Here is a 110020-nt window from a genome sequence, read left to right as displayed (position 1 = left end):
GGTGAAGACGCCGATGAAAATGGCTGTCTGCCACGCGCGGCTCACCCTAACAGCCTTTCATTGACGACCTTGCCGCCTTGCGTCAGCCGCACGGCATTGCCGATCTCCTCATCCAGCACCGGCCGGCCGGCTTCCTTGTCCCAGAAGGCGGAAAGGAAGTTGTAGAGGTTGCGGGCAAACAGCGCCGAGGCATCGGCCGGGAGTTTGGCCGGGGTGTTGGCATAGCCGAGGATCTTGACCCCGTGGCGGACCACAACTTCGTCCGGCTTGCTGCCTTCAACGTTCCCGCCCTGCGCCACGGCAAGGTCAAAAATGACCGATCCCGGCTTCATGCTGGCGATCTGGGCATCGGAAATCAAACGGGGCGCAGACCGGCCCGGGATCAGCGCCGTGGTGATGACGATGTCCTGCTTGGCAATGTGGCTGGAAACCAGCTCGGCCTGGGCCTTCTGGTATTCTTCTGACATTTCGGTGGCATAGCCGCCCGCGCCCTCGCCCTCGATCCCCGCAACGCTTTCGACGAAGATCGGCTTGGCACCCAGCGAGAGAATCTGTTCCTTGGTGGCCGAGCGGACGTCGGTTGCCGAAACCTGCGCACCCAGCCGGCGGGCCGTGGCAATCGCCTGAAGCCCGGCAACGCCCACGCCCATGACAAAGCACTTGGCGGCGGAAATCGTGCCCGCCGCCGTCATCATCATCGGGAAAGCGCGACCATAGAGGTTGGCCGCTTCGATCACCGCCTTGTAACCCGCCAGGTTTGATTGGCTGGAGAGGATATCCATCGACTGCGCGCGGGTAATGCGCGGCATGAATTCCATCGCCAGCGCTTCAAACCCGCCCTTGGCGTAATCTTCGACGCGCGCGCGCTGTCCGAATGGATCGAGCCCGGCCACGATCCACGCGCCGGCGTTCGCGCCCTTCAGCGCCTTGGGATCGGGGCCCTGGACGCCCAGGACAATGTCCGCACCCTTGGCTGCATCCTTGATCACTTCCGCGCCTGCGGCGGCATAGTCGGCATCGGCAATCGAAGCCGTTTCACCAGCCCCGGCTTCGACTGCGACAGTCGCGCCCAGGGCAATGAACTTCTTTACCGTTTCCGGCGTGGCCGAGACCCGGGTTTCCCCGCTCGCGCGTTCCTTGAGGACGGCGATCCGCAGGCTGGCGCTCACCGCGTTAGCGCGTGATCAGCGCGATGACGATGGCGGCAACAACGACCACCACGACGCTGCCGTACTTCACCAGACCGATAAAACCACCGTAGGTTTCGTTGGCCGCCTTCATATCGTTACCTGAAGCCATAATCCCGTTCCTGATTGGCAAGTTGTTGTTTCGTGGCCCCGTCTATCGCCGCCCACGCCCACACTCAAGAGGAACAGCCCCGAAACTTGGGCCAATTCGCAGGCTTAATCGCCTCTTTACTCCCTTGCGCTATCCAACCGCCAAGCAAATTGGGGAAGAATCACAAAGTCATGGCGGATTTCGAACAGCAAACACTGATGCTGATCGACGATGAGCCGGCGCAGAGCCGGCTGATCACCGCATTGGCCGGGCGCGAAGGCTGGCGGACGCTGGTCGTGCGCGATTCAGAAACTGCCATTGCCACGCTTGGTACCCGTCAGGGCATGCAACTGGGCGCGATCATACTGGACCAATGGGTCCCGGGCGACGAAGCCTGCACCTTGATAGCCGAGCTCAAGGCCCGGCGGCCCGCCTTACCGATTCTGATGCTGACCGCTTCCGCTTCACCCTTGCTGGCCGTTGAGGCGATGCGCGCGGGGGCCACCGACTATCTGGTCAAGCCGGTCTCACCCGAACGGCTGATGCAGGCTCTGCGTATGGCAACGACGCGCGAAGCCCCGCGTGATGAACTGATGCCGCTGACCGAAAAGCTGCCGTCGAAGCCCGATTTTGATGCGATGATCGGCGCTTCGCCCACTTTTCGCAGCGCCCTGGCCATCGCCGCCAAGGCCGCGCGCGGGCATGGTCCGGTCTTGATCGAGGGTGAAAGCGGTACCGGCAAGGAAATGCTGATCCGGGCCATGCAGGCCGCTAGCCCGCGGGCCAAGGCTCCATTCCGGCTCATCAACATTGGCGCCATTCCCTCCAATTCGGTCGAATCTGCGCTGTTCGGGCACGAAAAGGGCGCCTTCCCGGGGGCATTCGATCGCCATATCGGGGCGCTCCAGCACGCCGATGGCGGCACCCTGGCGCTGGATGAGATCGATCGCCTACCCCCAGCCGTGCAGCAACGTCTGCTCGAATCGCTCCAGCTCGGCCAGGTCCGCCCAATCGGCGCCCGCCACTCGTTCCGGATCGATGTTCGGCTGATCTCGGCCAGCAACCTGCCGTTGAAGGACATGGTAGCCGAAGGACATTTCCTGCCAGAATTGCACCAGGCGATTTCAGGAATTGCGGTCCAGCTGCCGGCTCTGCGCGATCGTCTGGGCGATATTCCGGCATTGGCCCGCCATTTTCTGGCCCGGATCGGCGAGCAACCGGGCCTGCGCGGGATCGGCATTACGGATAGTGCCTTGGCGCTGCTGAGCGCTTACGACTGGCCGGGCAATGTCCGTCAGCTTCAGGCCGTGCTGTTCCGCGCGGCCGTGTTATGCGATGGCGATGCACTGACGGCTGATGATTTTCCGCAATTGGCCAACCTGCTGGGCGAACCGGCTAATGGCAGCCTGCACCATCACGAGGCAATCGGCGTCACGCTTTACACGCCGGATGGCAACCTGCGCCCACTGGAAGAGATCGAGGCCGACGTCATCCGCCTGGCCATCGGCCACTATCGCGGCCGAATGACTGAAGTCGCGCGGCGGCTGGGGATTGGCCGTTCTACGCTTTACCGAAAGCTTTCCGATCTCGGGATCGAAAACGTCGCCTAATTGGCAAGCTGGCTGAAGTCGGTCAGCGCCGCATCGCGCAGCCCCCGCCAAACTCGCAAGGCCTGAACGGTTTCCGCCACATCGTGGACGCGGAGCAACTGGACCCCGGCCTCCAGCGCCTTGGCCGCCAGCATGATCGAGCCTCCAAGCCGCTGATGCGCTGGCGCTTCACCCGAAAGCGCACCGATCATCCGCTTGCGGCTTGCGCCAACCAGCAATGGTTGGCCCAGCGCATGGAACAGCGGCAGCGCGTTAAGCAGCGCAAGGTTGTCCGCCACCGACTTGCCAAAGCCGATGCCCGGATCGAGCACGATCTTGGCCCGCGGTATACCGGCCGCAATGGCGGCATCGCGCCGCGCGGCGAGCCAGTCGAACACGTCGAGCACCACATCGCGGTAAGTGCCATCACCGTGAAGGTCATCGCCCGCACCCGGCGCGTGCATCAGCACGACCGGTGCGCCAGAGCGAGCGGCAAAGTCCAGGCTGCGCGGGTCATGGCGCATGGCGGAAACGTCGTTGAGGATATGCGCGCCTGCGGCCAGCGCAGCTTCCATCACTGCGGGACGGCGGCTATCGACGGAAATGGCGGCACCCGATCCGGCCAGCCGCTCGATCATCGGCACAACGCGCTTCAGCTCATCGCCTTCCCAGACCGCGGCCGCGCCGGGACGGGTGCTTTCCCCACCGATATCAATGATCGCCGCCCCCGCTTCCAGCATGGACGAGGCATGGGCTGCGGCGATTTCCGGATCGTCCATGAACTGGCCGCCATCGGAAAAGCTGTCAGGCGTGATGTTGAGAATCCCCATGACCTGCGGCTGGTCAAGCCGAATGGTCCGCGCCCCGCATTCCAGTGGCGCATGGTTGCGTTGGAGGTTCTCGAACTGCGTCTGAAGTTCAGGCGACAAATCGGACAGGACTGCGCGCAGTTCCGCCGCTGAATAGAGCTCTCGCTCAGTGATCCTGCCGCCTTCGCGGGCAATCACGGCGAACCGGCTGGCATAGGTCAGGCCGCCGGCCAGGCGGATGGCCCCGCCCTCCTCGCTCTGCGGCGATTCCGCGAGGGCGATGGGGCGGAGATAATGCCTGGTGGTCAATCTTCCGTCGCCAACAAGTAAAGCTGCCGGATCGCATCGAGCGGCTTCAATTCGCCTTCATGCTCGATGTGCCAGAAGGTCCAGCCATTGCAGCTGGGCGCGCCCTGCAGTTTGGCGCCCAGGCCGTGGATCGAACCGGTTTCGGCGTCTGAAACCAGCGAGCCATCGGCACGCACCGTGGCGGTAAGCTTGCGCTTCTTGTCGAAAATCTTGGTACCGGCGGCAATGAAGCCGGTTTCCACCAAGGTGCCAAAGGCCACCTTCGGCGCGGCCTTGGGGCTTTGCATCGTGGTGATCGCGGATTCGTCGAGCGGCAAGGCCAGCTCGATCCGTTCCAGCGCCGCCTCGCGGTAGTCGCTCTCGCGCTCACAACCGATCCATTCGCGGCCAAGGCGCTTGGCCACGGCGCCAGTCGTGCCGGTGCCGAAGAAGGGATCGAGCACGACGTCACCCTTGTTGGTTGTCGCCAGCATGACGCGATAGAGCAGCGCTTCGGGCTTCTGCGTCGGGTGGACCTTGTGCCCCCCCTTCTTAAGCCGTTCCTGTCCGCCACAGATCGGCAGAACCCAGTCAGAACGCATCTGCAGCTCGTCATTCAGGGTCTTCATCGCGCGATAGTTGAAGGTGTACTTCGCCTTTTCCCCCATCGAGCACCAGATCAGCGTCTCGTGCGCGTTGGTAAAGCGGGTTCCCTTAAAGTTCGGCATCGGGTTGGCCTTGCGCCAGACGATGTCGTTGAGGATCCAGAAGCCCATGTCCTGCAGCATCGCGCCCAGGCGGAAGATGTTGTGGTAGGAACCGATCACCCACAGCGAACCATTGGGCTTGAGCAGCCGGCGCGCCTCGGTCAGCCATTCACGGCTGAACTTGTCATAAGCGGCAAAGCTGTCGAACTGGTCCCAGTGATCGGTCACGGCATCGACGTGGCTGCCATCGGGGCGCGACAGGTCCCCGCCCAGCTGCAGGTTATAGGGCGGATCGGCAAAGATCATGTCGATCGAGGCATCGGGCAGGCTGCGCATCGCCTCGATGCAATCGCCATCGAGGATCCGACCGACCGGAAGGTCCGGCCGAACCACCTCGCGCACGGCCTTCAACCGCGCCTTTTCACCCACCAGCATCTGGCCCATGACATTCCCTGAAAACTGCAAAACTTATCCACAGGGTGAGTCATCCGGAGTCCCGCGTCAAGGGGCGACTCCGCAGGAATCCTTTCGATTCAGCGTGATTCCAAGACGGAACACAACGAGTCCGGCACAGCATCTAGAGTCTCGCGATTCACCCGGGACTCAATATCTGGTGGGTGTGTCCCTGCGGACTCGCCCCAAAATTTTTATGCTCAGAGCAGTACCAACTGGGCCACCGGGGCAAAACTGCGCCGATGGAGCGGACTTGGGCCATGTTCGCGCAGCGCGGCAAGATGCTGGACCGTGCCATAGCCCATGTTGGACTCCCACCCGTAATGCGGGTGCGCCCGGGCATATTCGCGCATCAATCGGTCTCGGTGCTCCTTGGCCAGGATCGAGGCCGCCGAAATGCAAGGCTCCAGACCATCTCCGCCAACAATCGCGCGGGCCGGCCAGCGCCAATCGGGATGGCGCCCTGCCGGGGTCATGTTGCCGTCGATCAGTACTTCATCCGGTTCCAGAGCCAGGGCCGCGACGGCGCGGGTCATGGCCAGCATGGTTGCGGCGAAGATATTGATCCGGTCAATCTCCTCAGCATCAACCACGCCCAGCGCCCAGTGGCAGCTGGCCTTGATCTGCGGCTCCAGCACAGCCCGTCGCTTGGCCGATAGCTTTTTGGAATCGTCGAGCCCGCCGGGGGCATCGGGCCCCAGGACGCAGGCCGCCGCCACGACCGGCCCGGCCAAAGGACCGCGCCCGGCCTCGTCCACGCCGATCACCACCCGGCCTTTGGTCCCCTTGGCAAAGAGCAACGCCGCTTCCATCTATCCAGCTATGACCAGAACCATCATCCGCACCTTTTTCCCCCTCGCCGTCTTCCTCGCAAGCTGCAGCCCGTCGGTTGCTGGGGATACCCCCAAGCCAATGGCCGCCGAGACCAAGGGCACCCTTACCGTTACCCCGCTGGCGACCCTCGACGCGCCCTGGGCGATTGCCGTGTTGCCACGCGGCGGCGTGCTGGTGACCGAAAAGGCCGGCAAGCTCAAACTGATTGACGGCTCAATCAAGGAAGTTGCGGGCGTTCCCACCGTTGATTTTGGTGGTCAGGGCGGACTTGGCGATGTCGTCCTTGGCCCCGATTACGCCAAGACCGGCATGATCTACCTGTCCTGGGCCGAAGCCGGTGAAAACGACACTCGCGGCGCGGCGATTGGCCGGGCGAAGCTGGTGCTGGGCGATAGCCCGCGGCTGGAAGGGCTGGAGGTGATCTGGCGCCAGAGCCCCAAAGTTACCGGACGCGGCCATTATTCCCACCGCATTGCCTTCTCGCCCGATGGCAAGCTGATGTTCGTCGCTTCGGGTGAGCGGCAAAAGATGGACCCGGCGCAGGACCTTTCGGTCAACCTGGGCAAGGTTCTGCGGCTGCTGCCCGATGGCACGCCGGCGCCGGGCAATCCCTTTGCCGAAAAGGGCGGTGTCAGTACCCAGATCTGGTCCTATGGCCACCGCAACATCCTGGGGCTGGCCTTCGATCCGCAAGGCCGGCTGTGGGACCTTGAGCATGGCCCCGCCGGAGGCGATGAACTCAATCTGGTCGAACCCGGCAAGAACTATGGCTGGCCGATCGTGTCCGAAGGCGATCACTATGATGGCCGCGACATTCCGCCGCACAGCACCCGTCCAGAATTGACGCCCCCCAGCATCAGCTGGACGCCAGTGATCGCGCCGGGCGACATGCTGTTTTATCGCGGCAAGGCCTTCCGCGACTGGCGTGGGCAATTGCTTATCGCGGGATTGGCTTCGAAGGGCCTGGTGCGGGTGACGATTGATGGCACCAAGGTGACCGAAGCCGGGCGCTATCCGCTCGACAAGCGCATCCGGGACGTGGCCGAAGCCAACGATGGCAGCCTGTTGGTGATCGAGGACGGCAAGGAAGGCCGTCTGCTCAGGCTGACGCCAGCCAAATAGGACTAGACCCGAATTCCATCGACAAGCGCGCGTCTGCGCCTTAGGGGCGCGCGCCTATGGCAGACGGTCCCACCCTAATCCCGCTCGATAACGTTGATCCCGCGCTGGTCGAGGGTCTGCTTGACCGCGCCTTTGAACCGGGCCGGCACAAACGCACCGCTTACCAGGTGCGCGAAGGCACCGATTGGCTGCCGGGCCTGTCCTTTGCGGCGATTGATGCCGATGAACACCTGGTGGGTACGATCCAGTGCTGGCCGGTTGCGCTGACTGCCCCTGACGGGCGCCGCCACCCGATGATCATGGTCGGGCCAGTTGCGGTCGAACCCAGCGTTCAGGGCCTTGGCTATGGCCAGGCGCTGATGACCGCGAGCATTGCCGCGCTTTCCCCGCAGGCCCCCTTGCCGCAGGTGATGATCGGTGATCCCGAATATTATGGCCGGTTCTGGGGCTTTACCAACGCCCATACCGGCGGGTGGGACCTGCCGGGTCCGTTTGAGCGGCATCGCCTGCTCGCCCGTTGCGATAATCCGGCAGTCCTCCCCGCCGAAGGCATGCTGGGCCCTTGGCGCGGGTAAGCTGATCTGGCATCCCAGCGCCGATGCCCTACGAACCCCTGCCCGACCTTGCGACCCTGAGCCTGGCTGAAATCGCCACGCTCAATGCCGAGCGCAAGCTGCCGCCGGTCACGCAGTGGAACCCCCAAGCCAGCAGCGACAGCCTGATGACCATCAAGGCCGATGGCCGCTGGTTCCACGATGGCGGAGAAATCCGCCGCCCGGCGATGATCCGCGCCTTTGCCGGATTGTTGCGGCGCGAGGAGGACGGCAGTTATTGGCTGGTCACCCCGGTCGAAAAGCAAGCGATCAAGGTTGAGGACGCCGCCTTCATCGCCACCGACGTCGTCGCCCAGGATGGATCGCTGGCCTTTCGGCTGAACACCGATGAGATCGTAATTGCCGGGACAGACCATCCCCTCATTGCCCGCGGCGATGCAGAGCTTCCGGCGATCTACCTTGCCGTGCGCAACGGCTGCGAGGCGCGGATCAACCGCAGCACCTGGCTGCAGCTAGTCGATCTCGCCGATCACGACCTTTGCGTGGCCAGCCAGGGTAAGCACTTTTCGCTGGTGCCGGCATGAGCGAACTGGTGGCGCGGCTGCGCCGGTTGCACGCAGACGGCCATGCCCAGGCAATGGACAACCTGCTCTCTGACGAGCGACACGACGGCGCATTTCGTCCGGCAGCGGTCCTTGCCGCGATCACCGAACGCGAACGCCCCGGCTTCCTGCTGATCCACCGTCCGTCGAACATGCGTTCGCATCCTGGGCAGATCGCCTTTCCGGGCGGCAAGATCGATCCCGGAGAAACTCCGGTCGAGGCGGCCTTGCGCGAAGCCTGGGAGGAACTGGGCATCCATGAGCGTGACGTGACCGTGATCGGCACGAGCGACACCTATCGCACCGGCACCGGCTATGAAGTGACCCCGGTGATCGCAGTTGTCCCGGCCGACCTTGAACTCAATCCCAGTCCGACCGAAGTCGCCCAGTGGTTCGAGGCACCGGTCGATTTCGTGTTCAACCAAAGCAACCAGGTCGAGCAATCGGCATTTTGGCAAGGCGCGGAAAGGCGCTACATCGAAATCATGTGGCAGCAGCATCGGATCTGGGGCGTGACAGCGGCGATCATCCATAACCTTTCACGGCGGATCGCCTGGTGAGCACCACCCTGCCCCTGACCGACTGGACCCGGCGCGATGACCTTGCCAGGCTGGTGGCGGCACTTGGCGCCGGCAATGCCCGCTATGTCGGCGGCGCAGTGCGTGACACCCTGCTGGCCATTCCGGTCAAGGATGTGGACATCGCCACCCCGCTTGAACCGCAGGCGGTGATGCAGCGGATGAAGGACGCCGGTATCCAGGCCGTTCCCACCGGGATCGAACACGGCACGGTTACCGCCGTTCTCCCGCTCGGCCCGGTCGAGATCACCACCCTGCGTCATGACGTCAGCACCGATGGCCGCCGCGCGACTGTAGCCTTCGCCAGCGATTGGCAGGATGATGCCGCGCGGCGCGATTTCACGATCAACGCGCTCTATGCCGATCCGGCGAATGGCGAGATTTTCGATTGGTTCGGCGGGCTTGATGACCTTGCCGCCCGGCGGGTTCGCTTCATTGGCGATCCACACCAGCGCATCCGCGAGGATCACTTGCGAATCCTGCGCTATTTCCGCTTCCAGGCGCGTTTTGGTTCAGTGCCCGCCGATGCCCCCTCGGAAAGCGCCTGCGCCGAACTGGCGGCAACGCTGAAGGGCCTCTCGCGTGAGCGGGTTGGCATGGAAATGATGAACCTCCTCTCGCTGGCCGATCCCGCTCCAACCGTGGCTCGAATGGCCGAACTTGGTGTGCTGGAAGTGGTCCTGCCCGAGGCTGACGTCGCCGCGCTGGCCGCGCTCGTTGCCGAGGAATCGCGCCAGCAGATCGCCCCCGATGCCCTGCGCCGCCTGGCGGCACTGCTTCCGGCTGATGTCCAGCTGGCCGAGGCCGTGGCCAGCCGGTTCCGCCTGTCCGGCGCCCAGAAAAAGCGGCTGGCGCTGGCCGCGGCCCGCGATGGGGCCGAGCGCGATGCCCGCCCGCTGGCCTATCGACTGGGCCGTGATTGCGCGCTTGACCGGCTGCTGATTGCCGGAGCCGATGCCGCAGCGCTGGACGGCTGGGTCATTCCCGAATTCCCGCTGAAGGGTGGCGAGATTGTCGCCCGCGGGATCAAGGCCGGACCCGAAGTGGCGCGGGTGCTGCGTCAGGTAGAAAGCGGCTGGATTGCCGCCGGATTTGCCGATGCCGTGATCCCTGCCCTGCTCGATGCGGAGCTTAGCGAACGGGCGTAAAGCCTGGCCCGGCCTGGTCAGGCCGGATCAGAACTTGTTATCGCGCGGGAACCCGTTGGGTGGCAGCCGCCCGGCCGCGCCGCGTGCAACCTTCCACAGGCGCATGTCGCTTTCGGTGCGGGTCCGCCCGGTATCGCCGCCCATCCGCCAGGACAGGCCTTCGTCCAGCTTTAGCGTGGTTGCATCGGCCAGCCCGCCATCGCGATAGCGTTGCAGGGTAACGCCCTGCCCCTTGGCAAGAATCGGCAGTTCCTCGAGGCTGAAGATCACCAGTTTGCGGTTATCGCCAACGACGGCAATATGATCGTGCTCCGGCGGGATTTCGCGCACCACCGTCAGCTTGACGCCCGGCTTGGTGTTCATCACCCCGCGGCCCTTGCGGGTTTCGGCCAGCAGTTCATCGGCCTCTGCCGCAAAGCCGCGGCCGGCATTGCTGGCCAGCAGCAGCTGCGCCTTGGGCTTGTAGACCAGCAGTCCCACGATTTCCGCCCCGGCATCGATATCGATCATCGTGCGGATCGGTTCGCCAAAGCCGCGCGCCGAAGGCAGCTTGTCGCAACCCAGCGTATAGAACCGGCCGTTGTCACAGGCTACCAGCAGCTTGTCGGTGGTCTGGGCGTGGATCGCAAAGGCCGGGCCATCGCCTTCCTTGAACTTGAATTCCTTATCGAGCGCCTCGTGTCCGCTGGCGCCGCGGATCCAGCCCTTGGCCGACAGGATCACCGTGACCGGCGCCTTCTCGATCATCGCATCCATCGAGAATTCAACTGTCGGCGCGGCTTCGGCAACGGTGGTCCGGCGGCGGCCAAGCACCGTGTCCTCGGCATAGTCCTTGCGCAGGGTGGCAAGGTCACGCTTCAGCCGGGTGCGCTGGCGAGCAGGACTTTCGAGCAGCTTTTCCAGCTCATCCTTTTCAGCCAGCAGGTCATCCCGCTCGCGCCGCAGCTCCATTTCCTCAAGCTTGCGCAAGCTGCGCAGCCGCATGTTGAGGATCGCCTCAGCCTGGCGGTCGGTCAGCTGGAATTCGGCAATCATGACCGGCTTGGGTTCATCCTCGGTGCGGATGATCTCGATGATCCGGTCAAGGTTGAGGTAGGCGATGATATAGCCATCGAGCAGCTCAAGCCGGTCGGCAATCTTGGCCAGTCGGTGCTCGCTGCGGCGAACCAGGATATCAATCTGGCTCTTGACCCATTCCTGCAGCACCAGCTTCAGGCTGAGCACGCCCGGCGTGCGGCTGGCGTCCAGAACGTTCAGGTTCAGGCCAAACCGGGTTTCCAGATCGGTCAGCTTGAACAGCGATTCCTTAAGCAGTTCGGGGTCGACGTTGCGGCTCTTGGGCACGAAGACTAGCCGGATCTGCTCATCCGATTCATCGCGGATGTCTTCGAGTATTGGCAACTTCTTGTCGGCGATCAGCTGGGCAACCTGCTCGATCAGCTTGCCCTTCTGGAGCATGTACGGAATTTCGGTAACAACCAGCTGCCAGGCGCCGCCGCCCAGCTTTTCGATCCCGGTTTCTTCCCACGATCCATCCGCAGCCCGGCCGGTCGAGAACCGCCCGCGCACGCGCAAGGCTCCGCGGCCGGTTTCGTAGGCCTTCGAGATAACCTCGCGGCTTTCGGCAACGATTCCGCCAGTAGCGAAGTCCGGCCCCTGGAACAGGTCCATCAGCTGGGCGTGTTCCGCATGGGGATTGTCGATCAACAGCAGCGTGGCGTCGATGATTTCCGCAACGTTGTGGCTGGGAATGTTGGTCGCCATGCCCACCGCGATCCCACTCGATCCGTTCGCCAGCAGGTTGGGGAACAGGCCGGGGAAAATCTCGGGCTCTTCTTCTTCCCCGTTGTAGGTCGGGATGAAGTTGACCGTGCCTTCGTCCAGCCCCGCCATCAGCTGGATCGCAGTCTTGGTCAGCCGGGCCTCGGTATAACGATAGGCGGCGGCATTATCGCCATCGATGTTGCCGAAGTTGCCCTGGCCATCGACCAGCGGATAACGCAGCGAGAAATCCTGCGCGAGCCGGACCATCGCATCATAGACCGACTGGTCACCATGCGGGTGATACTTACCGATCACGTCACCGACGACACGGGCTGATTTCTTGTAGGCGTCGTTCGGATTGAGCTTGAGCTGGCGCATCGCCCACAGCAGGCGGCGATGGACCGGCTTCAGCCCGTCGCGCAGATCGGGCAGTGACCGCGCGGTAATCGTGGACAGCGCATAGACGAGATAACGCTCGCTGAGCGCGGCATCGAACGGCGCGTCAACAATAGCGTCAAACGGATCGGGTTCGGTCGTATCGGTCGTCATTGATCCAGCGCCCTAGCAGGCGCGCAAATCCACCGCCAAGGGTCAGCGGCGTTGCATGTTGCGGCTTTCCCCCGGAATCCGCACCTCAAGCCCATCCAGTGCTGCTGTCAGGGTGATCTGGCAGGCCAGCCGGCTGGTGCGGGTCACCCCAGCGGCCAAATCGAGCATGTCTTCTTCGTCATCGCTGGCGGGGGGCAGCTTGTCGAACCAGTCCTTGCCAACAATCACGTGGCAGGTGGAACAAGCCATCTGCCCCTCGCAGGTGCCCTCCAGCGGCATGTCCGCGATTTGCGCCACATCGAGCAAGCTATCGCCATCAGCCGCTTCGGCGGCGATGCGCTCGCCATTGGCGGTGATAAAGGTGATCCTGAGCACGTCTAAACTCCCTGGGCCGCGGCGGCGGCTTCGAGCGCCCGGCAAGCCGTTTCCACTTCTTGGTGCGTGGTATAGCGGCCAAAGCCAAGCCGGATCGAATTGCGCGCCTGGACCGGCTCCAGCCCGATTGCGGTAAGCACCCGGCTGGGGGCACCGGTGCCGCTGCCGCAGGCCGAGCCTGCGGAAAAGGCAAGATCGCGGCAATCGCTGAGCAGGCGCGGAAAATTCAGCCCATCCAGCCGGAGGTTGAGATTGCCGGGCCAGCGTGCAGCCTCACTCCCGTTCACCGTCCAGCGGGACAGCGTCGACCGGGCGAGCGCAGCCAGCCCGGAAAGGTGCTGGAAATCCTGCTCCATCCGCGCCAGGGCTAGCGCCGCGGCCGCCCCGAAACCAGCGCAGAGCGCGGGGCTAAGCGTGCCGGAACGCAAGCCGCTCTCCTGCCCGCCGCCCGCGATCAGGGGGCCGATCTTGACCCCGTCACGCACCCACAAGGCGCCGATGCCCTTGGGTCCGTAAAGCTTGTGCGCGGTGATTGCGATCAGGTCTGCACCTTGCGGCGGCGCCAATTTGCCCGCCCCCTGCACCGCATCGCACAGGAACAGCGCCCCGGCCTCGTGCGCCCGCTCGGCCAGGCGCTCGACGGGCTGGATCGTGCCAATCTCGTTGTTGACCTGCATGACTGCGACCAGACCGAGCCCTTCGGGCAGCGCGACCTCCGGATCGAGCAGGCCTTCCGCGCTGACCGGCAGCTCGTGGACTGGCTCTCCGCTGGCGATCGCGGCGTTCACAACGGCCGAATGCTCAATGGCCGAATAGGCGATCGGACCGCGCGGAACCGAGCGCAATGCCTGATTCAGAGCCTCGGTCGCCCCGCTGGTAAAAATGACCCGCCCACCCTTGGGCAGCAGTTCTGCCACCTGTTCGCGCGCCAGCTCAACCGCCGCGGCAGCAGCTCGTCCGGCCCGGTGCATCGAGTGCGGATTGGCAAAGCCCATGCTGTCCGGACCGGACAGCCACGGCAGCATGGCCTCCAGGGCCTCTGGAGCGAGCGGCGTGGTGGCCTGGTGGTCAAGATAGATGGTTTTGCCAGTCATGGTTCGGAAAAGTTGCTTTTCGAAGGTCCGTTTCTATATAGCGCCTCTCTCCCGATCATAGCCCCATCTGGTCCGGTGCGCCGTTTTCTCCGGCGATCGCAGGTGGCGCCAGGCAGAAGCAGGTGCAGTTCCATGCCGTCAGTCATCTTCCCCGGCCCCGAAGGGCGCCTTGAAGGCCGTTTCCAGCCCGCCACCCGCCCGCGCGCTCCGGTCGCCATGATCCTGCATCCGCATCCGCAGGCTGGCGGGACAATGAACGATCGCATCACCATGGCGATGTACAAGACGTTTCAGGCGCGCGGTTTTGCCACCCTGCGCTTCAACTTCCGCGGCGTTGGCCGCAGTCAGGGCAGCTTTGACAACGGCATTGGCGAATTGAGCGATGCCGCCGCCGCGCTTGACTGGGTGCAGTCGATCCATCCCGAAGCCAGCACCACCTGGATCGCGGGTTACAGCTTTGGCGCGCTGATCGGCATGCAACTGCTGATGCGCCGTCCGGAAATCCGCGGCTTCATTTCGGTCGCCCCGCCGGCCAACATGTATGATTTCAGCTTCCTGGCTCCCTGCCCGGCATCGGGTATCATCATCCAGGGCGCGCAGGACACGGTGGTAACGCCGGGCGCGGTGCAGAAACTGGTCGACAAGCTGCGCACCCAGAAGCACATCACGATCCATCACGACGAAGTGCCGCGGGCCAACCATTTCTTTGAAAATGAGCTCGACGACATGATGCGCGCGGTCGACAATTACCTCGACATGCGCCTCGCGCCGGATTGCCCGATCCGCTGATTGGTCAGGCGGGCGTTTGGTCCGAGCGAACGACCGGCGCTTCGCCGTTGTCGTAAGGCACCGTCCAGATGGCAACGTTGATCCCGGCTACCAATGCCAGGATTACGAGCAACACCGCCTTGCGGCGCTCGCCGCGCCGCCATTGCAGTACGGCCCCAGCCAGCATCAACAGGACAGCGAGCGTCAGCAGCGAAAGTACGGTCGTGATCATGCCGCGTTGCTCGGCGATTCAAACCACAGCGTCAAGCGGGTTGCTCTCTTCATCCAGGCCAAGCAGTCGCCCCAGTTCGGCCAGCCACTCAGGCGAGGAGAGCCGCCCGCCGCGGGCTGCCAAATAGCCGGCGGCAAGCGTAGCCAGCAACGGCACGGTCTGCGCCACGATATCCCGATCGACCCCGCTCTGGTTGGCCGCCGCAGCAATGGCTTGCTTGGCCCCCGCCTCAGAGCCGAAAAGCGCCGCGACCAGCTCCGTTCCAGCAGATCGGTCTGTTGCCGATGGCACGAAATCGTCTTGCAATAGACGACCCGCCAGTGGTGCTGCGTCCAGCAATTCCAGCATCTTGTGCAGGTCCGCCACACCGGCGCCAAAATCCCGGGCCTGTTCAACCCTGCGTCGGAAACCGCCCCGCACCAGAGGCATCAATGCGGTGGCCACCCCAAGTGCAACGCTGGGCGCGACGGCCAGTTGACGTGAAATCGCCACCAATCCGCCGCTGCGGCGCAACACGTCGAGCAGACCCTGATCAGGCATCGCAAGCTCTCCTTGGCATCGTTGTTTTGCACCAGGCTGCGCCCCAGGGTGCGCGCAGGCTAACCGTGTTTCAAAGCGGCCGCCAGCCGTTACGCGTAATCCACGATATAATTCGGCCGGATTTGACACGGCAATCGCGGCAAAGCACCATTATGCCATGCAAACTCTCTCGTTTTCGCGCCGCCACGCTCTTGGCCTGCTTGGCGCCACCGCCGCTGCTTCAACCCTGCCTGGGTGCGCCAACCGCCTCGCCGCGGCCGCCACTCCGAACAGCGCGGCAGCACTGCTGGAATCGCTGGCCTGGGAATTGATTGAGCAGAACCCGGAAGCGGCCACCTCGCTTGGCATCGATACGGGCGATCATGCCAACCTGCGCGGCAAGCTGGGCGATCGTTCCGTCGCTGGCCAGAAAGCCATGGCAGACGTTCTCAAGCGCGGTTTGGCGAAAGCAGAGGCGATCAATGCCGAAGCACTTGATCCCGATACCCGCACCAGCCTGGCGGTCGTGCGCTCTGCCTTCCGCACCTCGCTCAGGGGCTTGGCCCTGCCCTATGGCGATGTTGCCGTTGGCGGCTGGCGCAACACGCCATACGTCGTGATCCAGAACGTCGGGGGCTATCTCGACATCCCGCGCTTCCTCGACAGCGACCACCCGGTCCGCAATTCGACCGACGCCGAGGCCTATCTTGCGCGCCTGGGAGCATTTCCGGCGGTGCTCGAAGGTGAACTGGACCGGATCCAGGCGGCCCGCGGCATGGGCCTGGTCCCGCCCTCGTTCCTACTCGACAAGGCCATTCGGCAAATGGAAACGCAGCTGGCCAGCCTGCGCGACGGCGGCGACCTGACCCGTTCGCTGGCACGGCGCACAGCGACCATTCCCGGCAGCTGGGAAGCCCGGGCGAAAGCATTGTCGACAGGCCCGGTCGCTGCAGCGCTTGAGCGCCAGCTGGCCGAACTGAAACTGCAGCGCACCATGGCAACCAGCGACGCCGGCCTGTGGGCCCGTCCACATGGCGACGAATGGTATGCCTGGGGCCTTTCCGCCAGCACGACGACCAGCCGCTCCCCCGCGGAAGTGCACCAGATCGGGCTCGAACAGCTTGCCCTGCTCCACGGCCGGATGGATCCAATCCTGCGCTCGCTGGGCTATACCAATGGCACCGTGGGTGAACGGATGACCGCCTTGGGCAAGGATCCGCGCTTCACTTTCCCTGACGATGACAAGGGCCGCGCCGAAATCATCGCGCTGATGCAGTCCAAGGTGGATTACATGCGTGCCCAGGCGCCGCGTGCCTTCGGCCACCCAGTCAAAGGCAATCTGGAAATCCGCCGCCTGCCCCCCGCCGAGGAAGCTGGCGCACCGGGCGCCTATGGCGGCGCGGGCTCAATCGATGGATCGATTCCCGGCAAGATCTGGATCAACCTTCGCACGACCGAACTGCACAACCGCTACAGCCTGCCAACCCTGGCCTTCCACGAAGGGATCTTTGGGCATGTCTGGCAGGGTGAATATGCCAACCGCCTGCCGCTGATCCGAACGCTGCTGGCCTTCAACGCCTATTCCGAAGGCTGGGCGCTTTATGCCGAAACGCTGGGCGACGAACTGGGCGCCTATGAGGGCGATCCGGTGGGCCAGCTGGGCTACCTGCAATCCATCGCCTTCCGCGCCTGCCGGCTGGTGGTCGATACCGGCTTGCACGCCAAGCGCTGGACCCGCGAACAGGCGATAGACTGGTTCGCAACCACCAACGGCTCCGGCCGGGCGGAAGTTACAAGCGAAGTTGATCGCTATTGCTCATGGCCGGGCCAGGCCTGTGGCTACAAGATCGGTCACAGCGAGATCCTGAACCAGCGCGAGCGGGCGAAAGCCGCACTTGGCGCCCAATATGATCTGCGCGATTACAATGATGCCGTGGTTGGGGGTGGAAATGTCCCGCTCGATGTTCTGGCCCAGAATGTCGACCGCTACATTGCCACCAAGCAAGGCTAAGTTCTGCCAAAGAGCTTTCCGACAGCCCCCATCAAGTCGTCCATCGGATTACCATCGCCATCCTCATCGAGCCACTTGAACACGCCAGATAGCTGCGGGTTGTTCTGCAGCGCCTGGGCATATTGATCAAGCGCGCCAGCGCCGCCGATCTGCTCGACAACCTGGCTGAGCATTCCAGCGTCGAACCCGGTCTTGGCTGCCGCCGCGGAAATCGTATCCCCGGCTTCGGCGTGGCTTTGGCCCAGGGCGGCGATCGCCTTTTCGGCCAGCTCCGGCGGAACGCCCAGCTTGCCGGCAAGATCGCCGATATCGGCATGGCCTGCCTGGGCAAGAATTGTGTCGAATATTCCCATGTTTGCGACTCCACAGGTGAAGACCACATGATGAAGCCAACCACCTGAATCGCAAGTATAAGTTAATCGTGCGAAGATAGGTCAGGATCAACCCAGGCGCGGCGCGCGCCAACCGAGAATAGCACCGCACGGCTGTAGAACCGCAGCGGCCAGTCGCGGGCCCCGACTGGACCGGATAGCAAGGCGTTAACCCGCTCAACCAGACCTTCCTCGGCACAATCAGCCAGGAACTGGCGCACACCGCGAATGTAAAGCTGGGTCAGCGTTTCATGATAGCCCTGGCTATCATCATTCACGCCGCCGACGGCCTCATTAAAACTGCGAATAATAGCGGGGAGATCACGCTCTGGCAGCACGTCGGGCCGTTCGGTCAGCAGCCACACACAGGCCGCCAAATGGGCCTCATGCGTCCATTCGGCGCGCGGCAGGCTTTGCTCAAGCAGGCCGGTACCGATGCGGCGGACCTGCGCAGCATCGGTGAACAGGCGGACGGGGTAATCAGGCATCGAGAACTCCGGGTCTTGTTCACAAGGCCCGGAGGTTCCAGGCCGGATCAGGCCGCGGTGGGAGCTGCCTGACGCACACTTTCATCGACATAATCAACAAATTGCGCAAAATTGTCGATGAACTTGCGGACCAGTTCTTGCGCGGTCTTGTCGTATTCCGTGGCGTTAGCCCAGGCTCCGCGCGGATCAAGCAGCTTGCTGTCGACGCCCGGCACGGCCACCGGCACTTCAAAGCCGAAGTTCGGGTCCTTCTTGAACTCGGCATTGTTCAGGCTGCCGTCGAGCGCGGCGTTCAGCAGCGCGCGGGTCGCCTTGATCGGCATGCGCTTGATGCCCGGGTCGGTCGCCCGCCCGCCGGACCAGCCGGTGTTGACCAGCCAGCACTGCGCCCCGCCTTCGGCAATGCGCTTCTTCAGCAAATTGCCGTAGACGCTGGGGTGGCGCGGCATGAAAGCGGCGCCGAAGCAGGTGCTGAAGGTTGCCTGCGGCTCGGTCACGCCAATCTCGGTACCGGCGACCTTAGCGGTATAGCCCGACAGGAAGTGATACATCGCCTGCTCGGGCGTCAGCCGTGCAATCGGAGGAAGCACGCCAAAGGCATCGGCAGTCAAGAAAATGATGTTCGACGGCGGCGGGCCGAGGTTCTTCTCGCTGGTGTTGGGGATGAACTCGATCGGATAGGCACCGCGGGTGTTCTCGGTCTTGCTTGAATCCGTGAAATCAAGCTCGCGCGTTTCCGGGTCCATCGCCACGTTTTCCAGGATCGTGCCGAACATCTTGGTCGTGGCGTAGATTTCCGGTTCGCCCTCGGCCGAAAGGTCGATCATCTTGGCATAGCAGCCGCCTTCAAAGTTGAAGACCGCCTGATCCGACCAGCCATGTTCGTCATCGCCGATCAGCGTGCGGCTGGCATCTGCGGACAGCGTGGTCTTGCCGGTGCCCGACAGGCCGAAGAAGATCGCGCTGGTGCCATCGGCGCCGATGTTGGCCGAACAGTGCATCGGCATCACGCCCTGCGCGGGAAGGAGGAAGTTGAGCAGGCCGAACACGCCCTTCTTCATCTCGCCCGAATACTCGGTATTGCCGATCAGGATCAGCTTCTCGGTGAAATTGACCGCGATCACCGTGTCACTGCGGCAGCCGTGCCGCTCGGGATCAGCTTTGAAGCTTGGCAGGTTGATGATCGTGTATTCCGGCACGAAGCCGGCCAGCTCATCTGCCTTGGGACGGACCAGCAGGGTGCGCACGAACAGGCTGTGCCAGGCCATCTGGGTGATGACCCGCACGTTGACGCGATATTCGGGCTGGCTACCACCAAACAGGTCGGCAACGAACAGTTCGTCCTGCCCCTGCACCGCTGCCAGGAAATCGGCCTTGAGGTTCGCCCAGTGCTCGGTCGACATCGGCTGGTTGATGGCGCCCCAGTTGATCGTGGTTTCGGTGGTGGCATCGCGGACGACATACTTGTCCTTCACGCTGCGGCCCGTGAACTTGCCGGTATCAACCAGCAACGCACCATCCTTGGTCAGTTGCCCCTCGCCGCGCTTCAGCGCGTGCTCCACCAGCGGAGCCGTACCAAGGTTGGCAAAGATCGTGGCGTCGGTAGCAATACCCTGGTTGGCGAGCGGGTAGGACAGCGCAGAGGTCAAGGTCATCTCCGTGGGTTTGGCATCGTGCCGCAGCACTTCACCGTGGGGCTTTGCATTCGTATGCAGGGATTCGTCCCGGCGCATAGCGGTGCCGACCCATGCCGTCAAACCACCGCGCGCCTAACCTGATCCAAATCCCGGTGAAAATTGAATGCGGGGGCAATCCGCAGGGCAAGATTGTCACCGAGCGGCGAAGGCGGTAACCGGATCAACCCGAACCGGATGCTTGAACCGAGCCAATGGACCCCACGCCAGCCAGCCCTTTACAGACGATCGCGCTGGTCGATGACGACCGCAACATCCTGACGAGCGTATCGATCGGTCTGCAGGCCGAAGGCTTCGCCACGCGGGTCTATTCGGATGGCGAGACTGCGCTGAAGGCGTTGCTGGAAAACCCCCCAGATCTGGCCGTTTGCGACATCAAGATGCCGCGGATGGATGGTTTCGAGCTGCTTCGCCAGCTCCGCGCCAAAAGCGCCCTCCCCGTCATTTTCCTGACCAGCAAGGACGAGGAAACCGATGAGGCGCTTGGCCTCTCGCTTGGGGCAGACGACTATATCACCAAGCCTTTCAGCCAGCGCCTGCTGGTGGCGCGAATCCGTGCAATCCTGCGCCGCACCGAACTGGTCAAGGCCGAGACCGCTGCCGGCGATGGAGAACCCGACGGCGAGATCCAGCCCAGTGCGGCCATTGTCCGCGGGGCGTTGGAAATGGATCCGGCCCGTCACCGGGTAACCTGGAATGGCCAGCCGGTCTCGTTGACCGTCACTGAATTCCTGATTCTTGAGGCCCTCGCCACCCGACCGGGCGTGATCAAGAGCCGCAACCAGCTCATGGACGCCGCCTACAGCGATGATGTCTTCGTCGACGACCGGACGATCGATAGCCACATCAAGCGCCTGCGCCGCAAATTCCGGGTGGTTGATCCGGATTTTGCAGCCATCGCCACGCTTTATGGCGCAGGCTATTCATTTGGCGATGCCTGAGCCGGCCCTGCCCCGCACCCGGCGCCGGCGCGACTGGACCCGGCGAACCTCGCTCACCGCGCGCATCCTTGCCGTCAACATCATTGCGCTGGGGTTGATGGCAGGGAGCCTGTTCTATCTCGATTCCTATCGCAACCAGCTATTTGCCGAACGCTATCAGCTGGCCCGCGCCGAAGCGCAGATTGCCGCGCAAGGCCTTGCCGCCACTCCGCCCTCGCGGCGCGCTGCGCTGATTGCGCAGATTGGCCAGGAGCAAACCCTGCGGCTCAGGCTTTACGACGCCAGGGGCCGTTTGCTGTTCGATACCTTTAAGCTCGCCACGCCAACCTATGCCTTGGTCGATCCGACCAGCGAGCCTTGGTATCAGCATGCTGCGCGATGGCTTGATGCGGGGATGAACTTCCTGATCGGCAATGCCGCGGGTCCGGCCTATGCCGATCCTTTGATCGAAAGCGCCAGGGCCTGGCCCGAAGTGGGCGAAGCGGCCCGCTTGCGCACCACTGTGGTCCAGCGCCGCGCCGCGCCCGATGAGACCCCGGTCATCAACGCTGCAACGCCGGTCGGCAATAGCGGAGACGTCCTGTTGACCACCCGCAATGCGCGGGATGTTACCCAAAGCGTACGCGATGCGCGCCAGACGCTGGCGATCGTCCTTGCGGTCACGCTGATCATCTCGGTGCAGCTTTCATTGTTCCTTGCCCGGACGATCGTGCAGCCGCTGCGCGAACTGGTCCGCGCGGCAATCCGCGTGCGGCTTGGCCGCGAACGGCAGGTCGTAGTTCCCCGCCTGCCGGAACGGCGGGATGAGATCGGCCTGCTGGCGCGCGCCATATCCGACATGTCATCGGCCCTGCGCCACCGCATCGACGCGGGCGAAAGCTTTGCGGCTGACGTCGCCCACGAAATCAAGAACCCGCTCGCTTCGTTGCGGTCGGCGCTCGAATCGCTCGCCAAGGTCAAGGACGAGGCCCTGCGCCGCCAGTTGACCGAGATCGCGGCGCACGACCTGCGCCGGATTGACCGGCTGATCACTGAAATCGCGGAAGCCGGACGGATCGACGCCGAGCTTTCCCGTACCCGGTTCATGCCGGTGGACATGCTGGCGCTAGCCCGTTCGCTCGCTGCAGCCCGCGCCGAGCGTGCCAGTGATCCGGGCTGCCGGATCGAGGTTAATCCGGTCGGCCAGGGCCCCTGGGATGTACCCGGCGATGCCGCCCGGCTTGAACGCGTGCTGGAGAACCTGGTCGACAACGCCGTGTCCTTCTCCCCCAAGGGTGGCACAGTGCGCGTGGCGCTTGAACGGCAGGGCGATGTCCTGGAGCTTACGGTCACTGACGAAGGGCCCGGCATCCCGGTGGAAGCGCGCGAAAAAGTCTTTGAACGGTTCCATTCCCTGCGCCCGCAAAGCGAAGACTTCGGCAGCCACTCCGGGCTTGGCCTGGCTATCGCTCGCACGATTGCCGAGGCACACGATGGCTCGCTTTCAGCGCAGGACCGCCCCGATGGCCACCCCGGCGCATGCCTGGTCCTTCACCTGCCGCTGCCGGAAGTGGCGGAGGAAGCAGAATGAGCCAGCTTATCCAGGCCACCTGCGTGGCGATCGGCAGGCGCGGCCTGCTGATCCAGGGGCCGCCCGGATCGGGTAAATCCAGCCTCGCCCTTGCCCTGATCGACCGGGGCGCGACCCTGGTTGGCGATGACGGCCTGAGCATCATGGCCTCCGGCAACCGGCTGCTTGCCTTTCCGCCGCCGCGGATCACCGGATTGATCGAAGTGCGCAATGTCGGCCTGCTTTCCCGCCCGGTTACCAGCTCGGTCCCGATTGCACTGGCGCTGCGGCTCGATGCGGCGGCCCCGCGCCTGCCCGAGGCACCCGAAATCCTGACCATTGCGGGGATCGACCTGCCCTGCCTGGCGCTGTGGCCTGACAGCCCGGTCCTGGCCTTGCGGGCAGAAGCCGCTTTGGAGCAGTGGGGACTTCCAATTGAACAGCAGCAGGGCCACATTGGTATCGATCATGAGCGAAACTGATCCCGCACATCCACGGCAGCGCGTGCTACTGGTCACTGGCCTGCTCGGTGCCGGAAAGACAACAGCACTCAAGGTGCTGGAAGACCTGGGCTGGGAGACGATCGACAATTTTCCGATCCGCCTGCTCGATCGGCTGATCGACAGTTCCGATGCCCCCCGCAACGAATTACGCGCTCCACTGGCGATCGGTTTTGATGCGCGGACTCGCGGGTTTGACCCCAATCAGGTGATCGAGCGGGTCAAAAAACTGGTCGAGCGCCCGGATCTTGAGCTTACCACCCTGTTCCTTGACTGCAGCGGGGCCGAACTGGAGCGGCGCTATAACGAAACGCGGCGTCGCCATCCGATGGCCCAGGATCTGCCGGCCACCGCCGGGATTGCGGCAGAGCGCGAATTGCTTGAACCGCTGCGGCGCTGGGCTGACATGGTTATCTCAACCACCGGTTTCACCAGCAATGACCTGCAGCTGGCGATCCGCGAACGTTTTGCCGAAACGGCACCCAAAAGCACAACGATTACCGTCACCAGCTTCGGCTTTTCGCGGGGAATGCCGCCGATTGCCGATCTGGTCTTCGACATGCGTTTCCTCGACAACCCGCACTGGGACCCAGAACTGCGCCCCTTGACCGGGCAAGACCCGCCGGTTGGCGAGCATATTGCGCGCGATCCGGCTTGGGCCGATGCATTCAGCCGCATCCGCGATCTCGTGCTGACCCTGCTCCCGCGCTACGCTGCGCAAGGCAAAGCTTATGTCAACATTGCCTTCGGTTGCACCGGCGGACGGCATCGTTCGGTCTATTCGGCTGAGCAATTGGCCCTTGCGCTCAGTCAGGCCGGCTTCACACCGACCGTGATCCACCGCAATCTCGGCTCGCGCGCGGCCGACCTTGTCGAAGGAAAGCATTGACCGTGCCGGCGTTCGGCGTCATGGGCCTGCGCCACTTTCCGGCAGGATTCGCCGGCGCGGCAGTTCGGAGCATCCCCCCAGCATGATCGGCCTGATCCTGGTTACCCACGGCAAGCTCGCCGAGGAATTCGTCCATGCCATGCAGCATGTCGTCGGCCGTCAGGATGCGGTCGCGACGGTCTGCATTGGCCCTAACGACGACATGGAAGCCCGTCGGCGCGAGATCGCCGATGCGGTTAAAGCGGTGGATGGCGGCAACGGTGTGATTATCCTGACCGACCTGTTCGGCGGGACGCCATCAAACCTCGCGATCTCGCTGATGGAAGCGGGCAAGGTGGAAGTGATTGCCGGCATAAACCTGCCGATGCTGATCCGCCTCGCCAAGGCACGGACCTGCATGACCCTGCCCAAGGCGACCGAGGCAGCGCGGGATGCGGGGCGCAACTACATCACGATCGCATCGGAGTTTCTTGGCCAGGACGCGTGACGACCGGCTCTTGGGTGGGGGAAGACAGAATGGCTGAGGCACGCGAAACCGTTGAAATCGTGAACAATCGCGGCCTGCATGCGCGCGCCAGTGCCAAGTTTGTCAACGCCGTGACCCAGCTCTGCACCGGACTGTCTGTGCGCGTTGAAAAGGACGGAAACGAGGCTGCAGGCGGTTCGATCCTGGGCCTGATGATGCTGGGCGCAGCCAAGGGTGACAAGGTTGACATCGTGGTCAGCGGCGAAGGCTGCGAGCCGGCGCTGCTTAAGCTGGTCGGCCTGGTCAAGGACGGCTTCGGCGAGGATTGATCATTTTGAACCGCCGCCAGATCACCGGCTTTTCCAACCCCACAGTCAAAGCGCTGCGGGCGCTGCGGGACAAGAAGCACCGCAAGGCCGCGGGCAAGTTCCTGGCTGAAGGGCTGCGCCTGCTCACGGATGCCCGCGAATGCGGCCACCTGCCCGAGGTGCTGGTCATGGCCGAAGGGCGCGACCCGCATCTGCTGCTCTCCGCGCTTGAGGCCGATGTCATCGCCGCGGGCGGTGAAGTGATCGAAACCAGCGCCGATATCCTCAGCAAGATCACCGGCAAGGACAACCCGCAGGCGGTCTGCGGCGTCTTTGCCGAGTTCGATACCAGCCTTGCCGCGCTGGACCGGAGCAAGGCAAGAATCTGGCTGGTTGCGCAGGCGCTGCGCGATCCCGGCAACCTAGGCACCATGCTGCGCACCGGCGATGCCGTGGGCGCTGGTGGGCTGATCCTGATCGACGATTGCGCAGATCCCTTTTCTGCCGAGGCGGTGCGCGCCAGCATGGGCGCAATCTTCACCCAGCAAGTCGCTCAGGCCCGGTGGGAAGAGTTCCTACCCTGGTTGCGTGGTGGCAGCGGCCAGCTGGTGGCGGCATCCTTGCGCAATGCCGTGCCCTATCGCGGCGCGCCCTATGCCGCGCCGTGCTTCATCATGGTCGGCAACGAAAGCCGCGGCCTGCCCGAAGAATACGAGCTGGCCTGCGACCTGCGGGTGACGATGCCAATGAAGGGCCGCGCCGATAGCCTCAACGCCGCCGTGGCCGGGGCCGTGCTGGCCTATGAAGTGCTGGAGCGGCTGGGCTGCTGAGCGCAAAGGCTTGCCAGACACTCCGCCGAACTGGTGTGTAGGCCGGATTAATCCTCTGCCGCAGCCTCGATCGCCGGAGCCTCGGTTCCGCTGTAACGTGGCGAAGCCTCGATCAGCGGCACGTCCTCAATCTCGCGCTTGCCGATCTCGATCCCCTTGTCACGCAGGCGCTTGCCCGATGTGACCACGTTGCGTTCAAAGCTTGAAACGAACTTGTTGTAGTTGTTGACCGCGCTTTCCAGCCCGCCGCCAACCCGCTTGAGGTGTTCGGCCGCCACTGCAATCCGGTCATAGAGCTCAGCGCCGGCCTTGCCGATCTCCACCGCCTCGCGGGCCAGTTGGTCCTGCTTCCAGACCATTGCGACCGTCCGGGCAATTGCAACCAGGTTAGTAGGAGTTGCCAACAGAACCTTGTTATGGAAAGCAAAATCCCAAAGTTCCGGGTCGTGCTCAAGTGCTGCAGCGACAAAATGCTCACCCGGCACGAACATCACCACATAGTCCGGCGCATCGTCGAACTGGTTTTGATAGGCCTTGGTCCCCAGTGTCTGGACATGGCCGCGCATCGACTTGGCGTGCATGTCGAGATGCCGCTTGCGCTCCGCATCGTCATTCGCCTCAAACGCGGCCTGGTAGGCATTCAGCGAGACCTTGGCATCGATCACCAATTTCTTCTGGCCGGGCACGTGAACGATCGCATCGGGCCGCAGCCGGCCATCCTCGGTATCGAGCGAGTGCTCCAGTTCGAAATCGGTATGCTCGGACAAGCCGCACTGCTCCAGTACGTTCTGCAGCGCCCGCTCGCCCCAGCGGCCGCGGGCCTTGGGCGCGTTGGTGAGTGAGTTGCCCAACCGGGCGGCTTCGGCCCGAACCTGTTCCTGCCCCTCGCGCAGGGACTGGATCAGGCCGGTGAGTTGGCCAAAGGCATCCACCCGCTGCTTTTCCAGCGATTGGACCTGGACTTCATAGCTCTTCAGCCGCTCATCAACCGGGGCCAGCAAGGCCTTCAGCCGCTCCGCGCTCTTCTCTTCAGACTGGGTCAGCCGTTCTTGCGCGCGGTTGAGCAAGACCTCCTGCGCCTGCGCCAGGATCTTGGCCCCGGCGTTCTCAAATTCCTTCTTCAGCGATTCCTGCGCCGCCAGCAACCCGGCCTTCTGCTCTTCAAAATTGGCAGCATTCGCCTTCAGCGTCGCATTCTCGATCGAGGCATCGCTGAGCTCCTTCACCGCTTGCCTTAGGCGGGCGTCGATATCCTTGGCGCCAGACTCCATATCGATCAGACGAGCCCGCAGCTCAGAGGCAGGGCGTGAGCCCAAAAACCAGCCGAGCCCGATGCCCGCTGCAAGGCCGAGTGCGAGGATAATCAGGAGAGAGAGCGTGGAGTCCATGTCACCACGCTAACCGGAACGGAGCGAGAACGCCAGCCCTATCAGGCAACCTTGCGCAGCTTATCCAGCTTCTTCAGCGCCATCTGCCGCTTCAGGCGGCTGAGGTGGTCGATGAACAGGATGCCTTCAAGGTGATCCATCTCGTGCTGCAGGCAAGTCGCCAGCAGACCGTCCATCTCTTGTTCGTGGATTTTGCCATCCAGATCCTGCCAGCGGGCACGAATGCGAGCCGGACGCTCAACGTCGGCATAGACCTCCGGCACCGAGAGGCAACCTTCCGAGTAGACCGAAAGATCTGCCGAAGGGTCGAGGATTTCTGGATTGATAAACACCCGCGGCTCTTTCTTGAGCGGCTGGTGGGTATGGGCATGGCCGCCATGCGAAGTGCAAACTTCGGGTTCGGCATCAGGGTCTTCGGGTTGAAGATCGATCACCAGCACGCGCAGCGGCACACCAACCTGGATCGCCGCCAGACCAATGCCCGGGGCATCGTACATCGTCTCGAACATGTCGGCGACAAGGGTCTTCAGTTCGTCATCGAACTTGGTGACGGGTTCGGACACCACCTTGAGGCGGGGATCGGGAACTTCGATGATTTCGCGGATAGCCATGCAGCTCAAATAGTCTCGCACCCTGCGAATCGCAAGGCGGCTGCGGCGATCAGCCTGATCGGCTAGCCAACTGGCCGGCGGGCACGCAGAGCCTGGGCAAGCGTTCCCTCGTCCAGATAGTCCAGCTCCCCCCCAACCGGCAGGCCATGCGCCAGTTGCGTGATCCGCACCGGATAACCTTCAAGTCGCTCGATAATATAGTGGGCAGTCGTCTGCCCTTCGAGAGTGGCATTCATGGCGAGGACCACTTCGTCAATCCCGCCAGCCGCGACCCGTTGGATCAGCGCGGCAATGGTCAGGTCCTCCGGCCGGACCCCTTCGAGCGCCGAAAGCCGCCCACCCAGCACGTGGTATCGGCCGGTGAACAGGCGCGCCCGATCAAGTGCCCAGAGATCGGCAACGTCCTCTACCACGCAGAGCGAGCGCTGGTCGCGGCGGGTATCAGCGCAGATGCCGCACGGATCGGCCGTATCGACATTGCCGCAGGACTGGCATTCGACCAGCCGCTCCGACACGCCCTCAAGCGCAGCGATCAGTTGCACCAGCGCGGTTTCGCGCCGTTTGATCAACCACAGCACAGCGCGCCGGGCAGAGCGTGGCCCCAACCCCGGCAGGCGGGACAGGGCTTGGGTCAGTGTCTCGATCTCTTGCGATGCCATGGCGGCCTCGATAGGGCGAAGCGAAGCCAAGCGAAAGCCACCAATGCGTATCATCTTCATGGGGACCCCGGACTTTGCCGTGCCTGCGCTGGAAGCGCTGGTCGCGGCGGGGCACAGTGTGGTTGCCGCCTACACCCAGCCGCCACGCCCGGGCGGCCGGCGCGGCAAAGAGCTGACGCCTACCCCGGTCCACCGCAAGGCAGAGGAACTGGGAATCGAAGTACGGCACCCGGCCTCGCTCAAGGGCGCTGAAGAGCAAGCGGCCTTTGCCGCTCTTGACGCCGATATTGCCGTGGTCGCGGCCTATGGCCTGATCCTGCCGCAGGCCGTGCTCGATGCGCCAGGGCATGGCTGCCTCAATCTCCACGGTTCAATCCTGCCACGCTGGCGCGGCGCTGCCCCGATCCAGCGAGCGATCCTGGCCGGTGATCCCGAAACGGGCGTTGGCATCATGCGGATGGAAGCGGGCCTGGACACAGGTCCCGTGCTACTGGAAGGCCGCACGCCGATTGATCGCAAGACGGCGGGCGAATTGACCACCGAGTTGGCGCAGATCGGCGCAGACCTGATCGTGCGGGTGCTGGCTGACCTTTCGGCCTATCCTGAGATCCCGCAGCCGGAAGATGGCGTGACCTACGCCAGAAAGATCGACAAGGCCGAGACCCGGATCGATTTCGCGCAGGATGCCGGGCAGGTCGAACGGCAGATACGCGCCTTTGCCTCTGCCCCCGGCGCCTGGTTCGAATTCGACGGTGAGCGCTGCAAGGTGCTGGTGGCAGAACCGGCGGAAGGCAGCGCGACACCGGGCACCGTGCTTGACAACCAACTGACAATTGCCTGCGCCGGCGGTGCAATTCGGCCCACGCTGGTCCAGCGCGCCGGTCGGCCTGCCATGGCGACTGCTGACCTGTTGCGCGGCTGGGCGATCACCGCCGGGACTAAGCTCGCTTGACCCGGTTCGCCCTCACCCTTGAATTCGATGGCACGCCCTTCATGGGCCTGCAGCGCCAGGCCCACGGACCTTCGGTGCAGCAGGCAGTGGAAGAGGCGGTGCAGGCCACTACGGGCGAGACTGTGACCATGCACGCCGCCGGGCGGACTGACGCCGGCGTGCACGCGCTCGGCATGCGGGTTCACCTTGACGTTGCCAAGTCGATCGATGCGTTCCGGCTGATGGAAGCGGCCAACCACCACCTCCGCCCTGCCCCCATCGCCGTGCTCGCCTGCGGCGTGGTGACGGATGATTGGCACGCCCGCTTTTCCTGCATTGGCCGCGAATACCTTTACCGGATCGCCAATCGCCGCGCGCCACTGACGCTGGATGCGAACCGGGCCTGGCAGGTCGCCCAGCCGCTTGACGCCGAGGCCATGCACCGCGCGGCGCAGGCGCTGGTCGGCCAGCATGACTTTACCACCTTCCGCTCGGTCCATTGCCAGGCGCAAAGTCCTGAGAAAACTTTGGATTTGCTGTCCGTTGCGCGCGTTGGGGAGGAAGTCCACATCCGCGCTGCTGCGCGCTCATTCCTGCATCATCAGGTTCGGTCGATGGTTGGCTGCCTCGCCCTGGTCGGCATGGGCCGCTGGCGCGAGGAGCAGGTTGGCGAAGCGCTCGCCGCGCGCGATCGCTCTGCATTGGGCCTTAATGCGCCGAGCGAAGGCCTCTATTTCGTCCGCGCGCTTTACCCGGGCGATTGAGGCACTAGGTTGCGATCCGAAACCAAGGATTCGGGAGACGACCAATGGCCTTTACCGGCAAGCAACTTACCACCCAGCTTGATGCCGATGGCACGCTGACGGTTCAGCTGAACGACAAAACCTGGGACGATCCCAAGCCCGGCCAGGTGCTGATCAAGGTCGAAGCCACCCCGATCAATCCGTCGGACCTGGGCCTGCTCTTCGCCAGCGCCGATACCGACAATGCGGTCTATACCACCGGCAAGGTCGTGGCCAAGATGCCTGAAGCGGCGACCCGTGCCTTCAAGGCCCGCCATGGGATGGCCATGCCGGCCGGCAACGAAGCCGCCGGCATCGTGGTTGCAGCCGGCGAAGGTTGCGAGCACCTGATGGGCAAGCGGATCGCCTGTGTCCCCGGTACGGCCTATGGCACCTATGCCATCGCCGAAGCACAAATGGCCTTCCCGGTTGATGATAATGTTACCGCCGAACAGGCCGCCAGCTCTTTCGTCAACCCGATGACCGCGCTGGGTTTTGTCGAGACGATGAAGCTGGAAGGCTTCACCGGCATCGTCCACGCCGCTGCTGCATCGAACCTTGGCCAGATGCTGGTCAAGATCTGCCAGGAAGATGGCATTCCGCTGGTTAATGTCGTCCGCTCCGATGCGCAGGTGAAGCTGCTCAAGGACCTGGGCGCAACGCACGTGCTTAACATGAACGACGCCGATTACATGCCCAAGCTGATCGACGCGATTGCCGAAACCAAGGCGATGATCGGCTTCGATCCGATTGGCGGCGGCACGGTTGCCAGCCAGTTCCTCTCGGCAATGGAAGCCGCGGCCAGCCGCGGTGCAGCCTTTAGCCGCTATGGTTCTTCCGAGCCGAAGAAGGTCTACATCTATGGCGCGCTCGACTTGGGCCCCACGATCCTCAACCGCGCCTTTGGCCTGACCTGGGACCTAGCCGGCTGGCTATTGACGCCGTTCATGATGAAGGCCGGCATGGAAATCGTCGGGCGGATGCGCACCCGCGTGATGAAGGACCTGACCACCACCTTCGCCAGCCACTATGCCCGCAAGGGCAACCTTGAGGACATGCTGACCAAGGATGCCGTCAGCATGTACAATGCCCGCCGGACTGGCGAGAAATACCTGGTTACCCCGAACGACTGAGGACGCTCGTCCGCCGTTAAAGTCGTTCGCCGAAGCGCTGATTGACAGTGCTGGCCCCGGGCTGAAAGTCCGGGGCCAGACTGGGGAGATTCCACCGATGAAGACCGTTGCCCGTACTGCCTCGCGCCTTGCCCTGGCGCTGAGCCTGACCGCCCTGCCCGCCGCAGCCATGGCTGACGAGGCCAAGGAAGCCCCGAAGTGGGACGTTTCCGCCCCGCCGGGCATGAAGGTGCGCGAAGTGCCGATCACGGTCGAGGAAGGCACCTGGATGAACCTCGACGTCAGCCCTGACGGTCAGACCGTCGCCTTTGACCTGCTGGGTGACATCTACACCATGCCGATCACCGGCGGCACGCCGACGCGGATTTCGGAAGGCCTGCCCTATGAAACCCAGCCGCGGTTCTCCCCCGATGGCAAGCGGATCGCATTTACCTCTGATCGCGGCGGCGGCGACAACATCTGGATCATGAACCGCGATGGCAGCGACAAGCGCCAGCTGACAAACGAGAGCTTCCGCCTGCTCAACCAACCAAGCTGGAGCCCCGACGGCCAGTACATCGTCGCCAAGAAGCACTTCACCACGGGCCGTTCGCTCGGCACGGGCGAGGTCTGGATGTATCACGTTTCCGGCGGTGACGGCGTGCTGCTGGTCAAGCGGCCGAACGAGCAGCACCAGAAGGAACTGGGCGAACCGATCTTCGCCCCCGATGGCAAGCACGTCTACTACACCCGCAACACCACGCCGGGTGCAATCTTCGAATATGCGCAGGACAGCAACAACCAGTTGTTCGCGATCGAGCGGTACGACCTGGACAGCGGGAAGATCGAAAGCGTGATCGGTGGCGAAGGCGGTGCGGTCCGCCCGACCCCCTCGCCCGATGGCAAGAAGATCGCCTATGTTCGCCGCGAAGCGACCAAGCCGCGGCTCTATGTTCGTGACCTGACCACTGGCGAAGACCGCAAGGTCTATGACGCGCTCGACATGGACATGCAGGAAACCTGGGCCGTGACCGGCGTTTATCCGAACATGGCCTGGACCCCGGATTCGGGCAGTCTGGTCGTCTGGGCCGGCGGCAAGCTCAACCGGCTTGATCTGGCAACGGGCAAGAGCGCGGTGATCCCGTTCAAGATCTCCGACACCCGCGGCCTGATCGATCCGCCACGTCCAACCGTGGCCGTGGCGCCGGACAGCTTCGAAACCAAGATGCCGCGCGGGGCGAGCGTCTCGCCCGATGGCAAGTCGGTGGTGTTCGAAACGCTGGGCAAGCTTTGGATCAAGCCGATGTCCGGGGGCGAACCGCGTCGCCTAACCAAGGATGATGCTGCGATGGAGGCCTACCCTGCGTGGTCGGCTGACGGCAAAAAGCTGGCCTATGTCCGCTGGACCGATGCGGGCCTGGGCGAAGTGCGGGTTATCGCTTCGAGCGGCGGCAAGTCGACCGCGATCACCCCGGCCGGCCACTATGCCCGCCCGCGCTTCTCACCCGATGGCAAGACCGTGGTCTTCGAGAAGGACCGCGGCGGCTACCTCACCAGCCCGCGCGCCTCGGCCGAACCTGGCGTTTACCGCGTGGCTGCGACTGGCGGCGCGCTGACCCGCATCACTGACAACGGCGGCAACCCGCAGTTCGGCGCCGCCAATGATCGCGTTTTCGTGATGGAAGGCGATGCCAAGGAAAGCCGCCTGGTCAGCCTGGACCTGAACGGTGAAACTCGCCGCGTTCACGCCAAGGGCGAACTGGTCAACGACTACCGCGTCTCGCCCGATGGCAAATTCCTGGCCTTCCGCCAGAACTATCAGGGCTTTGTCACCCCGCTGGTGCCGGGCACGCAGGAGGTCTCGCTGTCACCCAAGGGCGGCGCGCTGCCGGTGGTCAAGATCAGCGCTGACGGGGCCGACTGGATCCACTGGAGCGAAGGCGGCAAGCGGGTGAACTGGTCGCTCGGGCCGACGGTGTTCAGCGCGGCAACCACGGCGCTGTTTGCCGATGCGCCGCTGGCCAAGGGTGCCAAGCCCGCCAAGTTCGACCCGCCCAAGACCGGCGTCTCGCTGTCGATGAAGGTGACGGCCGACAAGCCCAAGGGCACGGTGGCGATCGTCGGCGCGCGCGTGGTGACCATGAAGGGTGTCGATGGCGGCGCGATCGACGATGGCGTGATCCTGATCGAAGGTGACCGGATCAAGGCCGTCGGCAAGCGCGACGAAGTTGCGATCCCGACCGGGACACCAACGCTTGATGCCACCGGCAAGACCGTGATTCCGGGCCTGATCGATGCACACGCCCACGGTCCTTACGGCGTTGACGAAATCACGCCGCAGGCCAACTGGGCCGAGATGATCAACCTCGCGCTGGGCGTAACCACCCGGCACGATCCGTCGAGCAGCGCCCGCTCGGTCTTCCCGGCGCTGGAGATGACCCGCGCCGGCCAGATCATTGGCCCGCGCAGCTTCTCCACGGCTGAGATCGTCTATGGTGCACGGGCAGCGGGCGTTTATGCGCAGATCGACAGCTATGACGATGCGCTGGCCCATGTCCGCCGCCTGAAGGCGCAGGGCGCACACAGCCTGAAGAACTACAACCAGCCGCGCCGCGACCAGCGCCAGCAGGTAACCGCGGCGGCTCTGGCTGAAGGCATGCGTTCGGTGGCTGAAGGCGGCTCGCTGTTTGGCTTCGACATGACCCTGATCGCCGATGGCAACACCACGGTTGAGCACAACCTGCCGCTGGGCGTGTTCTACAACGACGTGCTTCAGTTCTTCAGCCAGTCGAAGACCGGGTACACCCCCACCCTGGTGGTGACCTATGGCGGCCCGGCGGGCGATCCCTATTGGCGTTCGCACACCGATGTTTGGAAGCACCCGCTGCTGCAAAAGCACGAACCGGCTGCGATCCTTGCGGCCAACAATGCGCGGCGGACCATTGCCGCCGATGAAGACTACAAGGACGATGACAGCGCCCGTGAAGCCGCCAAGCTGGCGCGGCTGGGCGTGCCGGTTTCGATCGGTGCGCACGGCCAGGAACCCGGCATCGCCGCGCACTGGGAACTGTGGTCCTTCGTGCGCGGTGGGATGACCCCGGTTGAAGCCCTGCGCGCGGGCACGATCGAATCCGCGCGCAGCCTGGGTTACGATGCCGATGTCGGCAGCCTGGAACCCGGCAAACTGGCAGACCTGGTCGTGCTGGATGCCGACCCGACCAAGGACATCCGCAATTCGGACAAGGTCAGCAAGGTCATGATCGGTGGCCGCCTGCTTGATGCCGCGACGCTCAACGAAGAGCTGACCGGAAACCGCAAGCGTCCCGCCTATTGGTGGGAAGGCAAGGACGGCGGGGCTGGCTATGCCGGACCGGCCGGCGGCGGCGCAACCGCCCATGCGGATCAGGACGACGGATAAATTGGTGGCCTCCCCGCTTGCGGGGAGGCAATCAGCGGTTCAGCTTCCGAAACCATTCCAGCGTGGCAGAGGCACCGCGGCTTTCGGCATTGCGCCAGGACAGTGCGTCCTTGCGCTTGTTGCGTAGCGTGCCGTCCGGCCGGACCACGAACATCGCCGGCGTGCCTTTGAGCTCTTTGACCTTGAAGCGCGCCAGCAGATCAATGTTGCGACCCTTGCCGCGCTGGGGAACGCCGACATCGATGAAGGTGACCGAATAGCCGGGGCCGAATTCGGTTTTGAAGCCGTCCGACGTCAGCACCAGGGCCAGGGCGATGCTATCGTGACACCAGTCCGCCCCGAATACGAGCACGGCGGAGCGACCGGCCTGCGCGGCATCGGTCAGCGCCCGTTCCACATCGGTGCGGGCATCAGCCTTGGGATCATAGAACGACAGCGCTGCGGCGGCCGCGGCCGGCTTTTCAGGCAGGCTCGCCTTGCACCCCGTGTCCGCCGGTGCAGCCTGCACCAGCAGCAAGGGGGCGAAGCAAGCCAGGCTCACGCCCGAGACCTCAAGCCTTGCCGACCACGCTTTCCGGCAGGTCGGTGCCGAACACGCGCTGGTAGTATTCGGCCACCAGCATCCGTTCGGTCTCATCGCACTTGTTCAGGAACGAGAGGCGGAAGGCGAAGCCAGGATCCTTGAAGATCTCGGTATTCTGGGCCCAGGTGATGACCGAGCGCGGGCTCATCACGGTGGAAATGTCGCCACCGATGAAACCCTGGCGGGTCAGGTCGGCAACCTTGACCATCTTGTCCACCGTATCGTCGGGCACGCCGGCAACCTTCTTGAGCACGATCTCGCTCTCCACCGCGGCGGGGAGATAGTTCAGACCGACGACGATGTTCCAGCGGTCCATCTGGCCCTGGTTGATCGCCTGGGTGCCGTGATAAAGGCCCGAGGTATCGCCCAGACCCACAGTGTTGGCCGTGGCGAACAGGCGGAAATTCTTATTCGGGCGGATCACCCGGTTCTGGTCAAGCAGGGTGAGCTTGCCTTCGGTTTCCAGCACGCGCTGGATCACGAACATCACGTCCGGGCGGCCAGCATCGTATTCGTCGAACACCAGCGCCACCGGGTGCTGCAGCGCCCAGGGCAGCAGCCCTTCGCGGAATTCGGTCACCTGCAGGCCATCGCGCAGCACGATCGCATCGCGGCCGATCAGGTCAATCCGGCTGATGTGCGCATCGAGGTTGATGCGGATGCAGGGCCAGTTAAGGCGTGCGGCAACCTGTTCGATGTGGGTCGACTTGCCGGTACCGTGATAGCCCTGGACCATCACGCGGCGGTTGAAGGCAAAGCCTGCCAGGATCGCCAGCGTGGTGTCCGGATCGAAAACATAGCTGTCATCGCGGTCAGGCACGCGTTCATCGGCAACCGAGAAGGCCGGAACCTTCATATCAATATTGATCCCGAACGTCTCGCGCACGTCGAGTTCGATGTCGGGCGCGGGCAGGATGGTGTTGCCGCTGGTGTCGAGCTGGATGTTGGGAATATCGGTCATGACGCCCCATCGCCTATACGGGCGCGCGCAGCGCTGCAATAAGGAATGCGTTGCAATCAGCGACTCAATCGCCGCCATGCTCCACCCCAGGTTCCAGTCGCGCAGATACCAACCGATCCCGCGCTCAGCTTGCCCACTAAGTAGCCGCAGCAGACCTCGATCCATCGATTTGGTCTTGTGCCGCCGCAGATGGGCGCTTTGCTTGACGTGTTTGTGATAAGGAGCCGCATTATGACCTATGTCGACGGATTCGTGATCGCCTGTCCGCGTGCCAATCGGGACAAATTCATTGCTCATGCCCGCGAGGGTGATGCTGTCTTCATCGAAATGGGGGCGCTTCGCGTGGTCGAATGCTGGGGCGACGATGTCCAACCCGGTCACACCACCGACTTTCGCATGGCTGTACAGGCCAAAGAGGATGAGGAAGTCCTCTTCTCGTGGATCGAATGGCCCGACAAGGCCACGCGCGATGCCGCCATGGCGCGGATGACCGAGATGATGAATGATTCGTCCAAGGTGGATCCACGAATGGACCCGGCCAGGAACCCGATGCCGTTCGACGGAAAGCGCCTGATCTTTGGCGGATTCGTGCCTATTGTTGATATGAAGGTCTGAACCGCATGATTGCCCATGAACTCTCGGTCACTCGCCTGATTGCCGCGCCACCAGCAAAGGTCTGGGACGTGCTGACCAACCGCACGAACGAATGGTGGTGCCCCCTGCCCTGGCGTGCCGAGGTGGACTGGGGCGAGCGCCGGGCCGGAGCGGCAATCCACACCACGATGTATGGTCCGCAGGGAGAACTGCACCAACATCCGGGCCTGCTTCTGGCCTGGGATCACGGCAGGCGGATCGCCAGCACCGACGCCATCACCGGCGATCTGGTGCCGAACGCGCCGTTCATGATCGGGATCTGGGAGATTGAACCGGAAGCTGATGGCACCCGCTATACCGCCCGCGCCCGGCATTGGAGCGAGGAAGCGATGACCGAGCACCGCGCCATGGGCTTTGATGAAGGCTGGAGCGCCTGCGCCGATCAGCTCAAGGCTCTGTGCCAGGCTTAGGCGAAAGCAGCGGCCTTGCGCAGCAGCTGATAGGCTTCGACCACTTCCTGCAAGCGCGTTTCAAAGCTGCGGTCGCCGCCGTTGCGGTCTGGGTGATATTTGCGGACCAGCTGCGAATAGCGGCTGCGCAGGTCGCTGCGGCTGGCGTCAAGCGCCAACCCCAGCACATCAAGCGCACGGCGCTCGTCCGGAGTTACCGCCCGGCCATCTTGCCGCTGCGCCGGTTTGCGTGTCCTGGCCCGCCCGCTGATCGCTTCCAACGGATCGCGAAAATCGGCCCAGCGCGGGGCGGCATCGATCCCCGCCGTGGGGGAGAAGGCCCGGGTCTCACGCTCCCAGCCGTGCACCGGGTTCTGGGCGGCGACGATCTCTTCTGGGGTCATTCCGGCGAACCAATCATAACCGGCGTTGAAATCGCGCACGTGATCAAGGCAGAACCAGCGGTAGTCACCGGGGCCATCAAATCCCGGGCGGCGTTCACCGGGTGCGCGGAATTCGCCGGGTTCACCGCACCCCGGCGCCATGCAGCCGCGCTGCGCATTCTGTACCCGGCCATGAAAACGATCGTGCTTCACCGCTTCCACATGGCGATTGTTCGGGTAGAAGGGAAGCCATGAACACCCCCATTGCGACCGAAATCGAGGCTCTGCTCACCGCCGCTTTTGCGCCCACCCACCTTGCCGTGCTGAACGACTCAGCCAAGCATCACGGCCATCTGGGTGATGACGGCTCAGGCGAATCGCACTTTACGGTGGAGATAGAGAGCGCGGCCTTTGCCGGCGTCTCGCGGCTCCAGCGCCAGCGCCTGGTCAATGCCGCGCTCGGCGACATTCCCGGCCAGCGGGTCCACGCGCTGGCGATCAAGGCAAAGGCACCGGGCGAATGACGATCCTGACCACGATCCAGCCGGTGACGCACGACCTTGGCGCCTTCCAGGTGCGCCGCGTGCTCCCTTCACCCCGGCGGGTCATGGTCGGTCCCTTTGTCTTCGTCGACCAGTTCGGACCGGCGATCCTGCCGCCCGGCGTGGCGATGGATGTGCGCCCCCATCCGCATATCGGCATTGCAACGGTGACCTGGCTGTTCGACGGCGCGATCGACCACCGCGACAGCCTGGGCACCTTTGCCACGATCCGGCCCGGGCAGGTCAACCTGATGACTGCCGGACGCGGCATCGTCCATTCCGAACGCGGCCCGGCGGCGGAGCGGGATTTGGCAAAGCCGCTATACGGGATGCAGACCTGGCTTGCCTTGCCCGACGGCAAGGAAGAGATTGATCCGGCATTCGAGGCGCAGACCGGCCTGCCGCTGGTTGAGGACAGCTGCGTATCCGCCCGCGTGATCATGGGCAGCCTGTGGGGCCACACCGCCCCCACCACCCAGCATTCCGAAACAATCTATGCCGAGATCGTGCTCGCTCCCGGCGGTGCAATCCCGGTGGACAGCGTGGCGGAAGAACGCGCGGTGATGCTGGTGGGCGGCGAGGCCAGCATCGATGGCGTGCCGCTGGTACTTTACGAACTGGCCGTGCTCGCGCCAGGCGATGCCATGCGCCTTGCCAGCGAGCGCGGCGGGCGGGTGATGCTGCTTGGCGGCGCGGCGATTGGCAGTCCGCGCCACGTCTGGTGGAACTTCGTTTCCTCCAGCCGCGAACGGATCAACCAGGCCAAGGATGACTGGCGGCAAGGCCGCTTTCCGACGGTGCCGGGCGACGCGGATGAGTTCATCCCGATCCCGCAGGTGCCGCTGACCAACAGCGACAACCGCTGAACCAGAACAACAGGGAGAGAGACATGAGCTTCAAGGGACAGACCGCCTGGATCACCGGCGCTTCATCGGGAATCGGCGCCGCGCTGGCCAAGGCGCTGGCGGCGCAGGGTGCGCGGCTGGTCCTGTCGGGCCGCAAGCTCGATGCGCTTGAAGCGGTGGCCGCCGAATGCGGCGGCGATTGCCTGATCCTGCCATTTGAAACCACCGACATCGCGGCGCTTGCCCCGGCGGTTGAACAGGCCTGGAACTGGTCGGGTGGGATCGACCTGCTGGTCAACAATGCCGGCATTTCCCAGCGCAGCCTGGCGGTTGAAACCGGTTATGCCGTCTACGAGCGGATCATCGACGTTGACCTGCTCGCCCCTATCGCCCTCACGCAAGCGATCCTGCCGCGCATGGTCGCGCGCAAGTCGGGCCGGCTGGCCTATATCTCGTCAATCGCCGGCAAGGTCGGAGTGCCGATGCGCACCGCCTATTGCGCCGCCAAGTTCGGGATCGCGGGCTATGCCGACGCACTGCGCGCCGAAGTCGCGCACCTGGGCCTGCAGGTTCACAACATCTACCCCGGCTCGGTCCGCACCGATGTTTCGCGCAATGCCCTGACAGCGGATGGATCGAAGCGTGGCCTATCCGACAAGGCGATCGACAACGGAATCGATCCGGCCGTCGCCGTGGCCCAGATGATTGACGAAATGCTGGCTGGCGCGCGCGAGATCATCGTGGCCGAAGGCGCGGAAAAGGCGATGGGCGAAGCCCGCCGCACCCCCGATGCGCTGCTGGACCAGATCGGCAGCTTCATGGCCGCCGGCTATGTCGAACGGATGAACGACGGGGCGGAATGATGGATCAAATCCGGGTCACGCTGGCCAATGGGATCGAACTCGACGTGGTGGACACCGGGCCGCGCGATGCGCCGGTGCTGCTCTTCCTGCACGGCTTTCCCGATAGCCACCGCACCTGGCGGCACCAAATTGCGCACCTTTCGGGCCGCTTTCGCTGCATCGCCCCTGATCAGCGCGGCTATCGCGGTTCGTCAAAGCCCAAGGGGGTGGAGTGCTACACGCCCGACAAGCTGATTGGTGACGTGTTCCAACTGGCCGATGCGCTCGGCATCGGGCCATTCACCGTGGTCGGCCATGACTGGGGCGGCGCGATTGCCTGGGGTGTAGCGATCATGGGCCAACTCAATGGCCGCGTAACCCGCGCCGTGGTAATGAATGCGCCGCATCCGGTGATCTTCCCCAAGCTGCTCTACACCAACCGTCAGCAGCGGCAGGCGAGCCAATACTTCCGAGTGTTTCGTGATCCGGCGAGTGACGAACTGGTCGAGCAGTTCGGCCTGGGCGGCGTGCTGCTCAAGGCCTTTGGCGAAGTGCCGGAAAATCCAAAGATGGACCCGGCCGAACGGGCGGCGTTGATGGAGGATTATGCAAACCGCGAAGCCGCGATCGCCATGCTCAACTGGTATCGCGCCAGCCCGATGGACGTGCTCGACATGGACGCGCCCTACGCGCTCCCCGCCGGATACCAGCCACCGGCCTTGCCGAAGTTGACCATCCCAACGCTGGTGGTCTGGGCGATGGAAGACATGGCCCTGCCCGCCGCCAACCTAGACGGGCTGGATGAAGTGATCGCTGACCTGACCTTGATGCAGGTGCCGGGCTGCGGCCATTTCGTGCAGTGGGAAGCGCCTGGCGAGGTCAATGCGGCGCTGGACGCGTTCCTGGCGCGGACCGACCATGGCTGAGCCGCAGCGCGGGGGGATCGGCGCGGCGCTGGCTGCGGCCGAGGCGCAAAGCCGCCGCTCGCTGCTGCGCAATCATGGCGGTGGACACGCGCCGGTTAGCTTCCTGGAGCTGTTCTTTGACCTGGTCTTCGTTTTCGCGATCACCCAGCTTTCGCACTTCCTGAAGGATAACCTGACCTGGCTGGGCTTTGCCCAGGCGCTGGTGCTGTTCCTGGCGGTGTGGTGGGCCTGGATGTACACCACCTGGGCCACCAACTGGGCCGATCCCGAACGGTTCGAGATCCGGGTCATGCTGTTGGCGCTGATGGCGCTGAGCCTGCTGATGGCAGTCGCCCTGCCCTATGGCTTCAGCAAATATGCCTGGCTCTTCGCCGCAAGCTATGTCGCGCTGCAACTGGGGCGGACAGCCTTCATGGCCGTGGTCTTGCACCGCGAACAGCGCGCCAATACCCGCAACATGGTGCGAATTGCGCTATGGTTTTGCTTTTCCGCGCCGTTCTGGCTGATCGGGGTGCTGCGGCCAGAGGAGGAGCGGCTGGCCTGGTGGCTGGTGGCCGTGGTGATCGAATACCTTGGCCCGATCGCGCTGTTCCCGGTCCCGCTGCTGGGGCGATCGAAGGCCTCGGACTGGGACATTTCCGGCAGCCACATGGCCGAACGCTGCGGGCTGTTCATCATCATCGCCCTGGGCGAAGGGATCATCATCACCGGCGCCACCTTTGCCGATGCGGCGATGGTGACTGGCCGCGTGCTCGCCTTCTGCCTCGCGTTCCTGTCCTCGGTACTGATGTGGTGGCTCTATTTCGACCTGGGGCAAAAGCGCGGGTCGGACCATATCAGCGATAATGCCGAGGTCGGCCGCGTCGCGCGTAATGCCTATACCTATCTGCACATGCCGATCGTGCTGGGGATCGTGATCTTCGCCGTGGCCGATGCAAAGCTGCTCGATATGTGGGACCAGCCCGCAGGCGGCAAGCTGGCGCTGGTGATGTGCGGTGGGGCCAACCTGTTCCTCACCGGGCTTGGCCTGTTCAAGCGCTATTCCAACCCGATGGGCAATTTCCCCCTGTCTCACGGGATCGGCAACATGCTGTTCCTCGGCCTCGGGTTCGCGGCATGGCAGGGCGGCCTGACCACGCTGCAGGTCGGCGGCATGGGGGTTGCGGCCTTCGCAGTCGTTTCCGGGTGGGAATGGGTCTCCTACCACGGCGGGTGGAAGGAACGGATCGACGATACGGTCGCCTGGTTCAAGCTTGCCAGTCAATACTAGCGCCGTGCGGGTGAGCGAGGGCCAGCATGACCGGCTCGCCCCCGCCCGGCCAAAACCTGACAACCAGTTCGTGCAGGTGCAGGACCCGGTTTGCTTCCAGCGCAATCCATGCCAGCGGACGCTCGGCCGTTGCCCGCGCCCCAGCCGCTTCCATCGCGGCCATGACCCGCGCCTGCTGCTCCGTTGGCACATATTGCCAGACGATCGAATGCATCAGCACGCGAGTGGTCCCCGCTGCCTGCGGCTTAGTCAGTTCGGCCTCGATGAAATCGGCAGCATTCATCTGCACCAGATTGGGCGGTGACCTGCCCGCCTCGGCAATGGCTGCGGCCATCCGCTCGAACCGCACGGCATGTTCGGGCCAGATAAAGGCCTTAAGCCGCAGCGCCTCGTCGGGATCGGTCAGGTCAACAGGGGCAACATCGCAGCCCTTGGCCGAAACAATCTCTATTGCGTGATCCGGAGGCGGATTGCCTTGCCATTCCGGCTTGAACCGCATCGCACCGGGCTCTGGCCCGACCTGCACTCCGGCCAGATCGTAGTGATAGCGATCCAGCATCAGGTTGATCCCTGCGCTTGAGCCGATTTCGAGGCACGCGAACCGTGGCGCCAGCCCTTGTTCGGCCAGCCACAGCATCGCGGCGATGAAATTGCTGGATCGGCCCGCTTCATTGGTCTGCGGCGGGCCATCCAGCCATGGCATCAGGTCCGCCTCATGCGCCCGGATTGCAGCGGCGACGATGGCGGCATCGTCCACCCCGGCGCGGTCTTCGTAGATCGCCGCCAGATCCGGCTCCACGCCCTTCAGGTGCAACGCATGAATCCCGCCCGCGACCCGCAGCGGCAAGGCATCGGCCAGCGGTGCGCCAGGCCAGACCCGGATCGCATCAAGCAAGCGCCCCGGCTCGCCGCGTTCCAGCAGATCACGCAGGGCGGCAACAACCCGCGCGGTCACGGTTGCCCCGGCCTTGGTGCAATAGGCCACCTGGTTGTCAAAGGCCGCGACGACGATCCCTTCGCCCTTGGCGTTGATATCGATGAACGGATAGCCTTCAGCCATAGCCACTCCTTGCCCTTTCGGCCCGCCCCGCCTAATGCGCGGCGCTATGTCGAACCCGCTAACCTTCGCCGTGCCCAAGGGCCGCATTCTGGACGAGGCGCTGCCCCTGATGGCCCGCGCCGGTGTGGTGCCAGAGGCGGGCTTTCACGACAAGGGCAACCGCGCCCTTTCCTTTGCCTGCGAAGCATCGGACATGCGGGTGATCCGGGTGCGCGCGTTCGATGTGGCCACCTTCGTCGCCCACGGCGCTGCGCAAGTCGGGATCGTCGGTTCAGACGTGGTTGAAGAGTTCGCCTATCCTGACCTTTACGCGCCGGTTGACCTGGCGATCGGCCATTGCCGCCTCTCGGTCGCCGAGCCAGTCGGTCAGGTCGGTGCGCCGCTCAGCAGCCACCTGCGCGTGGCCAGCAAGTATCCCAACCTGACCCGCCGCCACTTCGAACGGATGGGCGTGCAGGCCGAAGTGGTGAAACTGAACGGTGCGATGGAACTGGCCCCGGGCCTTGGCCTGGCCAGCCGGATCGTTGACCTGGTGTCGACCGGGCGAACGCTGAAGGACAACGGGCTGGTCGAGACCAGCACCATCCTGGAGATTTCGGCCCGCCTGATCGTCAACCGCGCCGCGCTCAAGACCGATGCCCGCGTCGGCGCACTGGTCGAGGCCTTTCGCGCCCTGGCTGCTCCGGCGGAGGCAGCCTGATGCTGCGCCTGAACACCCGCGATCCCGGTTTTGACGCCGCCTTTCGCAAGCTGGTGGCTGACCGGCGCGAAAGCGATGAGAATGTCAGCCGCGATGTCCAGATCATCCTTGATGATGTGCGCGCCCGCGGCGATGCCGCTCTGGTCGAACTGACCCGCAAGTTTGACCAGCACGAGCTGGCCGCCGATGCCGACTGGCAGATCGATGCCGCCACTTGCCGCGAGGCGTTCGACAATCTCATGCCTGACCTGCGCGCCGCGCTGGAACTGGCGGCCAAGCGCATCCGCGCCTTCCACGAAGGCCAGAAGCCATCAGACCGCGATGAAACCGACAAGCACGGCGTCCGTATGGGCGCGCGCTGGTCGGCCGTCGACGCGGCCGGGCTCTATGTTCCGGGCGGCCGCGCGGCCTATCCCTCGTCACTGCTGATGAACGCGATTCCGGCCAAGGTTGCCGGGGTTGAGCGGCTGGTGGTCGTAACCCCCAGCCCCAAGGGACAGGTCAACCCGCTGGTCCTCGCCGCCGCGCATCTTGCGGGTGTGGACGAGGTCTGGCGGATCGGCGGCGCCCAGGCCGTGGGCGCGCTGGCCTATGGCACGGCGCGGATCAGGCCGGTCGACGTGATCGTTGGTCCCGGCAATGCCTGGGTGGCTGAAGCCAAGCGCCAGCTTTACGGGGTGGTCGGCATTGATATGGTTGCCGGGCCGAGCGAGATCCTGCTGATCGCCGATGGCCAGAACTCACCCGAATGGACCGCGGCCGACCTGCTGAGCCAGGCCGAGCATGACCCTTCGGCCCAATCGATCCTGATTACCGACGATCCAAGCTTCGCCGATACCGTGGCGGACCGGATCGGGGTTGAGCTGGCCATGCTGCCGACCGCCAAGGTTGCCAGCGAAAGCTGGAATACCCACGGCACGATCATCGAAGTGGCCGACCTGATGGCCGAGGCCCCGGCCCTCGCCAACGCGCTTGCCGCAGAGCATGTCCAGATCGCGACCGACGATCCGCAGGCGCTGTTCAACAAAATCCGCCACGCCGGTTCGGTCTTCCTGGGCCGGATGACTCCCGAAGCCGTGGGCGACTATGTTGCCGGTCCCAACCACGTGCTGCCCACCGGGCGCCGCGCGCGGTTCTCGTCCGGGCTGTCGGTGCTAGATTTCATGAAGCGCACCAGCTTCATCCAGCTTGATGCCAAGGCACTCAATGCCGTTGGCCCCGCCGCGGTGGAGCTGGCCAATGCCGAAGGGTTAACCGCCCACGCGCGCTCGATCGAAGTGAGATTAGGAATATGAGCAATCCCAAAGCCCGCCCTGCAGCCCGCCTTGCCGCGGTACAGGCGTTGTATCAGCACGCGATGGAAGGCACGCCGCAGGCGTCGCTGCTCGACGAGTTCCACCGCCATCGCCTGGGTGCGGAGATCGAAGGGGACCAGTACGCCGCCGCAGAAGTGGTCTTTTTCGATGCAATCGTGACTGGCGTGATCGCGCGGTACGAGGAAATCGACGATCTGCTCGCAGCGCGGCTGGCCGAAGGCTGGAAGCTGGAGCGTCTTGACCGGACCATGCTGCAGATCCTGCGCGCTGGGGCATGGGAGCTCCTGGCTCGACCCGACGTCCCGACCGGCACAGCAATCAGCGAATATGTCGATGTCGCCCACGCCTTCTTCGAAGCGCGCGAGGCCAAGTTCGTCAACGGCGTGCTTGATGCCGTGGCCAAGGATGTGCGCGGCTGAGCCGCGAAGCCGCCTTCATTGCCGCCCTGCGTGGTCTGGCCACGCATCCCGCCGCACGCGGGTTGGCCGACGATTGCGCCGTGCTCGACCTTGGCAGCGAAACGCTGGTCGTGACGCATGACGCCATGGCGGAGGGTATCCATTTCCTGCCCGGGCAGGATCCGGCCGATGTCGCCTGGAAGCTGGTTGCCAGCAACCTGTCAGACCTTGCGGCCAAAGGCGCAGAGCCGCTGGGTGTAATGCTGGGCTACCAGTTCGGCGTGGATGACGCCCGGTTCGTTGAAGGGCTTGGCGAAGCGCTGGCGCACTATGGCGTGCCGCTGCTGGGGGGGGATACGATCGGGGCGGCCGGCGCGCAGGTGTTGGGCCTGACCGCGCTGGGCCGCGCGACCCATCGCCCGGTTCCGGCACGCGGCGGCGCGCAGATTGGCGATGCGCTTTGGATCACCGGCCCGGTTGGCGCAGCGATGCTGGGGTTCGAGGCGCTGGGCGGCAGTACCGGTGCAGATAGCACTGCCTTCCGCCGCCCTTCAGCCCTGCTGGCCGAAGGTCAGGCGCTAGCACCGGCGGTCAGCGCGATGATGGACGTTTCCGACGGACTGCTGCTCGATGCCAGCCGCATGGCCCGTGCCTCTGGCGTGACTTTCGCGATCGACAGTGCTGCCGTGCCTATCGCCGTCCCCGAAATGCGCCGCGCCGATGCGCTGCGTTGGGGCGAGGATTACCAGTTGCTCTTCACCCTCACCGCAGGCGCCCAACCGTCCGTCACGGCATTCCGCATCGGCGTGGCAACAGCTTCAGGCGCGGCACCGATCATACTCGATGGCCGGCCGCTCGATGAGGAAGGCAATCTGGGCTATGAGCACGGCTAAAGCGGGGAAACGTCGACCCCGCGCGCCTTCAGGATCGGCTTGAGCGCGTAATAGGCTGCCTTGGTCCGATGGTTCGGGATGCCAGGGTAGAGGTGATGAACGATGTGGTACTGCATCCCCATCGACAGCACATGGCCAACCCGGCTTTTGAACACATAGGTGTTCTCATACCGCCCCATCCTGCCCTCGCGCGGATGGTGCGGCGCCCACGACAGGAAGAAGCGGATATAGCTGAGGCCGATGTGCCGCGGCAGCCACCAGATCAGCGCGGCTTCGATCGCATAGCCGTTCCAGGCCATGGTGAAGAGCGTGGCCATGAAGATCAGTTGCACGACCATCGTCTCCACCAGTGCACGGCGGGCAATCGGCGTGCCCATCGCGGCCAGGATCCGCTTGTAGTGGTGGATCGAACCATCGACCCCCGGCTGGCGATTGTACCAGGTCTTGTACCAGGCGGCCCATATATTGGGCGCTTCGTCGGTATAGTCCGGGTCCTTTTCAGGATGGTTGCAATGATAGTGATGCTCAAGGTGCATCAGCCGTGCCATCGAAAAGGGGAAAACAATCGGAATGGTCGAGACCGCGCCGACCGCCTCGTTCAGCCAGCGGGTCTTGCTTCCGGGCCGGCCAATGTTCGAATGCATGGCCTCGTGACTGGTGACATAGCCGCCCACGCAGAACACGCAGGACAGAACAAAGGCCAGCGGCAGGTTGAGCATTCCCATGATCGCAAGTGGGAAGAACGAGAGCCAGATCGCAAAGCAGCCGAACGCCGCAACGGCATAGGGCCACATCGCCCCGCCGTGAAACTGGCGGGCAATCGCAATCTCTTCCTTGCGCAGGTCACGGCGGATATAGCGATCATGCCCATCCGGCCCGAGCGCAAATGCAGCGCGATCCCGTTCCGCGATCGCATCGCGCGCGAGAAGTACCTGGTCGGTCACGCCCACCGCCCCCGAACATTGGCGATCAGCCCCCAGCCGCCGCCAATGATCAGGCCAAAAGCGATCCGACTGATGTTGAATGGTGCTGGCACATCCCATTGCACCATCACTTGCGCGATCAGCGGGGCGATGAATCCGATGCCGAAAAAGAAGGGCATCCAGGCGAGCACTTGCTTGAGAACAACAGCCATGGCGTTCACTTCCCACAATCCATCACTCTACGCAATATTGCTTGTTTTCAGCATTTGTGCTAGCCGTAAACATCTGCTTCTAAAGGGTTCAAGCCAGTGCGGGGAAAAGCCGGTCTGAAATGATTGCATGGCCTGAAAACGTCCTATAGCCTCCCCTCAGCCCCGTACTCGCGGGGCTACAACAATCGATAAAAAGGGGGAGCGAACTCGTGGATCTCGTCACGCTCGCAATCATCCTGGGTCTGGTAGCCGTGCTCTACGGCTTCATTACCAGTCGCCAGGTTCTCGGCGCGTCCGCCGGGAATGCCAAGATGCAAGAAATCGCCGCCGCCATTCAGGAAGGGGCCCAAGCCTATCTGAAGCGGCAGTACACCACCATTGCCATTGTCGGCGTTATCGTTGCGCTGATCATTGTCGCCACGCTCGGCACGATTTCGGCAACCGGCTTCGTGATCGGTGCCGTGCTGTCTGGCGTTGCCGGCTTTATCGGGATGAACATCTCGGTCCGGTCGAACGTTCGCACGGCTGCGGCGGCCCAGTCCGGCCTGCAGGCCGGTCTGACCCTGGCCTTCCGCGCCGGGGCGATCACCGGGATGCTGGTTGCAGGCCTCGCGCTGCTCGCGATTGCGGTGTTCTACTACTACCTGACCTCCGTCGCCGGCTACACCGTTGGCGGCGAAGACCGGACAGTGGTTGATGGCCTGGTTGCGCTGGCCTTCGGTGCCTCGCTGATTTCGATCTTTGCCCGTCTGGGCGGCGGAATCTTCACCAAGGCTGCTGACGTCGGCGCTGACCTGGTCGGCAAGGTGGAAGCAGGCATTCCGGAAGACGATCCGCGCAACCCGGCCGTGATCGCTGATAACGTGGGCGATAACGTGGGTGACTGCGCCGGCATGGCTGCCGACCTGTTCGAAACCTATGTCGTCACCGTTGGCGCCACCATGGTGCTTACCGCGCTGCTGCTGAAGGGCCTGGGTGACATGCTCGCCCCGATGATGGCCCTGCCGCTGCTGATCGGCGGCGTCTGCATCGTCACCTCGATCATCGGCACCTACTTCGTCCGCCTGGGTGGCGGCACGAACATCATGGGTGCGATGTACAAGGGCTTCCTGGTCACTGCCGTGCTTTCGATCGGCGCGATCTGGTGGGCGATTTCCTATGCGCTCGGCAGCATGGAAACCGCGATGAGCTATACCATCCTCGACACGACGGTAAGCTTCACCGGCCGCGTGCTATTCTACTGCTCGCTGCTGGGCCTGGTCATCACCGGCCTGATCATCTGGATCACCGAGTACTACACCGGCACGAACTATCGCCCGGTGCGCTCGATCGCCAAGTCGTCGGAAACCGGCCACGGCACCAACGTGATCCAGGGTCTGGCGATCAGCCTTGAATCGACTGCCCTGCCCACGATCGTGATCTGCGCCGGCATCATCATTGCCTACCAGCTCGCTGGCCTGATCGGGATTGCCTATGCGGCAACCGCGATGCTCGCACTGGCCGGGATGGTGGTCGCGCTCGATGCCTATGGCCCGGTGACCGACAATGCCGGCGGCATTGCCGAAATGGCCGGCCTCGACGATTCGGTCCGTGAAAAGACCGACGCGCTCGACGCGGTGGGCAACACCACCAAGGCCGTGACCAAGGGCTATGCCATCGGTTCGGCCGGCCTCGCTGCGCTGGTGCTGTTCGCAGCCTACACCACCGACCTGCGTGAGTTCTTCCCGGACCTGGTTGTCAGCTTCAGTCTGGAGAACCCCTACGTGATCGTCGGCCTGCTGCTCGGCGCGCTGCTCCCGTACCTGTTTGGTGCGATGGGCATGACCGCCGTCGGCCGCGCTGCCGGTGATGTGGTGAAGGACGTTCGCGACCAGTTCGCCAACGACAAGGGCATCATGACCGGCAAGTCCAAGCCGGACTATGCCCGCACGGTCGATCTGGTGACCAAGGCGGCAATCAAGGAAATGATTGTTCCTTCGCTGCTGCCGGTGCTTGTCCCGATCGTGGTCTATTATGTGATCACGGCGGTGGCCGGCCAGGCCAACGGCTTTGCCGCGCTGGGTGCGTTGCTCCTTGGCGTGATCGTCGGCGGCCTGTTCGTCGCGATCTCGATGACCTCGGGCGGTGGGGCCTGGGACAATGCCAAGAAGTACATCGAAGACGGCAACCACGGCGGCAAGGGCTCTGAAGCCCACAAGGCCGCCGTCACGGGTGATACCGTGGGCGATCCCTACAAGGATACCGCGGGTCCGGCCGTAAACCCGATGATCAAGATCACCAATATCGTCGCGCTGCTGCTGCTCGCGGCTTTGGCTGCGGGTCACTGAGTGGGGCCAGCCCACTTACCCACCGCAGGGTGAAAGAAACCCCGTCCGGAGCGATCCGGGCGGGGTTTTCTTCTGGGGAATGGTCCTTTGGCCCATTGCGCAGACCAGCCATCTGGCTAGATTTCTCGGTATCAGCGACCTGTTTCGCTATCCTTGGGAGGTTTCCGAAGTGCTTGCAAAGAACATCCTGGCCGGCGGCACGCTGGCTGCCATCCTTAGCCTGTCCCTGTCCGCTCCGCTCGCGGCTCAGGCTTCGGCGCCGGCGGCTACGGACATCGTGGTCAAGGGTATCAAGGGCCGCGCTCCAACTGAGGTGTTCGGCAAACGCCCCTTCATGCGCAACCCCTCGATCTCGCCCGATGGCACCAAGATCGCCGTGATGATGAGCCGCAACGGGATCGACAATCTGGGCATCATCGATCTGAACAAGCCGGGCAGCCCGCCCAAGTTCTTTGTCCGCGCCGAAGAATTCCGCGAAGCGGGTGACCGCACTGTCAGCGGCTGGTCCTGGGTGGGCAATCGGACGGTGCTGTTCACCCTCGCCTCGCGCGAGATCATCGGCGGCCGGCGGGCCGATCTGCTGCGCTATGTTGCATACGATCTGGAAAGCGGCGCGCTCACGCCGCTGGCCTGGGAAGGCGCATCAGGCAACGGGATCCAGATCCTTTACCGCGATCACGCCAAGGAACGCGTGCTGATGCAGCGCACCTCGTTCCGCAACGAGCAGAACGAATTTCGTCCCGAGGTGATCGACCTTGATGTGCGCACCGGCAAGTTCAGCACGGTGCAGCGGCCCAACGTTTTCGTCAGCCAGTGGATCGCCGATGGCAAGGGCGTCATCCGCGCCGGGATTGGCGGCGATGATGATGGCAAGCAGCGGCTGATGTACCGATCGACCCCGGACGAACCGCTGAAGACCATCGCGAACGAAAAGGACACGACCTACACTGGCACCCAGATCACGCCCGATATCTTCACGCTGGAAGGCGACATCGCCTATGCCACCAGCAACAAGGATGGTTTCCGCAAGGTCTATCGGATCAACATGGCGACGATGGAAATCGTCGGCAAGCCGGTGTTCGAAGTACCGGGCCATGACGTGAGCGGACTGGTCCCGAGCAAGGACAACAACCGGTTGATCGGGGTACGCTATATCACCAACAAGCAGCGTACCCGCTGGTTCGATGGGCGGCTCAACGAAATCCAGAAGTTCTTTGATGAGGACTTCGGCGTGGGCAACGCCCAGATCATGTCGGCCAACGATGACTATACCAAACTGGTGGTGTTTATCGCGAAGCCCTCCGAACCGGGCACCTACTACATTTACGATACCGTCAGCGGCAATCTTGGCATCCTGGGGAACTTCCATCCAGAGCTTCAGGATGCAGACATGAACCCGACCGAGACGATCCGCTACAAGGCATCGGACGGCATGGAGATCCCCGCCGTTGTGACGTATCCGCGCCACCGGCCCAATCGCAGGAACCTGCCGGTTATCGTGATGCCCCACGGCGGCCCCTTCGGCGTGCGTGACGAGGAAGAGTTTGGCTTTTTCCCATGGCACCAGGCGATGGCTGAACTGGGCTATGTCGTTATCCAGCCGAACTATCGTGGCTCGGGCGGTTACGGGAAGCAGTTCGTACTCGAAGGCCGCAAGCCCAACGGTTACGGCCAGCGGATGCAGGACGATCTCAATGACGCGCTGACCTGGTTCGGCCAGACCGGGCTGATCGATCCGAAGCGCGCCTGCATCATGGGCTGGTCCTATGGCGGCTATGCCACGGCCCGGGGCGCGCAGCGCGATCCGAACGTGTGGAAGTGCGCAATCGCCGGAGCCGGGGTCTATGACTTTCCGATGATGAAGGCTTTTGACCAGGGCACTTTCGGCAGCTTTGGCGCGAACTTCCAGGCCACTGCAGACAACCTGGTGGCGATCTCATCGGCCCGCAACACCGATAGTCCATGGTCGCCGATCCTGATCGTCGCGGGCCTGCGCGACGCCCGCATCCCGATCGAGCAGTCGCGGACCCTGGTCTCGCGCCTCAAGGCTTCGGGCAAGCAGGAGGGCGTGGATTTCCGCTATGTCGAGCAACCCAAGGGCACCCATAACCTTCCTTATGAGGAGGTGCATATCGAATGGCTGGTCGAAGCGGAAAAGTGGGCGGACCGCTTCAATCCGGCCTACATCCCCTCTGACAGCGATTATGCCCGCAAGCCGGCGATTGATGCCCGGTTCCAGATGGCGGCAAGCACCGCGGCCAAGGCCGGGAAGTAAGCACCCTGGGGCAGGAACGGCCAGCCAACGCCCGGCTGTTCCTGCCACCGGATATCAACCAGTGCCGTTTAACCGTCCGGCTAAAACCGGATTGACGCGCGTTGGTGGTATCCGCAAAGGGCATGGCATGGACATCCCCGATATCTCGCCCGAACGCCTTGTTTCCGGCCTGGTGCGCCTGCTGACCGTCGAACCCGATGGCGAGGATCACTTCCACGGCCGGCGCAAGAAAGGTGGCATCGGCCGGGTGTTTGGCGGCGAAGTGATCGCCCAGGCGCTCAATGCTGCCCAGGCCACGGTGGGTGAAGACCGTTCCGCTCACTCGCTCCACGCCTATTTCCTGCGCGGCGGCAGCGAAGAGCATCCGAGTGAATATAACGTCGCGCGCGATTTCGATGGCGGTTCGTTCTCCAACCGCCGCGTTGTCGCCAGCCAGCAGGGTCGGCCGATCCTTAACCTGACCGCCTCGTTCCAGAAGCACGAGGATGGGCTTTCGCATCGCGATGCGGAAATGCCAGACGTCCCGCCACCCGAAGAGCTGGAGCCCGAGGCCGACGTGCGCCGCCGTTTCGCCGAGCATGCCCGGCCCGAAGCCCGCCACCACTTCCTCACCCCGCGCCCAGTTGAGATGCGCGCGGTCGAAGGGCGCCACTGGATGAACCCCCAGCCAGCACCGCCGCGCTCGCATTCGTGGTTCAAGACCGTGGCATCGCTGCCAGACGATCCGGCAATCCACCGCGCAGTTCTGGCCTATGCCAGCGACATGACCCTGCTGGGCACCTGCGCCCTGCCCCACGGCCTGTCCTGGGCCCGCGGCGAAGTGATCAGTGCCAGCCTGGACCATGCAGTCTGGTTCCACGATGATTTCCGCTGCGACGAATGGCTGCTCTATGCCACCGACAGCCCGTGGTCGGATCGCGGCCGCGGGTTCAACCGCGGACGGATCTTCACCCGTGACGGACGCCTGGTTGCCAGCGTGGCGCAGGAAGGCATGATCCGGCGTGCTGCGCCGAAAGAATGATACTAAGATATTTTGCTATTATTCAATATCTTGTATGATAGATTTCAGACAATTTATCACCCATCCGGATGATAGAAATCGTAAACCGTCTGGGCGACCGTGGCGCTGACGCCCGGCGCGCGCTGCAAGTCTTCGAGGCTGGCAGCGCGGACCTTGCTGGCGGTGCCGAAATGCAGCAGTAGTGCCCGCTTGCGCGCCGGACCGATGCCGGGAATTTCATCCAACGGCGAAGCGGTGATTGCCCGGCTGCGCTTTTCCCGATGCGCGCCGATGGCAAAGCGGTGAACCTCGTCCCGCAGCCGCTGAAGGTGGAACAGCAGCGGCGAATTGACCGGGAGCATCTTCTCGCGTCCATCGGGGAAGTGGAACACCTCGCGCCCTTCACGGCCGTGGTGCGGGCCCTTGGCGATGGCGATCAACGGGACATCCTCGATCCCCAGGTCCTCCAGCGTATCGCGCGCGGCTGACATCTGCCCCTTGCCGCCGTCGATCAGCACCAGATCGGGCCACATCCCGCCATCGCGATCCGGATCTTCATCCTGCACGCGGGCAAAGCGGCGCTGGAACACTTCGCGCATCATCGCGAAGTCATCGTTGGTCTGGGCGGACTTGATATTCCACTTGCGGTACTGGCCCTTGATGAAGCCCTCCGGCCCGGCAACGATCATCGCCCCCAGCGCCTGGGCGCCCTGGATATGGCTGTTATCGTAAACCTCGATCCGCTGCGGCGGCTCGGCCAGTTCAAGGAATTCCGCCAGTTCGCGGTTGAGCCTGGCCTTGGTGCCGCTTTCGGCCTGCCGCCGCTCAAGCGCCTCAACCGCATTGCGGCTGGCCTGCTCCATCAGCCGGCGCCGATCACCGCGCTGCGGGACCGACAGCTCAACCTTGCCCCCCGCCGGCCGGGCAAAGGCCTCGGCCAGCAGGTCCGCCTCGGGCAGCGCGCGGTCAACCAGGATCAGCCGCGGCGGCGGCACCTCTTCATAGAATTGGGCCAGGAATGCTGTCAGCACCTCGCCCTCGTCCAAACCATCGGTATGGCTAGGGAAGAAGGCGCGGTGGCCCCAGTTCTGCCCGCCGCGGATAAAGAAGGCCTGGATCGCGAAGTGCCCGCTCTTGCAGGCGACCGCGAAAACATCGGCATTGCCCACCCCTTCGGCGTTCACGGCCTGACTGCCCTGGATGAAGGTTGCAGCGCGCAGCCGATCACGCAGCATGGCGGCGCGTTCAAAATCCAGTGCCTCCGCCGCCTGGGCCATCTGGTCTTCCAGCTTGCGCTGGACCGCGCTGGAGCGGCCGCCCAGGAAATCCTTGGCCTCGCTCACCAGTTCGGCATAATTGGCTTCGTCGATGCGGCCAACGCAGGGGGCCGAGCACCGCTTGATCTGGTAGAGCAGGCACGGCCGATCACGCCGGGCAAAGAAACTGTCGGTGCAGGACCGCAGCAGGAACAGCTTCTGCAAGGCGTTGATCGTGGTGTTGACCGAACCGGCGCTGGCAAAGGGACCGTAATAGTTGCCCTTGGCCTTGCGCGCGCCGCGGTGCTTCATGATCCGCGGAAAATCATGCTCGGCGCGCAGCAGGATGAAGGGGAAGCTTTTGTCATCGCGCAGCAGTACGTTGTAAGGCGGGCGATAGCGCTTGATCAGCTGCGCTTCGAGCAGCAGCGCCTCAGCCTCGCTGTTGGTGGTGACGATCACCATCGAACGGGTCTGGGCCACCATCCGCTTGAGCCGCAGCGGCAGGCGATCGACCTGGGTGTAATTGGCTACCCGGTTCTTCAGCGCCCGCGCCTTGCCAACATAGAGCACGTCGCCCCGGGCATCTAGCATCCGGTAAACCCCGGGCTTGGGCTTCAGCGTGGCCTGAACCTCGCGGATCGCGGCAATTCCCGCCTCCAGATCGGGCTGGCTACTGGTAACCGTATAGGTCGCGCGTTCCTCGTTGAAACGCTCGGCAGCATTGGGTTGATCGGGACGTCCAGCACGGGCCATGGGCCCCCAATAGGGACGATCCCGGCCAGGCAAAAGGGGCATGTTGACGGCTGGCCATGCTCTGATAGGCTCCCTGCCAATAACAAGCCTTTAGGCGGGTCAAAGGCAGGAGGGGATCAGCTTGCGTCAGCTCCAGGGCATGGATGCCTCGTTCGTCGCGCTCGAGACGCGGAACTCGCCGATGCACATCGGCTCGATCCTGATCTACAACCCCGAAACGGCGCCCGGCGGCTTTGTCCGGTTCAAGGATATCCTGCGCTTTATGGAAAGCCGGATGCAGCTGTCGCGCACGATGCGACAGCGGCTGGTGCGGGTGCCGTTCGATCTCGACTATCCCTATTGGATTGAGGATCCCGATTTCGATCTGGAATACCACGTCCGCCACCTTGCCCTGCCCAAGCCGGGAGACTGGCGCCAGCTTTGCATCCAGGCCGCGCGGATCTTCGCCCGCCCGCTCGACCTGACGCGGCCGCCATGGGAATTCACGGTGATCGAAGGGCTCGACAATATCCCCGGCGTGGCCAAGGGCAGCTATGCCATGGTCACCAAGGTGCATCATGCCGCAATTGACGGGATGAGCGGGATTGACCTGATGGAGGCGCTCCACACGCTGCTGCCCGATGCGCCGCCCCCGGCCGAGCCGGACAACTGGCAACCCGAAGCCGTCCCAAGCCCTGCCTCGCTGATCGCCAAGTCTTGGCTCAATGCCGTGGCCAACCCGGTCCGTCAGCTTGAAGTTGCGGCCAAAGCCGTGCCGGGCCTGGCCCGCGCAATAAAGGGCATCGCGACCAAGGACTTTGCCCTGCATGGGGAGATGATTGCCCCGCGCACCCGGTTCAACCAAGTGATCTCGACCACTCGCGTGGTTGAGGGCCGCTCGGTCCCGCTGTCCGACATCAAGGCGATCCGCCACGCGGTGGAAGGGGCCAAGGTCAACGACGTGTTCCTGGCGATCATCGGCGGGGCCATGCGCAAATACCTTGAGGCCAAGGATGACCTGCCGGACAAGACCCTGACCGCGATGGCGCCGATCTCGGTGCGCGGGAAGGATGAAAAGGGCGACATGGGCAACCAGGTCGCGGCGATGATTGCCCCGCTCGGCACCCATATCGCCGATCCGATTGACCGGCTGGAATACGTCTTCTCGCAGACCACCAATTCCAAGGCCATGTCCGATGCGATCGGCGCGCGCAACATGACCGAGATGAGTAAGGTCAGCCCGGCACTGTTCATGGCGCTGGCAGCGCAGGCCTATACCCGGCTGGGCATGGCTAACCGGGTCGCCCTGCCCTTCACCACGGTCGTCACCAACGTACCCGGCCCGCCGGTGCCGATCTATTCGGCGGGAGCCCGGCTGGAAAGCATGATGGGCCTGCTCTGCCTGACCGACGGGCTGGGCCTGGGTCACGTTGTGCAGAGTTACGTGAAGGAAGCGACCATTGCTTTCACGGCCTGCCGCAACCTGCTGCCCGATCCGGAGTTCTACGCCCAGTGCATCGAAGAGAGCTTCCAGGAACTGCGCGACGCCGCCGCCAAGGTTACGGAACCGCGGATACCGCAGGCCGGCCCCTTGAAGAAGCCAAAGCCCGCCGCCAAGGCAAAGAAGCCCGCGGCGAAAGCCGCGGCAAAACCAGCAACGAACAAGAAGCCGGCAAGCAAGAAACCGGCCGCGAAGAGCAGGAAGGCCAGCAAGACATGACAGCAGCCAGCGCCGCATTCCCGCAGCCGAGCCACGCCCGGCCGCCCTCGCGGCTGTTCGCGCTCGCCGAATCCCGCGCCATGCTGGAACTGGCGGCGTTCTATGCCTTCCGCCCCTATCTTTCGAACCTGCCGCAGGGTGATGGGCATCCGGTGCTGGTCCTGCCGGGGTTCCTGGCTTCCGACAGTTCCACGGCACCGCTGCGCAAGCTGCTCAAGCAATTGGGCTATGATGCACGCGGCTGGGGCATGGGCCGCAATGTCCGGATCGATGCACCGCGGGTGCACGAAATGGAATCGATGCTGCTGAAGATCTACCGTGAGACCGGGCGCAAGGTTTCGATCGTCGGCTGGAGCCTGGGTGGCGTTTTTGCCCGTGAGCTGGCCAAGGCCCACCCGGAAGCGGTGCGGCTGGTGATTACGCTGGGCAGCCCGATCTCTGACGATCGCCGCCATTCCAACGCGGCGCGGCTGTTCGAATATCTCAACGGCAAGGATCCCGAGCCGATCCGCCAAGGCCGCTTTGTTGACCTGCACCGCGCCCCGCCGGTGCCAACCACCTCGATCCTGACCAAGACCGATGGCGTGGTCCACTGGCGCGGATCGGTGCAGCGGCGTGACAAGAACCCGCAAACCGAAAACATCGAAGTGCTGGCCAGCCATTGCGGGCTGGGCTTCAACCCCAGCGCAGTGATCGCCATCGCTGACCGGCTGCATCAGCCCGAAGGCTCGTGGAAGCCGTTTGAGCCGCGCCTTTCGCAGCGCTGGATGTTCCCCAAGACCAGCCTGCAATAAGCCATGTCGACCCGTCACCTCGTCGATCCCGAGCTGCTGCCGCTGCTCGACATGATGCCCGCCGCCGATCTGGCGGCGATGGACCTGGGCGAACTGCGCGTGGCCAGCAACGCCCGCTATGCCTTCCTGGGCGCCCCGGCCATTGCCCCGGTGGTGCACACGATCGCCGGCCCCGGCGGGCCGCTGGCCATCTATCTCTATGATCCGGCGCCGGGTACGCCGGGCAGGGCAGCGCTGCTCCACATCCACGGCGGCGGGATGATCATGGGTTCGGCCAGCGTGATGCAGGCTGGCCCTTCGGCCATGGCGCAAGCGCTGGGTATCCCGGTTGCCTCGGTCGAATACCGGCTTGCGCCCGAACACCCCTTCCCGGCCCCGCAAGAGGATTGCCTCGCCGCGCTCAAGTGGCTGGCCGGCCTGCCCGGGGCAGACCCGGCACGGATCGGGATCACCGGTGAAAGTGCTGGCGGCGGTCTGGCGGCCTCAGTGGCGCTGATGGCTCGTGACCTGGAAGGGCCAAAGCTGTCCGCGCAGTTCCTGACCTATCCGATGCTCGACCATCGCACGGGCGGACCGGATTGCCGGTACAACAACCCCACCACCGGCGAATTCATCTGGACCCGCCCTTCCAACCGCTATGGCTGGAGCGCCTTGCAGGGCAGCTACCAGCCCGACGATGATCGGCGCGGCTGGTTCTCACCCTCGCTCGCACAGAATCTCTCGGGCTTGCCACCGACCTGGATCGGTACCGGCAGCCTTGACCTGTTCCTTGATGAAGACCTGGATTACGCCCACCGCCTGGTCGCAGCCGGTGTGCCGGTTGAACTCCATTCCTACCCCGGCGCGATCCACGCGTTCAATGCCGTCGGCGGCAGCAGGCTGGCCCAGGCCTATGGGCGCGACCTGATGGGCGCGATGGCGCACTGGCTGGAGACATCGCGGTAAAAGCGGCGGCGCTTTCAGATCGCGTGGCCATCAACATTGACGTTGTGGATGCGGCCTTCGCGATCGATCACGCAGCTGAAATTGCCATTGCCAGTCGTTGATCCTGCAATCCGCCAGCCACCAGTTTCGCGATTGACGCTTTCCACCTCGCCAACGCGGGTGCGGCCCCGGTTCACTTCATCGATGCAGCGGTTGACCGCGCCATCGATACCCGCCCCTTCCCGCCATTCTGGCCGGTCATCGGCGCGGCCATAGCGCGGCAGGTCTTCGCGTTCGCGCGGCGGTGGCTCTCGATAGTCACGCTGCTGCTTGCTGGCCTTGTTCGCGGCGCTGGCAATGGCGGCGATCCCGCCGATGATCAGGATGCCGGCCAGGATATCGCCCCCGTCAACCCGATCGTGCTGGCGGTAATGCCCGCCCCAGCCTCCACCCCAGCCCCGCGCCATGGCCGGCGTCGCGGCCATGGAAAGTGACGCCGCCAGTGCTGCAACTGCCGCCGCTCGCTTGAATCTTCCCGTCATCTGCTTGACCTCTTCCGCTGAAGCCGATTGTCCCATGTTCTCCATAGACTTAGGCGGCCCAGGCTTTCGCTTGCCTGAACCGCCCTTGCCGTTGATCGTCAGACTTTAGAGGCCGCGCAGTCCGCTGTAGTCGATGTCGACAATCCGGCCGCGCTCAACCCGGCACTTGAAGGTCCCGGAGTCATAGCCGCGCAGGTTATCGTTCCACCCGCGATAGTCACCGCCCCAGCCCCGGCCATAGTTGCCATCGCCGCGGCGCCAGTCGCGCCCATTGCCGTTGACGGCAATCCGGCCGCGCACTTCATAGCCATAGCGCGTCTCGCGAATATCACGGACGTCGGTCACATCGGCGCGGCGATAGCTATAACGCGCAGCATTGCGTTCAGCGGCAAAGACGCACTGCTCAACAGCGCGGCGCGGATTGCCTCGCGACGCATAGTCATCGCGATAACCATGCCCCTGGTTATAGCCAGTGCCGTAGCCGGCGCGGTCGTAGCGATAGTCGCGGTCATTGTTGTTGCCGGCGGCCGAGACCACCGCAGCAATCCCGCCGATGATCAGCGCCCCGGCAATAATGTCGCCCGCGCTGATCCCGTCGCGATCGCGGTGCTGGGCAAAGGCGGGAGTGGCCGAAGTAAGCGCCATCGCGCCAGCCGCTATGGTGGCAATAGTGCCCTTGGCCAGAACTTTTGACATGGTCTTCATTGCTTCGATCCTTCACTCTCCGGCGGGCATGATGGCCCGTCGTTGCGTGAAGGATTAGCGAATCAACCGTGGCACCAAGCTGAACCCGCCCGTTAGCTGACGTTCAGCTTTCTGGTCACTTTTCTGAACGTGGAACTTCCAATCCGCTCCACTGCGCCAGGAACGCGAGCACATCCGCCCCTTCCGCCACAGCCTTGTCGGTTGGCTTGCCCGAACCGTGCCCGGCGCGGCTTTCGATCCGGATCAGGTGCGGCTTGGCGCCGGCCTTGGCCGCCTGCAAAGCCGCGGTATACTTGAAGCTGTGCCCCGGCACCACGCGGTCATCGGTGTCGGCTGTGGTCACCAGCATCGCCGGATAGTCCACTCCCACCTTGATGTTGTGATAGGGCGAATAGGACCGCAGCACGCGCCAATCGGCCTCCTTGCCGGGATAGCCATAGTCATCGACCCAATAGCGCCCGGCTGTGAACCGATCGAAGCGCAGCATGTCCATCACGCCCACCGCGGCATTGCCCGCGGCAAACAGATCAGGCCGCTGGTTGACCACGGCCCCCACCAGCAAGCCACCATTTGAGCCGCCCTGGATCGTTAGGCCGCTTTTCGGCGTCACGCCCTCAGCGATCAGATATTCACCGGCGGCAATGAAATCGTCGAAGACGTTCTGCTTGTTGCTGAGCCGCCCGGCATCATGCCAGGCCTTGCCATATTCCCCCCCGCCGCGCAGGTTGGCCAGCGCAAAGGCCCCGCCTGCTTCCAGCCAGGCCATCCGCACCGCCGAGAAGCCCGGCGTCAACGAGATATCGAACCCGCCATAGCCATAAAGCAGCGTCGGGACGGCCTTTCCAGCCTGGGCCACGTCCTTGCGGCGCACCAAGAACATCGGCACGCGCGTGCCATCCTTCGAGGTAAAGAAGCGCTGCTCGATCGCATAGTCGGCCGGATTGAAGGTCAGCTTCGGGATGGCAAAGGGCTCACTCTTCCCAGTCCGGGTGTCAAACCGATAGATCCCACTGGGCTGGTTGAAGCTGGAAAAGCTGTAAAACGTCTCCGGATCACCCGGCTCACCGCTGAAGCCAGAGGCCGTACCGATCGCATTGAGCGCGATCTGCTGCACCGGCTTGCCATCGAGCGCGCGCACTTCGGCCACCGACTTCGCATCCTTGAGATAGGACAGCACCAATCGGTTACCGACGATCTGGGCCTGGTCTAGCGTTTCGGCGCGCTCAGCAACGATGTCGGTGAACTCTGGCCGGGACTCCAGGCAAACGTCATCGGTTTTCGCTGAGCCCTCGCAGGCTATGCGATACAATCCCTGCTTTTTAAGGTCCGCCCTGACCACCTTCATCCGCGGCGCATCCTTGTTCGTTACAAAGTAAAGCGCATCACCGATGCCATCGATCAGGTTCCAGGCATGATCGAGCGCACCAACCAGGGTCTGCGCCTGCCACTTGCGATCCTTGCGAACTGGCAGAATGTGGATCGCATAACGGCTGTCGGTGCCCTTCGAAGTGGTGATCACCACCCAGCGCCCATCATGGGTAACCTGGGCCGAATGGCCCAGCTCGGGATCGCTTGGGGTCGCATAGACCAACTCGTCCTGCGATTGCGGCGTACCGATGCGGTGGAAGTAAACCGCTTGCTGCTTGTTCAGCGACTGAAACTCAGCCCCCGGCTGCGGTTCGGGGAAGCGCGAATAAAGAAAGCCTTCGTTGCCGACCCAGGCGATGTTGGTGAACTTGGCCCATAGCACGCCATCGCCCAGCACCTTGCCGGTGGCAACATCGAGCACCTTGATAGTCCGCCAGTCAGACCCGCCGTCCTGGATCGAATAGGCAAGCAACTTTCCGTTCCGCGATGGCACCCAGGCATCAAGCGCCGTCGCTCCATCCTTCGCCCAGGCATTGGGATCGATCAGCAGCCGCGGAGTGCCATTCAGCCCGTCTCGCACGAACAGCTGCGACTGGTTCTGCAGGCCCGAATTACGCATGTAGAAGTAGTGCGCCCCGGCCTTGCGCGGCAGACCAAAGCGTTCGTAATCCATCAGTGTCTTGATGCGGTCCGCAAACCACTGGCGCTGGGGCAACTGGGCCAGATAGCCCTGCGTCAGCGCGTTCTGTTGCTCCACCCACTTGGCCACGGCCTTGTCCGTACGGACATCGTTTTCCAGCCAGCGATAGGGATCGGGCACGGCCTCACCAAACTGGGTTTCGACCAGATCGACGCGGCTCGTTTCAGGGTAGGAAATGTTCATTTTCTCAGCGAAGACTGGGGTAGCAAGCGAGACAACCAGAGTGGCGGCCACCAGGGCCGGGACGCGACGCGACATGCAAGGCTCCGAAATGCAAAAAGGCGGCGGTGACCCTAGCAGTCACCCCCGCCTTTTCAACTGGACCAAAGGTCTCAGTAAAACGCTTATTCGGCGTCGTCAGCCATCATGACCGGGCCCGAATCCTGGCCCTTGGCAGCCGGATCACGATCAACCAGTTCGATCACGGCAAGCGGCGCAGCGTCCGAAGCGCGGATGCCGGCCTTGATCACGCGGGTGTAGCCACCCTGACGATCAGCATAGCGTGCGGCCAGGACTTCAAACAGCTTCTTTTCCTGCGCATCGTCCATCAGACGGGCGTGGGCCAGACGGCGGTTCGAAAGGCCACCATGCTTGGCCAGCGTGATCAACTTTTCAAGATAGGGACGCAGTTCACGGGCCTTGGGCAGGGTCGTGGTGATCTGCTCATGCTTGATCAGAGCAGCCGACATGTTGCGCAGCAGGGCCTTGCGGTGGCTGGAAGTGCGGTTGAGCTTACGCCCACCAAGCTTGTGACGCATAGGTCTTTCCTTCGTTCGTTATGGGCCCGTGTCAGGTAGCCCGTAGCTGGTCACACTAAGGTGGCGACCATTACCGTCGGGGCACCCGCAGGTGCCCCGAAACTGGTTAGCCCAGCAGCTCTTGTTCGAGCTTCTTGGCCATTTCCTCGATGTTTTCCGGCGGCCAGCCAGGGATGTCCATGCCGAGGCGCAGGCCCATCGAGCTCAGGACTTCCTTGATCTCGTTAAGCGACTTGCGGCCGAAGTTCGGCGTGCGGAGCATCTCGGCCTCGGTCTTCTGGACCAGGTCACCGATGTAGATGATGTTGTCGTTCTTGAGGCAGTTGGCCGAACGCACCGACAGTTCAAGCTCGTCCACCTTCTTGAGGAGGTAACGGTTGAGCTGGTTGGTATCGCTTTCTTCGGCCGGAGCAGCCGCCATGCCAATCATCGGCGAGGCGCCCATCGGCACTGCATCTTCGAAGTGGACGAACAGCGAGAGCTGATCCTGGAGGATGCGCGCAGCATAGGCCACGGCGTCTTCCGGGGTAACCGTACCGTCGGTTTCAACGGTCAGGTTCAACTTATCGTAGTCCAGTTCCTGGCCGATGCGGGCGTTGTCGACCTTGTACGAAACCTGACGGACCGGCGAGTAGAGCGAGTCGACCGGGATCAGCCCGATCGGCGCATCAGCCGGACGGTTCGACACGGCCGGGACATAGCCCTTGCCGGTTTCGGCCGTCAGTTCCATGTTCAGGATCGCGCCTTCATCGAGGTGACAGATCACGAGATCCTTGTTCATCACCTCAATATCGCCCGAAACAGCGATGTCACCGGCCTTCACTTCTGCCGGGCCAGTGGCCGACAGCTGCAGACGCTTCGGGCCTTCGCCCTGCATCTTCAGCGCGATCTGCTTCACGTTGAGCACGATGTCGGTCACGTCTTCACGCACGCCAGCGAGCGATGAGAATTCGTGCAGCACGTTCTCGATCTTGATCGAGGTGATGGCCGCGCCCTGGAGCGAGGACAGCAGCACGCGACGCAGCGCATTGCCAAGCGTCAGGCCAAAACCACGCTCGAGCGGTTCGGCGACGAAAGTGGCACGGCGCTTGGGGTCGTTGCCCGGCTTCACCTCGAGGGCGTTGGGCTTCTTGAGTTCCTGCCAGTTCTTGATGTTGACAGTCATGTACTTCCCCTAGGGTCTTGTTTTGGCGGGAACGGCCGCTGCGCTCTGATGCACCGCGACCGATCCGGAACAGCGGCGATGGGGCCCCATCGCCGCGATAACTCAATCAGACGCGGCGACGCTTCGACGGCCGAACCCCGTTGTGAGGGATCGGCGTGACGTCGCGGATCGAAGTGATCGTGAAGCCAACAGCCTGCAGTGCACGCAGCGCGCTTTCACGGCCCGAACCGGGGCCCTTCACTTCGACTTCCAAGGTACGGACACCGTGCTCGGCGGCCTTCTTGCCTGCGTCGTCAGCAGCCACCTGCGCGGCGTACGGGGTCGACTTGCGGCTACCCTTGAAGCCCATCATGCCGGCGCTCGACCAGGAAATCGCATTGCCCTGGGCGTCGGTGATGGTGATCATGGTGTTGTTGAAGCTGGCATTCACATGAGCGATGCCGCTGGTGATGTTCTTCCGCTCGCGGCGCTTAATGCGCTGGGGTTCGCGTGCCATTTGGTTGTCCTACTCGAATATCGGGAAGGGAAAGCTGCGGGCCTGACGGCGCGCTGCTTACTTCTTCTTGCCGGCGATGGGCTTCGCCTTACCCTTGCGGGTACGGGCGTTGGTGTGCGTGCGCTGACCGCGAACCGGCAGACCCTTACGGTGACGCAGGCCGCGATAGCAGGCCAGGTCCATAAGGCGCTTGATGTTCATCGCGGTTTCGCGGCGGAGGTCACCCTCAACCGTGTGCTCGGCGTCGATGGTTTCGCGGATGTGCAGGACTTCCTGATCAGAAAGATCCGAAACGCGACGGGTATGGTCGATACCCAGCTTGTCGACAATCTGGCGGGCCTTGAACGGGCCGATACCGTGAATGTAGGTGAGCGCGATAAGAACGCGCTTGTTGGTGGGGATATTGACCCCGGCAATACGAGCCACTTACTTCTCCATGCTCCACAGAAGGCAGCAGTGCTAGCCACCGCCTTCCATCTCAACGCTCATTCGCCGAAACGGCAAAAAGCCCGGTTGGCGCGCGCAATGGCCTCGCCTTCCGGACTTATCCGTTCATGCCGAATGGATCGGGCGCTTACGGTGATTCGGCGAAGCTGTCAACGCCGCAGTTCCGCGCGGTTCTAGCCCGTTGGCCCCGCGTCGGGCTCAGGTGCAGGGCCAGCCTTGTCCGCCAAACGCTTGACCTGCTCTGCCAGGACCTTGTCGACCAAGGGCGCGAGCTCGGCCGGCTTGGCCTGCCAGACCCCGCCAACGGAATAGCGCCACTTGATTTGCGTGCCCTCGCGCTCCTGCTTGAGGGTAATAGTGAGCACAGCGTGGACTGCCTCGCCCTGCAAAGGACCAAGGCCGCCCGTCAGTCGTAACACCCCGCGCTGGGGATCGACATAGACCACGTGCATATGCTCAACGCTGCCCATCCGCTGCTCAACCGATGCACCGACGGGCTTGGGTAGCTTTTCGCAGAAGCAGCCGGTAGCCTGGGCATCGAGATAGAGATTGGCTGCATCACCCGAATAGGTGTGGGCGGGCGACCACCACAGGTTTGGCGCGACGAGCACCTGCCACACGGCGGCAGGTTCTGCAGCAACCGTCGCGACATGATCGCTGACGAAACTGGTATTGGACGCAGCTGACAGTTCGGCCTGGACTGGCGAAGCCACCAACAATGCGGCGGCAACTGATAAACGGTGCATCGCCCTTCCTTTCCCTTACAGGATCAGGAAGAAATAACCTGTTCGATTGCCGCCGTCACCTGTTCCATGTCGGCCATGCCATCGACGCGGCTGACAATCCCACGCGCTTCGTAGATCGGCAGGATCGGTGCGGTCTTGGCGCGATACTCGGCCATGCGGGTCCGCACGGTTTCCTCGTTATCATCCGGACGACGCTTGAATTCGGTGGAACCGCACTTGTCACAGACGCCGTCAACCTTGGGCCGCTCGAATGTGTCGTGATAGCCCTTGCCGCATTTAGCGCAGGTGAAGCGGCCGGTTATGCGCTCAACCAGCGCATCCTCGTCGACTGCAAGTTCGATCACGTGATTGAGCGTGCGCCCCCGCTGGCCCAGGATCGCGTCGAGCGAATGGGCCTGGGCTTCGGTCCGCGGATAACCGTCGAAGATCGCGCCGACTTCGGGACCCATGGCATCAAGTTCTTCACCGATCAGGGCAGAGACAATCTCATCCGAGACGAGCTCACCGCGCTCCATCACCGCCTTGGCCTGAAGGCCAACTGGCGTTCCCGCTTTTACGGCAGCGCGGAGCATGTCACCAGTCGACAGCTGGCGCATGCCATGCCGCTCTACCAGTCGCTGAGCTTGGGTACCCTTGCCCGCACCGGGGGGGCCCAAAAGGATGATGTTCACGTGCACGTCCCCCAAGTGTCGATCAGCGAATGCGACCCTTCAGCTTCGCCTTCTTGATGAGATCGCCGTACTGGTGGGCCAACAGATGCGACTGGATCTGAGTGATCGTGTCGACTGTCACGTTGACCACGATCAGCAGGCTGGTGCCGCCCAGGAACATCATGTTGAGCCCGGTCGAGGCAATCCACCATTCAGGGATCACGCAGACGACGGTAATATAGAGCGCCCCGATCACGGTGATGCGAGTCAGCACGTAATCAAGATAGGTCGCCGTGCTCTTGCCCGGACGAATACCCGGAATGAACCCACCATTGCGCTTGAGGTTCTCGGCAGTCTCTTCAGGGTTGAACACCACGGCGGTGTAGAAGAAGCTGAAGAACATGATCCCGAGTGCGTACAGCGTCATGTAGAGCGGCTGACCATGCGCCAGGTATTGGTTCAGCGTTACGATCGCGCTACCAACCGAAGTGTCGGGCGAAATCGAGTTGCCGGCAAACTGGCTGATCGTCAGCGGCAGCAGCAGCAGCGAACTGGCAAAGATCGGCGGGATCACGCCGGCAGTGTTGATTTTCAGCGGAAGGTGGCTGCGGTCAGCCTGCATCATACCGTGCTGGCTGGCACGCTTGGGATACTGGATCAACAGCCGGCGCGTTGCGCGCTCCATGAAGCAGATGAACAGCACGAGGATGACTAGCACGCCCAAAGCCGTGGCGATGGTAAAGCCGCTGATCGAACCCGAGCGACCCCCTTCAAACAGGTTAGAAACAAAGGTCGGCATCTGCGCGACGATGCCGGCCATGATGATCAGCGAGGTACCGTTACCGATCCCGCGGCTGGTGATCTGCTCACCCAGCCACAGCAGGAACATGGTACCGCCGATCAGGCTGATCACAGCCACGATCTTGAACATCAGACCGGGATTGACGACCGCCTGAAGGCCGCTTGAGGCCCCATAGGCTTCAAGCCCTGAGGCGATGAACCAGCCCTGCACTGCCGTCAGCAGCACCGCGCCATAGCGCGTATACTGGTTCAGCTTCTTGCGGCCGCTTTCGCCTTCCTTCTTCAGTGCCATCAGCGACGGATGCAGCGATGCAGCAAGCTGCACTACGATCGATGCCGTGATATACGGCATGATGCCCAGCGCGATGAGGCTCATGCGCTCAAGGCTGCCGCCCGAGAAGGTGTTGAAAATATCGAGGATGCCACCGCGCGTCTGGGCATAGAGCTGCTCAAGCACCAGCGGGTTAACCCCTGGGAGCGGCACAAAGCTCAGGAAACGGAAGACAATCAGCGCGCCCAGCGTGAACCAGATTCGGTTCTTGAGCTCGGTCGCCTTAGAGAAATTCGCGAGATTGAGATTGCTCGCAACGTTATCGGCACGTGAAGCCATGGATCGGTCAAGCCTTGCTTGGAGGCTGACCCCCCGGCCAGCCATCCCCCTCTATTGGATCGTGTCCATATAGTGCGCGGGGCGGGATGCAATAACCCCCGCCCCGCACAAATGGGGATTTATTCAGCCGCGGCAGCCTTGGCAGCAGTCACTTCGACCGAACCGCCGGCCTTTTCAACCGCAGCAACAGCGCCCTTGCTGGCACCGGCGACAACGAACTTGGCCTTCGCCTTGAGCTCACCCTTGGCGAGCAGACGCACGCCATCCTTGCCGCCACGGGCCAAACCAGCACCCTTCAGGGCGGCGTGGTCGATCACGGCCTTGGCATCGAGCTTGCCGGCATCGATGAACTTCTGGATCAGACCCAGGTTCACTTCGGCATAGTCCTTGGCGAAGATGTTGTTGAAGCCACGCTTCGGAATCCGCATGTGCAGCGGCATCTGACCGCCTTCGAAGCCATTGATCGAGACACCCGAACGCGCCTTGGCACCCTTCTGGCCGCGGCCAGCAGTCTTACCCTTGCCCGAACCGATACCACGGCCGACGCGCATGCGCCCCTTACGGGCGCCCTTGTTGTCAGAGATTTCGTTGAGTTTCATGTCGTTGCACTCGCTTTCGCTTTTGTCGCGCTAAAAGAAACATCCCGGCCGAAGCCGGGATGCTGGTTAAGTTAGTCGACCACTGCCACCATGTGGGGCAGCTTGGCAATAGCACCACGTACTTCCGGGGTGTCTTCCACCTCGACCACGCGGTTCATCTTGCCCAAACCCAGGCCGACCAGAATCTTCTTCTGGCTTTCCGGGCGACGGATCGGCGAACCGATCTGCTTGATCTTGATCTTCGCCATGTCAGCTTACTCCGTGATCGCGGCAGCTTCGGCTTCCGCCTCTGCTGCGCTCGCACCGCCGCGACCCAGCAGGTCGGCAACCTTCTTGCCACGACGCTGGGCGACCGACTTCGGCGAAGTCTGGCTAACCAGCGCGTCGAAGGTGGCGCGGATCATGTTGTAGGGGTTCGAGGTGCCGACCGACTTGGTCACCACGTCGGCAACGCCCAGGCTTTCAAAGACAGCGCGCATCGGACCGCCGGCGATGATCCCGGTACCGGCCGGAGCCGAACGGACGTTCACTTTGCCAGCACCGAAACGCCCCTTGCCGTCGTGATGCAGCGTGCGGCCTTCCTTCAGCGGAACGCGAACCATCTTCTTCTTGGCCGAGGCAGTCGCCTTGGTGATGGCTTCCGGCACTTCGCGCGCCTTGCCGTGGCCAAAGCCGACGCGGCCCTTGCCATCGCCAACCACGACCAGTGCGGCGAAGCCAAAGCGCTTACCACCCTTAACGGTCTTCGAGACGCGGTTGATGTGAACCAGCTTCTCAATCAGCTCTTCACCGCCGTCCTCGTCGCCGCCACGGCCACGACGATCGTCACGGCCACGGCCACGACCGCCACGGTCACCGCCGCGGTCATTGCCGCCGCGACCACGGCCACGGCCTCGGCCTTCGCGGGCTTCAGTGCCGGCATCACCGCCCTGCACTTCGCCAGCAGCGATCGGAGCTTCGGCTGAGCCGATGGTTTCTGGGGTGTTGTTTTCGTCAGCCATCGTCAGAACTCCAGCCCGCCTTCACGGGCGGCATCAGCCAGCGCCTTGACGCGGCCATGGAACAGGTACCCGCCGCGATCGAACACGACGGAGGTCACGCCAGCCTTCTTCGCTGCTTCGGCCAGGGTCGAACCGACCTTGGCAGCAGCGTCGACGTTGGAACCGCCCTTGCTGCCCAGGGTCGAAGCAGCTGCCAGCGTGCGGCCAGCGGCATCGTCGATGATCTGAGCGTAGATGTGGCGGCCAGAACGGTGCACCGAAAGCCGCGGACGGCCACCAGCGCGCGCCTTGAGCGCGGTGCGAACGCGCCGACGACGGCGCTCGAACAGGGAAAGCTTGGCCATTACTTCTTCTTCCCTTCCTTGCGGAAGATGAACTCGCCGCGGTACTTGATGCCCTTGCCCTTGTAAGGCTCGGGCTTGCGCCAGCGACGGATCTCGGCCGCAACCTGGCCGACCTTCTGCTTATCGATCCCGGAGATTTCGATCGTGGTGTTGTCCGGCGTCTTGATTTCGATGCCTTCCGGCACGGCGAAATCGACGTCGTGGCTGTAGCCGAGCTGCAGCTTCAGGTTCTTGCCCTGGGCCGTGGCGCGGTAGCCGACACCATTGATCTCGAGAACCTTGGTGTAACCTTCGGTCACACCGGTCACCAGGTTCTGGACCAGCGTGCGCTGCATGCCCCAGAATGCACGGGCCTGCTTGCTGTCGTTGGCCGGCTGCACCGAGATGCAGCCTTCCCCAACTTCGTAAGTCACGTGGTCAGCGAGGCTCAGCGTAAGGGTACCCTTGGGGCCCTTCACGGTGAGGGTGCCGTCAGCCACAGCAGCAGTCACGCCACCTGGAACGACAACCGGCTTCTTGCCGATGCGGCTCATTAGAACACCTCCGCCAGCACTTCGCCACCGACGTTCTGGGCGCGCGCTTCGGCATCCGAAAGCACGCCACGCGGCGTCGAGACGATGGTGATGCCAAGACCGTTGCGGATCACCGGCAGTTCCTTGCTGCCCGAGTAAACCCGGCGGCCCGGCTTGGAGACGCGAGCGACATGCTTGATCGCCGGTTCGCCCTCGAAATACTTCAATTCAATCCGAAGCTGCGGATGGGCGCCGGTGGCGTCCTCCGAATAACCACGGATGTAGCCTTCGCGCTGCAGAACTTCGAGCACGCGAGCGCGTAGCTTCGAAGCCGGCGAAAGGACAGAGTCCTTTTTCGCACGCTGGCCGTTACGGATGCGGGTGAGCATATCACCCAGGGGATCGGTCAGTGCCATCGCTTGATCCTTACCAGCTCGACTTCGTCACGCCCGGGATCATGCCCTTGTTGGCAAGATCACGCAGCTCAACGCGGCAAAGGCCGAACTTGCGATAGTAGCCGCGCGGGCGGCCGGTGGTTGCGCAACGGTTGCGAACCCGGGTCGGGTTGCCGTTACGCGGGATTTCCGCCAGCTTCAGGCGGGCGATCAGACGCTCGGTTTCATCGAGCGACTTGTCGTCAGCCTGCGCCTTCAGCGCGGCATACTTGGCCGCATACTTTTGAACGAGCTTCTTGCGACGCTCGTTCTTGTTCACGGAACTCAGTTTCGCCATGGACTTAAGCTCTCTCTAACTCAGGCCGCTTGCGCAGCTTCGGCTTCCGCCGGGAACGGGAAACCGAACAGGCGAAGCAGCTCGCGCGCTTCCTCGTCGGTCTTGGCAGTGGTGGTGACGATGATGTCCATCCCACGCACCTTCTCGATCTGGTCGTAGCTGATCTCTGGGAAGATGATCTGCTCCTTCAGGCCCATGGCATAGTTGCCACGGCCGTCAAACGACTTGGCATTGAGGCCACGGAAGTCGCGGATGCGGGGCATTGCGACAGTGATCAGGCGATCAAGGAATTCGTACATGCGTTCACGGCGCAGGGTAACCTTGCAACCGATCGGCATGCCCTCACGCAGCTTGAACTGCGCGATCGACTTCTTCGCCTTGGTGATCACGGGCTTCTGGCCAGCAATCAGTTCCATTTCGGCGGCGGCGGTCTGGACCTTCTTCTTGTCCTGGCTGCCTTCACCGACGCCCATGTTGAGCGTGATCTTTTCGATCTTCGGAATTTCCATGACGTTCTTGTAACCGAACTTCTCGGTCATCGCCTTGGCGATCTGTTCGTCGTACTTCTTGCGAAGACGCGGCACGTACTTATCAGCCATCGATGGTCTCCCCGGACTTCACGGCCACGCGGACCTTCTTGCCACCCTTGTCTTCAAAACGGACGCGGGTCGCTTTGCCGGTCTTGGGGTCGGCCAGGCCGACCTTCGAGATCGCCATCGGCGCTTCACGGCGCTCGATGCCACCCTGCGGGTTCACCTGGCTCGGCTTGCGGTGACGGGTCGCGACGTTGACGCCCTGGACCACGATCTTGCCTTCCTTCGGCATGACCTGAAGGACAGTGCCGGTGCGGCCCTTGTCCTTGCCCGAGCGGACAACGACGTTGTCACCCTTCTTGATCTTGGCAGCGGACATTAGAGGACCTCCGGCGCAAGGCTGATGATCTTCATGTAGCCCTTGCCGCGCAGTTCGCGAACGACAGGGCCGAAGATGCGGGTGCCGATGGGTTCGGCGTTCTTGTTGATCAGCACGGCAGCATTGCTGTCGAAGCGGATCACGCTGCCGTCGGCACGACGGACATCCTTGCGGGTCCGCACAATAACCGCGCGGTGTACGTCACCCTTCTTCACCTTGGTGCGGGGCTGTGCTTCCTTGACCGACACCACGATGATGTCGCCCACGCCGGCAGTGCGGCGCTTCGAGCCGCCCAGCACCTTGATGCACTGGACGCGCTTCGCGCCGCTGTTGTCAGCGACGTCGAGGTTTGATTGCATCTGGATCATAGATCCGGTTCCTTCTCACTGGCTTGCCGGAACAAGTCCGGCAGTTCCAAAATGGATAGCGTCTTAGACGTCAGCTTCGACCGCAGCGGTCTTGCCGGCCTGGACCCGCTCGATGACCTTCCAGGTCTTGAGCTTCGAAATCGGCGCAGTCTCTTCGATGCGCACGGTTTCACCGGTCTTGAAGGCGTTGTCTTCGTCGTGGGCGTGATACTTCTTCGAACGACGGATGATCTTCCCGTAGAGCGGGTGCTTCACCTTACGCTCGACCTTCACGACCACGGTCTTGTCGGTCTTGTCGGAGACCACGGTCCCGATCAGGATACGCTTGGGCATCTGTGGGCTCCTTACTTGGCCACGCGGGCGCGTTCGCCCTGCAGCGTCTTGATACGGGCGATGTCGCGACGCACTTCCTTGATGCGCGCCGGACGCTCAAGCTGGTTCGTCGCCGACTGGAAGCGCAGGTTGAATGCCTCGCGCTTCAGTTCGGCCAGATCAGCCAGCAGCTGATCGTCGCTCTTGGCCCGCAGGTTTTCGGTCTTGCCAGCCATCATTCGCCTCCGAGGTGCGAGGTGTCGCCCAGGCGGGCAACGACCTTGGTCTTGATCGGCAGCTTCATCGCTGCGCGGCTAAACGCTTCGGCGGCCAGCGGGCCGGCGACGCCGTCCAGCTCGAACAGGATGCGGCCAGGCTTAACCCGGGCTGCCCAGTATTCGATCGAACCCTTGCCCTTACCCTGACGGACTTCGGCAGGCTTCTTCGAAACCGGCACGTCGGGGAACACGCGGATCCACAGACGCCCCTGGCGCTTGATGTGGCGGGTGATCGCACGACGGGCGGCTTCGATCTGGCGAGCGGTGATCCGCTCCGGCTCGAGCGCCTTGAGGCCATAGGAACCGAAGTTCAGGTCGGTGCCACCCTTGGCAACGCCATGAATCCGGCCCTTGAAAGCCTTGCGGAACTTGGTTTTCTTAGGTTGCAGCATGACTTAGTTCCTGCGGTCTTCACGTGCCGGACGCACGCCGGAGGTCTGGGCCTCCATCATCAACCGGTCCTGCGCCATCGGGTCGTGGCCAAGGATCTCGCCCTTGAAGATCCAGCACTTGATGCCGATGATCCCATAGGCGGTCAGCGCTTCGGCTTCCGCATAATCGATGTTGGCGCGCAGGGTGTGCAGCGGCACGCGGCCTTCACGGTACCATTCGACGCGGGCGATTTCCGCACCGCCGAGACGGCCCGAGCAGGTGATCTTGATGCCTTCGGCGCCAAGACGGAGCGCCGACTGCACGGCCCGCTTCATCGCACGGCGGAAGGCAACGCGGCGGATCAGCTGATCGGCAATGCCCTGAGCGACAAGCTTGGCGTCGATTTCCGGCTTGCGGATTTCAACGATGTTCAGCTTGACGTCGCTCGAGGTCATCGCGGCGAGCTGCGAACGCAGCTTTTCGATGTCGGCGCCCTTCTTGCCGATGATGACGCCCGGACGAGCGGCATAGATCGACACGCGGCACAGCTTGGCCGGACGCTCGATGACCACCTTGGAAATCGCGGCCTGCGGCAGCGCTTCCATGATGAACTTGCGCATCTTGAGGTCTTCCTCAAGCATCTGCGCATAGTTCTTGCCTTCGGCGTACCAGCGACTGTCCCAGGTACGGTTGATCTGCAGACGCAGGCCGATCGGGTTGCTCTTGTGACCCATGATCAGGCCTCCTCAACTTCACGGACCACGATCCGCAGCCGCGAGAACGGCTTCAGGATGCGGGTCGACTTGCCGCGGCCACGGGTGTGGAACCGCTTCATGGTGACCGACTTGCCAACGCTGGCTTCAGCCACAACCAGCGCGTCAACGTCGAGGTTGTGGTTGTTTTCCGCATTTGCGATCGCCGAAGCGAGCACCTTGCGAGCGTCGACAGCCATCGCCTTCTTCGAGAAGGCGAGGATGTTCATGGCCTCTTCGGCCTTCTTGCCGCGGATCAGGGCGGCGACAAGGTTAAGCTTCTGAGCCGAACCACGAATGGTGGTGCCGACCGAGAGCGCTTCCTTTTCGCCAACGCGACGCGGAGCAGCTTGCTTGCTCATTAGCGCTTACCCTTCTTGTCGGCGGCGTGGCCGGGGAAATTGCGCGTGGGCGCAAATTCGCCAAGCTTGTGGCCGACCATGTCTTCGTTGACCGAGACCGGGACGAACTTCTGGCCATTGTAGACGTTGAACGTCAGACCGACGAACTGCGGCAGGATCGTCGAACGACGCGACCAGGTCTTGATCGGTGCGGCGCGAGTGCCGGCTTCCTGCTGGGCTTCCGCCTTTTTCAGCAGGTGCAGGTCGACGAAGGGGCCTTTCCAGACGGAGCGTGCCATGGTGGCTTACCTCTTCTTCTTGGCGTGACGCGAACGGATAATCATCTTGTCCGTCTGCTTGTTGTGGCGAGTGCGGGCACCCTTGGTCGGCTTGCCCCACGGGGTAACCGGATGACGGCCACCCGAGGTGCGGCCTTCACCACCACCGTGCGGGTGGTCGACCGGGTTCTTGGCGACGCCGCGGGTCAGCGGACGACGGCCCAGCCAGCGGTTGCGACCGGCCTTGCCCAGGTTCTGGTTCTGGTTGTCGGGGTTCGAAACCGCGCCAACCGTGCCCATGCAGTCGCCGCGCAGGTAGCGCTGCTCGCCCGAGTTGAGGCGAACAATGACCATGCCGCGGTCACGACCGACGACCTGGACATAGGTCCCGGCCGAACGAGCGATCTGACCGCCCTTACCCGGCTTCATCTCCACGTTGTGGCAGATGGTACCGACCGGCATCTGGCTGAGCAGCATCGCGTTGCCCGGCTTCACGTCGGTCTTTTCACCGGCAACCACCACGTCACCAACAGCAAGGCGCTGCGGCGCGATGATGTAGGCCTGTTCACCGTCTTCGTACTTGACGAGCGCGATGAACGCCGTGCGGTTCGGGTCATATTCCAGACGCTCGACGGTGGCCGGCATGTCCCACTTACGACGCTTGAAGTCGATGAAGCGGTACTTCTGCTTGTGGCCGCCGGCGATCCCGCGCGAGGTCACGTGGCCCTTGTTGTTACGGCCACCGGTCTTGCGCTTGCCTTCGGTCAGAGCCTTGACAGGCTTGCCCTTCCACAGCGCCGACTTGTCGACCAGGATCAGGCCGCGACGGCCGGGGCTGGTCGGGTTATAGTTCTTGAGTGCCATGGTTCAGCCTCAGATCCCGCTGGTGACGTCGATCGACTGGCCAGCAGCCAGCGTCACAACGGCCTTCTTCACGTCCGAACGCTTGTAGGGCTTACCCTTCCAGCGCTTGGTCTTGCCCTTCTGGGTCAGCGTGTTCACGCTCTTGACCTTCACCCCGAACAGCGCCTCAACGGCAGCCTTGATTTCGGGCTTGGTTGCCTTGTTGACAACCTTGAAGACCACAGCGTTGTTTTCGCTGAGCAGCGTCGACTTTTCGGTGATGTGGGGAGCCACGATCACGTCGTAGTGACGCGTGTCGATTGCGTCCTTAGCCATTGAAACGCGCCTCCAGCTTTTCGACCGCGGCGCGCGTCAGCACCAGCGTATCATGCTTCAGGATGTCGTAGACATTGGCGCCGATCGCCGGGAGGACGTTCACGCCCACCAGGTTGGCCGAAGCGCGGGCAAAGCCCTCGTTCACGGCTTCACCGTCGATCACCAGAACCTTCTTGCCCCAGTTCGCCTTGGCGAGCTGAGCCGCAACGGCCTTGGTCTTGACGTCCTTGATGTCCAGGCTGTCGACCACAATCAGGCTACCCTGGGCCTTGGCCGAGAGTGCCATCTTCAGGCCCAGCGCACGAACCTTCTTGTTCAGCGACACGTCGAATTCACGACGGCGCGGACCCATGGCCTTGCCACCACCGATGAAGATCGGGGCTTTGCGATCACCGTGACGAGCCGTACCGCCGCCCTTCTGGCGACCGAACTTCTTGCCGGTGCGGGCCACGTCCGAACGCTCGCGAGCGGCGCGGGCGATGCCGCGGCGGTTCTCGAGCTGCCAGGTGACAACGCGGTGGAGGATGTCGGCGCGCGGCTCAAGGCCGAAGACCGCATCGTTCAGCTCAATGTCGCCCTTGCCGGCAGTACCATCGAGATTGGAAAGCTTCACCTTCACGACTTAGCCCTCCTGGCCTTCAGCGGCTTCCGGCGCATCAACCACCTCGGCGGGGGTTTCTGCGGGAGCAGCGGCGTTGCTGTTCGAGGCCTGCTTCAGGCCAGCGGGATAGGGAGCCTCGACGTGACGGCTAACCTTCACGGCATCGAAAACGGTCAACCACGAGTTCTTCGCGCCCGGGACCGAGCCCTTGACGAAGATCAGGCCGCGTTCGTCATCGACGCGAACCACTTCGAGGTTCTGCTGAGTCCGATTGCGATCACCCATGTGACCGGCCATCTTCTTGTTCTTGAAGACGCGGCCCGGATCCTGACGGTTACCAGTCGAACCGTGGGCACGGTGGCTGATCGAAACACCGTGGGTGGCGCGCATACCGCCGAAACCCCAGCGCTTCATGGCACCCTGGAAGCCCTTACCCTGGGTCGTGCCAGCAACGTCGACCATCTGACCTGGCACGAAGTGCGAGGCAGCGATCGTTGCGCCGACTTCCAGCACAGCATCATCGGCCACGCGGAATTCGACAACCTGGGCCTTGAGGGGCACCTGGGCCTTGGCGAAATGTTCACGCTGCGGCTTGGCAACGTTCTTTTGCTTGGCTGCGCCTGCACCCAGCTGAAGCGCGACGTAACCGTCACGTTCGGCGGTGCGAACCGAAACCACCTGGCAGTCTTCCAGCGCCAGGACGGTAACCGGCACATGCCGACCGTCCTCCTGGAACAGGCGGGTCATCCCCACCTTCTTGGCGATCACGCCGGTACGCATGATCCGTTCTCCTACAGAGGCCTGTGGGGACCATCCCCAAAGGCGTGTTCAGCCCAAAATGTGAAGCGAGCCCCGTCCGGGCTGAGTGCCACCTTGCGGTGGCGAGACGGGGGACGCTGACCCGGATAAATCCGGAGGTATCCCTTGTGTCCCCAGCTATTGCCGGGGCTCTGTCTCGTCGCGGGTTTCCCTGTTGGGGTTCCGCTAGGAGCCGGGCCGAAGCCCGGTAGCGAGAGGCCCTTAGGCCGCTCCAGCAGATTAAGCCAGCTTAATCTCGACGTTCACGCCGGCCGCCAGGTCGAGCTTCATCAGCGCGTCCACGGTGGTGGCGTTCGGCTGCACGATATCGAGCAACCGCTTGTAGGTGCGAACTTCGAACTGCTCACGCGACTTCTTGTCGATGTGCGGCCCGCGGTTAACGCAGAACTTCTCGATCTGGGTCGGCAGAGGAATGGGGCCCCGGATCAACGCGCCAGTGCGACGGGCGGTCTCGGCGATTTCGCCAGTCGCCTGATCAAGCACACGGTGATCGAATGCCTTGAGGCGAATGCGGATATTTTGAGCTTCCATTGTGTCCTGCTACCGATGAGAAAGAGCAAAAGGGCTTTCGCCCCAAACAAATTCGAAGCGCGCCCCTACACGGGGGGCGGGAATCATGCAAGCCCCTTTTGCTGCGCATTTGCGGCATTCTTGAAGGGTCAGGACCAGCCCGTTCGGGCGCGTAAGAATATATCCCATAAATCGCCGGCGACGTAACAGACCGCCGTTTGGCACCCGTGATTCAGCGCTGCTTCTTTTTGCCGAGGGGCGCATTGAAATCAGGATCCTTGCCGGCAACCCAGGATACGAACTTTTCAACTCGCGGCTCGATTCTCAGCAGGCTGGCATCGAGGCCATAGCGTTGCAGTTCGGAATTGGTGAAAGTCGTGATCAGCATGTTCTGGCAGATCGGGTGCATCGGCACCGTATCGCGCCCACCGCGGCTCTTCGGCACGGGGTGGTGCCAGATAACTGTTTCGCCGCACGGCCGCTCGCATAGCCAGCAGTCGGGCGGCGGCGGGGCCTCGGCCACATCGACTTCATCCTGCCAGAGGTCTTCGCGCGGGCCATGTTTGGAATACTTTCGGGCCATGCTGTCTCTCCTGCCCCATGGAAGCGGTAACGAAAAAGCCCGACCTCCTTGCGGAGGCCGGGCCTTTTTGTCTCGGTTGCCCGAGGATCGACGAATTACTTCGTGATCTTCGAGACAACGCCCGAACCGACGGTGCGGCCGCCTTCGCGAATTGCGAAGCGCAGACCTTCATCCATCGCGATCGGAGCGATCAGCTTGACCGACAGGGCGATGTTGTCGCCCGGCATGACCATTTCGGTGCCCTCGGGGAGGATAACTTCACCGGTCACGTCAGTGGTGCGGAAGTAGAACTGCGGGCGGTAGTTGGCGAAGAACGGCGTGTGACGACCACCTTCATCCTTCGACAGCACGTAGACTTCGGCCGAGAATTCGGTGTGCGGCGTGACGGTGCCCGGCTTGGCCAGAACCTGACCACGCTCAACGTCTTCACGCTTCAGACCACGAACCAGCGCGCCGATGTTGTCGCCAGCTTCACCCTGATCGAGCAGCTTGCGGAACATTTCAACGCCGGTGACGACGGTCTTCTGGGTGTCCTTGAGGCCCACCACTTCGACTTCTTCGCCAACCTTGACGATACCGGTTTCGACGCGGCCGGTCACAACCGTACCACGACCCGAGATCGAGAACACGTCTTCGACCGGCATCAGGAAAGGCTTGTCGGTCGGACGCGGCGGCTGCGGGATGGCGGTGTCGACAGCATTCATCAGGGCAATGATCGATTCCTTGCCGATGTTGTCGTCGCGGCCTTCGAGAGCGGCCAGAGCCGAACCCGGGATCACGGGGATGTTGTCGCCATCGAAGCCGTACGAGCTGAGCAGCTCGCGGATTTCGAGTTCAACGAGCTCGAGGATTTCGGCGTCGTCGACCTGGTCAACCTTGTTCATGTACACGACCAGAGCCGGCACGCCGACCTGGCGGGCGAGCAGGATGTGTTCACGGGTCTGCGGCATCGGACCGTCAGCAGCGTTCACCACGAGGATGGCGCCGTCCATCTGAGCCGCACCGGTGATCATGTTCTTCACATAGTCAGCGTGGCCCGGGCAGTCGACGTGCGCATAGTGACGGGCAGCGGTTTCGTACTCGACGTGAGCGGTCGAGATGGTGATGCCACGCTCGCGCTCTTCGGGAGCCTTGTCGATGTTTGCGAAATCGACGGCTTCACCGCCGTTCACTTCCGCCATAACCTTGGTGATCGCAGCGGTCAGGGTGGTCTTACCGTGGTCAACGTGACCGATGGTGCCGATGTTGCAGTGCGGCTTGGTCCGCTCAAACTTAGCCTTAGCCATTGTCTCAAACCTTCTTTCGCTTTGAATTGAATCTGCGGGGTTTGGACGGCGCCCGCTGAATCAGGCGCCGCCCCTAGCCTGATCGGACTGATCAGGCAACCCTATGTTGACGTATCATCTTGCCGCTTAGGCAAGCTTCTCCTTGATCTCGGTCGCGACATTCGCCGGGACCTCATCATAGTGGTCGAAGAACATCGAGTAATTCGCCCGGCCCTGCGTGAAGGAACGCAGCTGGTTGACGTAACCAAACATGTTCGCAAGCGGCACCATCGCCGTCACTGCCTGCGCGTTGCCGCGCGAGTCAGTGCCCTGGATCTGGCCGCGACGCGAGTTGATGTCGCCGATGACGTCGCCGAGGTATTCCTCCGGCGTGATCACCTCGACCTTCATGATCGGCTCAAGCAGCTTGATGCCCGACTTCTGGGCAACTTCGCGCATGGCACCGCGGGCGGCGATTTCGAAGGCCAGGGCCGACGAGTCTACGTCGTGGTACGCACCGTCATAAAGCAGGACTTCGAAGTCGATGATCGGGAAGCCGATGAGCGAGCCGGTTTCGGCCGTTTCACGGAAGCCCTTTTCAATCGCGGGGATATATTCCTTCGGAATGTTACCGCCCTTGATTTCGTCCTTGAAGGTGAAGCCCGAACCGCGCTCACCCGGGGTGACCTTGACCTTAACGCGGCCAAACTGACCGGTACCACCCGACTGCTTCTTGTGGGTGTAGTCAATGTCGACCGGCTTCGCGAGGTATTCACGGTAAGCCACCTGCGGCGCACCGACGTTCGCCTCAACCTTGAACTCACGCTTCATGCGGTCGACAAGGATTTCGAGGTGAAGTTCACCCATGCCCTTGATGATCGTCTGGCCCGATTCATGATCGGTCGAAACGCGGAACGAGGGATCTTCGGCGGCCAGGCGGTTGAGCGCGATGCCCATCTTTTCCTGGTCAGCCTTAGTCTTCGGTTCCACCGACAGTTCGATCACCGGCTCAGGGAATTCCATCCGCTCAAGAATGATCGGCTGCTTTTCCGAGCACAGCGTATCGCCGGTGGTGGTTTCCTTCAGACCGGCGAGCGCCACGATGTCACCCGCATGGGCTTCTTCGATGTCTTCACGGCTGTTGGCATGCATCAACAGCATGCGGCCAACCTTTTCCTTCTTGCCCTTCACCGAGTTCAGGTAGCTGCCCTTGGTCAGCGTGCCCGAATAGATGCGGGTGAAGGTCAGCGAGCCGACGAACGGGTCGTTCATGATCTTGAACGCCAGCGCCGAGAACGGCGCATCGTCAGCCGTTGCGCGGCTGTCGGCTTCTTCGGTGTCCGGGTTGATGCCCTGCACGTCTTCGATGTCGAGCGGCGAAGGCAGGTAGTCCACCACCGCGTCGAGCAGCGGCTGAACGCCCTTGTTCTTGAACGCCGAACCACACAGCACCGGCACGAACGACTGGTTCAGCGTACCCTTGCGGATCAACTGCTTCAGCGTCGCCACGTCAGGCTCGTTACCTTCCAGATAGGCTTCCATCGCCGCGTCGTCCTGTTCGACGGCGAGTTCGATGAGCTTTTCGCGGTACTCAGCAGCCTTGTCGGCAAGGTCAGCCGGGATTTCTTCATAGAAGAACTCGGCGCCCAGGCTTTCATCCTTCCAGATGATCGCACGGTTTTCGACCAGATCGACCAGGCCCTTGAAATCGCTTTCGGCGCCGATCGGCAGGTACAGCACCGCCGGGGTGGCACCAAGGCGATCGATGATCGTCTGGACGCAGTAGTAGAAGTTGGCACCGGTGCGGTCGAGCTTGTTGATGAAGCACATCCGCGGAACCTTGTACTTGTCCGCCTGGCGCCACACGGTTTCCGACTGCGGCTCAACGCCGGCAACGCCGTCAAACGCGGCCACCGCGCCGTCGAGCACGCGCAGCGAACGTTCGACCTCAATGGTGAAGTCAACGTGGCCGGGGGTGTCGATGATGTTCAGGCGGTGATCGTTCCAGATGCAGGTGGTCGCGGCCGAGGTGATCGTGATCCCACGCTCCTGCTCCTGCTCCATCCAGTCCATGGTCGCGGCGCCGTCGTGGACTTCGCCGATCTTGTAGGACTTGCCGGTGTAGTAAAGGATACGCTCGGTCGTGGTGGTCTTACCGGCGTCGATGTGCGCCATAATACCAAAGTTGCGGTACCGTTCGAGAGGATGGCTGCGTGCCATGATAGGGGGTGTCCTTTACCAGCGGTAGTGGCTGAACGCGCGGTTCGCGTCGGCCATGCGGTGGGTGTCTTCGCGCTTCTTCACCGCGTTGCCGCGGTTGTTGGCAGCGTCCAGCAGCTCGGCCGAAAGGCGCGCGCTCATGGTGGTTTCGCTGCGGTTGCGCGCGGCCGAGATCAGCCAGCGGATGGCCAGAGCCTGGGCGCGTTCCGGGCGAACTTCAACCGGAACCTGATAGGTCGCACCACCAACGCGGCGGCTGCGGACTTCGATCTGCGGCTTCACATTGTTCAACGCATCGTGGAACAGCGCAACCGGATCGCTCTTGGCGCGGGTTTCCATGGTTTCGAGCGCACCGTAAACGATGCTTTCGGCAACCGACTTCTTACCATCGAGCATGAGGTTGTTCATGAACTTCGACAGGATCTGATCGTTGAACTTCGGATCCGGCAGGATTTCCCGCTTCTCGGGACGACGACGACGTGACATTTTTCCAACTCCTTCGGAGTGCGGCCAGGCTATCCAGCCTGCCCTTGCGGCTCCGGCCCACTCCCCCTCCCGGCCACCCAGAAGCTACCTTCGCGAAGGTGGCCGGGAGGGGGAGCGGTCCTGCGCCGCCGCGCTTAAACCTTACTTCGGACGCTTGGCGCCGTACTTCGAACGGCTCTGCTTGCGGTCCTTGACACCCTGGGTATCGAGCACGCCGCGCAGAACGTGATAGCGCACGCCGGGAAGGTCACGCACACGGCCGCCGCGGATCAGCACCACCGAGTGCTCCTGCAGGTTGTGGCCTTCACCCGGAATGTACGAAATCACTTCGCGCGAGTTCGTCAGACGGATCTTGGCAACCTTGCGAAGTGCCGAGTTCGGCTTCTTCGGGGTGGTGGTGTAAACGCGGGTGCAGACGCCGCGCTTCTGCGGGTTCTGTTCCATCGCAGGGACCTTGCTCTTGGCCTTCTGCGGTTCGCGACCCTTGCGGATCAGCTGGTTAATCGTAGGCATGAAGTACTCTTCACCTTGGTTGTGGTCCAAGCGGCAAGGTGAAGAGAAACGAATCGCGAATGCGCCAAGCGCGGGGCAGACCCCGCAGCGACCAATCGCGAGCCGAAAACGCTCCACCCGGCTGAAAAGACCGGGTTACTTTGACGGATTACCTGTGAAAGCAGGCGCACCGGCAATGTTCAGCTCAAACCAGGACAAGCCCGGAAGAGCGCGGCCCCTAGGTGAAATCCAGCGGATGGTCAAGGAGAATGGGGGGAGACATTCTCAGCCCCATCCTACCTGCGCTAGCGGATTGTATCCGCAAGCTGCGGTATCCTTCCCCCATCACAGGGGGAAGAATTTTGGAGCAAAACCATTTTCCTACAGACCCTTGGCTCTGGTACAGGATCACCTTGTCTGTGAGCGCCGCGTCAGGCGGCCCGGAGGTATCCGATCATGTCAGAAACAGAGCCGCCCGCCGGGGCGCGAGGCGCAGCGCGTGGGGCGTTGACCTGCCGCTCAGCCCGCCCTTCCCGCCGGACCAGCCGCACGGCCTTTGCCGATCTGCCGCTGGAGCAGGATGATCCGCTGCTGGGCTTCAACCCCTATTGCCACAAGGCGCCGCGGCGCAATTCGATCACGCCGGAGCGGCAGCAGGCCTTTATCGCCATGCTGGCGGCAACCGGCATCGTGACGCAGGCGGCGCGGCATATCGGGGCTTCGCTGGAGGCGCTCTATCGCCTGCGCCACAAGCCGGGCGCGGAGGGCTTTGCTGCTGCCTGGGAACTGGCGATTGATCGCGGGATCGCGCGGCTGGAGGATTGTGCGCTGGAACGCGCGATTGCGGGCGAGGAGCGCCCGGTGGTGCGCGGGGGCGAAGTGGTGGGCACCTGGCGGCGCTATGACACGGCGCTGCTGCTGTTTCTGCTACGCCAGCGCCGGGGGCACCGCTGGGCGGCGAACGGCACGCACTATGCCGCGCTGCGCCCCGGCCATCCGGTCTATGAACGGTTGCGCGCCGAATGGGACGCACAGGAAGCCGAGGATGCGCAAGCGGTCTATGACAGCATCGACGCGATGATCGACCAGATGCGGGCCAACGCCATCGCCAACGCCGCGCAGTTGGCCGATGCACCCGGCTCGGAGGATGACCTTACAGGTTGAACGCGGGCCGCGCGGCCAGCCGGGCGCGCCAGGCGGACAGGTTAGGCCTCCCCTCGCCCGGGTCGATCCGCAGCACGCGGGCGAAATCGACCGCGACGCCGCAGGTGATATCGGCAATCGAGAAGCCGCTGGCGGCAAGGTAATCGCGGGTCGCGAGGTGCGCATCGAGCTTGTCGAGGAAGTGCAGCAGCCGCGCCTTGCCGCGTTCGGCCAGTTCGGGGATCTGGGCATAGTTGACCGGCCCCGGGAGCGCACGGTCCTTCATCGCCGGGGCGCTGTTGCGCATGGCTTCGGCAATGGCCATCAGGCATTCACCCTCGGCCTTGCTGTTCCAGCTGGCAATCTCGGCCTTGTCGACCGGGGTGGTGCCAAACAGCGGCGGATCGGGCTTGAACGCCTCGGCCCAGGCGGCAATGGCGGCATTGTCGGCCAGCACGGTGCCATCCTCCAGCGCGAGGGCGGGCACGGTCAGCCCCGGGTTGATCGCGCGGTAGGCGTCAGACAGGTGCTCGCCCGCAGCCAGATCGATGATCCGGGTGTCATGGGCAATGCCCTTCTCCGCCAGCACGATGCGCGCCCGGCGCGGGCTGGGTGCGCGGGGGAAGTCATAGAGTGTGGGCATGGGCTTACGCTCCTCCTTCCCCCGCAGCCGGTCAGAGCCGCTCGATGATGATCGCCGGGGCCATGCCGCCAGCCGCGCACATGGTAACCAGGCCATAGCGGCCGCCCGAACGCTCCAGCTCATCCAGCGCGGTGCCGATCAGGATCGAGCCGGTCGCGCCGATCGGGTGGCCCAGCGCCATGGCGCCGCCGTTGATGTTCACCTTCTCGCGATCGAGCTTGAGATCGCGGATGAACTTCTCAGCCACAACGGCAAAGGCTTCGTTGATTTCCCAGACGTCGATGTCCTCAACCTTGAGGCCCGCCTTTTCAAGGACCTTCTTGGCCGCCGGAACCGGGGCGTTGAGCATCAGCGTGGGGCAATCGCCCTGGTTGGCATAGGCGACGATCCGGCCGCGGGGCTTGAGGCCGTGCTTGTCGGCATAGTCCTTGCTGGTGATCAGGATCGCGGCGGCGCCATCGACCACGCCCGAGGAGTTGCCGGCGTGGTGCACGCCCTTCCAGTCAAGCTCAGGGTACACGCGCTGGATCTGCTTCTTGAAGGTAACGCCGCCCCCCAGATCAAAATCAGCCATGCCATCGAAGCTGGCCTTAAGCGAGGACAGCCCTTCCATGGTGGTTTCGGGGCGTGGGAACTCCTCATGGTCGAGCGCCACGGTGCCATCATCGTTGTAGACGGTAACCACCGACTTGTCGAAGCGGCCTTCGCGGATCGCGCGGGCGGCGCGTTCCTGACTGACCAGCGCCAGGGCATCGAGGGCCTGACGATCGATCCCCTCGCGCGCGGCAATCGCATCGCCGCAAACGCCCTGGTGGCTTTGCGGATGGATCGCATCGAGCGCCAGGTTGCCCGAACCCATGCCCAGCGGACGAATGCCCGCATTGGCCAATTCAGCACCATAGGCAGCGGTGAAGCTCATCATCTCGGTCCCGCCGGCGATGACGCAGTCTTCCATGCCCGACATGATCGTGGCCGCCGCCAGGTTCACCGAAGTGATGCCGCCACCGCAGAACCGGTCAAGCGTGGTGCCGCTGGCCGAGATGTCATAGCCGGCGGCCAGCGCCGACATGCGGCCCAGGTCCCCGCCCTGCTTGCCGTTCTGGCTGGAGGTTGACCAGATGATGTCGTCAACCGTGCTCGTATCCAGTCCGTTGCGATCCTTTATTGCCTTGAGGCAGGTCGCGGCGAGGTGCTGCGGGTGGAGGTGCGACAGGGCACCCTTGCCCGGCTTGCCAACCCCACGCGGGGTCCGGACGGCATCGATGATATAGGCTTCGGCCATGGTGGCTCCTCCTCAAGATGAAATGCAGTTGCGGGGCAGGTTCAAACCTGCTTTGACTCCGGTTTAACCGGTCAATTAAATTGCGCAAGGATTGATGCGATGAATCCAGACCTGCTGCCTGTGATCGTCGGTGTTGGCCAGATCAACGACCGCCCGGAAAATCCGCTGGAAGGCCGTGATCCCGTTACCCTTATGGCTGATGCCTTGCGCGCCGCTGAGGTCGATGCGGGCGCGTCCGTGCTGACGGATGCGGACTGGATCGGCGTAGTCCAGCAAATCGCTTTTCCCGAGATTGCCGACGCCAGCAGCCCGGTGGCTGCAGCGCTGGGTGCAAGCCATGTTGAACTGGTCCAGTCCAAGGGCCCGAACGGCGACAGCCCGATCCTGCTGCTGAACGAAGCGGCCAACAAGATCGGCGCGGGTGAGATCAGAATCGCCCTGGTGACAGGGGCCGAAGCCCTGCGCACCGCCGGTGCACGCAAGACGGCCGCCAGCGGCGGTCAGAAGGGCGACGCGCTGCGCGATGCCACGCACCGCGTGAAAGTGGGCTATGCCCAAAGCCACGGGCTGGTCGTGCCGACCGACGTCTACCCGCTTTACGAGAACGCCCTGCGCGCCTCGCTGGGGCAGACGCTGGCCGAAGGGCAAGCCGAGAGCGGCGAAATCTGGAGCCGCTTCTCCGAAGTTGCCGCCAGCAATCCCGCGGCCTGGATCCGCAAGCCCGTTTCGGCGGAGGACGTGATCACGCCCGGTGACAAGAACCGCCCCATCGCCTTTCCCTACACCAAGCTCCAGGTAGCCAATGCGGCGGTCAACCAAGGGGCCGGATTCATTGTCATGGCGGCGGGCGAAGCGCGCGCGCGCGGCATTCCCGAAGCCCAATGGATCTATGTCGGCAATGGCGCAGCAGCGCATGAAGCGAACTCGGTCTTGGCGCGCGACAGCTATGTCCATAGCGCCGGGATGGAAGTCTCGATCCTCAAGACGATGGAGCTTAACCAACTCTCGGTCGAGGATCTCGACGCGGTGGAACTCTATTCCTGTTTCCCCTGCGTGCCAAAGATGGCGCGCCGCGTGCTGGGTTGGCCGGTGGACAAGGCCGCAACGGTGTTCGGCGGGCTGACCTTCGGCGGCGGGCCGATTGGCAATTACATGAGCCACGCGGTCGCCTCCATGGCCCTGAAGCTGCGCGAAACTGGCGGTACTGGCCTGCTCTTCGCCAATGGTGGCTATGCCACGCACAACCACACCATCGCGGTCAGCACGCGGCCGATCCCGGCGGCGAGCTTCCCCCGCGCTTATGACTTCCAGGCCGAAGCCGATGCGAAGCGCGGTCCGGTGCCCGAACTGGACCAGGACTACACCGGCGCGGCGAGTGTTGAGAGCTATACCGTGTTCTACGACCGCGAAGGCCAGCCGCGTTCGGGCGTGGTGGTGGCGCGGACGGACTCAGGCAAGCGCACCCTTGCCCATGTCCCGGCGAGCGATGTCGCGACCATCGCCCGCCTGCAGGGCAAAGGCGCCGAGCCCGTGGGGGCGAGCGGGACAATTACCGCCGGCGAGCCCCTTAGAACCTGGCGTTTCGCCTAGTTGACCATCCCGGCGAGGCGGCCCTTGATGATCGCCTCTGCGTCCTTGACGATCCGGCTGACCAGCACTTCGCAGGTCGGCACGTCGTGGATCAGGCCCTGGATCATGCCGGCCGACCAGATGCCGTGATTGGTATCGCCAGTGCTCAGCCCTTCCCGGCCGCGCACGCCCTTCACCAGGTGGGCAACTTCCTCGAACGGCTTGCCTTCGCGCTCGGCGGCGACAACCTGCTGGCTGATCTCGTTCTTGGCAACGCGCGCGGTGTTGCGGAAGGTGCGGAAGATCAGGTCGGTCGAGCGTTCGTCATTCGCGACCATGGCATCCTTGAACGACTGGTGGATCGGGGCTTCGACCGTGGCCGTGAAGCGCGTGCCCATGTTGATCCCGTCCGCCCCCAGCGCCAGCGCAGCGGCAAGGCCGCGCCCATCGCCAAAGCCGCCGCTGGCGAGCAGCGGGATCTTGACCTTGTCAGCCGCTGCCGGGATCAGGATCAGGCCGGGAATGTCATCCTCACCGGGATGGCCGGCGCATTCGAAGCCGTCGATCGAGATCACGTCGACCCCGGCCTTCTCGGCAGAAAGGGCGTGGCGCACAGCGGTGCACTTGTGGAGGATCTTGATGCCGTGGGGCTTCATCATCTCCCACAGTTCGCGCACGGCCGGCGTGCCGGCGGTCTCCACGATCTTGACGCCAGAATCGATGATCGCCTGGGTATAGGCCTTGTAATCGGGCGGATTGATCGTCGGGAACACGGTCATGTTCACGCCGAACGGCTTGTCAGTCATCGACCGGCACCGTTCGATTTCGGCAGCCAGCGCCTTGGCATCGGGCTGGGTCAGGCCGGTCAGGATGCCAAGACCGCCAGCGTTGGAGACAGCACTGGCCATTTCGGCCACCCCAACCCACTGCATGCCGCCCTGGACGATCGGATGCTCAATGCCGAGCAGTTCGGTGATGCGGGTCTTGATAGCCATCGGAAGTCTCCCCCTCAGTAGGAACGCGGCAGGCCCAGCACGTGCTCGGCCAGATAGGACAGGATCAGGTTGGTGCTGATCGGCGCGACGGTATAGAGCCGTGACTCGCGGAACTTGCGCTCCACATCGTATTCCTCGGCAAAACCGAAGCCGCCGAAGGTCTGGACGCACATGTCGGCTGCGGCCCAGCTGGCCTCGCTCGCCAGCATCTTGGCCATGTTGGCCTCGGCTCCCGGATTGCCGCCGCTGTCATAGACCTGCGCGGCGTGGTGGACCATCAGTTCAGCGGCGCGCATCTGGGCATAGCAGCGCGCAATCGGGAACTGCACGCCCTGGTTCTGACCGATCGGCCGATTGAAGACCTTGCGATCCTTGGCATAGTCGCTGGCCTTCTGGATGAACCACTTGGCATCACCAATGCATTCAGCCGCGATCAGGATGCGCTCGGCATTCATGCCGGAGAGGATATAGCGGAAGCCCTGGCCTTCTTCGCCAATCAGGCTGCTTGCCGGGATGCGCAGGTCATCGAAGAACACCTCGGTGGTGGAGTGGTTCATCATCGTGCGGATCGGCTTGATCGTCATTCCGCTACCCACGGCCTGGCGCATATCAACCAGGAAGATCGAGAGCCCTTCGGTCTTCTTTGCCACCTGTTCACGCGGCGTGGTGCGGGCGAGCAGCAGCATCAGGTCGGAATGCTCGGCCCGGCTGGTCCAGATCTTCTGGCCGTTGACGACATATTCATCGCCATCGCGCACCGCGACAGTGCGCAAGGACAGCGTGTCCGTCCCGCTGGTCGGTTCTGACACGCCAAACGCCTGGAGACGCAGCGAGCCATCGGCAATGCCCGGCAGATAGGCGCGTTTCTGCTCTTCGCTGCCGTACTTCAGCAGCGTGTTCATGATGTACATCTGGGCATGAGCCGAGGCGCCGTTGCAGCCGGCGGCCTGGATCTCCTCCATGATGACGGCGGCGGCATCGAGTTTGAGGCCCGAGCCGCCGTAGTCACCAGGGATCAGCGCCGCGAGGAACCCGGCCCTGGTCAGCGCATCGACGAACTCCCCCGGATAGTCGCGGGTTCGGTCCTTCTCGCGCCAGTATTCGCCGGGAAACTCGGCGCAGAGCGCCTGCACTGCGCGGCGGATTTCGGCCAGGTCCTCGCTTTCGGTCATGCTGTCGTTATGCCGGAATGGCGTTGAACGGCACGCCCTTGTCGGGGCGGTGGTCCTGCGGCAGGCCCAGCACCTTTTCAGCGATGGTATTCAGCAGCACCTCGTCCGAACCCCCGGCAATGCGACCGGTCGGCGCGTTGAGCCAGCTGGTGCCCCAGTCTTCCTTCACATAGGCATGCGGATCGAAATCAAAGGCCTGGTTACCCTGCAGGTCCAGCGCCAGCTCCGACAGCTTCTGACGGCTGCGCACCGCAACCAGCTTTTGCAGGCTCCCTTCGGGGCCCGGCTGCATCCCGGCCTGCATCATTGCAAAAGCCCGACTAGTGATGCTGTCCAGTCCCGCACGCATTGCGTGGTTACGAGCGATTGCTGAACGGATACGACCGTCCCTCAGCGCCGGCTTGCCATTGATGGTCAGATCCTTGGCCGTATCGACGAACAGGTCGAGATGCGGACCAAACCCGGCACTGTCGGTGGCAATGTAACGTTCGATCATCAGTGTGTGCAGCGCCACACCAAAGCCGCCGCCCACCTCGCCCATGCGCTGGCTGTCTTCCAGCCGCACGGCATCGAAGAACACTTCGTTGACGTGGCTGTCACCGCCGGCAAGCTTGATCGGGCGGACTTCGACGCCTTCGGCCTTCATGTCGACCCAGAAATAGGTCAAGCCCTTGTGCTTTTCGACCGTCGGATCGGTGCGAACCACGATCACGCCGTAATCGCAGTACTGCGCCCAGCTGGTCCAGACCTTCTGCCCAGTCATGCGCCAGCCATTGCCATCGGGTTCAGCCTTGGTGCGCAATGCGGCCAAGTCAGACCCACCCGAGGGTTCGGAGAACAGCTGGCACCAGATTTCCTCACCACGCAGCGCCTTGACGACGCGTTCCTTCACCCAGGCACGGTCCTGACCATACTGGATCAGGATCGGGATCGGCATGCCCAGCGAAATGCCGAAATAGACGTTCGGCATGCCAAACTGCATTTCTTCGGAATCGAAGGCGATCTTGTGCATGTTCGACAGGCCTTGCCCGCCGATCTCGGTCTTCCAGTTGATACCGGCATAACCGGCATCATACTTTTCGGCCATGTACTGGCGGCCCAGCGCCAGGTCTTCCTCGACCGAGAGGTTCAGCTTGCCGCGCGCCTCACGCGAATACTTGGGCGCAACGCTTTCCAGCCAGGCGCGGGCCTGGGCGCGATAGGTTTCGATCTCGCTCATGCTGCTTCTCCCGTCAGTGCTTCAACCAGCAAGTCTTCCCAGAACAGCAGGTTGCCCTGCTCAATCGCCAGGCTCCGGGCCCGGCGCATATGGAGGTGAAGGCCCTGTTCCCAGGTCACCCCGATCCCGCCGTGGATCTGAACGCAGTCACGTGCGCAAGTGTCATAGGCTTCAGTGGCGGTCAGCCGCGCATCGGCGGCTGCAACCAGGAATGCATCTGTGCCGGCCACAGCCGCAGCATGAATGCAGTTGGCCCGAGCAATCTCGACCAGGCCATACATCTCGGCAATGCGGTGCTTGACCGATTGGAAGGCGCCGATCAGCTGGCCAAAAGCCTTGCGGGTCACGGCATAGTCGCGGGCGATGTGCAGCAACGCCTCGGCTCCGCCAACCTGCTCGTGCGCGGTAACTACTGCCATCCGGGCCAGCACTTCGCGCGCCAGGGTTAGCGCCGCCGCCCCCTCGGCCAGAACTTGCGCCGGAGTTCCGGCAAAGGTCAGGTCGGCATAGAGCCGGCTGTTGTCAAAGCTGGACACGGCCTTGCGCTCAGCCCCGCCCAATTCAGCAATGGCCAGCACCGGGCCATTCGCGCCGTTCGCCCAGACCAGTGCCAGCTCAGCCTTGATCGCACCGGGAACAGCCGGCTTCGAGCCGCTCAGCTTTCCTTCGACAAATTTGGTGGCCGGAGCTGAAGGCAGCGCATCGGTCCCTTCAGCAAAAGCCACTGCTCCGCGCGCCTCGCCAGCGGCGATCAGTGGCAGGTACTTCGCCGCAAGGTCAGCTTTGCCAGCCGCAACAAGCGCATGGGTCACGCCATAGCCGGGCGTCAGGAACGGCGCGCCGGCCGTCGCTGCGCCGCTTGCCTGGGCAACGAGGCCCAGTTCAACCAGGCCCAAGCCCAGCCCGCCGTGCTCTTCCGGCACGGCCAGCGCAGTCCAGCCCTGCTCCACGGCGGTATCCCAGAACGGGCCATCGTGTTCGCCAACCTGCTCGAGCAGTTTGAGCAGGCGGTCCTTGCTTGCCCGGGCATCGAGGACGCGGCGCGATTCGGTCGCGATCGCCTGCTGCCCCTCATCATAAAGAATTGACATATAAGGCCTTCCTATTAAATTCGGCTTGATCGCTGGAAGCCGCGATCATGCCGCGCACCGACGATTTAATCGATTGGTTAAACCGCCATGACAAAGCCCGCAAGCCGTTGCCGGAAGTCAATTTGGTGCATGACCTTTGTTCCGAATGTAAAGCACCCGTTGCGGCATAAAGCGCGAGGACTGCGATCACACATCGGTTCACCGCAACCGCGCCCCACACCCCCGCGTAGGCTATTGACCGATTGCCAACATTGCTCTGCCAGCGCGGTCGGGGGCGCAGTTGCGCTTTTAAGGAGTAACCTGATGCGGATCATCGATAACAAGCCGGCAGCCTTGGCGTTGCTTGGAATGGTGGCCCTGCCCCTCCCTGCCAGCCTTTCCGCCCAAACAAACAATGATCCTAATATCGTCGTCACCGGCGAGCCTCTGCCCGATATGAGCACATTGGTGCCGGGGCCGGAATTGAAGGGGGTCATCACCGCGCGCAAGGGCGACCGGATACGGATCACTGCACCCGACGGCACCAGCACGATGGTTGCAATCAACGAAACGACAGCAATCAAGGCCGGCAGCGGTCTGTTCGGGAGCAAGGGGCCAAAGCCAACCCTCGCCTCGCTGCTCAACGGGCTGCCGGTGACGGTCAAGACCGTGCAGGCCGGGCAAGTGCTGCTCGCCAGCCAGGTCAACTACAAGGCTGGCGATTTCAAGACCGCGATGATGATCCGCAATGGCACCGAGCAGCAGTTTGCCGAGCAGACCGCCGCCACCCAGGCGCTGCGCGGACGCATGGCCGATATCGACAATTACAATATCAAGGGCACGACCAACGTGTTCTTCGATACCGGCAAGTGGCAGCTCTCGCCTCAGGCGAAAATGGAACTGTGCAACGCCGCTGCTCAGGCAGAAGCGACAAGCAACGCTTTGCTGTTGGTGGTCGGATACACCGACTCGGTTGGCAGCGAGGAATACAACCAGACGCTCAGCGAGAAACGCGCCAGCAGTGTGATCAATTACCTGCAGCAAGCATGCCGCTGGAAGCCCTATCGCGTGCTGACCCCGACCGGCATGGCTGAAGCCGACCCGCTGGCCGACAATATGACCGAGGAGGGCAAGGCACAGAACCGGCGCGTTGCAGTGAACATCCTCGTCAGCAAGAGCGTGGACGGGCTGGAATAAGCGCGGGGGTGAGCGGCGCTCGCCCCTTGCCTTCGTGGCCACCGCACCCTAGCGGCTCCCCCAACAGCCGCTAGGAGTCGAACATGGTCCCCCGTTACGCCCGCCCCACGATGGTCGCGATCTGGGAGCCAGAAGCGCGTTATCGCATCTGGTTTGAAATCGAGGCTCACGCCACGCAGAAGCTGGGCGAACTCGGCGTAGTTCCGCCAAGCGGCGCCAAGGCGCTATGGGATTGGTGGGCAACGAACCCTGCGATCGACGTTGCCGCAATCGACGCGATCGAAGCCGTTACCAAGCACGACGTGATTGCCTTCCTCGACTGGGTTGCGCAGCAGGTCGGCCCCGAAGCACGCTTTATGCACCAGGGCATGACCAGTTCCGACGTGCTCGACACCACGCTGGCGGTCCAGCTGGCCCGCGCCAGCGACCTGCTGCTGGCTGACCTTGACGAGTTGCTGGCCGCGATCAAGCGCCGGGCGCTTGAGCACAAGTTCACCCCGACGATCGGTCGCAGCCACGGCATTCATGCCGAACCGACCACTTTCGGCAAGAAGCTGGCCGAGGCCTATGCCGAGTTCAGCCGCTGCAAGGTGCGCCTGCTGGCCGCCCGGGCTGAAGTGGCGACCTGCGCGATTTCCGGCGCGGTCGGTACCTTCGCCAACATCGATCCCTCGGTTGAGGAATATGTCGCTGAAAAGCTCGGCCTAACGGTTGAGCCGGTTTCGACCCAGGTGATCCCGCGCGATCGCCACGCCATGTTCTTTGCCACGCTGGGCGTGATCGCCAGCTCGATCGAACGCCTGGCGATCGAAATTCGGCACCTCCAGCGCACCGAAGTGCTCGAGGCAGAAGAATACTTCTCGCCCGGCCAGAAGGGCTCGTCGGCCATGCCGCACAAGCGCAACCCGATCCTGACCGAGAACCTCACCGGCCTGGCCCGCATGGTCCGCTCGGCCGTGACCCCGGCGCTGGAGAACGTTGCGCTGTGGCATGAGCGTGACATTTCGCATTCCTCGGTGGAACGCTTTATCGGCCCCGACGCCACGATCACGCTCGACTTCGCGCTGGCCCGCCTGACTTCGGTGGTCGACAAGCTGCTCGTCTATCCCGAACGGATGCAGAAGAACCTCGACAAGATGGGGGGGCTAGTCCACTCGCAGCGCGTGCTGCTGGCCCTGACCCAAGCCGGGTTGGAGCGGGACACCGCTTACCGGCTGGTCCAGCGCAATGCGATGAAGGTGTGGGAAAGCGACGGGCAGCTCAACCTGCTCGAGCTGCTCAAGGCCGATCCGGAAGTCACCGCCGCCCTCTCGCCAGCCGAGCTCGATGAGAAGTTCAATCTCGATTACCATTTCAAGGCGATCGATACGATCTTTGCGCGGGTTTTCGGCGAGTAACTTGCCCTTGTCCGGGTTCGCGCCTAGCATCGTCGGGCAAGGCACTGGCGTTGACGGAGACTTAGGCAAATGCAGGTGATCCGCACTGTTCTGCTGATCCTGATCACGATTGTGATCGTATCGTTTATCGCAATCAATTGGCAGTCGGTGCCGCTCAATCTCTGGCCGCTTGAAAATGGGATCTATCTTTACGTCGAATGGCCGGTCGGACTGATCTTCATTGTCGGCATCGTGCTCGGGTTCCTGCCGATGTGGCTGGTGCACAAGGGCGTCCGATGGCGGCTTAATCGGCGGATCGGCTTGATGGAAAACACCGTCAAAGCCAATTCGATGGGCCAGCCAAGCGCTTACGCGACGACCACACAACTCGAAGACGAAGCCGGTAAGGAACCCGTCTGATCATGTCGAACCCGATCTACCTCGCGCTCGATATTCCACAACTGGATGCCGCCGAAGCCCTAGCCCGCAAGGTCAAAGGCCATGTCGGCGGATTGAAGCTGGGCCTCGAATTCTTTTGCGCGCACGGCCACCACGGCGTGCACGAAATTGCCAAGATCGGGCTGCCGATCTTCCTCGACCTGAAACTGCATGACATTCCCAACACCGTGGCTGCGGCGATGCAGGCAATTCATGTGCTGGAACCCGCGATTGTCACGATCCATGCCTCGGGCGGGCGCGCGATGATGGAAGATGCCAAGGCCGCAGCCGGTGAACATACCAAGGTTGTAGCCGTGACCCTGCTGACCAGCCTTGACGAAAGCGACATGGCAGCCACCGGGATCGGTGGATCGGCAAATGATCAAGTGATGCGCCTCGCAGACCTGGCCAATTCGGCAGGGCTCGATGGAATTGTCTGTTCCGGCCACGAAGTCGGCGCAGTCCATCGGCAATGGAAGGATGGCTTTTTCGTGGTCCCGGGCCTGCGCCCGGCTGGCGGTGCGATGGGCGATCAGAAGCGCGCCGTCACCCCGCGCGAAGCCCGCGATGCCGGCGCATCGGTGCTGGTGATCGGCCGCCCGATCAGCCGCGCGGAAGACCCGGTTGCCGCTGCCCGCGCGATCGAGGCTACGCTTTAGCTTCGCGTTTGGTTCAGCCACGCGAAAGCTGGCGGGCTGCATTGCCACTGAACAAGGAGAACGCCATGAAATCGCTTCGATATGCCCTTGCCCCCTTGGCACTCATCTGCGCCCTGCCCGCTGCCGCGCAGGTTGCGCCGCCAGTGGCTCCAATCGTAGCGACTTCGACCTTGTTATCGCTGAACGCCGAAGCACGCTCTTTTCGCAAGCCTGACCTTGCTGTGTTCAGTGCTGGCGTAACCAGCCAGGGCAAGACTGCCGCAGCGGCGCTGGCGGCCAATTCCGCCGATATGAACCGCGTAATCGCGGCGTTGAAGGCCGCGGGAATCGCTGACCGCGACATCCAGACCAGCAACCTCAACATCAACCCGGTCTATCGGCAGCAAGTGGTGCGGAAAGATGGGCAGTTGGAAGAGACAGTCCCTTCGATTGTCGCGTATCAGGTCAACAATCAGGTGACCGTGCGCCAGCGCAAGCTAGCCGAATTTGGCAAGGTGCTGGATACGCTGGTCAATGCCGGGGCAAACCAGGTGAACGGCCCCAGCTTCGAACTGGATGATAGCGAAGCCGCCATGGACGAGGCCCGCACTGCTGCCATGGCAAAGGCCCGCCAGCGCGCGGAACTCTATGCCAAGGCCGCAGGACTGAAGGTTAAGCGGATCATTTCCATCAGCGAAGGTGGTGGCTACTCGCCCCCGGCACCGATGCTCTACGCCAAGATGGCCATGGCCGAGGCGGCGCCCACCCCGGTTGCTCCAGGCGAAGTTGCCTTGAGCGCGACTGTCGCGGTGCAGTTCGAACTGGCACCGTAAGCCCCGCCGCGTTAGGGGGCGGCAATGCCCGCCCCCAGGATCAAGCTCTGCGGCCTTACCGATAGCACCGCGCTCGATGCGGCGATTGCCGCGCGCGCCGATTTTGCCGGGTTCAATTTCTACCCGCCCTCTCCCCGGTTTCTGCCACCCGCAATGGCCGCCGAACTGGGTGCGCGCGCTGCAGGGCGCATTGGCCGGGTTGGCGTGTTTGTCGATGCCGACAATGCCGCCATTGCCGATGCGGTTGCGGCGGCCCGGCTCGACGCAATCCAGCTGCACGGCAGCGAGAGCCCGCAGCGCGCGGCAGAGCTTCGCACCCAATTCGGCCTGCCCATTTGGCGCGTGATTGGTGTGGCCAAGGCGGAGGATATTGCCCAGGCCACTGCCTATGTCGGGGCCGCAGATTTCATCCTGTTCGATGCCAAGACCCCCAAGGGCACCCTGCCCGGCGGGATGGGACTGGCGTTTGACTGGTCCCTGCTGGCAGGCCTGCGCATTGGCTTGCCATGGGGGCTGGCTGGGGGTCTTAATCCCGCCAACGTAGCCGAAGCCGTGCGGCTGACCGCTGCGCCGCTGGTCGATGCCGCATCGGGGATCGAAAGCACCCCTGGTGTAAAGGACCCGGCGCGCATTGCTGAATTCTGCGCCGCAGCGCGCAGCTGACAGCAAATCTAGGCCAGCGGACCGCTGGACAGCGCCCGGATTCCCTGCCAAGCGCCCTGGCATGAGCACGGCCAATTCCTTCCGCAACCAACCCGACGAGCGCGGCCATTTCGGCCAGTTCGGCGGGCGCTATGTCGCCGAAACCCTGATGCCGCTGGTGCTGGACCTGGAGCGTGAATACCGCGCCGCCAAGGCCGACCCGGCATTCCAGGCTGAATTTGATGACCTGCTGGAGCATTATGTTGGTCGCCCCAGCCCGCTCTATTTCGCGCCGCGCCTGACGGAAGAGTTGGGCGGCGCACAGGTGTGGTTCAAGCGTGACGAGCTGAACCACACGGGCGCACACAAGATCAACAACTGCATCGGCCAGATCCTGTTGGCGATCCGCATGGGCAAGACCCGGATCATCGCCGAAACCGGCGCTGGTCAGCATGGCGTCGCCACGGCAACGGTCTGCGCCCGCTTTGGCTTGCCCTGCGTGGTCTACATGGGCGCGACCGACGTCGCCCGGCAGGCGCCCAACGTGTTCCGGATGAAATTGCTGGGCGCCGAAGTGGTGCCGGTCACTTCGGGCGCGGCGACGCTGAAGGACGCGATGAACGAGGCGCTGCGCGACTGGGTCGCCAATGTGCACGACACATTCTACATCATCGGCACCGCCGCCGGGCCGCACCCCTATCCGGAGCTGGTCCGCGATTTCCAGAGCGTGATCGGCAAGGAGGCCCGCGCCCAGATGCTCGCGCGGACCGGCAAGCTGCCTGACCTGCTGGTTGCCGCGATTGGCGGGGGCAGCAATGCCATCGGCCTGTTCCATCCCTTCCTGGACGATCCCGAAGTAAGGATGCTCGGCGTTGAAGCGGCCGGGCATGGGCTTGAAAAGGAGCATGCCGCTTCGTTGGCGGGCGGTCGCCCGGGTATCCTTCACGGCAACAAGACCTACCTGTTGCAGGACGAGGACGGCCAGATCACCGAAGGCCATTCGATCAGCGCAGGGCTGGACTATCCCGGGATCGGGCCGGAGCATTCCTGGCTCAAGGAAATCGGCCGGGTCGATTACACCAGCGTGACCGATACCGAAGCGCTTGAAGGCTTCCAGCTGCTCTGCCGCACCGAAGGGATCATCCCTGCGCTTGAGCCGAGCCACGCCATCGCCGCCGTCACCAAGGTCGCTCCGACGATGAGCAAGGACCAGATCATTTTGGTTAACCTCTGCGGGCGCGGCGACAAGGACATCTTCTCGGTCGCGGAACATCTGGGGGTCTCGCTGTGAGCCGCCTCTCCTCCGCCTTCGCCAAGGGCCGCCCCGCCCTCGTCACCTTCGTGACCGGGGGCGATCCGACGCCTGCCGCGACGCCCGCGATCCTCGATGCGCTGGTGGCCGGCGGGGCCGACGTGATCGAGCTGGGCATGCCCTTCACCGATCCGATGGCCGATGGCCCGGCGATCCAGAAGGCCAACCTCCGTTCGCTCGGCGCTGGCACCCGCACCGCCGATATCCTGAAGATTGCCGCTGATTTCCGCGCACGCCATCCCGCAGTGCCGCTGGTGCTGATGGGCTATGCGAACCCGATGACGATCCGCGGGGCCGACTGGTTCGCCGATGCCTGCGCCCAGGCCGGGGTCGACGGCGTGATCTGTGTCGACATTCCGCCCGAGGAAGACCCGGAGCTGGGCCCGGCGCTCCGCGCCAAGGGCATTTCGCTGATCCGCCTTGCCACCCCCACCACCGATGCGGCGCGGCTGCCCGCGGTGCTGGAGGGTTCGTCCGGCTTCCTCTATTACGTCTCGGTTGCCGGGATCACCGGCATGCAGCAAGCCGCTGCCAGCGGCGTGGCCGAGGCCATGGCCCGGATCAAGGCCAAGACCGATATCCCTGTGGCGGTCGGCTTTGGCGTGCGCACGCCCGAACAGGCTGCGGCCTTTGCCAAGGTGGCCGATGGCGTGGTGGTTGGCTCGGCACTGGTCGATCTTGTCGGTGAACATGGGGCGAATGCTGCCGGACCTGTGCAGGAATTGACCGCGGCATTGGCGGCGGCGGTCCATTCGGCTAGGACTGGCGCATGAGCTGGCTCGATCGCGTTCGCAAAGCGCTGCCCTTCCAGGACAAGCGCGACACTCCGGACAACCTCTGGATCAAGTGCCCTTCGTGCAGCGAAATGCTGTTCACCAAGGAGTATGAGGAAAACCTCAACGTCTGTCCGCGTTGCGACCATCATGGCCGCATCGGCGCAGATGCGCGGTTTGCGCAATTGCTCGATCCGGTCTTCACGGTTCTGCCTTCGCCCAAGGTCAAGGAAGACCCGCTGAAGTTCAAGGATTCGAAGAAATACCCGGACCGGCTGAAGGCTGCCCGTGCAGCCAATCCCCATCCCGACGCCCTGACCAACGCACTTGGCACGATCGATGGCAACAAGGTGGTGCTGGGCGTGCAGGACTTCGCCTTCATGGGCGGGTCGATGGGCATGGCCGTGGGCGCGGCTTTCGTTGCCGGTGCGGACAAGGCGATCAAGGAAAAGTGCGCCTATGTGATCTGCACTGCCGCAGGCGGCGCGCGGATGCAGGAAGGCATCCTCAGCCTGATGCAGATGCCCAAGTGCACCGTGGCGATCCGCCGCCTGAATGCAGCAGGATTGCCCTATATCGTCGTGCTGACCGATCCCACCACTGGCGGCGTCACCGCATCCTATGCCATGCTGGGTGACATCCAGATCGCCGAGCCGGGCTGCCTGATCGGCTTTGCCGGCCAGCGCGTGATCCAGGATACGATCCGCGAAAAGCTGCCCGAAGGCTTCCAGCGCGCCGAATACCTGCACGAGCATGGCATGGTCGACATGGTGGTCCACCGCCGCGATCTGAAGACGCAGCTGGCGCTGGTGCTCGATTACCTGGGGGCCAGCAAGGCGGCCTGATTCCGGTGCGCGACTTCGCCACTTCCGAACATCCGCGCGTGCAGGCCCAGCTTGACCGGCTGGGGGCACTCTCGGTGCCCGATGGGCGGCTGGGGCTGGAAACGATCCGCGCCCTGCTTGCCCGCCTTGGCAATCCGCACAAGCGCCTGCCGCCGGTGTTTCATGTTGCGGGCACGAACGGCAAGGGCAGCACCTGCGCCTTTCTCCGCGCCATGCTGGAGGCGCAAGGCTACCGCGTCCACGCCACGATCAGCCCGCACCTGGTCCGCTATAATGAGCGCATTCGGCTCGCCGGCCACTTGATTGACGATGACCGGCTGGCCGATGTGCTGGGCGAAGTGCTGGACCTTGGCGCCGACCTTAACCCCAGCTTCTTCGAAGTGACCATCGCTGCCGCCTTTACCGAATTCGCGCGGGTTCCAGCCGATGCCTGCGTGGTCGAAGTGGGCCTGGGTGGGCGCTTCGATGCCACCAACGTGCTGGAGCAGCCCGCGGCCTGCGGAATTGCCGCGCTGGGGCTGGACCACGAACGCTTCCTGCTCGCCCCCGAACATGGCGTGCCGGCCGATCCGCTTGAGCGAATCGCCTTCGAGAAGGCCGGGATCGCCAAGCCCGGCGTGGCGCTGGTGACGCAGCAATACACGACCGGCATGACCAAGGCCGTGCTCGACCAGGCGATGAAGGCCGGGGCCCGCCCCGCTCTGCGGGGGCTGGACTGGTCCGCGGCCCTTGGTGAGCGCATTTCCTATCGCGACAGGCACGGTCAGCTCGACCTGCCGCTCCCGGTGCTGGCAGGCCCGCACCAGGCCGATAACGCTGCGCTGGCCGTGGCCATGTTGCGCCACCAGAACGCGCTGAACGTTTCGGACGAGGCGATCCGTGTCGGTCTGACGGCGGCCAGATGGCCGGCCCGCCTGCAACGCCTGAACGCCGGACCGCTGACCGGCACCCGTGAGGTCTGGCTGGATGGCGGGCATAACCCCTCGGCCGGCGCGGCACTGGCGCAGCATTTCGGCGACCGCCGCTTTCACCTGATCATCGGCATGCTGGAAAACAAGGACCCCGCGGCGCTGACCGGCCCGTTGGCGGCCAATGCCGCTTCGATCTCGGCCGTGCCGGTGCCGACGCACGAGTGGCATCCGGCGGCGGCCTTCGGCTCCGAAGCTGTTGCCTATCCGGATGTACCAGGCGCGCTCGCCGCCTTGCCGAAGGATGGCCTGCCCGTGCTGATTGCCGGATCGCTGTACCTGTCCGGCGAAGTCCTGCGGCTTAACGGCGAACTGCCGGATTAAGCCTTGGCTGGCGCCTCCGGCCCATCATCCTCGGTGCTGGGCTGGCGGATTGACTGGACCAGATAACCCTTGTTCCACAGCAGCCAGAGCAGCAGCATGCCTGGGATCGCGGCGATGATGGTGAAGCCCCAAAACCAGATCCAGCCCAGCTTCTCGGCTATGACCCCGGCCGGCGAAGCCAGCCAGGTCCGCCCGAAGGCTGCAAAGGATGACAGCAGCGCAAACTGGGTGGCCGTGTAGGCCAGGCTGGACAGGCCCGAAAGGTAGGTCGCGAAGACCGTCAGGCCGATGCCGCTGGTCACGTTCTCTGTCGCAATCGCGGCAACCAGCATCCAGTAATTGTTGCCGCTGATCGACAGGACCATGAACATCACATTCGAGAACATCATCAGCAGGCCCGAAATCAGCAGCGCGCGGCCCATGCCCAGCCATAGGATGAACGGTGCGCCCAAAGCCGAACCCAGGATCAGCGCGCCAAAGCCCCACAACTTGTTGGCGGAAACGTAATCAAGATCCGCGAAACCCAGATCGACGATCATCGGCGCCAGCATGGTCTGCCCCATGGCATCGCCAACCTTGTAGATCAGCACGAATCCAAGCACGAGAAACGCGCCATGCCGACCCAGGAACTCGCGGAACGGATTGACCACCGTTTCCAGCAGCCATTGCCCAGCACTGATGCCCTGCGCCTGGGCAAAGCGATCAACATATTTGCCCGGACCGGCAATCAGCGAGCCGATGATCGCGGGGATGATTGCAAAAGCCGTGAGGCCATAGCCCAGCGCCCAGCCCAGGCCGAGCCCTTCGCTGGAAGCGAGGTAAACCGTCCCGGCCCCGGCGATCAGGTTGCCGGTGCGATAGCCGAACTGGTTGGTAGCCGTGCCATGCGCAAATTCATCGTCTTCAAGAATTTCAATGCGGTAAGCATCGATCACGATGTCCTGCGTGGCGGAAAGGAAGGCCGTGACCACGGCCCAGAACACAAAGGGCCCAAGGTGGCCGGGTTGCGGATCGCTTGCCCCCAGCTGCCAGATCGAAACGAACAACAGCGCCTGCACCAGGTAAAGCCAGCTGCGGCGCTGGCCGAACAATCGGGTCAGCACCGGGATCGGGAGCTTGTCGACCAGCGGCGCCCACAGGAACTTGATCGTATAGGGCGTGCCCAGCGCGACGGCGAAGCCGATCGTGGCCGTATCAATGCCCACCTTGGCAAGCCAGAAGGTCATGGTCGCCACCAGCAGGGTTAGCGGAAAGCCGCTGGAAATGCCGAGCAGGAAGGTGATCAGCGGATTCTTGCGCAGGTAAGGCCGGAACGAGGGTATGCGGGTGGCGAGCAGGCCAAGGCCCAGCAGCACCCCGACAAAGATCACAAACCGGATCAGTTCGACCGACATTCAAACGCTCCCCACCAAAATCGCTTGCGACACTAGCGCGGTTTGGGTCTATTCCTAGCCTTGATGGCAACCGCATCCACAATACCGGGCAGCAGCCCAACCCCCGGCCAGCTTGCCCTGGCGCGGGCCATTGCCGATGGATGCACCCGGCCCGCGAGCGGCATCTCCTCGGTGCCCGCCAGCGTCTATACCGATCCGGCGCATTGGGCGCGGGAACAGGCGGCGCTGTTCGGCAGGCTGCCGCAAGTGCTCTGCCCTTCGGCGCTGCTGCCAGAAACGAACATGGCGGTACCGCATGATGCCACCGGGCGGCCGCTGCTGATTACCCGCGATGGCGATGGCGCGGTTCACGTCTTCCTCAACGTCTGCAAGCACCGCGGCACCCGGCTGGTCGAAGGGCAGGACGTGCAATGCGGCAAGCGGCTGACGTGCCCCTATCACGCCTGGACCTATGCCACCGACGGCCGGCTGCTCGCCCTGCCCCGGCCCGATACCTTTCCGGGCCTCGACAAGGCCGGCTATGGCCTGGCCGAATTGCCCAGTTGCGAGGCAGGCGGGCTGATCTGGTATGCACCGCAGGGAGAGGCCGATTTCGGTGATGCAATCACCCTTGGCGCCGATTTCGATGCCTTTGCCATGCGCGATCTGCACCTGTTCGCGCGGCGGACCCATGATGTTGCTTCGAACTGGAAGCTGATCATGGATGCCTTCCTCGAGAGCTATCACGTCGCCCGGCTTCATGCGGCGACTATCGGCCCGTTCTTCAAGGACGGGATCACCAGCGGTGACCAGATCGGGCCGCACCAGCGCAGCCTGGTCGCCCGCGCGGCCGAGTTGGACGGAATTGACCTGACCGACATGGCCGCGCTGCGTCGGATCGGGACCTTTGCCTATCAGCTGTTCCCGGCCACTGTCCTCGTCATCAGCCCGGATTACATCAACGTCATGGCGCTCTGGCCGCAGGGGCACGATCGCACCCTGGTCGAGGATTTCATGCTGATCCCGGAAGCCCCGCAGACCGACAAGGCCCGCGATCACTGGGAACGGAGCTGGAAACTGCTGGATGGCGGGGTGTTCGGCGCAGAGGACTTCCGCGCCGCCGCGCTGGGCCAACAGGGGCTGGCGACCGGCGCAGTGCCCGAACTGACGCTCGGCACGCTGGAAGGTGGGATCCGCCGGCTGCATGAAATCTGCGCAGAACAGCTCGCGCTTGCACAGCTGTAGCGCTGGGGCTTCGACAAGCTCAGCCAGAGCGGGTCTCGGGAAATCAGTTAAGCCCCGCTCGGCCTGAGCTTGTCGAAGGCCCTGCCCAGCGCTTCCCCCAAAGGCGTTCTGCCGCTAAGGCCGCGCCATGACCGATACCGACAATCCCCGTAATGGCGATCGCATCGCCAAGCTCCTTGCCCGCGCCGGCATTGCCAGCCGCCGCGAGGTGGAGCGGATGATCGCCGAAGGGCGGGTCAAGATCGGCGATGAGGTGGTGACCACCCCCAACACCGTGCTGACCAGCCTGAAGGGCGTGAGCGTCGACGGCAAGGCCGTGAAGGCCCCCGATCCGGCGCGGCTGTTCCTGTTCCACAAGCCTGCGGGCCTGCTTACCGCTGAACGCGATCCCGCTGGCCGGCCGACGATCTATACCGCGCTGCGCAATGCCCTGCCCGCCAATGCTGGCCGGGTCATGCCGATCGGCCGACTCGACTTCAACACCGAAGGCCTGCTGCTGCTGACCAACGATGGCGGCCTCAAGCGGACGATGGAACTGCCCGCCACCGGCCTGCCCCGCACCTACCGCGCCCGCACCTTTGGCGACATCACCCAGGAACAGCTGGAAGAGCTGATCGAGGGGATCGAGATCGAGGGCGTGCGCTATGGTCCGATCAACGCCAACATGGAGCGCAGCACCGGGCGCAACCAGTGGATCGAAGTGACGATCACCGAGGGCAAGAACCGCGAAGTGCGCCGCGTGCTGGAGCACCTCGGGCTGGAGGTCAGCCGCCTGATCCGCACCTCCTATGGCCCGTTCGAGCTGCTCGACCTGCCGCGTGGGCAAGCTATCGAAATCCGGCAGGTAGAGGTCGAACGCTTCATGAAGGGCTTGAAGGTGCCTGGTGAGGTCGCTGCGCCCCGCCCGGCGCATGAACAGGCACGGCTGCGTATCCGCGGCGATGGTCCGCGCAAGCCGGCTGCGCCGCGCTCTGCGACAGCCAGACCCTCGGCACGCAAGCCTGCTCCGCGCAAGCCGGGACCCGGCCGCAAATGAGCCTGCGGATCATTGCCGGGCAATGGCGGGGTCGCAAGCTGGCCGCACCAACGGGCGATGCCACGCGCCCAACAGCCGATCGGACCCGCGAAACACTGTTTTCGATGCTGGTCAGCCGGATTGGCGATTTTGAAGGACTGACGGTGGCTGACCTGTTTGCGGGATCCGGCGCGCTGGGGCTTGAGGCGCTGTCACGCGGCGCGGCTTCATGCCTGTTCGTGGAGCAGGATGCCGCCGCGCTACGGGCCCTGCGCGGCAACGTGGCCAACCTTCATGCCCAGCCCCAGACCGACGTCCGCGCCAGTTCGGTGCTGGCGCTGGGCCCGGCCAAGGCCCCGCTTGACCTGATCATGCTTGATCCGCCTTACCGCAGCGGCGCGGGCGAAGTGGCGCTCGACAAGCTGAATCGACTCGGCTGGATCGGCCCGGCTACCTGGGTCAGCCTGGAAACAGCCTATGACGAGTTGCCCCAGGTCAAGGGACTGGAAGCGGTTGCCGATCGCAAGGTCGGCAAGGCGCGGCTGACGCTGTTCAGGCTTTCGGCCTAGCTGCCAGCACCCCCAGCAGCGTTACCAGCCCCGCCGCGCTCAGCAGCAGGCCCGCCTGCGCGCCCATGTCGTGCCCCGAAAGCCACTGCGCTGCGAGCGGGGTCAGGGCACCACCGACGATCCCGCCGGCATTGAAGGCCACCGAAATCCCGCTGTAGCGCACCCCCACCGGGAACAGTGTCGGCAGCCAGCTTCCCAGCGGGCCGTAGACAAAGCCCATCACCAGCAGTGCGGCCGCGAGTGTCATGAAGATGATGACCAGCGATCCGGACGAGAGGCCCGGCCCGAAGGCCAGTCCCAGCACGACCGTGGCAATGGCGCCCAGCAGCAAGGTCCGCCCCGGGGTCGCCCGGTCGGCATGGATGGCCGCCAGTACGATCCCGAGCGCCAGGAAGCTATTGGCCCCCAGTTGCACCGCCAGGAACGTCTCGCGGCTATGGCCAAAGGTCGTGGTGCCCTGCGCCAGGGCATAGGCCGTGGCGAGGTAGAAGATCGCGAAGCAGGCGATCACCCCCGCGCTTCCGGCCAGCAGCGCACCCAGATGGCGCCGCAGCTCCCACAGCGGCACGGCATGCGGCGGCGCCTTGTCGAGCGCAGCCTTGAAAGCGGGTGTTTCGCCAATCCGCAGCCGCACCCACAGGCCGATCATCACCAGCACGGCGCTGAACAGGAACGGCAAGCGCCAGCCCCAGGCGTTGAATTCCGCATCGGTCCGCCACAGGCCAAGCAACAGGAACAGGCCATTGGCCGCAAGGAAGCCGACCGGCGCGCCCAGTTGCGGCGCGGCGCCAAAGCGCGCGGTCCAGCCCTTTGGCGCGTTCTCCACCGCCAGCAGGGCCGCCCCGCCCCATTCACCGCCCAGGCCAAACCCCTGCCCGAAGCGCAGCAGGCAGAGCAGCGCCGGCGCAACCCAACCCACCATCGCGTAGGTCGGCAGAAAAGCGATCAGCAGCGTCGATCCACCCATCAGCATCAGCGAGGCCACCAGCGTCGACTTGCGCCCGATCCGGTCCCCGAAATGGCCAAAGGCGATCGCCCCCACCGGCCGCGCGAAGAAGGCGATGCCAAAGCTCATGAAACTGAGCATCACTTGCGTGGTGGGGTCGCTGGAGGGGAAGAACAATGGCCCGAACACCAGCGCCGCCGCCGTCGCGTAGATGTAGAAATCATAGAACTCGACCGCCGTACCGACGAGGCTGGCGGTGAGGATGCGAGCGTGCTGGCGCAAAGGATGCATGGCGCAAACTGCTGCGGGGCAAAGCGGCGGGTGTCAACCACCGGGAAGCGCTTGCACCCGGCAGCGATGTTCCCTAGCCGTTCCGCGTGACCATGCTCCCCGAATCCAACTCCGATCCCTTGCTCGATGGCCTGAACGCCCCCCAGCGCGAGGCCGTGCTGGCAACCGAAGGCCCGGTTTTGATGCTGGCCGGCGCAGGTACGGGCAAAACCGCGGCACTTACCGCGCGGCTGGCCCATATCATCCGCAGCCGCCTGGCTTGGCCGAGCGAGATCCTCTGCGTCACCTTCACCAACAAGGCCGCGCGCGAGATGAAGGAGCGGGTCGGCCATCTGGTCGGACCAGCGGTTGAGGGGATGCCGTGGCTGGGTACGTTCCATGCCATCGCCGCCAAGATGCTGCGCCGCCATGCCGAGCTGGCCGGGTTGCAATCAAACTATACGATCATCGACACCGACGATCAGCTGCGGGTCCTGAAGCAGTTGATCCAGGCCGAGGGACTGGATGAAAAACGCTGGCCGCCGCGCCAGCTGGCCCAGTGCATTGATCGCTGGAAAAACAAGGGCCTGCGCCCGGAAGATCTGGATGCACTTGAGAATGAAAGCTTTGCCAATGGGCAGGGTCAGAAGTTCTATCGGCTTTACCAGGACCGGCTCAAAACGCTAAACGCCTGCGATTTCGGCGACCTCTTGCTGCACATGCTGACCGTGCTGCGCAGCCACCCCGACGTGCTGGAGCAGTACCGGCAGCGGTTCAAATACATCATGGTCGATGAATACCAGGACACCAACCAGGTCCAGTACCTGTGGCTGCGCCTGCTCGCCCAGCCGCGCCACAACATCTGCGTAGTGGGGGATGACGATCAGTCGATTTATTCATGGCGCGGCGCAGAAGTTGCCAATATCCTTAAGTTCGAAAAGGATTTTCCGGGCGCCAAGATCATCAAGCTGGAACAGAATTATCGCTCCACACCGGACATCCTTGCCGCAGCTTCAGGCCTGATCGATGCCAATAGCCAGCGACTGGGCAAGACGCTGTGGACCGAGCGCAATGGCGGCGACAAGGTCCGCGTCATCGGCGTCTGGGACGCGCCCGAGGAAGCCCGCCGCGTGGGCGACGAGATCGAGCGGCTGGAGCGCGAAGGCGCAAGCCTGAACCAGGCGGCGATCCTGGTCCGCGCCCAGTTCCAGACCCGCGAGTTTGAGGACCGCTTCATCGCCATCGGCATGGGTTACAAGATCATCGGCGGCTTCCGCTTTTACGAGCGGGCGGAAATCCGCGATGCCCTTGCCTACCTGCGCCTCATTTCCCAGCCAAGCGACGACCTGGCGTTCGAGCGGATCTATAATACCCCCAAGCGCGGCCTGGGCGACAAGACGCTGGAAAAGCTCCACCGCCATGCCCGGGTGCGCGGCGTGCCGCTGAGCCTGGCGGCGGTCGAGATTGCCGACACCGACGAGCTGCCGGCGCGGGCGCGTAACACACTGGTCAGCTTCATGCGCGATATCGCCCGCTGGCGCGATCTCGGCAAGACAACGTCCCCGGCAGAGCTTGTCCGCATTCTGCTGGATGAAAGCGGCTACACCGCCGCGCTGCAGGCCGAAAAATCGGCCGAGAGCGCAGGTCGACTGGAGAACCTGGTCGAACTGGCGCGGGCGATGGAAGAATACGAAACGCTCGGCGATTTTCTTGAGCACGTCAGCCTGGTGATGGACAACGAGGCAGCCGACGATGCCGAAAAGGTCACGATCATGACCATGCACGGCGCCAAAGGGCTGGAGTTTGACAACGTGTTCCTGCCCGGCTGGGAAGAGGGTGTCTTCCCCAGCCAACGCTCGCTTGACGAGGGCGGCCTGGCCAGCCTGGAAGAGGAACGCCGCCTTGCCTATGTCGCGATCACCCGTGCGCGGCGGCGGTGCACGATCCTGCATGCGGCCAATCGGCGGATCTATGGCCAGTGGACCAGCTCGATCCCCAGCCGCTTCATCTCGGAACTTCCGGAAGCCCATATTGAGCAGGAATCGACCCTGTCTGGCGGGGCATCGCTGTGGCGGGCGCAGTGGAGCGAGCGTGACGATCCCTTTGCCCACGTTGCGCGGGATAGCGCTGCGCGGGGCCAGTCACGCGGACCAGGCTGGCAGCGGGCTGCGGCGCAAAGCTATGATCCCACGCCCCGCCGCTTGCCCGAAGCGAGCCGCTCTGCCGCCAGCTTCGCTGCCAAACCGCGCAGCGACATCAGTCTTGGCGCGCGGGTGTTCCACGACAAGTTCGGTTACGGCACGGTTATCGCGCAGGAAGGCAACAAGCTGGAGATCGACTTCGAGGCCGCTGGCCCCAAGCGCGTGATCGACAGCTTTGTGAAGGTGGCGGACTAGAGCCTGTCAGACAGGCTCTAAAGCGCCGAAATCCCCAGGAAGCCGGGGATCGGGCCATTCCACTCGCCCGGCTCGCTGGGCGGGTCTCGCTCTTCGCGGCGTGGGCGTTCCTCACGCCGGGGCTTTTCGCTGCGGGCAGCGCGTTCGGCGCGGGGCTGTTCCTCACGCGGGGCTCGCTCTTCGCGACGCGGCTTGGCCTCACGCTCCGGCTTCTCTTCGCGGGCCTTGCGCTCACGCGGAGCGCGTTCTGCCTTGGGTTCGGCAGCGCCATCCAGCGTGTAGACCGGGATTTTCATGCCGGTCAGCTTCTCGACGTTCTCGATCGCTTCCTGGTCCTCGGGCGCCACCAGCGTAAAGGCGCGGCCAGTCGCCCCGGCGCGGCCGGTACGGCCAATGCGGTGAACGTAATCGTCCGGGTGCCATGGGGTGTCGAAGTTGAAGACGTGGCTCACGCCCTTCACGTCGAGACCGCGCGCGGCCACGTCGGAACAGCACAGGATGTTGATCGAACCGTCCTTGAAGCGGTCAAGCTCGGCAATGCGGGCCGACTGGTCCATGTCGCCATGGATCTCGCCAGACGAGAAGCCATGGCTCTTCAGGCTCTTGTTAAGCTCACGAACCGTGGTCTTGCGGTTGGCGAAGATCATCGCCGTGCCGACATTATCGGTCCGCAACAGGGTGCGCAGCACTTCGCGCTTGGTGCGCGACGAGGCCACCACCACCTTGTGCTGGGCAATATTGGTGTTGGTCGAGGCCGGGCGGGCAACTTCGATTGATTTCGGATTGGTCAGGAACTTGTCCGCCAGCTTCTTGATCGGCGGCGGCATGGTTGCGCTGAACAACAGGGTCTGGCGGGAGGCCGGCAACTTGGAGCAGATCGTCTCAATATCGGGGATGAACCCCATGTCGAGCATCCGGTCCGCCTCGTCGATGACCAGCAGGTCACAGCCGGTGAGCAGGATCTTGCCACGCTCGAACAGGTCCATCAGGCGGCCCGGGGTGGCGATCAGCACGTCAACGCCTTCGTTCAGCGCCTTGACCTGATCACCCATCTGCACACCGCCAATCAGCAGCGCCATCTTGAGATCGTGGTTCTTGCCATAAGCTTCGAAATTCTCGGCCACCTGGGCGGCGAGTTCGCGGGTCGGCTCAAGGATCAGGCTGCGCGGCATCATCGCCCGGCGGCGGCCGTGCGCAAGAATGTCGATCATCGGCAGCACGAAGCTGGCGGTCTTGCCGGTGCCGGTCTGCGCAATCGCGATCAGATCGCGCATCATCAGCACAGAGGGGATCGCCTGGGCCTGGATCGGCGTGGGCGTGTCATAGCCCTTGGCGGTTACCGCCTGGACAAGTTCGGGAGAGAGGCCGAGATCGGCAAAAGACATATACTGGGAATTTCCGGAAGAGATTGAGCGGCCTGCCGACCCCCACGGGGCCAATGCCACTTCTGGACCGCGCCCTAGGCGCAAACAGGGCGGAAAGTCAAGAAATCCGCCTGATCAGTCCTCAACCAACATGATTTCGCGGTAGCCCTGCACCTTGCACTTGGCCCCGCTGCGCGCCAGCAATTCGTCACGATCAGCGCAGAGCTGCCCATCGCTGTGTTGCGAGACAAGGAACCCGGAGTAGTAATCGCGGCCCTGGCAGGCCTTTTCCAGCGTCGCGCTGACCAGCCGCTGCCCAC

At 63.5% G+C, this 110020-nt stretch carries 122 protein-coding genes (2 of these 122 cut by a window edge); 52 read left to right on the top strand and 70 right to left on the bottom strand.

Annotated elements, in window-relative coordinates; translation table 11 throughout:
• The 3 genes in view from RQP55_RS00875 to RQP55_RS00865 are tightly spaced (at most 16 nt apart) and all read right to left on the bottom strand, a layout consistent with a single transcriptional unit that may run on beyond the window.
• Window positions 1–45, bottom strand: the beginning of a protein-coding gene (locus tag RQP55_RS00875) for a hypothetical protein (RefSeq protein WP_315608287.1). The gene continues 381 nt to the left of window position 1, outside the view; 45 of the gene's 426 nt are visible here — the first part of the coding sequence; it begins with the start codon at window positions 43–45; its stop codon lies off the left edge, out of view.
• Window positions 42–1157, bottom strand: a complete 1116-nt coding sequence (locus tag RQP55_RS00870; protein ID WP_315608616.1) for an NAD(P) transhydrogenase subunit alpha — start codon at window positions 1155–1157, stop codon at window positions 42–44. The genes RQP55_RS00875 and RQP55_RS00870 overlap by 4 nt, the downstream gene beginning before the upstream one ends.
• A gap of 16 nt (window positions 1158–1173) precedes the next feature.
• Window positions 1174–1299, bottom strand: coding sequence for an aa3-type cytochrome c oxidase subunit IV (locus tag RQP55_RS00865; protein ID WP_315608286.1), 126 nt, complete (start codon window positions 1297–1299; stop codon window positions 1174–1176).
• Between the two features lie 170 nt (window positions 1300–1469).
• On the opposite strand from RQP55_RS00865, the gene RQP55_RS00860 reads away from it, so the two are divergent.
• Window positions 1470–2888, top strand: coding sequence for a sigma-54 dependent transcriptional regulator (locus RQP55_RS00860; RefSeq protein ID WP_315608285.1), 1419 nt, complete (start codon window positions 1470–1472; stop codon window positions 2886–2888).
• On the opposite strand, the gene folP is transcribed toward RQP55_RS00860, so the two are convergent.
• The 3 genes from folP to RQP55_RS00845 form a co-directional block, all read right to left on the bottom strand.
• Window positions 2885–3985, bottom strand: coding sequence for a dihydropteroate synthase (gene folP / locus RQP55_RS00855; RefSeq protein WP_315608284.1), 1101 nt, complete (start codon window positions 3983–3985; stop codon window positions 2885–2887). The two genes, RQP55_RS00860 and folP, sit on opposite strands and share 4 nt — an antisense overlap.
• Window positions 3982–5115, bottom strand: a complete 1134-nt coding sequence (locus RQP55_RS00850; RefSeq protein ID WP_315608283.1) for a site-specific DNA-methyltransferase — start codon at window positions 5113–5115, stop codon at window positions 3982–3984. The genes folP and RQP55_RS00850 overlap by 4 nt, the downstream gene beginning before the upstream one ends.
• 209 nt (window positions 5116–5324) lie before the next feature.
• Complete coding sequence (locus tag RQP55_RS00845) at window positions 5325–5936, bottom strand: ribonuclease HII (RefSeq protein WP_315608282.1); 612 nt, start codon at window positions 5934–5936, stop codon at window positions 5325–5327.
• Window positions 5937–5946: 10 nt separating this feature from the next.
• Here RQP55_RS00845 and RQP55_RS00840 point away from each other — a divergent pair, with 10 nt between their 5' ends.
• From RQP55_RS00840 to RQP55_RS00820, 5 genes are read left to right on the top strand one after another with little or no spacing between them, the layout of a single operon-like run.
• Window positions 5947–7080, top strand: a complete 1134-nt coding sequence (locus RQP55_RS00840) for a PQQ-dependent sugar dehydrogenase (protein WP_315608281.1) — start codon at window positions 5947–5949, stop codon at window positions 7078–7080.
• A 56-nt stretch (window positions 7081–7136) separates the two neighbouring features.
• Window positions 7137–7655, top strand: coding sequence for an N-acetyltransferase (locus RQP55_RS00835; protein WP_315608280.1), 519 nt, complete (start codon window positions 7137–7139; stop codon window positions 7653–7655).
• A 23-nt stretch (window positions 7656–7678) separates the two neighbouring features.
• The gene (locus tag RQP55_RS00830; protein ID WP_315608279.1) at window positions 7679–8218 is read left to right on the top strand and encodes a DUF1285 domain-containing protein; all 540 of its coding nucleotides are present in this window, start codon (window positions 7679–7681) and stop codon (window positions 8216–8218) included.
• Entirely contained in the window at window positions 8215–8796 is a 582-nt protein-coding gene (locus RQP55_RS00825) for a CoA pyrophosphatase (protein WP_315608278.1), read from the top strand. The genes RQP55_RS00830 and RQP55_RS00825 overlap by 4 nt, the downstream gene beginning before the upstream one ends.
• Complete coding sequence (locus tag RQP55_RS00820; RefSeq protein WP_315608277.1) at window positions 8793–9962, top strand: CCA tRNA nucleotidyltransferase; 1170 nt, start codon at window positions 8793–8795, stop codon at window positions 9960–9962. Before RQP55_RS00825 ends, RQP55_RS00820 begins: the two co-directional genes overlap by 4 nt.
• Before the next feature lie 27 nt (window positions 9963–9989).
• On the opposite strand, the gene parC is transcribed toward RQP55_RS00820, so the two are convergent.
• From parC to RQP55_RS00805, 3 genes are read right to left on the bottom strand one after another with little or no spacing between them, the layout of a single operon-like run.
• On the bottom strand, window positions 9990–12275 hold the full coding sequence (gene parC / locus RQP55_RS00815) for a DNA topoisomerase IV subunit A (protein WP_315608276.1): 2286 nt from the start codon (window positions 12273–12275) through the stop codon (window positions 9990–9992).
• Window positions 12276–12317: 42 nt separating this feature from the next.
• Window positions 12318–12650, bottom strand: coding sequence for a 2Fe-2S iron-sulfur cluster-binding protein (locus tag RQP55_RS00810; RefSeq protein ID WP_315608275.1), 333 nt, complete (start codon window positions 12648–12650; stop codon window positions 12318–12320).
• A 2-nt stretch (window positions 12651–12652) separates the two neighbouring features.
• A complete protein-coding gene (locus RQP55_RS00805; RefSeq protein WP_315608274.1) occupies window positions 12653–13744 on the bottom strand; it encodes a cysteine desulfurase family protein in 1092 nt (363 codons plus the stop codon).
• 132 nt (window positions 13745–13876) lie between these two features.
• Here RQP55_RS00805 and RQP55_RS00800 point away from each other — a divergent pair, with 132 nt between their 5' ends.
• Entirely contained in the window at window positions 13877–14533 is a 657-nt protein-coding gene (locus tag RQP55_RS00800; RefSeq protein WP_147091376.1) for an alpha/beta hydrolase, read from the top strand.
• A gap of 4 nt (window positions 14534–14537) precedes the next feature.
• Here RQP55_RS00800 and RQP55_RS00795 read toward each other — a convergent pair whose 3' ends face one another.
• Window positions 14538–14744: a hypothetical protein gene (locus RQP55_RS00795; RefSeq protein ID WP_315608273.1), complete on the bottom strand. Its 207-nt coding sequence runs from the start codon at window positions 14742–14744 to the stop codon at window positions 14538–14540.
• Between the two features lie 18 nt (window positions 14745–14762).
• Window positions 14763–15284: a DUF937 domain-containing protein gene (locus RQP55_RS00790; protein ID WP_315608272.1), complete on the bottom strand. Its 522-nt coding sequence runs from the start codon at window positions 15282–15284 to the stop codon at window positions 14763–14765.
• A 157-nt stretch (window positions 15285–15441) separates the two neighbouring features.
• Between RQP55_RS00790 and RQP55_RS00785 the strand changes: the two genes are divergently transcribed.
• Entirely contained in the window at window positions 15442–17274 is a 1833-nt protein-coding gene (locus tag RQP55_RS00785; protein WP_315608271.1) for a DUF885 domain-containing protein, read from the top strand.
• On the opposite strand, the gene RQP55_RS00780 is transcribed toward RQP55_RS00785, so the two are convergent.
• The 3 genes from RQP55_RS00780 to RQP55_RS00770 form a co-directional block, all read right to left on the bottom strand.
• Complete coding sequence (locus RQP55_RS00780) at window positions 17271–17627, bottom strand: hypothetical protein (RefSeq protein WP_315608270.1); 357 nt, start codon at window positions 17625–17627, stop codon at window positions 17271–17273. The two genes, RQP55_RS00785 and RQP55_RS00780, sit on opposite strands and share 4 nt — an antisense overlap.
• 62 nt (window positions 17628–17689) lie before the next feature.
• Window positions 17690–18133, bottom strand: coding sequence for a hypothetical protein (locus RQP55_RS00775; RefSeq protein WP_315608269.1), 444 nt, complete (start codon window positions 18131–18133; stop codon window positions 17690–17692).
• A 47-nt stretch (window positions 18134–18180) separates the two neighbouring features.
• On the bottom strand, window positions 18181–19788 hold the full coding sequence (locus RQP55_RS00770; RefSeq protein ID WP_315608268.1) for a phosphoenolpyruvate carboxykinase: 1608 nt from the start codon (window positions 19786–19788) through the stop codon (window positions 18181–18183).
• 233 nt (window positions 19789–20021) lie between these two features.
• Between RQP55_RS00770 and RQP55_RS00765 the strand changes: the two genes are divergently transcribed.
• The 7 genes from RQP55_RS00765 (at window position 20022) to RQP55_RS00735 (ending at window position 25310) form a co-directional block, all read left to right on the top strand.
• Entirely contained in the window at window positions 20022–20768 is a 747-nt protein-coding gene (locus RQP55_RS00765; protein ID WP_315608267.1) for a response regulator transcription factor, read from the top strand.
• On the top strand, window positions 20761–22338 hold the full coding sequence (locus tag RQP55_RS00760) for a sensor histidine kinase (protein ID WP_315608266.1): 1578 nt from the start codon (window positions 20761–20763) through the stop codon (window positions 22336–22338). Before RQP55_RS00765 ends, RQP55_RS00760 begins: the two co-directional genes overlap by 8 nt.
• Complete coding sequence (locus tag RQP55_RS00755; protein WP_315608265.1) at window positions 22335–22799, top strand: serine kinase; 465 nt, start codon at window positions 22335–22337, stop codon at window positions 22797–22799. The genes RQP55_RS00760 and RQP55_RS00755 overlap by 4 nt, the downstream gene beginning before the upstream one ends.
• Complete coding sequence (rapZ, locus tag RQP55_RS00750; RefSeq protein ID WP_315608264.1) at window positions 22786–23706, top strand: RNase adapter RapZ; 921 nt, start codon at window positions 22786–22788, stop codon at window positions 23704–23706. The genes RQP55_RS00755 and rapZ overlap by 14 nt, the downstream gene beginning before the upstream one ends.
• Window positions 23707–23788: 82 nt before the next feature.
• Window positions 23789–24193 (top strand): PTS sugar transporter subunit IIA, encoded by a 405-nt coding sequence (locus RQP55_RS00745; protein WP_315608263.1) that lies wholly within the window; start codon window positions 23789–23791, stop codon window positions 24191–24193.
• A 29-nt stretch (window positions 24194–24222) separates the two neighbouring features.
• Complete coding sequence (locus tag RQP55_RS00740; RefSeq protein WP_315608262.1) at window positions 24223–24501, top strand: HPr family phosphocarrier protein; 279 nt, start codon at window positions 24223–24225, stop codon at window positions 24499–24501.
• A gap of 5 nt (window positions 24502–24506) precedes the next feature.
• Window positions 24507–25310, top strand: coding sequence for an RNA methyltransferase (locus tag RQP55_RS00735; RefSeq protein WP_315608261.1), 804 nt, complete (start codon window positions 24507–24509; stop codon window positions 25308–25310).
• Between the two features lie 47 nt (window positions 25311–25357).
• Here the strand turns inward: RQP55_RS00735 and RQP55_RS00730 are convergent, their stop codons facing one another.
• From RQP55_RS00730 to recR, 3 genes are all read right to left on the bottom strand, one after another.
• Window positions 25358–26698, bottom strand: coding sequence for a DNA recombination protein RmuC (locus tag RQP55_RS00730; protein ID WP_315608260.1), 1341 nt, complete (start codon window positions 26696–26698; stop codon window positions 25358–25360).
• A gap of 41 nt (window positions 26699–26739) precedes the next feature.
• Window positions 26740–27309, bottom strand: a complete 570-nt coding sequence (gene def, locus RQP55_RS00725; protein ID WP_315608259.1) for a peptide deformylase — start codon at window positions 27307–27309, stop codon at window positions 26740–26742.
• 62 nt (window positions 27310–27371) lie between these two features.
• Window positions 27372–27968, bottom strand: coding sequence for a recombination mediator RecR (gene recR, locus RQP55_RS00720; RefSeq protein ID WP_315608258.1), 597 nt, complete (start codon window positions 27966–27968; stop codon window positions 27372–27374).
• A 43-nt stretch (window positions 27969–28011) separates the two neighbouring features.
• Here recR and fmt point away from each other — a divergent pair, with 43 nt between their 5' ends.
• From fmt to RQP55_RS00700, 4 genes are all read left to right on the top strand, one after another.
• A complete protein-coding gene (gene fmt, locus RQP55_RS00715) occupies window positions 28012–28920 on the top strand; it encodes a methionyl-tRNA formyltransferase (protein WP_315608257.1) in 909 nt (302 codons plus the stop codon).
• Window positions 28917–29663 (top strand): tRNA pseudouridine(38-40) synthase TruA, encoded by a 747-nt coding sequence (truA, locus tag RQP55_RS00710; protein WP_315608256.1) that lies wholly within the window; start codon window positions 28917–28919, stop codon window positions 29661–29663. Before fmt ends, truA begins: the two co-directional genes overlap by 4 nt.
• Window positions 29664–29707: 44 nt before the next feature.
• Window positions 29708–30814 (top strand): zinc-binding dehydrogenase, encoded by a 1107-nt coding sequence (locus RQP55_RS00705; protein WP_315608255.1) that lies wholly within the window; start codon window positions 29708–29710, stop codon window positions 30812–30814.
• Window positions 30815–30911: 97 nt separating this feature from the next.
• Window positions 30912–34211: an amidohydrolase family protein gene (locus RQP55_RS00700; RefSeq protein WP_315608254.1), complete on the top strand. Its 3300-nt coding sequence runs from the start codon at window positions 30912–30914 to the stop codon at window positions 34209–34211.
• A gap of 31 nt (window positions 34212–34242) precedes the next feature.
• Here the strand turns inward: RQP55_RS00700 and RQP55_RS00695 are convergent, their stop codons facing one another.
• Both RQP55_RS00695 and RQP55_RS00690 read right to left on the bottom strand, forming a co-directional pair.
• Window positions 34243–34752, bottom strand: a complete 510-nt coding sequence (locus tag RQP55_RS00695) for a thioredoxin family protein (RefSeq protein ID WP_315608253.1) — start codon at window positions 34750–34752, stop codon at window positions 34243–34245.
• A 10-nt stretch (window positions 34753–34762) separates the two neighbouring features.
• The gene (locus RQP55_RS00690; RefSeq protein WP_315608252.1) at window positions 34763–35755 is read right to left on the bottom strand and encodes an AAA family ATPase; all 993 of its coding nucleotides are present in this window, start codon (window positions 35753–35755) and stop codon (window positions 34763–34765) included.
• Window positions 35756–35986: 231 nt separating this feature from the next.
• On the opposite strand from RQP55_RS00690, the gene RQP55_RS00685 reads away from it, so the two are divergent.
• Entirely contained in the window at window positions 35987–36370 is a 384-nt protein-coding gene (locus RQP55_RS00685) for a DUF1428 domain-containing protein (RefSeq protein ID WP_315608251.1), read from the top strand.
• Window positions 36371–36375: 5 nt separating this feature from the next.
• Complete coding sequence (locus tag RQP55_RS00680) at window positions 36376–36819, top strand: SRPBCC domain-containing protein (RefSeq protein WP_315608250.1); 444 nt, start codon at window positions 36376–36378, stop codon at window positions 36817–36819.
• Here the strand turns inward: RQP55_RS00680 and RQP55_RS00675 are convergent.
• Entirely contained in the window at window positions 36816–37394 is a 579-nt protein-coding gene (locus tag RQP55_RS00675) for a J domain-containing protein (protein WP_315608249.1), read from the bottom strand. The genes RQP55_RS00680 and RQP55_RS00675 overlap by 4 nt on opposite strands.
• A gap of 38 nt (window positions 37395–37432) precedes the next feature.
• Between RQP55_RS00675 and RQP55_RS00670 the strand changes: the two genes are divergently transcribed.
• Genes RQP55_RS00670 through RQP55_RS00650 form a run of 5 tightly spaced genes read left to right on the top strand, consistent with a single transcriptional unit; the run spans window position 37433 to window position 41606 of the window.
• On the top strand, window positions 37433–37705 hold the full coding sequence (locus tag RQP55_RS00670; protein WP_315608248.1) for a BolA family protein: 273 nt from the start codon (window positions 37433–37435) through the stop codon (window positions 37703–37705).
• Window positions 37702–38589, top strand: coding sequence for a pirin family protein (locus RQP55_RS00665; RefSeq protein WP_315608247.1), 888 nt, complete (start codon window positions 37702–37704; stop codon window positions 38587–38589). The genes RQP55_RS00670 and RQP55_RS00665 overlap by 4 nt, the downstream gene beginning before the upstream one ends.
• A 23-nt stretch (window positions 38590–38612) precedes the next feature.
• Window positions 38613–39431 (top strand): SDR family NAD(P)-dependent oxidoreductase, encoded by an 819-nt coding sequence (locus RQP55_RS00660; RefSeq protein ID WP_315608246.1) that lies wholly within the window; start codon window positions 38613–38615, stop codon window positions 39429–39431.
• Complete coding sequence (locus RQP55_RS00655; RefSeq protein ID WP_315608245.1) at window positions 39428–40336, top strand: alpha/beta hydrolase; 909 nt, start codon at window positions 39428–39430, stop codon at window positions 40334–40336. Before RQP55_RS00660 ends, RQP55_RS00655 begins: the two co-directional genes overlap by 4 nt.
• Window positions 40329–41606, top strand: coding sequence for a low temperature requirement protein A (locus RQP55_RS00650; protein WP_315608244.1), 1278 nt, complete (start codon window positions 40329–40331; stop codon window positions 41604–41606). The genes RQP55_RS00655 and RQP55_RS00650 overlap by 8 nt, the downstream gene beginning before the upstream one ends.
• On the opposite strand, the gene RQP55_RS00645 is transcribed toward RQP55_RS00650, so the two are convergent.
• On the bottom strand, window positions 41584–42666 hold the full coding sequence (locus RQP55_RS00645; RefSeq protein WP_315608243.1) for a DUF2332 domain-containing protein: 1083 nt from the start codon (window positions 42664–42666) through the stop codon (window positions 41584–41586). The two genes, RQP55_RS00650 and RQP55_RS00645, sit on opposite strands and share 23 nt — an antisense overlap.
• Window positions 42667–42712: 46 nt before the next feature.
• On the opposite strand from RQP55_RS00645, the gene hisG reads away from it, so the two are divergent.
• The 4 genes from hisG to thiL are packed head-to-tail and all read left to right on the top strand — an operon-like array spanning window position 42713 to window position 45973.
• The gene (gene hisG / locus RQP55_RS00640) at window positions 42713–43366 is read left to right on the top strand and encodes an ATP phosphoribosyltransferase (RefSeq protein ID WP_315608242.1); all 654 of its coding nucleotides are present in this window, start codon (window positions 42713–42715) and stop codon (window positions 43364–43366) included.
• The gene (gene hisD, locus RQP55_RS00635; protein ID WP_315608241.1) at window positions 43366–44661 is read left to right on the top strand and encodes a histidinol dehydrogenase; all 1296 of its coding nucleotides are present in this window, start codon (window positions 43366–43368) and stop codon (window positions 44659–44661) included. Before hisG ends, hisD begins: the two co-directional genes overlap by 1 nt.
• Window positions 44658–45101 carry a transcription antitermination factor NusB gene (gene nusB, locus RQP55_RS00630; protein WP_315608240.1) on the top strand — a complete coding sequence of 148 codons (444 nt, stop codon included), beginning with the start codon at window positions 44658–44660 and terminating at the stop codon, window positions 45099–45101. Before hisD ends, nusB begins: the two co-directional genes overlap by 4 nt.
• The gene (gene thiL, locus RQP55_RS00625; protein WP_315608615.1) at window positions 45098–45973 is read left to right on the top strand and encodes a thiamine-phosphate kinase; all 876 of its coding nucleotides are present in this window, start codon (window positions 45098–45100) and stop codon (window positions 45971–45973) included. The genes nusB and thiL overlap by 4 nt, the downstream gene beginning before the upstream one ends.
• Here the strand turns inward: thiL and RQP55_RS00620 are convergent.
• Both RQP55_RS00620 and RQP55_RS00615 read right to left on the bottom strand, forming a co-directional pair.
• Window positions 45970–46917, bottom strand: coding sequence for a fatty acid desaturase (locus tag RQP55_RS00620; RefSeq protein WP_315608239.1), 948 nt, complete (start codon window positions 46915–46917; stop codon window positions 45970–45972). The genes thiL and RQP55_RS00620 overlap by 4 nt on opposite strands.
• Window positions 46914–47108, bottom strand: coding sequence for a hypothetical protein (locus RQP55_RS00615; RefSeq protein WP_315608238.1), 195 nt, complete (start codon window positions 47106–47108; stop codon window positions 46914–46916). The genes RQP55_RS00620 and RQP55_RS00615 overlap by 4 nt, the downstream gene beginning before the upstream one ends.
• Before the next feature lie 209 nt (window positions 47109–47317).
• Between RQP55_RS00615 and RQP55_RS00610 the strand changes: the two genes are divergently transcribed.
• From RQP55_RS00610 to RQP55_RS00600, 3 genes are all read left to right on the top strand, one after another.
• Window positions 47318–49435: a sodium-translocating pyrophosphatase gene (locus tag RQP55_RS00610; RefSeq protein ID WP_315608237.1), complete on the top strand. Its 2118-nt coding sequence runs from the start codon at window positions 47318–47320 to the stop codon at window positions 49433–49435.
• 169 nt (window positions 49436–49604) lie between these two features.
• A complete protein-coding gene (locus tag RQP55_RS00605) occupies window positions 49605–51710 on the top strand; it encodes a prolyl oligopeptidase family serine peptidase (protein WP_315608236.1) in 2106 nt (701 codons plus the stop codon).
• Between the two features lie 127 nt (window positions 51711–51837).
• Window positions 51838–52731 carry an acyl-CoA thioesterase II gene (locus RQP55_RS00600; RefSeq protein WP_315608235.1) on the top strand — a complete coding sequence of 298 codons (894 nt, stop codon included), beginning with the start codon at window positions 51838–51840 and terminating at the stop codon, window positions 52729–52731.
• A 56-nt stretch (window positions 52732–52787) separates the two neighbouring features.
• On the opposite strand, the gene uvrC is transcribed toward RQP55_RS00600, so the two are convergent.
• Complete coding sequence (uvrC, locus tag RQP55_RS00595) at window positions 52788–54722, bottom strand: excinuclease ABC subunit UvrC (RefSeq protein WP_315608234.1); 1935 nt, start codon at window positions 54720–54722, stop codon at window positions 52788–52790.
• Between the two features lie 121 nt (window positions 54723–54843).
• On the opposite strand from uvrC, the gene RQP55_RS00590 reads away from it, so the two are divergent.
• From RQP55_RS00590 to RQP55_RS00580, 3 genes are read left to right on the top strand one after another with little or no spacing between them, the layout of a single operon-like run.
• Window positions 54844–56421, top strand: a complete 1578-nt coding sequence (locus RQP55_RS00590; RefSeq protein ID WP_315608233.1) for a wax ester/triacylglycerol synthase family O-acyltransferase — start codon at window positions 54844–54846, stop codon at window positions 56419–56421.
• Window positions 56418–57215, top strand: coding sequence for an alpha/beta hydrolase (locus tag RQP55_RS00585; RefSeq protein WP_315608232.1), 798 nt, complete (start codon window positions 56418–56420; stop codon window positions 57213–57215). The genes RQP55_RS00590 and RQP55_RS00585 overlap by 4 nt, the downstream gene beginning before the upstream one ends.
• A 3-nt stretch (window positions 57216–57218) precedes the next feature.
• A complete protein-coding gene (locus tag RQP55_RS00580) occupies window positions 57219–58160 on the top strand; it encodes an alpha/beta hydrolase (RefSeq protein WP_315608231.1) in 942 nt (313 codons plus the stop codon).
• Between the two features lie 14 nt (window positions 58161–58174).
• Here RQP55_RS00580 and RQP55_RS00575 read toward each other — a convergent pair whose 3' ends face one another.
• The 36 genes from RQP55_RS00575 to rpsL form a co-directional block, all read right to left on the bottom strand.
• Entirely contained in the window at window positions 58175–58624 is a 450-nt protein-coding gene (locus tag RQP55_RS00575) for a hypothetical protein (protein ID WP_315608230.1), read from the bottom strand.
• 162 nt (window positions 58625–58786) lie between these two features.
• Window positions 58787–59386, bottom strand: coding sequence for a hypothetical protein (locus tag RQP55_RS00570; protein ID WP_315608229.1), 600 nt, complete (start codon window positions 59384–59386; stop codon window positions 58787–58789).
• Window positions 59387–59501: 115 nt separating this feature from the next.
• Window positions 59502–61712: a prolyl oligopeptidase family serine peptidase gene (locus RQP55_RS00565; RefSeq protein ID WP_315608228.1), complete on the bottom strand. Its 2211-nt coding sequence runs from the start codon at window positions 61710–61712 to the stop codon at window positions 59502–59504.
• 86 nt (window positions 61713–61798) lie between these two features.
• Window positions 61799–62212, bottom strand: a complete 414-nt coding sequence (gene rplQ / locus RQP55_RS00560) for a 50S ribosomal protein L17 (protein ID WP_315608227.1) — start codon at window positions 62210–62212, stop codon at window positions 61799–61801.
• A 106-nt stretch (window positions 62213–62318) separates the two neighbouring features.
• A complete protein-coding gene (locus RQP55_RS00555) occupies window positions 62319–63377 on the bottom strand; it encodes a DNA-directed RNA polymerase subunit alpha (protein WP_315608226.1) in 1059 nt (352 codons plus the stop codon).
• A gap of 106 nt (window positions 63378–63483) precedes the next feature.
• The gene (rpsK, locus tag RQP55_RS00550) at window positions 63484–63873 is read right to left on the bottom strand and encodes a 30S ribosomal protein S11 (protein ID WP_088307824.1); all 390 of its coding nucleotides are present in this window, start codon (window positions 63871–63873) and stop codon (window positions 63484–63486) included.
• Window positions 63874–63930: 57 nt separating this feature from the next.
• Window positions 63931–64299: a 30S ribosomal protein S13 gene (gene rpsM / locus RQP55_RS00545; RefSeq protein ID WP_147091433.1), complete on the bottom strand. Its 369-nt coding sequence runs from the start codon at window positions 64297–64299 to the stop codon at window positions 63931–63933.
• A 194-nt stretch (window positions 64300–64493) separates the two neighbouring features.
• Window positions 64494–65066, bottom strand: coding sequence for a hypothetical protein (locus RQP55_RS00540; RefSeq protein WP_315608225.1), 573 nt, complete (start codon window positions 65064–65066; stop codon window positions 64494–64496).
• A 23-nt stretch (window positions 65067–65089) separates the two neighbouring features.
• Window positions 65090–65737 carry an adenylate kinase gene (locus RQP55_RS00535; RefSeq protein WP_315608224.1) on the bottom strand — a complete coding sequence of 216 codons (648 nt, stop codon included), beginning with the start codon at window positions 65735–65737 and terminating at the stop codon, window positions 65090–65092.
• A 22-nt stretch (window positions 65738–65759) separates the two neighbouring features.
• Entirely contained in the window at window positions 65760–67127 is a 1368-nt protein-coding gene (secY, locus tag RQP55_RS00530; protein ID WP_315608223.1) for a preprotein translocase subunit SecY, read from the bottom strand.
• Between the two features lie 119 nt (window positions 67128–67246).
• Window positions 67247–67726, bottom strand: coding sequence for a 50S ribosomal protein L15 (rplO, locus tag RQP55_RS00525; RefSeq protein WP_315608222.1), 480 nt, complete (start codon window positions 67724–67726; stop codon window positions 67247–67249).
• Between the two features lie 71 nt (window positions 67727–67797).
• Window positions 67798–67974, bottom strand: coding sequence for a 50S ribosomal protein L30 (gene rpmD / locus RQP55_RS00520; protein ID WP_315608221.1), 177 nt, complete (start codon window positions 67972–67974; stop codon window positions 67798–67800).
• A 6-nt stretch (window positions 67975–67980) separates the two neighbouring features.
• The gene (gene rpsE, locus RQP55_RS00515) at window positions 67981–68727 is read right to left on the bottom strand and encodes a 30S ribosomal protein S5 (protein WP_315608220.1); all 747 of its coding nucleotides are present in this window, start codon (window positions 68725–68727) and stop codon (window positions 67981–67983) included.
• A 2-nt stretch (window positions 68728–68729) separates the two neighbouring features.
• Entirely contained in the window at window positions 68730–69071 is a 342-nt protein-coding gene (gene rplR / locus RQP55_RS00510; RefSeq protein WP_147091439.1) for a 50S ribosomal protein L18, read from the bottom strand.
• Window positions 69071–69604, bottom strand: a complete 534-nt coding sequence (gene rplF, locus RQP55_RS00505) for a 50S ribosomal protein L6 (protein ID WP_315608219.1) — start codon at window positions 69602–69604, stop codon at window positions 69071–69073. The genes rplR and rplF overlap by 1 nt, the downstream gene beginning before the upstream one ends.
• Window positions 69604–69999, bottom strand: a complete 396-nt coding sequence (gene rpsH, locus RQP55_RS00500) for a 30S ribosomal protein S8 (RefSeq protein WP_088307798.1) — start codon at window positions 69997–69999, stop codon at window positions 69604–69606. Before rpsH ends, rplF begins: the two co-directional genes overlap by 1 nt.
• A gap of 10 nt (window positions 70000–70009) precedes the next feature.
• A complete protein-coding gene (gene rpsN, locus RQP55_RS00495) occupies window positions 70010–70315 on the bottom strand; it encodes a 30S ribosomal protein S14 (protein WP_315608218.1) in 306 nt (101 codons plus the stop codon).
• Window positions 70316–70335: 20 nt separating this feature from the next.
• Window positions 70336–70914: a 50S ribosomal protein L5 gene (gene rplE, locus RQP55_RS00490; RefSeq protein ID WP_315608217.1), complete on the bottom strand. Its 579-nt coding sequence runs from the start codon at window positions 70912–70914 to the stop codon at window positions 70336–70338.
• Window positions 70907–71227 (bottom strand): 50S ribosomal protein L24, encoded by a 321-nt coding sequence (rplX, locus tag RQP55_RS00485; protein WP_315608216.1) that lies wholly within the window; start codon window positions 71225–71227, stop codon window positions 70907–70909. The genes rplE and rplX overlap by 8 nt, the downstream gene beginning before the upstream one ends.
• Window positions 71227–71595: a 50S ribosomal protein L14 gene (gene rplN / locus RQP55_RS00480; RefSeq protein ID WP_147091444.1), complete on the bottom strand. Its 369-nt coding sequence runs from the start codon at window positions 71593–71595 to the stop codon at window positions 71227–71229. Before rplN ends, rplX begins: the two co-directional genes overlap by 1 nt.
• A 63-nt stretch (window positions 71596–71658) precedes the next feature.
• On the bottom strand, window positions 71659–71928 hold the full coding sequence (gene rpsQ, locus RQP55_RS00475; RefSeq protein ID WP_147091445.1) for a 30S ribosomal protein S17: 270 nt from the start codon (window positions 71926–71928) through the stop codon (window positions 71659–71661).
• Window positions 71929–71939: 11 nt separating this feature from the next.
• A complete protein-coding gene (gene rpmC / locus RQP55_RS00470; RefSeq protein ID WP_315608215.1) occupies window positions 71940–72143 on the bottom strand; it encodes a 50S ribosomal protein L29 in 204 nt (67 codons plus the stop codon).
• Window positions 72143–72577, bottom strand: coding sequence for a 50S ribosomal protein L16 (rplP, locus tag RQP55_RS00465; protein ID WP_315608214.1), 435 nt, complete (start codon window positions 72575–72577; stop codon window positions 72143–72145). Before rplP ends, rpmC begins: the two co-directional genes overlap by 1 nt.
• A 3-nt stretch (window positions 72578–72580) precedes the next feature.
• Window positions 72581–73291, bottom strand: a complete 711-nt coding sequence (gene rpsC / locus RQP55_RS00460; RefSeq protein WP_315608213.1) for a 30S ribosomal protein S3 — start codon at window positions 73289–73291, stop codon at window positions 72581–72583.
• 2 nt (window positions 73292–73293) lie between these two features.
• Window positions 73294–73671 carry a 50S ribosomal protein L22 gene (gene rplV, locus RQP55_RS00455; RefSeq protein ID WP_147091449.1) on the bottom strand — a complete coding sequence of 126 codons (378 nt, stop codon included), beginning with the start codon at window positions 73669–73671 and terminating at the stop codon, window positions 73294–73296.
• On the bottom strand, window positions 73671–73949 hold the full coding sequence (rpsS, locus tag RQP55_RS00450; protein ID WP_315608212.1) for a 30S ribosomal protein S19: 279 nt from the start codon (window positions 73947–73949) through the stop codon (window positions 73671–73673). The genes rplV and rpsS overlap by 1 nt, the downstream gene beginning before the upstream one ends.
• A gap of 6 nt (window positions 73950–73955) precedes the next feature.
• On the bottom strand, window positions 73956–74792 hold the full coding sequence (gene rplB, locus RQP55_RS00445) for a 50S ribosomal protein L2 (RefSeq protein WP_315608211.1): 837 nt from the start codon (window positions 74790–74792) through the stop codon (window positions 73956–73958).
• Between the two features lie 9 nt (window positions 74793–74801).
• The gene (locus RQP55_RS00440) at window positions 74802–75107 is read right to left on the bottom strand and encodes a 50S ribosomal protein L23 (RefSeq protein ID WP_315608210.1); all 306 of its coding nucleotides are present in this window, start codon (window positions 75105–75107) and stop codon (window positions 74802–74804) included.
• The gene (gene rplD / locus RQP55_RS00435; RefSeq protein ID WP_315608209.1) at window positions 75100–75726 is read right to left on the bottom strand and encodes a 50S ribosomal protein L4; all 627 of its coding nucleotides are present in this window, start codon (window positions 75724–75726) and stop codon (window positions 75100–75102) included. The genes RQP55_RS00440 and rplD overlap by 8 nt, the downstream gene beginning before the upstream one ends.
• Window positions 75727–75729: 3 nt before the next feature.
• Window positions 75730–76488, bottom strand: coding sequence for a 50S ribosomal protein L3 (gene rplC, locus RQP55_RS00430; protein ID WP_315608208.1), 759 nt, complete (start codon window positions 76486–76488; stop codon window positions 75730–75732).
• A gap of 258 nt (window positions 76489–76746) precedes the next feature.
• On the bottom strand, window positions 76747–77058 hold the full coding sequence (rpsJ, locus tag RQP55_RS00425; RefSeq protein WP_147091455.1) for a 30S ribosomal protein S10: 312 nt from the start codon (window positions 77056–77058) through the stop codon (window positions 76747–76749).
• A gap of 211 nt (window positions 77059–77269) precedes the next feature.
• Window positions 77270–77620 carry a hypothetical protein gene (locus tag RQP55_RS00420; protein WP_315608207.1) on the bottom strand — a complete coding sequence of 117 codons (351 nt, stop codon included), beginning with the start codon at window positions 77618–77620 and terminating at the stop codon, window positions 77270–77272.
• A gap of 95 nt (window positions 77621–77715) precedes the next feature.
• Complete coding sequence (tuf, locus tag RQP55_RS00415; protein ID WP_315608206.1) at window positions 77716–78906, bottom strand: elongation factor Tu; 1191 nt, start codon at window positions 78904–78906, stop codon at window positions 77716–77718.
• A gap of 126 nt (window positions 78907–79032) precedes the next feature.
• Window positions 79033–81105 (bottom strand): elongation factor G, encoded by a 2073-nt coding sequence (gene fusA, locus RQP55_RS00410; RefSeq protein ID WP_315608205.1) that lies wholly within the window; start codon window positions 81103–81105, stop codon window positions 79033–79035.
• A 15-nt stretch (window positions 81106–81120) separates the two neighbouring features.
• The gene (gene rpsG, locus RQP55_RS00405; RefSeq protein ID WP_315608204.1) at window positions 81121–81591 is read right to left on the bottom strand and encodes a 30S ribosomal protein S7; all 471 of its coding nucleotides are present in this window, start codon (window positions 81589–81591) and stop codon (window positions 81121–81123) included.
• Window positions 81592–81732: 141 nt separating this feature from the next.
• Window positions 81733–82104, bottom strand: coding sequence for a 30S ribosomal protein S12 (gene rpsL, locus RQP55_RS00400; RefSeq protein WP_169492430.1), 372 nt, complete (start codon window positions 82102–82104; stop codon window positions 81733–81735).
• A gap of 435 nt (window positions 82105–82539) precedes the next feature.
• On the opposite strand from rpsL, the gene RQP55_RS00395 reads away from it, so the two are divergent.
• Window positions 82540–83247: a hypothetical protein gene (locus tag RQP55_RS00395; protein ID WP_315608203.1), complete on the top strand. Its 708-nt coding sequence runs from the start codon at window positions 82540–82542 to the stop codon at window positions 83245–83247.
• Here RQP55_RS00395 and RQP55_RS00390 read toward each other — a convergent pair.
• Window positions 83237–83869, bottom strand: a complete 633-nt coding sequence (locus RQP55_RS00390; RefSeq protein ID WP_315608202.1) for a glutathione S-transferase family protein — start codon at window positions 83867–83869, stop codon at window positions 83237–83239. The genes RQP55_RS00395 and RQP55_RS00390 overlap by 11 nt on opposite strands.
• Before the next feature lie 31 nt (window positions 83870–83900).
• Window positions 83901–85151, bottom strand: coding sequence for an acetyl-CoA C-acetyltransferase (locus RQP55_RS00385; RefSeq protein ID WP_315608201.1), 1251 nt, complete (start codon window positions 85149–85151; stop codon window positions 83901–83903).
• A gap of 99 nt (window positions 85152–85250) precedes the next feature.
• Here RQP55_RS00385 and RQP55_RS00380 point away from each other — a divergent pair, with 99 nt between their 5' ends.
• Window positions 85251–86741: an acetyl-CoA acetyltransferase gene (locus RQP55_RS00380; protein WP_315608200.1), complete on the top strand. Its 1491-nt coding sequence runs from the start codon at window positions 85251–85253 to the stop codon at window positions 86739–86741.
• Here the strand turns inward: RQP55_RS00380 and RQP55_RS00375 are convergent.
• Genes RQP55_RS00375 through RQP55_RS00360 form a run of 4 tightly spaced genes read right to left on the bottom strand, consistent with a single transcriptional unit; the run spans window position 86738 to window position 91197 of the window.
• Window positions 86738–87715 carry a nitronate monooxygenase family protein gene (locus RQP55_RS00375; protein ID WP_315608199.1) on the bottom strand — a complete coding sequence of 326 codons (978 nt, stop codon included), beginning with the start codon at window positions 87713–87715 and terminating at the stop codon, window positions 86738–86740. The two genes, RQP55_RS00380 and RQP55_RS00375, sit on opposite strands and share 4 nt — an antisense overlap.
• Window positions 87716–87729: 14 nt before the next feature.
• A complete protein-coding gene (locus tag RQP55_RS00370) occupies window positions 87730–88887 on the bottom strand; it encodes an acyl-CoA dehydrogenase family protein (protein ID WP_315608198.1) in 1158 nt (385 codons plus the stop codon).
• 7 nt (window positions 88888–88894) lie between these two features.
• Complete coding sequence (locus tag RQP55_RS00365) at window positions 88895–90106, bottom strand: acyl-CoA dehydrogenase family protein (RefSeq protein WP_315608197.1); 1212 nt, start codon at window positions 90104–90106, stop codon at window positions 88895–88897.
• Complete coding sequence (locus RQP55_RS00360) at window positions 90103–91197, bottom strand: acyl-CoA dehydrogenase family protein (protein WP_315608196.1); 1095 nt, start codon at window positions 91195–91197, stop codon at window positions 90103–90105. The genes RQP55_RS00365 and RQP55_RS00360 overlap by 4 nt, the downstream gene beginning before the upstream one ends.
• A 303-nt stretch (window positions 91198–91500) precedes the next feature.
• Between RQP55_RS00360 and RQP55_RS00355 the strand changes: the two genes are divergently transcribed.
• The 10 genes from RQP55_RS00355 (at window position 91501) to RQP55_RS00310 (ending at window position 100522) form a co-directional block, all read left to right on the top strand.
• The gene (locus RQP55_RS00355; protein WP_315608195.1) at window positions 91501–92373 is read left to right on the top strand and encodes an OmpA family protein; all 873 of its coding nucleotides are present in this window, start codon (window positions 91501–91503) and stop codon (window positions 92371–92373) included.
• 83 nt (window positions 92374–92456) lie between these two features.
• Window positions 92457–93770: an adenylosuccinate lyase gene (gene purB, locus RQP55_RS00350; RefSeq protein WP_315608194.1), complete on the top strand. Its 1314-nt coding sequence runs from the start codon at window positions 92457–92459 to the stop codon at window positions 93768–93770.
• A 75-nt stretch (window positions 93771–93845) separates the two neighbouring features.
• Window positions 93846–94169 carry a LapA family protein gene (locus tag RQP55_RS00345; protein WP_315608193.1) on the top strand — a complete coding sequence of 108 codons (324 nt, stop codon included), beginning with the start codon at window positions 93846–93848 and terminating at the stop codon, window positions 94167–94169.
• A 2-nt stretch (window positions 94170–94171) separates the two neighbouring features.
• Entirely contained in the window at window positions 94172–94846 is a 675-nt protein-coding gene (gene pyrF, locus RQP55_RS00340) for an orotidine-5'-phosphate decarboxylase (RefSeq protein ID WP_315608192.1), read from the top strand.
• A 65-nt stretch (window positions 94847–94911) separates the two neighbouring features.
• Window positions 94912–95658 (top strand): SIMPL domain-containing protein, encoded by a 747-nt coding sequence (locus tag RQP55_RS00335; RefSeq protein ID WP_315608191.1) that lies wholly within the window; start codon window positions 94912–94914, stop codon window positions 95656–95658.
• Between the two features lie 24 nt (window positions 95659–95682).
• Window positions 95683–96321 (top strand): phosphoribosylanthranilate isomerase, encoded by a 639-nt coding sequence (locus RQP55_RS00330; RefSeq protein ID WP_315608190.1) that lies wholly within the window; start codon window positions 95683–95685, stop codon window positions 96319–96321.
• Window positions 96322–96382: 61 nt separating this feature from the next.
• Window positions 96383–97591 (top strand): tryptophan synthase subunit beta, encoded by a 1209-nt coding sequence (trpB, locus tag RQP55_RS00325; protein WP_315608189.1) that lies wholly within the window; start codon window positions 96383–96385, stop codon window positions 97589–97591.
• Window positions 97588–98385: a tryptophan synthase subunit alpha gene (trpA, locus tag RQP55_RS00320; protein ID WP_315608188.1), complete on the top strand. Its 798-nt coding sequence runs from the start codon at window positions 97588–97590 to the stop codon at window positions 98383–98385. The genes trpB and trpA overlap by 4 nt, the downstream gene beginning before the upstream one ends.
• Window positions 98382–99230 (top strand): acetyl-CoA carboxylase, carboxyltransferase subunit beta, encoded by an 849-nt coding sequence (gene accD / locus RQP55_RS00315; RefSeq protein WP_315608187.1) that lies wholly within the window; start codon window positions 98382–98384, stop codon window positions 99228–99230. The genes trpA and accD overlap by 4 nt, the downstream gene beginning before the upstream one ends.
• 5 nt (window positions 99231–99235) lie before the next feature.
• The gene (locus RQP55_RS00310) at window positions 99236–100522 is read left to right on the top strand and encodes a folylpolyglutamate synthase/dihydrofolate synthase family protein (RefSeq protein WP_315608186.1); all 1287 of its coding nucleotides are present in this window, start codon (window positions 99236–99238) and stop codon (window positions 100520–100522) included.
• On the opposite strand, the gene RQP55_RS00305 is transcribed toward RQP55_RS00310, so the two are convergent.
• Complete coding sequence (locus RQP55_RS00305; RefSeq protein ID WP_315608185.1) at window positions 100519–101916, bottom strand: AmpG family muropeptide MFS transporter; 1398 nt, start codon at window positions 101914–101916, stop codon at window positions 100519–100521. The two genes, RQP55_RS00310 and RQP55_RS00305, sit on opposite strands and share 4 nt — an antisense overlap.
• A gap of 63 nt (window positions 101917–101979) precedes the next feature.
• On the opposite strand from RQP55_RS00305, the gene RQP55_RS00300 reads away from it, so the two are divergent.
• The 3 genes from RQP55_RS00300 to rsmD all read left to right on the top strand — a co-directional run bounded on the left by RQP55_RS00300 (window position 101980) and on the right by rsmD (window position 104724).
• The gene (locus RQP55_RS00300) at window positions 101980–103140 is read left to right on the top strand and encodes an aromatic ring-hydroxylating dioxygenase subunit alpha (protein ID WP_315608184.1); all 1161 of its coding nucleotides are present in this window, start codon (window positions 101980–101982) and stop codon (window positions 103138–103140) included.
• Window positions 103141–103267: 127 nt separating this feature from the next.
• On the top strand, window positions 103268–104176 hold the full coding sequence (locus tag RQP55_RS00295) for a pseudouridine synthase (protein ID WP_315608183.1): 909 nt from the start codon (window positions 103268–103270) through the stop codon (window positions 104174–104176).
• A gap of 2 nt (window positions 104177–104178) precedes the next feature.
• A complete protein-coding gene (gene rsmD / locus RQP55_RS00290) occupies window positions 104179–104724 on the top strand; it encodes a 16S rRNA (guanine(966)-N(2))-methyltransferase RsmD (protein WP_410000253.1) in 546 nt (181 codons plus the stop codon).
• Here rsmD and RQP55_RS00285 read toward each other — a convergent pair.
• Window positions 104708–105961, bottom strand: a complete 1254-nt coding sequence (locus tag RQP55_RS00285) for an MFS transporter (protein ID WP_315608181.1) — start codon at window positions 105959–105961, stop codon at window positions 104708–104710. The genes rsmD and RQP55_RS00285 overlap by 17 nt on opposite strands.
• A gap of 92 nt (window positions 105962–106053) precedes the next feature.
• Here RQP55_RS00285 and RQP55_RS00280 point away from each other — a divergent pair, with 92 nt between their 5' ends.
• Complete coding sequence (locus RQP55_RS00280; RefSeq protein ID WP_315608614.1) at window positions 106054–108336, top strand: ATP-dependent helicase; 2283 nt, start codon at window positions 106054–106056, stop codon at window positions 108334–108336.
• Window positions 108337–108353: 17 nt separating this feature from the next.
• Here the strand turns inward: RQP55_RS00280 and RQP55_RS00275 are convergent, their stop codons facing one another.
• A complete protein-coding gene (locus tag RQP55_RS00275; RefSeq protein WP_315608180.1) occupies window positions 108354–109721 on the bottom strand; it encodes a DEAD/DEAH box helicase in 1368 nt (455 codons plus the stop codon).
• 114 nt (window positions 109722–109835) lie between these two features.
• Window positions 109836–110020, bottom strand: partial view of a hypothetical protein gene (locus RQP55_RS00270; protein ID WP_315608179.1) — the end only. 526 nt of this gene lie beyond the right edge of the window; 185 of the gene's 711 nt are visible here — the last part of the coding sequence; its start codon lies beyond the right edge, outside the window; its stop codon occupies window positions 109836–109838.

Source organism: Novosphingobium sp. APW14 (assembly GCF_032337075.1).
Taxonomy (GTDB): domain Bacteria; phylum Pseudomonadota; class Alphaproteobacteria; order Sphingomonadales; family Sphingomonadaceae; genus Novosphingobium.
This window is presented reverse-complemented; position numbering and strand designations above follow the sequence as displayed.

Excerpts from the sequence above, each read along its gene's own strand:
- RQP55_RS00865 (WP_315608286.1), bottom strand. The coding sequence starts at position 1,299 with ATGGCTTCAGGTAACGATATGAAGGCGGCCAACGAAACCTACGGTGGT.
- RQP55_RS00860 (WP_315608285.1), top strand. The coding sequence starts at position 1,470 with ATGGCGGATTTCGAACAGCAAACACTGATGCTGATCGACGATGAGCCG.
- RQP55_RS00850 (WP_315608283.1), bottom strand. The coding sequence starts at position 5,115 with ATGGGCCAGATGCTGGTGGGTGAAAAGGCGCGGTTGAAGGCCGTGCGC.
- RQP55_RS00845 (WP_315608282.1), bottom strand. The coding sequence starts at position 5,936 with ATGGAAGCGGCGTTGCTCTTTGCCAAGGGGACCAAAGGCCGGGTGGTG.
- RQP55_RS00840 (WP_315608281.1), top strand. The coding sequence starts at position 5,947 with ATGACCAGAACCATCATCCGCACCTTTTTCCCCCTCGCCGTCTTCCTC.
- RQP55_RS00835 (WP_315608280.1), top strand. The coding sequence starts at position 7,137 with ATGGCAGACGGTCCCACCCTAATCCCGCTCGATAACGTTGATCCCGCG.
- RQP55_RS00830 (WP_315608279.1), top strand. The coding sequence starts at position 7,679 with ATGCCCTACGAACCCCTGCCCGACCTTGCGACCCTGAGCCTGGCTGAA.
- RQP55_RS00825 (WP_315608278.1), top strand. The coding sequence starts at position 8,215 with ATGAGCGAACTGGTGGCGCGGCTGCGCCGGTTGCACGCAGACGGCCAT.
- parC (WP_315608276.1), bottom strand. The coding sequence starts at position 12,275 with ATGACGACCGATACGACCGAACCCGATCCGTTTGACGCTATTGTTGAC.
- RQP55_RS00805 (WP_315608274.1), bottom strand. The coding sequence starts at position 13,744 with ATGACTGGCAAAACCATCTATCTTGACCACCAGGCCACCACGCCGCTC.
- RQP55_RS00800 (WP_147091376.1), top strand. The coding sequence starts at position 13,877 with ATGCCGTCAGTCATCTTCCCCGGCCCCGAAGGGCGCCTTGAAGGCCGT.
- RQP55_RS00795 (WP_315608273.1), bottom strand. The coding sequence starts at position 14,744 with ATGATCACGACCGTACTTTCGCTGCTGACGCTCGCTGTCCTGTTGATG.
- RQP55_RS00790 (WP_315608272.1), bottom strand. The coding sequence starts at position 15,284 with ATGCCTGATCAGGGTCTGCTCGACGTGTTGCGCCGCAGCGGCGGATTG.
- RQP55_RS00785 (WP_315608271.1), top strand. The coding sequence starts at position 15,442 with ATGCAAACTCTCTCGTTTTCGCGCCGCCACGCTCTTGGCCTGCTTGGC.
- RQP55_RS00780 (WP_315608270.1), bottom strand. The coding sequence starts at position 17,627 with ATGGGAATATTCGACACAATTCTTGCCCAGGCAGGCCATGCCGATATC.
- RQP55_RS00775 (WP_315608269.1), bottom strand. The coding sequence starts at position 18,133 with ATGCCTGATTACCCCGTCCGCCTGTTCACCGATGCTGCGCAGGTCCGC.
- RQP55_RS00770 (WP_315608268.1), bottom strand. The coding sequence starts at position 19,788 with ATGACCTTGACCTCTGCGCTGTCCTACCCGCTCGCCAACCAGGGTATT.
- RQP55_RS00765 (WP_315608267.1), top strand. The coding sequence starts at position 20,022 with ATGGACCCCACGCCAGCCAGCCCTTTACAGACGATCGCGCTGGTCGAT.
- RQP55_RS00760 (WP_315608266.1), top strand. The coding sequence starts at position 20,761 with ATGCCTGAGCCGGCCCTGCCCCGCACCCGGCGCCGGCGCGACTGGACC.
- RQP55_RS00755 (WP_315608265.1), top strand. The coding sequence starts at position 22,335 with ATGAGCCAGCTTATCCAGGCCACCTGCGTGGCGATCGGCAGGCGCGGC.
- rapZ (WP_315608264.1), top strand. The coding sequence starts at position 22,786 with ATGAGCGAAACTGATCCCGCACATCCACGGCAGCGCGTGCTACTGGTC.
- RQP55_RS00745 (WP_315608263.1), top strand. The coding sequence starts at position 23,789 with ATGATCGGCCTGATCCTGGTTACCCACGGCAAGCTCGCCGAGGAATTC.
- RQP55_RS00740 (WP_315608262.1), top strand. The coding sequence starts at position 24,223 with ATGGCTGAGGCACGCGAAACCGTTGAAATCGTGAACAATCGCGGCCTG.
- RQP55_RS00730 (WP_315608260.1), bottom strand. The coding sequence starts at position 26,698 with ATGGACTCCACGCTCTCTCTCCTGATTATCCTCGCACTCGGCCTTGCA.
- def (WP_315608259.1), bottom strand. The coding sequence starts at position 27,309 with ATGGCTATCCGCGAAATCATCGAAGTTCCCGATCCCCGCCTCAAGGTG.
- recR (WP_315608258.1), bottom strand. The coding sequence starts at position 27,968 with ATGGCATCGCAAGAGATCGAGACACTGACCCAAGCCCTGTCCCGCCTG.
- fmt (WP_315608257.1), top strand. The coding sequence starts at position 28,012 with ATGCGTATCATCTTCATGGGGACCCCGGACTTTGCCGTGCCTGCGCTG.
- RQP55_RS00705 (WP_315608255.1), top strand. The coding sequence starts at position 29,708 with ATGGCCTTTACCGGCAAGCAACTTACCACCCAGCTTGATGCCGATGGC.
- RQP55_RS00700 (WP_315608254.1), top strand. The coding sequence starts at position 30,912 with ATGAAGACCGTTGCCCGTACTGCCTCGCGCCTTGCCCTGGCGCTGAGC.
- RQP55_RS00690 (WP_315608252.1), bottom strand. The coding sequence starts at position 35,755 with ATGACCGATATTCCCAACATCCAGCTCGACACCAGCGGCAACACCATC.
- RQP55_RS00685 (WP_315608251.1), top strand. The coding sequence starts at position 35,987 with ATGACCTATGTCGACGGATTCGTGATCGCCTGTCCGCGTGCCAATCGG.
- RQP55_RS00680 (WP_315608250.1), top strand. The coding sequence starts at position 36,376 with ATGATTGCCCATGAACTCTCGGTCACTCGCCTGATTGCCGCGCCACCA.
- RQP55_RS00670 (WP_315608248.1), top strand. The coding sequence starts at position 37,433 with ATGAACACCCCCATTGCGACCGAAATCGAGGCTCTGCTCACCGCCGCT.
- RQP55_RS00665 (WP_315608247.1), top strand. The coding sequence starts at position 37,702 with ATGACGATCCTGACCACGATCCAGCCGGTGACGCACGACCTTGGCGCC.
- RQP55_RS00660 (WP_315608246.1), top strand. The coding sequence starts at position 38,613 with ATGAGCTTCAAGGGACAGACCGCCTGGATCACCGGCGCTTCATCGGGA.
- RQP55_RS00655 (WP_315608245.1), top strand. The coding sequence starts at position 39,428 with ATGATGGATCAAATCCGGGTCACGCTGGCCAATGGGATCGAACTCGAC.
- RQP55_RS00650 (WP_315608244.1), top strand. The coding sequence starts at position 40,329 with ATGGCTGAGCCGCAGCGCGGGGGGATCGGCGCGGCGCTGGCTGCGGCC.
- RQP55_RS00645 (WP_315608243.1), bottom strand. The coding sequence starts at position 42,666 with ATGGCTGAAGGCTATCCGTTCATCGATATCAACGCCAAGGGCGAAGGG.
- hisG (WP_315608242.1), top strand. The coding sequence starts at position 42,713 with ATGTCGAACCCGCTAACCTTCGCCGTGCCCAAGGGCCGCATTCTGGAC.
- hisD (WP_315608241.1), top strand. The coding sequence starts at position 43,366 with ATGCTGCGCCTGAACACCCGCGATCCCGGTTTTGACGCCGCCTTTCGC.
- nusB (WP_315608240.1), top strand. The coding sequence starts at position 44,658 with ATGAGCAATCCCAAAGCCCGCCCTGCAGCCCGCCTTGCCGCGGTACAG.
- RQP55_RS00615 (WP_315608238.1), bottom strand. The coding sequence starts at position 47,108 with ATGGCTGTTGTTCTCAAGCAAGTGCTCGCCTGGATGCCCTTCTTTTTC.
- RQP55_RS00600 (WP_315608235.1), top strand. The coding sequence starts at position 51,838 with ATGGACATCCCCGATATCTCGCCCGAACGCCTTGTTTCCGGCCTGGTG.
- uvrC (WP_315608234.1), bottom strand. The coding sequence starts at position 54,722 with ATGGCCCGTGCTGGACGTCCCGATCAACCCAATGCTGCCGAGCGTTTC.
- RQP55_RS00585 (WP_315608232.1), top strand. The coding sequence starts at position 56,418 with ATGACAGCAGCCAGCGCCGCATTCCCGCAGCCGAGCCACGCCCGGCCG.
- RQP55_RS00580 (WP_315608231.1), top strand. The coding sequence starts at position 57,219 with ATGTCGACCCGTCACCTCGTCGATCCCGAGCTGCTGCCGCTGCTCGAC.
- RQP55_RS00575 (WP_315608230.1), bottom strand. The coding sequence starts at position 58,624 with ATGGCCGCGACGCCGGCCATGGCGCGGGGCTGGGGTGGAGGCTGGGGC.
- RQP55_RS00570 (WP_315608229.1), bottom strand. The coding sequence starts at position 59,386 with ATGAAGACCATGTCAAAAGTTCTGGCCAAGGGCACTATTGCCACCATA.
- RQP55_RS00565 (WP_315608228.1), bottom strand. The coding sequence starts at position 61,712 with ATGTCGCGTCGCGTCCCGGCCCTGGTGGCCGCCACTCTGGTTGTCTCG.
- rplQ (WP_315608227.1), bottom strand. The coding sequence starts at position 62,212 with ATGCGTCACAAGCTTGGTGGGCGTAAGCTCAACCGCACTTCCAGCCAC.
- RQP55_RS00555 (WP_315608226.1), bottom strand. The coding sequence starts at position 63,377 with ATGACTGTCAACATCAAGAACTGGCAGGAACTCAAGAAGCCCAACGCC.
- rpsK (WP_088307824.1), bottom strand. The coding sequence starts at position 63,873 with ATGGCACGCGAACCCCAGCGCATTAAGCGCCGCGAGCGGAAGAACATC.
- RQP55_RS00540 (WP_315608225.1), bottom strand. The coding sequence starts at position 65,066 with ATGCACCGTTTATCAGTTGCCGCCGCATTGTTGGTGGCTTCGCCAGTC.
- secY (WP_315608223.1), bottom strand. The coding sequence starts at position 67,127 with ATGGCTTCACGTGCCGATAACGTTGCGAGCAATCTCAATCTCGCGAAT.
- rplO (WP_315608222.1), bottom strand. The coding sequence starts at position 67,726 with ATGAAACTCAACGAAATCTCTGACAACAAGGGCGCCCGTAAGGGGCGC.
- rpmD (WP_315608221.1), bottom strand. The coding sequence starts at position 67,974 with ATGGCGAAGATCAAGATCAAGCAGATCGGTTCGCCGATCCGTCGCCCG.
- rpsE (WP_315608220.1), bottom strand. The coding sequence starts at position 68,727 with ATGGCTGACGAAAACAACACCCCAGAAACCATCGGCTCAGCCGAAGCT.
- rplR (WP_147091439.1), bottom strand. The coding sequence starts at position 69,071 with ATGGCCAAGCTTTCCCTGTTCGAGCGCCGTCGTCGGCGCGTTCGCACC.
- rplF (WP_315608219.1), bottom strand. The coding sequence starts at position 69,604 with ATGAGCCGCATCGGCAAGAAGCCGGTTGTCGTTCCAGGTGGCGTGACT.
- rpsH (WP_088307798.1), bottom strand. The coding sequence starts at position 69,999 with ATGGCACTGACCGATCCCCTGGGTGATATGCTCACCCGCATCCGTAAC.
- rpsN (WP_315608218.1), bottom strand. The coding sequence starts at position 70,315 with ATGGCGAAACTGAGTTCCGTGAACAAGAACGAGCGTCGCAAGAAGCTC.
- rplE (WP_315608217.1), bottom strand. The coding sequence starts at position 70,914 with ATGGCTGATAAGTACGTGCCGCGTCTTCGCAAGAAGTACGACGAACAG.
- rplX (WP_315608216.1), bottom strand. The coding sequence starts at position 71,227 with ATGTCCGCTGCCAAGATCAAGAAGGGTGACAACGTCGTTGTCCGCTCG.
- rplN (WP_147091444.1), bottom strand. The coding sequence starts at position 71,595 with ATGATCCAGATGCAATCAAACCTCGACGTCGCTGACAACAGCGGCGCG.
- rpsQ (WP_147091445.1), bottom strand. The coding sequence starts at position 71,928 with ATGCCCAAGCGTATCCTGATCGGGACCGTGGTCTCCGACAAGACCGAC.
- rpmC (WP_315608215.1), bottom strand. The coding sequence starts at position 72,143 with ATGGCTGGCAAGACCGAAAACCTGCGGGCCAAGAGCGACGATCAGCTG.
- rplP (WP_315608214.1), bottom strand. The coding sequence starts at position 72,577 with ATGCTGCAACCTAAGAAAACCAAGTTCCGCAAGGCTTTCAAGGGCCGG.
- rpsC (WP_315608213.1), bottom strand. The coding sequence starts at position 73,291 with ATGGGTCACAAGAGCAACCCGATCGGCCTGCGTCTGCAGATCAACCGT.
- rplV (WP_147091449.1), bottom strand. The coding sequence starts at position 73,671 with ATGAGCAAGCAAGCTGCTCCGCGTCGCGTTGGCGAAAAGGAAGCGCTC.
- rpsS (WP_315608212.1), bottom strand. The coding sequence starts at position 73,949 with ATGGCACGCTCCGTCTGGAAAGGCCCCTTCGTCGACCTGCACCTGCTG.
- rplB (WP_315608211.1), bottom strand. The coding sequence starts at position 74,792 with ATGGCACTCAAGAACTATAACCCGACCAGCCCCGGCCGTCGCGGCCTG.
- RQP55_RS00440 (WP_315608210.1), bottom strand. The coding sequence starts at position 75,107 with ATGGCTAAGGACGCAATCGACACGCGTCACTACGACGTGATCGTGGCT.
- rplC (WP_315608208.1), bottom strand. The coding sequence starts at position 76,488 with ATGCGTACCGGCGTGATCGCCAAGAAGGTGGGGATGACCCGCCTGTTC.
- rpsJ (WP_147091455.1), bottom strand. The coding sequence starts at position 77,058 with ATGGAAGCTCAAAATATCCGCATTCGCCTCAAGGCATTCGATCACCGT.
- RQP55_RS00420 (WP_315608207.1), bottom strand. The coding sequence starts at position 77,620 with ATGGCCCGAAAGTATTCCAAACATGGCCCGCGCGAAGACCTCTGGCAG.
- tuf (WP_315608206.1), bottom strand. The coding sequence starts at position 78,906 with ATGGCTAAGGCTAAGTTTGAGCGGACCAAGCCGCACTGCAACATCGGC.
- fusA (WP_315608205.1), bottom strand. The coding sequence starts at position 81,105 with ATGGCACGCAGCCATCCTCTCGAACGGTACCGCAACTTTGGTATTATG.
- rpsG (WP_315608204.1), bottom strand. The coding sequence starts at position 81,591 with ATGTCACGTCGTCGTCGTCCCGAGAAGCGGGAAATCCTGCCGGATCCG.
- rpsL (WP_169492430.1), bottom strand. The coding sequence starts at position 82,104 with ATGCCTACGATTAACCAGCTGATCCGCAAGGGTCGCGAACCGCAGAAG.
- RQP55_RS00395 (WP_315608203.1), top strand. The coding sequence starts at position 82,540 with ATGTCAGAAACAGAGCCGCCCGCCGGGGCGCGAGGCGCAGCGCGTGGG.
- RQP55_RS00390 (WP_315608202.1), bottom strand. The coding sequence starts at position 83,869 with ATGCCCACACTCTATGACTTCCCCCGCGCACCCAGCCCGCGCCGGGCG.
- RQP55_RS00385 (WP_315608201.1), bottom strand. The coding sequence starts at position 85,151 with ATGGCCGAAGCCTATATCATCGATGCCGTCCGGACCCCGCGTGGGGTT.
- RQP55_RS00380 (WP_315608200.1), top strand. The coding sequence starts at position 85,251 with ATGAATCCAGACCTGCTGCCTGTGATCGTCGGTGTTGGCCAGATCAAC.
- RQP55_RS00375 (WP_315608199.1), bottom strand. The coding sequence starts at position 87,715 with ATGGCTATCAAGACCCGCATCACCGAACTGCTCGGCATTGAGCATCCG.
- RQP55_RS00370 (WP_315608198.1), bottom strand. The coding sequence starts at position 88,887 with ATGACCGAAAGCGAGGACCTGGCCGAAATCCGCCGCGCAGTGCAGGCG.
- RQP55_RS00365 (WP_315608197.1), bottom strand. The coding sequence starts at position 90,106 with ATGAGCGAGATCGAAACCTATCGCGCCCAGGCCCGCGCCTGGCTGGAA.
- RQP55_RS00360 (WP_315608196.1), bottom strand. The coding sequence starts at position 91,197 with ATGTCAATTCTTTATGATGAGGGGCAGCAGGCGATCGCGACCGAATCG.
- RQP55_RS00355 (WP_315608195.1), top strand. The coding sequence starts at position 91,501 with ATGCGGATCATCGATAACAAGCCGGCAGCCTTGGCGTTGCTTGGAATG.
- purB (WP_315608194.1), top strand. The coding sequence starts at position 92,457 with ATGGTCCCCCGTTACGCCCGCCCCACGATGGTCGCGATCTGGGAGCCA.
- pyrF (WP_315608192.1), top strand. The coding sequence starts at position 94,172 with ATGTCGAACCCGATCTACCTCGCGCTCGATATTCCACAACTGGATGCC.
- RQP55_RS00335 (WP_315608191.1), top strand. The coding sequence starts at position 94,912 with ATGAAATCGCTTCGATATGCCCTTGCCCCCTTGGCACTCATCTGCGCC.
- RQP55_RS00330 (WP_315608190.1), top strand. The coding sequence starts at position 95,683 with ATGCCCGCCCCCAGGATCAAGCTCTGCGGCCTTACCGATAGCACCGCG.
- trpB (WP_315608189.1), top strand. The coding sequence starts at position 96,383 with ATGAGCACGGCCAATTCCTTCCGCAACCAACCCGACGAGCGCGGCCAT.
- accD (WP_315608187.1), top strand. The coding sequence starts at position 98,382 with ATGAGCTGGCTCGATCGCGTTCGCAAAGCGCTGCCCTTCCAGGACAAG.
- RQP55_RS00305 (WP_315608185.1), bottom strand. The coding sequence starts at position 101,916 with ATGTCGGTCGAACTGATCCGGTTTGTGATCTTTGTCGGGGTGCTGCTG.
- RQP55_RS00300 (WP_315608184.1), top strand. The coding sequence starts at position 101,980 with ATGGCAACCGCATCCACAATACCGGGCAGCAGCCCAACCCCCGGCCAG.
- RQP55_RS00295 (WP_315608183.1), top strand. The coding sequence starts at position 103,268 with ATGACCGATACCGACAATCCCCGTAATGGCGATCGCATCGCCAAGCTC.
- RQP55_RS00285 (WP_315608181.1), bottom strand. The coding sequence starts at position 105,961 with ATGCATCCTTTGCGCCAGCACGCTCGCATCCTCACCGCCAGCCTCGTC.
- RQP55_RS00280 (WP_315608614.1), top strand. The coding sequence starts at position 106,054 with ATGCTCCCCGAATCCAACTCCGATCCCTTGCTCGATGGCCTGAACGCC.
- RQP55_RS00275 (WP_315608180.1), bottom strand. The coding sequence starts at position 109,721 with ATGTCTTTTGCCGATCTCGGCCTCTCTCCCGAACTTGTCCAGGCGGTA.